The organism is Ferrovibrio xuzhouensis (assembly GCF_042648965.1).
GTDB classification, from domain to species: Bacteria; Pseudomonadota; Alphaproteobacteria; order Ferrovibrionales; family Ferrovibrionaceae; genus Ferrovibrio; species Ferrovibrio xuzhouensis.
This window is the reverse complement of record NZ_JBHRYJ010000004.1, coordinates 1-112,574: the sequence shown is the minus strand read 5'-3', so window position 1 is coordinate 112,574 and position 112,574 is coordinate 1. Positions and strand designations below refer to the sequence as shown.

107 protein-coding genes and 3 tRNA genes (1 of these 110 running past the window's edge) are annotated in these 112,574 nt (G+C 65.7%); 52 read left to right on the top strand and 58 right to left on the bottom strand.

The window, feature by feature from the left end; genetic code table 11:
• The 5 genes from ACFOOQ_RS17050 to ACFOOQ_RS17030 all read right to left on the bottom strand — a co-directional run.
• On the bottom strand, window positions 1-2,435 hold the 5' portion of the coding sequence (locus ACFOOQ_RS17050) for a valine--tRNA ligase (RefSeq protein WP_379729145.1). It extends 205 nt beyond the left edge of the window; 2,435 of the gene's 2,640 nt are visible here — the first part of the coding sequence; it begins with the start codon at window positions 2,433-2,435; its stop codon lies beyond the left edge, outside the window.
• Window positions 2,436-2,580: 145 nt separating this feature from the next.
• Complete coding sequence (locus tag ACFOOQ_RS17045) at window positions 2,581-3,210, bottom strand: DUF2497 domain-containing protein (RefSeq protein ID WP_379728807.1); 630 nt, start codon at window positions 3,208-3,210, stop codon at window positions 2,581-2,583.
• A gap of 283 nt (window positions 3,211-3,493) precedes the next feature.
• Window positions 3,494-4,870 carry a TolC family outer membrane protein gene (locus tag ACFOOQ_RS17040; RefSeq protein ID WP_379728806.1) on the bottom strand — a complete coding sequence of 459 codons (1,377 nt, stop codon included), beginning with the start codon at window positions 4,868-4,870 and terminating at the stop codon, window positions 3,494-3,496.
• Between the two features lie 104 nt (window positions 4,871-4,974).
• Window positions 4,975-5,310, bottom strand: coding sequence for a rhodanese-like domain-containing protein (locus ACFOOQ_RS17035; RefSeq protein WP_379728805.1), 336 nt, complete (start codon window positions 5,308-5,310; stop codon window positions 4,975-4,977).
• Window positions 5,311-5,326: 16 nt separating this feature from the next.
• A complete protein-coding gene (locus tag ACFOOQ_RS17030; RefSeq protein ID WP_379728804.1) occupies window positions 5,327-5,998 on the bottom strand; it encodes a protein-L-isoaspartate O-methyltransferase family protein in 672 nt (223 codons plus the stop codon).
• A 198-nt stretch (window positions 5,999-6,196) separates the two neighbouring features.
• Between ACFOOQ_RS17030 and ACFOOQ_RS17025 the strand changes: the two genes are divergently transcribed.
• From ACFOOQ_RS17025 to ACFOOQ_RS16985, 9 genes are all read left to right on the top strand, one after another.
• Window positions 6,197-6,270 (top strand) — tRNA-Cys (locus tag ACFOOQ_RS17025).
• Window positions 6,271-6,453: 183 nt separating this feature from the next.
• Window positions 6,454-6,831 carry a hypothetical protein gene (locus ACFOOQ_RS17020; RefSeq protein WP_379728803.1) on the top strand — a complete coding sequence of 126 codons (378 nt, stop codon included), beginning with the start codon at window positions 6,454-6,456 and terminating at the stop codon, window positions 6,829-6,831.
• A gap of 97 nt (window positions 6,832-6,928) precedes the next feature.
• The gene (locus tag ACFOOQ_RS17015) at window positions 6,929-7,846 is read left to right on the top strand and encodes an AAA family ATPase (RefSeq protein ID WP_379728802.1); all 918 of its coding nucleotides are present in this window, start codon (window positions 6,929-6,931) and stop codon (window positions 7,844-7,846) included.
• Between the two features lie 11 nt (window positions 7,847-7,857).
• Window positions 7,858-9,114 (top strand): vWA domain-containing protein, encoded by a 1,257-nt coding sequence (locus ACFOOQ_RS17010; RefSeq protein ID WP_379728801.1) that lies wholly within the window; start codon window positions 7,858-7,860, stop codon window positions 9,112-9,114.
• Complete coding sequence (locus ACFOOQ_RS17005; protein WP_379728800.1) at window positions 9,111-9,440, top strand: XdhC family protein; 330 nt, start codon at window positions 9,111-9,113, stop codon at window positions 9,438-9,440. Before ACFOOQ_RS17010 ends, ACFOOQ_RS17005 begins: the two co-directional genes overlap by 4 nt.
• Window positions 9,437-10,171 carry an XdhC family protein gene (locus tag ACFOOQ_RS17000; RefSeq protein WP_379728799.1) on the top strand — a complete coding sequence of 245 codons (735 nt, stop codon included), beginning with the start codon at window positions 9,437-9,439 and terminating at the stop codon, window positions 10,169-10,171. Before ACFOOQ_RS17005 ends, ACFOOQ_RS17000 begins: the two co-directional genes overlap by 4 nt.
• Before the next feature lie 3 nt (window positions 10,172-10,174).
• Window positions 10,175-11,815, top strand: a complete 1,641-nt coding sequence (locus ACFOOQ_RS16995; RefSeq protein ID WP_379728798.1) for an NTP transferase domain-containing protein — start codon at window positions 10,175-10,177, stop codon at window positions 11,813-11,815.
• Between the two features lie 180 nt (window positions 11,816-11,995).
• Window positions 11,996-13,246 carry an EAL domain-containing protein gene (locus tag ACFOOQ_RS16990; protein ID WP_379728797.1) on the top strand — a complete coding sequence of 417 codons (1,251 nt, stop codon included), beginning with the start codon at window positions 11,996-11,998 and terminating at the stop codon, window positions 13,244-13,246.
• A gap of 95 nt (window positions 13,247-13,341) precedes the next feature.
• A complete protein-coding gene (locus ACFOOQ_RS16985; protein WP_379728796.1) occupies window positions 13,342-13,722 on the top strand; it encodes a hypothetical protein in 381 nt (126 codons plus the stop codon).
• 15 nt (window positions 13,723-13,737) lie between these two features.
• On the opposite strand, the gene ACFOOQ_RS16980 is transcribed toward ACFOOQ_RS16985, so the two are convergent.
• Window positions 13,738-14,514: a hypothetical protein gene (locus tag ACFOOQ_RS16980; RefSeq protein ID WP_379728795.1), complete on the bottom strand. Its 777-nt coding sequence runs from the start codon at window positions 14,512-14,514 to the stop codon at window positions 13,738-13,740.
• A gap of 139 nt (window positions 14,515-14,653) precedes the next feature.
• Between ACFOOQ_RS16980 and ACFOOQ_RS16975 the strand changes: the two genes are divergently transcribed.
• The 4 genes from ACFOOQ_RS16975 to ACFOOQ_RS16960 all read left to right on the top strand — a co-directional run bounded on the left by ACFOOQ_RS16975 (window position 14,654) and on the right by ACFOOQ_RS16960 (window position 17,256).
• Complete coding sequence (locus ACFOOQ_RS16975; protein ID WP_379728794.1) at window positions 14,654-15,127, top strand: response regulator; 474 nt, start codon at window positions 14,654-14,656, stop codon at window positions 15,125-15,127.
• A gap of 4 nt (window positions 15,128-15,131) precedes the next feature.
• Window positions 15,132-15,983 carry a formyltetrahydrofolate deformylase gene (gene purU / locus ACFOOQ_RS16970; protein ID WP_379728793.1) on the top strand — a complete coding sequence of 284 codons (852 nt, stop codon included), beginning with the start codon at window positions 15,132-15,134 and terminating at the stop codon, window positions 15,981-15,983.
• 35 nt (window positions 15,984-16,018) lie between these two features.
• The gene (locus tag ACFOOQ_RS16965; protein ID WP_379728792.1) at window positions 16,019-16,402 is read left to right on the top strand and encodes a VOC family protein; all 384 of its coding nucleotides are present in this window, start codon (window positions 16,019-16,021) and stop codon (window positions 16,400-16,402) included.
• A 110-nt stretch (window positions 16,403-16,512) separates the two neighbouring features.
• Complete coding sequence (locus ACFOOQ_RS16960; protein ID WP_379728791.1) at window positions 16,513-17,256, top strand: DUF1194 domain-containing protein; 744 nt, start codon at window positions 16,513-16,515, stop codon at window positions 17,254-17,256.
• A 21-nt stretch (window positions 17,257-17,277) separates the two neighbouring features.
• Here ACFOOQ_RS16960 and ACFOOQ_RS16955 read toward each other — a convergent pair whose 3' ends face one another.
• The 3 genes from ACFOOQ_RS16955 to ACFOOQ_RS16945 are packed head-to-tail and all read right to left on the bottom strand — an operon-like array spanning window position 17,278 to window position 20,796.
• On the bottom strand, window positions 17,278-18,849 hold the full coding sequence (locus tag ACFOOQ_RS16955; protein ID WP_379728790.1) for a response regulator: 1,572 nt from the start codon (window positions 18,847-18,849) through the stop codon (window positions 17,278-17,280).
• Window positions 18,849-19,286, bottom strand: coding sequence for a response regulator (locus tag ACFOOQ_RS16950; RefSeq protein WP_379728789.1), 438 nt, complete (start codon window positions 19,284-19,286; stop codon window positions 18,849-18,851). The genes ACFOOQ_RS16955 and ACFOOQ_RS16950 overlap by 1 nt, the downstream gene beginning before the upstream one ends.
• A gap of 28 nt (window positions 19,287-19,314) precedes the next feature.
• A complete protein-coding gene (locus tag ACFOOQ_RS16945; RefSeq protein ID WP_379728788.1) occupies window positions 19,315-20,796 on the bottom strand; it encodes a sensor histidine kinase in 1,482 nt (493 codons plus the stop codon).
• 324 nt (window positions 20,797-21,120) lie between these two features.
• Here ACFOOQ_RS16945 and ACFOOQ_RS16940 point away from each other — a divergent pair, with 324 nt between their 5' ends.
• Window positions 21,121-21,663 carry a PAS domain-containing protein gene (locus ACFOOQ_RS16940; protein WP_379728787.1) on the top strand — a complete coding sequence of 181 codons (543 nt, stop codon included), beginning with the start codon at window positions 21,121-21,123 and terminating at the stop codon, window positions 21,661-21,663.
• Here ACFOOQ_RS16940 and ACFOOQ_RS16935 read toward each other — a convergent pair.
• The 3 genes from ACFOOQ_RS16935 to ACFOOQ_RS16925 form a co-directional block, all read right to left on the bottom strand.
• Window positions 21,649-22,749, bottom strand: a complete 1,101-nt coding sequence (locus tag ACFOOQ_RS16935; protein ID WP_379728786.1) for a lipid A deacylase LpxR family protein — start codon at window positions 22,747-22,749, stop codon at window positions 21,649-21,651. The genes ACFOOQ_RS16940 and ACFOOQ_RS16935 overlap by 15 nt on opposite strands.
• 114 nt (window positions 22,750-22,863) lie before the next feature.
• Entirely contained in the window at window positions 22,864-23,286 is a 423-nt protein-coding gene (gene arfB / locus ACFOOQ_RS16930) for an alternative ribosome rescue aminoacyl-tRNA hydrolase ArfB (RefSeq protein ID WP_379728785.1), read from the bottom strand.
• 52 nt (window positions 23,287-23,338) lie between these two features.
• The gene (locus ACFOOQ_RS16925) at window positions 23,339-23,998 is read right to left on the bottom strand and encodes a TIGR02466 family protein (RefSeq protein ID WP_379728784.1); all 660 of its coding nucleotides are present in this window, start codon (window positions 23,996-23,998) and stop codon (window positions 23,339-23,341) included.
• Between the two features lie 358 nt (window positions 23,999-24,356).
• On the opposite strand from ACFOOQ_RS16925, the gene ACFOOQ_RS16920 reads away from it, so the two are divergent.
• The 4 genes from ACFOOQ_RS16920 to ACFOOQ_RS16905 all read left to right on the top strand — a co-directional run bounded on the left by ACFOOQ_RS16920 (window position 24,357) and on the right by ACFOOQ_RS16905 (window position 28,607).
• On the top strand, window positions 24,357-25,529 hold the full coding sequence (locus ACFOOQ_RS16920; RefSeq protein ID WP_379728783.1) for an extracellular solute-binding protein: 1,173 nt from the start codon (window positions 24,357-24,359) through the stop codon (window positions 25,527-25,529).
• An 85-nt stretch (window positions 25,530-25,614) separates the two neighbouring features.
• Entirely contained in the window at window positions 25,615-26,694 is a 1,080-nt protein-coding gene (locus tag ACFOOQ_RS16915; RefSeq protein WP_379728782.1) for an ABC transporter ATP-binding protein, read from the top strand.
• Between the two features lie 6 nt (window positions 26,695-26,700).
• The gene (locus tag ACFOOQ_RS16910; RefSeq protein WP_379728781.1) at window positions 26,701-27,720 is read left to right on the top strand and encodes an ABC transporter permease; all 1,020 of its coding nucleotides are present in this window, start codon (window positions 26,701-26,703) and stop codon (window positions 27,718-27,720) included.
• Window positions 27,721-27,728: 8 nt separating this feature from the next.
• Window positions 27,729-28,607, top strand: coding sequence for an ABC transporter permease (locus ACFOOQ_RS16905; protein ID WP_379728780.1), 879 nt, complete (start codon window positions 27,729-27,731; stop codon window positions 28,605-28,607).
• A gap of 7 nt (window positions 28,608-28,614) precedes the next feature.
• On the opposite strand, the gene ACFOOQ_RS16900 is transcribed toward ACFOOQ_RS16905, so the two are convergent.
• The 4 genes from ACFOOQ_RS16900 to ACFOOQ_RS16885 form a co-directional block, all read right to left on the bottom strand.
• Window positions 28,615-29,370 (bottom strand): methyltransferase family protein, encoded by a 756-nt coding sequence (locus tag ACFOOQ_RS16900; RefSeq protein WP_379728779.1) that lies wholly within the window; start codon window positions 29,368-29,370, stop codon window positions 28,615-28,617.
• Complete coding sequence (gene cmoA / locus ACFOOQ_RS16895; protein ID WP_379728778.1) at window positions 29,367-30,119, bottom strand: carboxy-S-adenosyl-L-methionine synthase CmoA; 753 nt, start codon at window positions 30,117-30,119, stop codon at window positions 29,367-29,369. Before cmoA ends, ACFOOQ_RS16900 begins: the two co-directional genes overlap by 4 nt.
• 852 nt (window positions 30,120-30,971) lie before the next feature.
• Window positions 30,972-31,853 (bottom strand): DUF6538 domain-containing protein, encoded by an 882-nt coding sequence (locus tag ACFOOQ_RS16890; protein WP_379728777.1) that lies wholly within the window; start codon window positions 31,851-31,853, stop codon window positions 30,972-30,974.
• 76 nt (window positions 31,854-31,929) lie between these two features.
• Window positions 31,930-32,005, bottom strand: a tRNA-Glu gene (locus ACFOOQ_RS16885).
• Between the two features lie 226 nt (window positions 32,006-32,231).
• Here ACFOOQ_RS16885 and ACFOOQ_RS16880 point away from each other — a divergent pair.
• Window positions 32,232-32,717: a cupin domain-containing protein gene (locus ACFOOQ_RS16880; protein WP_379728776.1), complete on the top strand. Its 486-nt coding sequence runs from the start codon at window positions 32,232-32,234 to the stop codon at window positions 32,715-32,717.
• A 23-nt stretch (window positions 32,718-32,740) separates the two neighbouring features.
• Here the strand turns inward: ACFOOQ_RS16880 and recJ are convergent, their stop codons facing one another.
• The 5 genes from recJ to ACFOOQ_RS16855 form a co-directional block, all read right to left on the bottom strand.
• Window positions 32,741-34,543 carry a single-stranded-DNA-specific exonuclease RecJ gene (gene recJ / locus ACFOOQ_RS16875; RefSeq protein WP_379728775.1) on the bottom strand — a complete coding sequence of 601 codons (1,803 nt, stop codon included), beginning with the start codon at window positions 34,541-34,543 and terminating at the stop codon, window positions 32,741-32,743.
• Between the two features lie 5 nt (window positions 34,544-34,548).
• Window positions 34,549-35,568: a class II fructose-bisphosphatase gene (glpX, locus tag ACFOOQ_RS16870; protein ID WP_379728774.1), complete on the bottom strand. Its 1,020-nt coding sequence runs from the start codon at window positions 35,566-35,568 to the stop codon at window positions 34,549-34,551.
• Window positions 35,569-35,588: 20 nt separating this feature from the next.
• On the bottom strand, window positions 35,589-36,875 hold the full coding sequence (locus tag ACFOOQ_RS16865) for a homoserine dehydrogenase (RefSeq protein WP_379729144.1): 1,287 nt from the start codon (window positions 36,873-36,875) through the stop codon (window positions 35,589-35,591).
• Between the two features lie 58 nt (window positions 36,876-36,933).
• Entirely contained in the window at window positions 36,934-38,157 is a 1,224-nt protein-coding gene (locus tag ACFOOQ_RS16860; RefSeq protein ID WP_379728773.1) for an LL-diaminopimelate aminotransferase, read from the bottom strand.
• Between the two features lie 136 nt (window positions 38,158-38,293).
• Complete coding sequence (locus ACFOOQ_RS16855; RefSeq protein WP_379728772.1) at window positions 38,294-39,370, bottom strand: OmpA family protein; 1,077 nt, start codon at window positions 39,368-39,370, stop codon at window positions 38,294-38,296.
• 168 nt (window positions 39,371-39,538) lie between these two features.
• Here ACFOOQ_RS16855 and ACFOOQ_RS16850 point away from each other — a divergent pair, with 168 nt between their 5' ends.
• From ACFOOQ_RS16850 to ACFOOQ_RS16840, 3 genes are all read left to right on the top strand, one after another.
• Complete coding sequence (locus tag ACFOOQ_RS16850) at window positions 39,539-41,344, top strand: PHA/PHB synthase family protein (RefSeq protein ID WP_379728771.1); 1,806 nt, start codon at window positions 39,539-39,541, stop codon at window positions 41,342-41,344.
• Window positions 41,345-41,504: 160 nt separating this feature from the next.
• Window positions 41,505-42,146 (top strand): muconolactone Delta-isomerase family protein, encoded by a 642-nt coding sequence (locus tag ACFOOQ_RS16845; RefSeq protein ID WP_379728770.1) that lies wholly within the window; start codon window positions 41,505-41,507, stop codon window positions 42,144-42,146.
• Window positions 42,147-42,159: 13 nt separating this feature from the next.
• Entirely contained in the window at window positions 42,160-42,639 is a 480-nt protein-coding gene (locus ACFOOQ_RS16840) for a YchJ family protein (RefSeq protein WP_379728769.1), read from the top strand.
• Window positions 42,640-43,109: 470 nt separating this feature from the next.
• On the opposite strand, the gene ACFOOQ_RS16835 is transcribed toward ACFOOQ_RS16840, so the two are convergent.
• Window positions 43,110-43,898: an SDR family NAD(P)-dependent oxidoreductase gene (locus ACFOOQ_RS16835; RefSeq protein WP_379728768.1), complete on the bottom strand. Its 789-nt coding sequence runs from the start codon at window positions 43,896-43,898 to the stop codon at window positions 43,110-43,112.
• A 201-nt stretch (window positions 43,899-44,099) separates the two neighbouring features.
• Between ACFOOQ_RS16835 and ACFOOQ_RS16830 the strand changes: the two genes are divergently transcribed.
• Window positions 44,100-44,600 carry a PAS domain-containing protein gene (locus ACFOOQ_RS16830; protein ID WP_379728767.1) on the top strand — a complete coding sequence of 167 codons (501 nt, stop codon included), beginning with the start codon at window positions 44,100-44,102 and terminating at the stop codon, window positions 44,598-44,600.
• A gap of 5 nt (window positions 44,601-44,605) precedes the next feature.
• Here the strand turns inward: ACFOOQ_RS16830 and ACFOOQ_RS16825 are convergent, their stop codons facing one another.
• Both ACFOOQ_RS16825 and ACFOOQ_RS16820 read right to left on the bottom strand, forming a co-directional pair.
• Entirely contained in the window at window positions 44,606-45,613 is a 1,008-nt protein-coding gene (locus ACFOOQ_RS16825) for a sensor histidine kinase (RefSeq protein WP_379728766.1), read from the bottom strand.
• A complete protein-coding gene (locus tag ACFOOQ_RS16820; protein WP_379728765.1) occupies window positions 45,610-46,287 on the bottom strand; it encodes a response regulator in 678 nt (225 codons plus the stop codon). The genes ACFOOQ_RS16825 and ACFOOQ_RS16820 overlap by 4 nt, the downstream gene beginning before the upstream one ends.
• A gap of 287 nt (window positions 46,288-46,574) precedes the next feature.
• Here ACFOOQ_RS16820 and topA point away from each other — a divergent pair, with 287 nt between their 5' ends.
• From topA to rpmG, 8 genes are all read left to right on the top strand, one after another.
• Complete coding sequence (topA, locus tag ACFOOQ_RS16815) at window positions 46,575-49,355, top strand: type I DNA topoisomerase (RefSeq protein WP_379728764.1); 2,781 nt, start codon at window positions 46,575-46,577, stop codon at window positions 49,353-49,355.
• A gap of 3 nt (window positions 49,356-49,358) precedes the next feature.
• On the top strand, window positions 49,359-51,662 hold the full coding sequence (gene rnr, locus ACFOOQ_RS16810; RefSeq protein WP_379728763.1) for a ribonuclease R: 2,304 nt from the start codon (window positions 49,359-49,361) through the stop codon (window positions 51,660-51,662).
• Window positions 51,659-52,642 carry a glycerophosphodiester phosphodiesterase gene (locus ACFOOQ_RS16805; protein WP_379728762.1) on the top strand — a complete coding sequence of 328 codons (984 nt, stop codon included), beginning with the start codon at window positions 51,659-51,661 and terminating at the stop codon, window positions 52,640-52,642. Before rnr ends, ACFOOQ_RS16805 begins: the two co-directional genes overlap by 4 nt.
• Before the next feature lie 165 nt (window positions 52,643-52,807).
• A complete protein-coding gene (locus ACFOOQ_RS16800; RefSeq protein ID WP_379728761.1) occupies window positions 52,808-53,794 on the top strand; it encodes a magnesium transporter CorA family protein in 987 nt (328 codons plus the stop codon).
• A 1-nt stretch (window position 53,795) separates the two neighbouring features.
• Window positions 53,796-54,197, top strand: coding sequence for a DUF983 domain-containing protein (locus tag ACFOOQ_RS16795; RefSeq protein ID WP_379728760.1), 402 nt, complete (start codon window positions 53,796-53,798; stop codon window positions 54,195-54,197).
• 4 nt (window positions 54,198-54,201) lie between these two features.
• Window positions 54,202-54,921 (top strand): NUDIX hydrolase, encoded by a 720-nt coding sequence (locus ACFOOQ_RS16790; protein WP_379728759.1) that lies wholly within the window; start codon window positions 54,202-54,204, stop codon window positions 54,919-54,921.
• 287 nt (window positions 54,922-55,208) lie between these two features.
• Entirely contained in the window at window positions 55,209-55,574 is a 366-nt protein-coding gene (locus ACFOOQ_RS16785; RefSeq protein ID WP_379728758.1) for a hypothetical protein, read from the top strand.
• Window positions 55,575-55,657: 83 nt separating this feature from the next.
• On the top strand, window positions 55,658-55,825 hold the full coding sequence (gene rpmG / locus ACFOOQ_RS16780; RefSeq protein WP_379728757.1) for a 50S ribosomal protein L33: 168 nt from the start codon (window positions 55,658-55,660) through the stop codon (window positions 55,823-55,825).
• Window positions 55,826-55,903: 78 nt separating this feature from the next.
• Here the strand turns inward: rpmG and ACFOOQ_RS16775 are convergent, their stop codons facing one another.
• Window positions 55,904-57,286: a PleD family two-component system response regulator gene (locus ACFOOQ_RS16775; RefSeq protein WP_379728756.1), complete on the bottom strand. Its 1,383-nt coding sequence runs from the start codon at window positions 57,284-57,286 to the stop codon at window positions 55,904-55,906.
• A 12-nt stretch (window positions 57,287-57,298) separates the two neighbouring features.
• Window positions 57,299-57,673, bottom strand: a complete 375-nt coding sequence (locus ACFOOQ_RS16770) for a response regulator (protein WP_341702999.1) — start codon at window positions 57,671-57,673, stop codon at window positions 57,299-57,301.
• A 125-nt stretch (window positions 57,674-57,798) separates the two neighbouring features.
• Between ACFOOQ_RS16770 and ACFOOQ_RS16765 the strand changes: the two genes are divergently transcribed.
• Complete coding sequence (locus tag ACFOOQ_RS16765; protein WP_379728755.1) at window positions 57,799-58,479, top strand: hypothetical protein; 681 nt, start codon at window positions 57,799-57,801, stop codon at window positions 58,477-58,479.
• A gap of 3 nt (window positions 58,480-58,482) precedes the next feature.
• Window positions 58,483-59,397: an ROK family protein gene (locus tag ACFOOQ_RS16760; RefSeq protein WP_379729143.1), complete on the top strand. Its 915-nt coding sequence runs from the start codon at window positions 58,483-58,485 to the stop codon at window positions 59,395-59,397.
• 7 nt (window positions 59,398-59,404) lie between these two features.
• Here ACFOOQ_RS16760 and ACFOOQ_RS16755 read toward each other — a convergent pair whose 3' ends face one another.
• Window positions 59,405-60,241 carry an EipB family protein gene (locus ACFOOQ_RS16755; RefSeq protein WP_379728754.1) on the bottom strand — a complete coding sequence of 279 codons (837 nt, stop codon included), beginning with the start codon at window positions 60,239-60,241 and terminating at the stop codon, window positions 59,405-59,407.
• A 106-nt stretch (window positions 60,242-60,347) separates the two neighbouring features.
• Between ACFOOQ_RS16755 and ACFOOQ_RS16750 the strand changes: the two genes are divergently transcribed.
• From ACFOOQ_RS16750 to ACFOOQ_RS16715, 8 genes are all read left to right on the top strand, one after another.
• Window positions 60,348-61,313: a 2-hydroxyacid dehydrogenase gene (locus ACFOOQ_RS16750; protein WP_379728753.1), complete on the top strand. Its 966-nt coding sequence runs from the start codon at window positions 60,348-60,350 to the stop codon at window positions 61,311-61,313.
• Window positions 61,314-61,437: 124 nt separating this feature from the next.
• A complete protein-coding gene (locus ACFOOQ_RS16745; protein WP_379728752.1) occupies window positions 61,438-62,148 on the top strand; it encodes a GGDEF domain-containing protein in 711 nt (236 codons plus the stop codon).
• Between the two features lie 139 nt (window positions 62,149-62,287).
• Entirely contained in the window at window positions 62,288-62,749 is a 462-nt protein-coding gene (locus ACFOOQ_RS16740; RefSeq protein WP_379728751.1) for a RidA family protein, read from the top strand.
• Window positions 62,750-62,757: 8 nt separating this feature from the next.
• Entirely contained in the window at window positions 62,758-63,225 is a 468-nt protein-coding gene (locus ACFOOQ_RS16735) for a RidA family protein (RefSeq protein WP_379728750.1), read from the top strand.
• A gap of 9 nt (window positions 63,226-63,234) precedes the next feature.
• Window positions 63,235-63,990 (top strand): glycerophosphodiester phosphodiesterase family protein, encoded by a 756-nt coding sequence (locus ACFOOQ_RS16730; RefSeq protein WP_379728749.1) that lies wholly within the window; start codon window positions 63,235-63,237, stop codon window positions 63,988-63,990.
• Window positions 63,987-65,237, top strand: coding sequence for a GNAT family N-acetyltransferase (locus ACFOOQ_RS16725; RefSeq protein ID WP_379728748.1), 1,251 nt, complete (start codon window positions 63,987-63,989; stop codon window positions 65,235-65,237). The genes ACFOOQ_RS16730 and ACFOOQ_RS16725 overlap by 4 nt, the downstream gene beginning before the upstream one ends.
• Window positions 65,238-65,296: 59 nt before the next feature.
• Window positions 65,297-65,716: an HIT family protein gene (locus ACFOOQ_RS16720; protein WP_379728747.1), complete on the top strand. Its 420-nt coding sequence runs from the start codon at window positions 65,297-65,299 to the stop codon at window positions 65,714-65,716.
• Complete coding sequence (locus ACFOOQ_RS16715; RefSeq protein ID WP_379728746.1) at window positions 65,716-66,405, top strand: tetratricopeptide repeat protein; 690 nt, start codon at window positions 65,716-65,718, stop codon at window positions 66,403-66,405. The genes ACFOOQ_RS16720 and ACFOOQ_RS16715 overlap by 1 nt, the downstream gene beginning before the upstream one ends.
• Window positions 66,406-66,432: 27 nt before the next feature.
• Here the strand turns inward: ACFOOQ_RS16715 and clpA are convergent, their stop codons facing one another.
• The 4 genes from clpA to ACFOOQ_RS16695 all read right to left on the bottom strand — a co-directional run bounded on the left by clpA (window position 66,433) and on the right by ACFOOQ_RS16695 (window position 70,835).
• Window positions 66,433-68,772: an ATP-dependent Clp protease ATP-binding subunit ClpA gene (gene clpA, locus ACFOOQ_RS16710; protein ID WP_379728745.1), complete on the bottom strand. Its 2,340-nt coding sequence runs from the start codon at window positions 68,770-68,772 to the stop codon at window positions 66,433-66,435.
• 60 nt (window positions 68,773-68,832) lie between these two features.
• Entirely contained in the window at window positions 68,833-69,162 is a 330-nt protein-coding gene (clpS, locus tag ACFOOQ_RS16705; RefSeq protein ID WP_341702984.1) for an ATP-dependent Clp protease adapter ClpS, read from the bottom strand.
• Between the two features lie 208 nt (window positions 69,163-69,370).
• Window positions 69,371-69,904 (bottom strand): phasin family protein, encoded by a 534-nt coding sequence (locus ACFOOQ_RS16700; RefSeq protein ID WP_379728744.1) that lies wholly within the window; start codon window positions 69,902-69,904, stop codon window positions 69,371-69,373.
• Between the two features lie 193 nt (window positions 69,905-70,097).
• Entirely contained in the window at window positions 70,098-70,835 is a 738-nt protein-coding gene (locus tag ACFOOQ_RS16695) for a hypothetical protein (protein WP_379728743.1), read from the bottom strand.
• Window positions 70,836-71,011: 176 nt separating this feature from the next.
• Here ACFOOQ_RS16695 and ACFOOQ_RS16690 point away from each other — a divergent pair, with 176 nt between their 5' ends.
• The 3 genes from ACFOOQ_RS16690 to ACFOOQ_RS16680 all read left to right on the top strand — a co-directional run bounded on the left by ACFOOQ_RS16690 (window position 71,012) and on the right by ACFOOQ_RS16680 (window position 74,686).
• Window positions 71,012-72,235, top strand: coding sequence for a serine hydrolase (locus ACFOOQ_RS16690; RefSeq protein WP_379728742.1), 1,224 nt, complete (start codon window positions 71,012-71,014; stop codon window positions 72,233-72,235).
• 129 nt (window positions 72,236-72,364) lie between these two features.
• Window positions 72,365-73,420 carry an adenylate/guanylate cyclase domain-containing protein gene (locus tag ACFOOQ_RS16685; RefSeq protein ID WP_379728741.1) on the top strand — a complete coding sequence of 352 codons (1,056 nt, stop codon included), beginning with the start codon at window positions 72,365-72,367 and terminating at the stop codon, window positions 73,418-73,420.
• 21 nt (window positions 73,421-73,441) lie between these two features.
• A complete protein-coding gene (locus ACFOOQ_RS16680; protein ID WP_379728740.1) occupies window positions 73,442-74,686 on the top strand; it encodes an MFS transporter in 1,245 nt (414 codons plus the stop codon).
• 37 nt (window positions 74,687-74,723) lie between these two features.
• Here ACFOOQ_RS16680 and ACFOOQ_RS16675 read toward each other — a convergent pair whose 3' ends face one another.
• Both ACFOOQ_RS16675 and galU read right to left on the bottom strand, forming a co-directional pair.
• Window positions 74,724-76,040, bottom strand: a complete 1,317-nt coding sequence (locus ACFOOQ_RS16675) for a UDP-glucose dehydrogenase family protein (RefSeq protein ID WP_379728739.1) — start codon at window positions 76,038-76,040, stop codon at window positions 74,724-74,726.
• A 44-nt stretch (window positions 76,041-76,084) separates the two neighbouring features.
• Window positions 76,085-76,963, bottom strand: coding sequence for a UTP--glucose-1-phosphate uridylyltransferase GalU (gene galU, locus ACFOOQ_RS16670; RefSeq protein WP_379728738.1), 879 nt, complete (start codon window positions 76,961-76,963; stop codon window positions 76,085-76,087).
• 253 nt (window positions 76,964-77,216) lie between these two features.
• Here galU and ACFOOQ_RS16665 point away from each other — a divergent pair, with 253 nt between their 5' ends.
• From ACFOOQ_RS16665 to ACFOOQ_RS16655, 3 genes are read left to right on the top strand one after another with little or no spacing between them, the layout of a single operon-like run.
• Complete coding sequence (locus tag ACFOOQ_RS16665) at window positions 77,217-78,026, top strand: enoyl-CoA hydratase (RefSeq protein ID WP_379728737.1); 810 nt, start codon at window positions 77,217-77,219, stop codon at window positions 78,024-78,026.
• A 1-nt stretch (window position 78,027) separates the two neighbouring features.
• On the top strand, window positions 78,028-78,546 hold the full coding sequence (locus tag ACFOOQ_RS16660) for a CoA-binding protein (protein WP_379728736.1): 519 nt from the start codon (window positions 78,028-78,030) through the stop codon (window positions 78,544-78,546).
• A 2-nt stretch (window positions 78,547-78,548) separates the two neighbouring features.
• A complete protein-coding gene (locus ACFOOQ_RS16655; RefSeq protein WP_379728735.1) occupies window positions 78,549-79,877 on the top strand; it encodes an O-acetylhomoserine aminocarboxypropyltransferase in 1,329 nt (442 codons plus the stop codon).
• Between the two features lie 234 nt (window positions 79,878-80,111).
• Here ACFOOQ_RS16655 and ACFOOQ_RS16650 read toward each other — a convergent pair whose 3' ends face one another.
• A complete protein-coding gene (locus tag ACFOOQ_RS16650) occupies window positions 80,112-81,008 on the bottom strand; it encodes a helix-turn-helix domain-containing protein (protein WP_379728734.1) in 897 nt (298 codons plus the stop codon).
• A 120-nt stretch (window positions 81,009-81,128) separates the two neighbouring features.
• On the opposite strand from ACFOOQ_RS16650, the gene pobA reads away from it, so the two are divergent.
• The gene (pobA, locus tag ACFOOQ_RS16645; RefSeq protein WP_379728733.1) at window positions 81,129-82,298 is read left to right on the top strand and encodes a 4-hydroxybenzoate 3-monooxygenase; all 1,170 of its coding nucleotides are present in this window, start codon (window positions 81,129-81,131) and stop codon (window positions 82,296-82,298) included.
• A 284-nt stretch (window positions 82,299-82,582) separates the two neighbouring features.
• Here pobA and ACFOOQ_RS16640 read toward each other — a convergent pair whose 3' ends face one another.
• Window positions 82,583-83,800, bottom strand: coding sequence for an MFS transporter (locus ACFOOQ_RS16640; RefSeq protein ID WP_379728732.1), 1,218 nt, complete (start codon window positions 83,798-83,800; stop codon window positions 82,583-82,585).
• Between the two features lie 192 nt (window positions 83,801-83,992).
• Between ACFOOQ_RS16640 and ACFOOQ_RS16635 the strand changes: the two genes are divergently transcribed.
• The 3 genes from ACFOOQ_RS16635 (at window position 83,993) to ACFOOQ_RS16625 (ending at window position 85,618) form a co-directional block, all read left to right on the top strand.
• Window positions 83,993-84,220, top strand: a complete 228-nt coding sequence (locus tag ACFOOQ_RS16635; protein WP_379728731.1) for an AbrB/MazE/SpoVT family DNA-binding domain-containing protein — start codon at window positions 83,993-83,995, stop codon at window positions 84,218-84,220.
• Window positions 84,217-84,624: a type II toxin-antitoxin system death-on-curing family toxin gene (locus ACFOOQ_RS16630; RefSeq protein ID WP_379728730.1), complete on the top strand. Its 408-nt coding sequence runs from the start codon at window positions 84,217-84,219 to the stop codon at window positions 84,622-84,624. Before ACFOOQ_RS16635 ends, ACFOOQ_RS16630 begins: the two co-directional genes overlap by 4 nt.
• Window positions 84,625-84,898: 274 nt before the next feature.
• Window positions 84,899-85,618, top strand: coding sequence for a transposase (locus ACFOOQ_RS16625; protein ID WP_379728728.1), 720 nt, complete (start codon window positions 84,899-84,901; stop codon window positions 85,616-85,618).
• 486 nt (window positions 85,619-86,104) lie between these two features.
• Here the strand turns inward: ACFOOQ_RS16625 and ACFOOQ_RS16620 are convergent, their stop codons facing one another.
• The 7 genes from ACFOOQ_RS16620 to ACFOOQ_RS16590 all read right to left on the bottom strand — a co-directional run bounded on the left by ACFOOQ_RS16620 (window position 86,105) and on the right by ACFOOQ_RS16590 (window position 91,201).
• Entirely contained in the window at window positions 86,105-86,302 is a 198-nt protein-coding gene (locus tag ACFOOQ_RS16620; RefSeq protein WP_449265820.1) for an HVO_A0114 family putative DNA-binding protein, read from the bottom strand.
• 43 nt (window positions 86,303-86,345) lie between these two features.
• The gene (locus ACFOOQ_RS16615) at window positions 86,346-86,687 is read right to left on the bottom strand and encodes a type II toxin-antitoxin system PemK/MazF family toxin (RefSeq protein WP_379728724.1); all 342 of its coding nucleotides are present in this window, start codon (window positions 86,685-86,687) and stop codon (window positions 86,346-86,348) included.
• On the bottom strand, window positions 86,681-86,938 hold the full coding sequence (locus tag ACFOOQ_RS16610) for an AbrB/MazE/SpoVT family DNA-binding domain-containing protein (RefSeq protein WP_379728722.1): 258 nt from the start codon (window positions 86,936-86,938) through the stop codon (window positions 86,681-86,683). The genes ACFOOQ_RS16615 and ACFOOQ_RS16610 overlap by 7 nt, the downstream gene beginning before the upstream one ends.
• Before the next feature lie 324 nt (window positions 86,939-87,262).
• Entirely contained in the window at window positions 87,263-87,598 is a 336-nt protein-coding gene (gene cutA, locus ACFOOQ_RS16605) for a divalent-cation tolerance protein CutA (protein ID WP_379728720.1), read from the bottom strand.
• Window positions 87,595-88,650: a COX15/CtaA family protein gene (locus ACFOOQ_RS16600; protein WP_379728718.1), complete on the bottom strand. Its 1,056-nt coding sequence runs from the start codon at window positions 88,648-88,650 to the stop codon at window positions 87,595-87,597. The genes cutA and ACFOOQ_RS16600 overlap by 4 nt, the downstream gene beginning before the upstream one ends.
• A gap of 92 nt (window positions 88,651-88,742) precedes the next feature.
• A complete protein-coding gene (locus tag ACFOOQ_RS16595) occupies window positions 88,743-90,359 on the bottom strand; it encodes an AMP-binding protein (protein WP_379728716.1) in 1,617 nt (538 codons plus the stop codon).
• A 41-nt stretch (window positions 90,360-90,400) separates the two neighbouring features.
• Window positions 90,401-91,201, bottom strand: coding sequence for an undecaprenyl-diphosphate phosphatase (locus ACFOOQ_RS16590; protein WP_379728714.1), 801 nt, complete (start codon window positions 91,199-91,201; stop codon window positions 90,401-90,403).
• 213 nt (window positions 91,202-91,414) lie between these two features.
• On the opposite strand from ACFOOQ_RS16590, the gene ACFOOQ_RS16585 reads away from it, so the two are divergent.
• The gene (locus ACFOOQ_RS16585) at window positions 91,415-91,834 is read left to right on the top strand and encodes a hypothetical protein (protein WP_379728712.1); all 420 of its coding nucleotides are present in this window, start codon (window positions 91,415-91,417) and stop codon (window positions 91,832-91,834) included.
• A 9-nt stretch (window positions 91,835-91,843) separates the two neighbouring features.
• Here ACFOOQ_RS16585 and ACFOOQ_RS16580 read toward each other — a convergent pair whose 3' ends face one another.
• The 16 genes from ACFOOQ_RS16580 to ACFOOQ_RS16505 form a co-directional block, all read right to left on the bottom strand.
• Window positions 91,844-92,098, bottom strand: a complete 255-nt coding sequence (locus ACFOOQ_RS16580; protein WP_379728710.1) for a hypothetical protein — start codon at window positions 92,096-92,098, stop codon at window positions 91,844-91,846.
• 20 nt (window positions 92,099-92,118) lie between these two features.
• Window positions 92,119-94,356 carry a DNA topoisomerase IV subunit A gene (gene parC / locus ACFOOQ_RS16575; RefSeq protein ID WP_379728708.1) on the bottom strand — a complete coding sequence of 746 codons (2,238 nt, stop codon included), beginning with the start codon at window positions 94,354-94,356 and terminating at the stop codon, window positions 92,119-92,121.
• Complete coding sequence (recO, locus tag ACFOOQ_RS16570) at window positions 94,353-95,120, bottom strand: DNA repair protein RecO (RefSeq protein WP_379728706.1); 768 nt, start codon at window positions 95,118-95,120, stop codon at window positions 94,353-94,355. Before recO ends, parC begins: the two co-directional genes overlap by 4 nt.
• A 21-nt stretch (window positions 95,121-95,141) precedes the next feature.
• Window positions 95,142-96,272, bottom strand: a complete 1,131-nt coding sequence (gene amrS, locus ACFOOQ_RS16565; protein ID WP_379728704.1) for an AmmeMemoRadiSam system radical SAM enzyme — start codon at window positions 96,270-96,272, stop codon at window positions 95,142-95,144.
• Between the two features lie 56 nt (window positions 96,273-96,328).
• Window positions 96,329-97,567, bottom strand: a complete 1,239-nt coding sequence (locus tag ACFOOQ_RS16560) for a c-type cytochrome (protein ID WP_379728702.1) — start codon at window positions 97,565-97,567, stop codon at window positions 96,329-96,331.
• 15 nt (window positions 97,568-97,582) lie between these two features.
• Window positions 97,583-99,343, bottom strand: a complete 1,761-nt coding sequence (locus ACFOOQ_RS16555; RefSeq protein WP_379728700.1) for a GMC family oxidoreductase — start codon at window positions 99,341-99,343, stop codon at window positions 97,583-97,585.
• Window positions 99,344-99,474: 131 nt separating this feature from the next.
• Complete coding sequence (locus ACFOOQ_RS16550; protein WP_379728698.1) at window positions 99,475-100,218, bottom strand: gluconate 2-dehydrogenase subunit 3 family protein; 744 nt, start codon at window positions 100,216-100,218, stop codon at window positions 99,475-99,477.
• A 99-nt stretch (window positions 100,219-100,317) separates the two neighbouring features.
• Window positions 100,318-104,640, bottom strand: a complete 4,323-nt coding sequence (gene rpoC / locus ACFOOQ_RS16545) for a DNA-directed RNA polymerase subunit beta' (RefSeq protein WP_379728696.1) — start codon at window positions 104,638-104,640, stop codon at window positions 100,318-100,320.
• A gap of 37 nt (window positions 104,641-104,677) precedes the next feature.
• Complete coding sequence (gene rpoB, locus ACFOOQ_RS16540) at window positions 104,678-108,775, bottom strand: DNA-directed RNA polymerase subunit beta (protein WP_379728694.1); 4,098 nt, start codon at window positions 108,773-108,775, stop codon at window positions 104,678-104,680.
• Between the two features lie 222 nt (window positions 108,776-108,997).
• Window positions 108,998-109,372, bottom strand: coding sequence for a 50S ribosomal protein L7/L12 (gene rplL, locus ACFOOQ_RS16535; protein ID WP_379728692.1), 375 nt, complete (start codon window positions 109,370-109,372; stop codon window positions 108,998-109,000).
• A gap of 64 nt (window positions 109,373-109,436) precedes the next feature.
• A complete protein-coding gene (rplJ, locus tag ACFOOQ_RS16530) occupies window positions 109,437-109,946 on the bottom strand; it encodes a 50S ribosomal protein L10 (RefSeq protein WP_379728690.1) in 510 nt (169 codons plus the stop codon).
• 426 nt (window positions 109,947-110,372) lie between these two features.
• Entirely contained in the window at window positions 110,373-111,089 is a 717-nt protein-coding gene (rplA, locus tag ACFOOQ_RS16525) for a 50S ribosomal protein L1 (protein WP_379728688.1), read from the bottom strand.
• A gap of 15 nt (window positions 111,090-111,104) precedes the next feature.
• Window positions 111,105-111,539 (bottom strand): 50S ribosomal protein L11, encoded by a 435-nt coding sequence (gene rplK, locus ACFOOQ_RS16520; protein WP_379728686.1) that lies wholly within the window; start codon window positions 111,537-111,539, stop codon window positions 111,105-111,107.
• 147 nt (window positions 111,540-111,686) lie between these two features.
• Complete coding sequence (nusG, locus tag ACFOOQ_RS16515; protein ID WP_379728684.1) at window positions 111,687-112,217, bottom strand: transcription termination/antitermination protein NusG; 531 nt, start codon at window positions 112,215-112,217, stop codon at window positions 111,687-111,689.
• A gap of 2 nt (window positions 112,218-112,219) precedes the next feature.
• Window positions 112,220-112,417: a preprotein translocase subunit SecE gene (secE, locus tag ACFOOQ_RS16510; protein ID WP_379728682.1), complete on the bottom strand. Its 198-nt coding sequence runs from the start codon at window positions 112,415-112,417 to the stop codon at window positions 112,220-112,222.
• A gap of 40 nt (window positions 112,418-112,457) precedes the next feature.
• Window positions 112,458-112,534 (bottom strand) — tRNA-Trp (locus ACFOOQ_RS16505).
• Window positions 112,535-112,574 lie beyond the last annotated feature (40 nt).

Here is a 112,574-nt window from a genome sequence, read left to right as displayed (position 1 = left end):
ACCTCGGCCAGCGGAAGCACGATGGTGGCCTCGTCGATTACCACCCGCGCCGAACCCTGCGGGGCCGGCTGGTCGGCCGTCATCGTCTCGATGCGGGCCAGCCGCTTGACCGGATCGGCATGGTGCTGCAGCCGCGCCGCCGTCTCGGCACTGCCACCGTTGACGATCATGGCGATCTTGGCGCCAGCCGGCACGTTCAGGGCCGCGCGGGCCGCGCGCACGCCGTCGATCAGCCGGATCAGCCAGTCAATCTCGGCCGCCGCCGCGGCATCTTCGGCCCGAGTGCCATCCGCCGGCCAGTCGCGCAGCATCAGCAGTCCATCCGGCGCACCATAGAGCTTGTCCCACAATTCCTCGGTCACGAACGGCATGAACGGGTGCAGCAGGTGGATCAGCTGGCGCAGCACATAGGCGCAGGTCGTCTGGGTCTCAGTCTTCAATGCGACATCTTCACCGAGTAATGCCGGCTTGATCAGCTCGAGATACCAGTCGCAGAAGGTGCCCCAGGTGAAATGGTAGAGCGCCCCGGCGGCATCGTTGAACTTGTAGGCATCAAGTGCGGTCTCGACGTCGCGGGCCGCCTGGCCGAGCCGGCCGAGGATCCACTTGTTGACCGTGCCCTGCACCTTGGCCGGATCGAAGTCCGCCGGCAGCGCGCAGCCGTTCATCTCGGCAAAGCGGGCGGCATTCCACAGCTTGGTGGCGAAGTTGCGATAGCCCTCGACACGCTGTTCCGACATCTTCACGTCGCGGCCCTGGGCGGCGAAGATCGACAGCGTGAAGCGCAGCGCGTCGGCGCCGTATTTGTCGATGATGTCGAGCGGGTCCATCACGTTGCCCTTGGACTTCGACATCTTCTGGCCCTTCTCGTCGCGGACCAGGGCGTGGATGTAGACCGTGTGAAACGGCACCTGCTTGGTGAAATGCAGGCCCATCATGATCATCCGGGCAACCCAGAAAAAGATGATGTCGAAGCCGGTGACCAACACGTCGGTCGGGTAATGCGACTGCAGCAGCGGCGTCTGTTCCGGCCAGCCCAGCGTCGAGAACGGCCACAGCGCCGACGAGAACCAGGTATCCAGCACATCCTCGTCGCGGGCGAGCGCGACGGCCTTGCCGTAATGCTTCGCCGCCTCGGCCTGTGCTTCGGCCTCGTCATAGGCAACGAAGACCTTGCCGTCCGGGCCGTACCAGGCCGGGATCTGATGGCCCCACCACAGCTGGCGCGAGATGCACCAGGGCTGGATGTTGCGCATCCATTCAAAGTAGGTCTTTTCCCAGTTCTTCGGCACGAACTGGATGGCGCCCGTCTCCACCGCCTCGATGGCCGGCCTGGCCAGCACCGCGGCATTGACATACCACTGCTCGGTCAGCCAGGGCTCGATCACCACCTGCGAGCGGTCACCATGCGGCACCATGTGCTTGTTGGGCTCGATCTTCTCGACCAGCTCCAGCGCTTCCATCGCGGCAACGATCGCCTTGCGGGCGGCGAAGCGCTCCATGCCGCGATATGTCTCGGGCACGGCGTCGTTCAGATGCGCATGCTTGTCGAAGATGTTGATCATCTCGAGGTTATGGCGCTTGCCGACCTCGAAGTCGTTGAAGTCATGCGCCGGGGTGATCTTCACGGCGCCCGAGCCCTTCTCGGGGTCGGAATACTCGTCGGCAACGATCGGGATACGGCGGCCGACGATCGGCAGGATGGCAAACTTGCCGACCAGATCCTTGTAGCGCTCGTCTTCCGGATGCACGGCGATGCCGGTATCGCCCAGCATGGTTTCCGGCCGCGTGGTGGCGACCGTAATGAAGGTATCCGCCATGCCGTCCACCGGATAGCGGAAATACCACAGATGGCTCTTCACCTCATGCTGCTCGACCTCGAGATCGGAGATCGCGGTCAGCAGCTTGGGGTCCCAGTTGACCAGCCGCTGGTCCTTGTAGATCAGGCCCTCGCGGTAGAGCTCGACGAAGACCTTGCGCACGGCGGCGCTCAGGCCCTCGTCCATGGTGAATCGCTCGCGGCTCCAGTCGCAGCTCTCGCCGAGCCGGCGTTGCTGGCCGGTGATCATGCCGCCGGATTCCGCCTTCCACTGCCAGACCCGCTCGACAAAGGCCTCGCGGCCCATCTGGTGGCGGTTCTGCTGCTGCGCGGCCAGCTGGCGCTCGACCACCATCTGGGTGGCGATGCCGGCATGGTCGGTGCCCGGCTGCCACAGCGCGTCGCGGCCACGCATGCGCTGGAAGCGGATCAGCACGTCCTGCAAGGTGTGGTTCAGTGCGTGGCCCATATGCAGGCTGCCGGTCACATTCGGCGGCGGCAGGGCGATGGTGTAGGGCTTGCCGGACTTCACGCCAGGGCGGAAGCAGCCGCCCTCCTCCCAGGCCTTGTACAGGCGGGCTTCGACGTCCTGGGGCGAAAAGGTCTTGTCCAGCATGAGCGCGGTCAACTTCGGAAAATCACGGAAAGGGCGGCAAATAAAGACGATCCGGGCCATCAAGTCCAGACTCTGGCAAGTCCAGACTTGGAGCCGGGTCGGGGAGCTTTGCCGGACGGTCAGGAACGGCCCGCAGGCCGCGATTTTACAGGTGATCCTGCTCTTCTTCCGCCTGGATGGTCAGGCGGGCGACCTCGCGCTCGACGATGCGCTGCACGATGGTGGCCAGATGCGCGTCCAGCCATTCCTTCAGCATCGGCCGCAGCAGTTCCTTGACCAGCTCTTCCAAGGTGCGCTGGCTGTTGCCCATGGCCATGGCACGCGAACCGGCCACGGCGCTGGACAGCTGCCCCAGATGGGCCGCGGCGCGGCTGGCGGTCGGCTCGGAGACCAGCCCCTCGTGATCGACGATGTCGGTCAGCTCGAGGATGTCGTCACGCGGCGGCGCGGCCGGCCGGCGCTGCGGTGCAGCCCGGCGCGGCGGCGGGGGCGGCGGCGGTTCGTAGGCCTCTTCCGGCTCCGGTTCGGGCTCCGGCTCGTAGGCGGGTTCCGGCTCGGGTTCGGGCTCCGGCTCCAGTTCGGGTTCCGGCGCCGCCATCATCGGCTCGGGTTCGGGCTCCGGTTCCGGCTCGGGCTCCGGTTCCGCCATCACCGGCTCGGCTTCGGGCTCCGGCGCGGCCGCAGGCGCAGCTCCGGCGTCATCGGCAGGGGCTCCGCCCTGCTCGGCACCGTCCTCGGAAATGATCCGGCGAATGGAGGCGAGAATCTCCTCCATTGTCGGTTCATTCTGACCTGCCTTAGGGTCGCTCATCCCCTCGCCCGAAATAAAATTGCCCGTAACATGGGCGTGCCAGCACAGGCATCGCCGCCCTTCCGGGACCCGCTGGCAGCCGGCGAGGCAGTTTCCGCCCCGATACCAGCCACCAGTCGAATCATCGGACCGATGGTATGCGCCGCAAAGATAACCGAACTGTTAACCTGGGTTAAGGGATTTTTTCCCGGAAATCCCTTTCAGGTTGCCAATTTACCCGATTCGCTGCGGTTTTTTTGCCGTCTCGTTACTCGACGTTCAGGCCACCGTCGGTGCCGAACCATTTGTCGCGCACGCGGTTATAATTGTTGATCGGATCGTAGTATTCGACCGGCAGGCCGAGTTGGCGGGCGCCGAGGCGGCCGACCGACGACAGCAGCGAATAGCCGGCGACATATTCGTCGCGATGAGCCTGCACCAGCGCCACGCGGGCGTCGAGGTATTCCTGCTCCTGATCCAGCACGTCCAGCGTGGTGCGCGAGCCGACCTCGGCTTCCTGCTGCACGCCTTCCAGCGCGACCCGGGCGGCATCGACCTGGTCGCTGCGGGCCTGGATGTTCGACCGCGCCGTGGTCAGGGTTTCCCAGGCCTGCACCACCGCCTGGCGGACGGCACGGCGCTGCTCCTCGACCTGGATCCGGCGCTGGTTGTAGATCTGCTTGCGCTGGCGGGTCTGGCTGTAGACCGAGCCCGACTCATAGAGCGGCACGGTCAGCGCCAGCGCGATCTGGGCGTTGTCGGAATCGATGTGCGAGGTGGTGGATTCTTCCGAGCGGGTCGCCGAGGCATTCACCGACACCGTCGGCAGCAGCGCACCGGAAATCGCCCGCACATCGAACCGCGCCGAGGCTTCGCGGAACTTCGCGCCCAGCAGGGTCGGGTTCTCGTCATAGGCGATGGTCAGCGACTCCTCCTCGCTTTTGGGCAGCGGCGGCAGCGGCGGCGGCTCCTTCAGCGTGCCGGGCATCTCGCCGATCACGCGGGCCAGCACGGCGCGGCTCGACACCAGTGCGCCTTCCGCCGAAATGCGGTCGGCGGTGGCACGGCTGAGCCGCGATTCCGCCTGCGCCACGTCGGTGCGGGTGATCTCGCCGACCCGGAAACGCTCGCGCGTCGCATCGAGCTGGCGGCGCAGCACTTCCTCGTTGTTGCGGTTGAGGTCGAGCACCGCCTGGTTCTGCACGACATCCATATAGGCCGTGACACCATCCAGCAGCACCGACCGCTCGGTGCCGGCCAGATCCTGCCGGCCGGCAAGAACGAGGGCCTCTGCCGAACTGGTCGAGGCCTCGGTACGGCCGCCGCGATACAGCGGCTGCGAGACGGTCAGCGACAGCGAGCGCGGTGTCGTGCTGCCGTCCTGCGTCGACGTGGTGTTGAGGCTGTAGTCGGTGGTCTGCTCGCCCACCGAGCCGTTGACCGACACCGTCGGGCGCCAGCCCGACAGCGCCTGCGGCACGCCTTCATCGGTGGCGCGCAGTGCGGCGCGGGCCGCCAGCAGCGTCGGGTTGTTGTTGTAGGCGGCGGACAGCACGTCCGTGAACTCCTGGGCAGATGCCGCGGGGGCAACGATTGCCGCAACGCCGACCAGCGCCGACGCGAGAAGAGCCTGTCTGAATGTCATGACGCGCATCGTCCTTTTCTTATCCTGTGACCCCATCTTGCAGCGTCGTTCCCGTGTCAGCATACCGGCGATTCCGCCTGATTGGTCTTGAACGCTTACTCTATTCAGTATCGGGCCATGCCGGGATCGATCTGTTCCGCCCAGGCATGAATGCCGCCAGCCAGGTTGATGGCCTGCGGAAAACCGTTCGCACGCAGCCACTGCATCACCTGCCGGCTGCGGCCGCCGTGATGGCACATCACCACCAGCGGCTTGTCCTGCGGCAGTTCGGCTTTGCGCGCCGGAATCTGCTGCATCGGAATCTTCAGGCTGTCTGCCAGGGCACAGAGCGCCACTTCCCAATCCTCGCGCACATCGAGCACGGCGATGTCGCGGCCGGCCTTGCGCCAGTCATCGAGGTCGCCGACAGCGATTTCAGCAGGCAGATCGGTGATGGTCATCTCCCCCCGGAGCCGGTCAGAACACGAAGCCGGCCGGTTGTTCGAAGCCCGGCAGCATCGGCGTACCGGCGTCAAACAGGATCCGCTCGGCAAAGGTGCCGCCGGTACGATGCACGAACACCGCCTGGCCGATCGGCGCATCGGCGCCGCGGACCACGCCGACCAGGCGACCGCCATCGGCCAGCTGTTCGAGCAGGGCCGGCGAAATTTCCGGCACGGCGCCGGCGATGAGGATCACGTTGAACGGGCCCTGCTTGGCCAGCCCGGCGGCCAGCGGTCCCTCGATGAGGGCGGTATTGTCGATCCCGAGCTGCTGCAGCGTCTGGCCGGCCTGGGCCACCAGAGCCGCATCGGCATCAAGGCCGATCACCGTATTGGCCAGCTTGGCGAGAACGGCAACGTCGTAACCGGTGGCGCAGCCCACCACGAGGGCAATGTCCTGCGGGTCGACCTCGGCTTCCTGCAGCAGGCGGGCCAGGATCATCGGCTCCAGCAGATAGCGGCCGGGCGCCACGGTCACGTCTTCGTCCATATAGGCGACGCCGCGATAGGCCTTGGGCACGAACTGTTCGCGTGGCACGGCGGCCATGGCCGCAATCACATTCTCGTCAATGACCTTGTTCGGGCGTAGCTGCGTGAGCACCATATAGCGGCGCGCTTCGGCGAATTGACGGTCGGCAAGGGCCATGACGATGGAATCCGTGCTGGTGACGCGGAAAAGAATCTTGCCCTTATAATGCTGCAATGCAGTGAAAACAATGGCCCGATTTGGGCTTAGCGGCAGCGATTCCGCCCGCGCAATGGCCGCCGTCACACCCGGCCGCAATACCCTGAACCTCTTGACCCCGCCGGGGCGGAACCCGTAGTAAAGGGCGCGCTTACCGGGGGTCTGGTGGCGGAGTGGTGACGCAGCGGACTGCAAATCCGCGTACGCCGGTTCAATTCCGGCCCAGACCTCCAAATTTCCCGGAAATTTCCATAAAAACAGGCATCTTCAAGCCTGCCAGACGACCCGGAGCGTTCCGGTCTCCGTTTCCTGCGGCTGCGCCCGGCCGGGACCCCTGCAATCAGGAATACACTCTCATCCGGCCGCCGGACCGGCTATGATTCCGCTCTCTCCCCGAATCGCGGCAGGAGGCAGCGGTGAAAATCATCGGATTTACCAAGAACAACAAGGTCGACCATCTGCTGAGCAAGGACATGCTGGACCGCGAAGTCACCCGCAAGCTGCAAAAATTCCTCGAGGAAGTCGAGATGGCGATCTTCAGCGCCAATCGCGAGGTGATCCACAAAGCGGTGCCGGAGCTGACCCGGGAGTCGTTCATGGCCTTTGCCGTGCGGGTCGCCGAGGCCCGTGCCCGCTACATCAAGATCGCGCTGGAACTGTCGACGAAGACCAACCCTTCGCCGGAGGATATCGCCCGGCTCAAAGCCGCCCGCGAGGGCAACGACGAACTCGTCCATGCCTTCGAGGCCACCAAGCGGGTGATCGAGCGCGGCTATACGACTATGGTGCGGTGATCCCGGCTGCAGCGTTGCGGCAGCCGCGTGATCGGGGCATGATTTCCAAGCCGTTCGCCCTATATCTTTCCCATCCCGCCCCGACAGACAGAGTCCGATGTCCGCCCTGCCCGATTCCATCGATGCCGTCGAAAACCTGCTGAGCGGCGGCGACTATGTCGCCGACCGGTCGCTGGCCACCACGCTGTTCCTGGCCCTGAAAATGGGTCGGCCGCTGTTTCTCGAGGGCGAAGCCGGTGTCGGCAAGACCGAGATCGCTAAGGTGCTGGCGGCAACGCTGGGCCGGCGCCTGGTCCGCCTGCAGTGCTATGAAGGCCTCGACCTGTCCTCGGCGGTCTACGAGTGGAACTATCCGCGCCAGATGCTGGAGATTCGCCTGGCCGAGGCCACTGGCGAAGGCGACAAGGGTTCACTGGCGCGCGACCTGTTCAGCCCCGATTTCCTGATCGAACGGCCGCTGCTGCAGGCGCTGAAACCCGATCCGCTGGGCGCACCGGTGCTGCTGATCGACGAACTCGACCGGACCGATGAGCCCTTCGAGGCCTACCTGCTGGAAGTGCTGTCGGATTTCCAGATCACCATTCCGGAGATCGGCGCGATAAAGGCGGACGAGCCGCCCATCGTCATCATCACTTCGAACCGCACGCGCGAAATCCATGACGCGCTGAAGCGGCGCTGCCTGTATTACTGGGTCGATTATCCCGATGCCGAACGCGAACTGGCGATCCTCAATCGCAAGGTGCCCGGCGCGCCGCAGCGCCTGAACCGCGAGATCGTCGCCTTCGTGCAGTATCTGCGCGAGACCGAACTGTTCAAGCTGCCCGGCGTGGCCGAAACGATCGACTGGACGCGGGCGCTGGCCTTCCTCGACAAGGTGGCGCTCGATCCGGAAACCATCGACAACACGCTCGGGGTGCTGCTCAAGTACCAGGACGACATCGCCAAGATGAAGGGCTCCGAGGCCGCCGCGATCCTGCACAAGGTGCAGCAGGACATGGCCGCGCTCGGCGTCTGACGGCGCCGGTCATGAACAACCTGCTGCCCGACCTGCCCTCCGATGGCGAACAGCCAAGCGGCGAGCGCAGCGCCTTTGCCGCCAATATCGTGCATTTCGTGCGCCTGCTGCGCGCTGCCGGGCTGCGGCTGGGTCCCGGCAAGGCGATCGACGCGGTGCGCGCCGTCGAGGTCGCCGGCATCCGCCGCCGCGATGACCTGTACTGGACGCTGTTCTCTGTGCTGGTGAACCGGCGCGACCAGCGCGAACTGTTCGACCAGGCCTTCCACATTTTCTGGCGCGACCCGAAGATCCTCGAGCGCATGATGAGCCTGATGCTGCCGCAGGCGGACGGCAGCGCCGACCAGAAAAAGAAAGAGCTGTCGCAGCGCATCCGCCAGGCCATGCTGCCCGGCCAGGGCGCACTGCCACGGGAGAACAGCGGCGAGAAGGAAATCGAGATCGACGCGACCCTGACCTTCTCGGCGCAGGAACTGCTGCAGCAGAAGGATTTCGCCGAGATGACGGCCGAGGAGCTCGACGCCGCCAGGGCAGCACTGGCGCGCATCGCCTGGCCATTCCGGCCGCAGAAGACCCGCCGCCTGCGCCCCGATCCGCGCGGGCCCCGCATCGACCTGCGCGCCAGCCTGCAGGCCAGCCTGCGCACCGGCGGCACGCTGATCCCGCTGAAGCGCAAAAGCGCCGGCCTGCGCCCGCCGCCGCTGGTGGTGCTGTGCGACATTTCCGGCTCGATGAGCCAGTACAGCCGCATGTTCCTGCATTTCATGCATGCCCTGAGCAACGACCGCGCCCGGGTGCACAGCTTCCTGTTCGGCACGCGGCTGACCAATGTCACCCGCCTGCTGCGCCAGCGCGATGTCGACAAGGCGCTGGCCGCCGTCAGCGAGAAGGTGCCCGACTGGTCGGGCGGCACCCGCATCGGCACGACGCTAGAGGAGTTCAACCGGCTGTGGTCGCGCCGCGTGCTGGCCCAGGGCGCCGTGGTGCTGCTGGTCACCGACGGGCTCGATCGCGAGGGCGGCAGCGGGCTGGCCCGCGAGATGGAACGGCTGCACAAATCCTGCCGCCGGCTGATCTGGCTCAACCCGCTGCTGCGCTGGGACGGGTTCGAGCCGAAAGCCGCCGGAATCCGGGCGATCCTGCCCCAGGTTGACGATTTCCGCCCGGTTCACAATCTTAGCTCCATCGCCGATCTTGCCGCAGCGCTGAGCCACGCCAGCAATGCCGGCAACCGGCTGAAGCACAATCTCGGAAGGATGGCCGCATGACCACCGACATCTCGGACGACATTCTTGCCACCGCGCTGGACTGGAAACAGGCCGGCAAGGGTGTGGCGCTCGCCACCGTGGTCACCACCTGGGGCTCGGCACCGCGGCCCGTCGGCAGCCAGCTTGCCGTTGATAACGACGGCAAGTTCATCGGCTCGGTGTCCGGCGGCTGCATCGAGGGCGCCGTGGTGACCGAGGCGCTGGATGCCATCGCCGACGGCAAGCCGCGCATGCTCGATTTCGGCGTCTCCGACGCCCAGGCCTGGGAAGTCGGCCTCGCCTGCGGCGGCAAGATCCAGGTCTATGTGGAACGGCTCGACGGATGAAACAGGACATTCTCAAGCAGCTGCAGCAGGACCGCGCCGACAAACGGCCGGTGGTGCTGGCGACCTTCCTGAACAGCGGCGAGCAGCGCCTGCTGTATCTGCAGGGCAAGAAGGGCCTCAAGGATCTCGACCCGCGCATCGGCGAGGCGGCACGCGCCGCCCTGCTGGAGGACAAGCCGCGCACCATCGATACCGAACAGGGCCCCCTCTTCCTCAACGTGTTTAATCCGCCGCTGCGGCTGGTGCTGGTCGGCGCCGTGCATATCGCCCAGGCCCTGGTGCCGATGGCGCAGTTCACCGGCTATGAGGTCGTAGTGATCGACCCGCGCAGCGCGTTTGGTTCGGTCGAGCGCTTTCCCGGCGTGACGCTGTCGAACGACTGGCCCGACGAGGCGATGGAACAGCTGAAACCCGACCTGCGCACGGCGGTCGTGACCCTGACCCACGATCCGAAGATCGACGATCCGGCGCTGATCGCGGCGCTGACGTCGGATGTGTTCTATATCGGCGCGCTCGGCAGCAGGAAGACCCATGGGGCGCGGCTTGAGCGCCTGCGTGCCGCCGGCATCCCGGAGCATGAATTCGCCCGCATCCACGGGCCGGTCGGGCTGGCCATCGGCGCCAAGTCACCGGCCGAGATCGCCATTTCGATCCTCGCGCAGATGACGGCAGCCCTGCGTCAGCCGGCCCCGCGCGAGGCCGCAGCCGGAACCGTCACGGCGGCTGCCTGACCGATGTTCTTCGGTCCGGTTGCTGTCAGCGGCGCCCGGGGCGCCATCCTCGGCCACAGCCTTGCGGTCGGCAATGACCGCTTCCGCAAGGGCCGCCGGCTCAGCGACGAGGATATTGCCGCGCTGGCTGCCGCCGGCCATCGCGAGGTTTATGTCGCCCGGCTGGATGCCGGCGACATGGCCGAGGACGAGGCGGCACAGCGCATTGCCGTGGCGGCGGCAGGCCCACAGGCCCGTGCTGCCGCAGCCTTCACCGGCCGCGCCAATCTCTATGCCGAAACGGCCGGCATTGCCGTGATCGATGGCGCCCGCGTGGCGGCGCTGAACCAGCTCGACGAGGCACTGACGGTGGCAACGGTCGCGCCCTGGGAACCGGTCGAGGCCGGCCAGATGCTCGCCACCGTGAAGATCATCCCCTTCGCGGCACCGTGTACCGCCATCGAACGTGGCGAAGCCCTGCTTGCGGCAGCCGGCGAACCGCTGGTGCGCGTCGCGCCGTTCCAGCCGCGTGACGTCGGCTTGGTGCTGACCCGCGTGGCCGGCACCAAGGACAGCGTGCTGGCCAAGACCGGACAGGCGGTGGCCGGCCGCCTCGCCCAGTTCGGCAGCCGCATCGCCGCCAGCCGCACGGTGGCACACGAGACAGCCGCCGTAGCCGGTGCCATTTCCGAGCTGAAAGCCGCCGGCTGCGCACCGATCTTCGTGTTCGGCGCCTCGGCCACCGTCGACCGCGGCGATGTGGTGCCGGCTGGCCTGGTGGCTGCCGGCGGCGAGGTGCTGCATTTCGGCATGCCAGTCGACCCCGGCAACCTGCTGGTACTCGGCCGGCACGGTGCCGTGCCGGTGGTCGGCGTGCCGGGCTGCGCGCGATCGCCGAAGCTGAATGGCTTCGACTGGGTACTGCAGCGGCTCTGCGCCGGCCTCGAGGTCACGTCGCGCGACATCACCGCCATGGGGCTGGGCGGCCTGCTGAAGGAAATCCCCAGCCGCCCGATGCCGCGCGACGGCACCGCCCCCCCGGCCGCCCCCGCCGCGCCGCGCCGTCCGAACATCGCCGTGCTGGTCCTGGCCGCCGGCCTGTCGCGCCGCTTCGGCGACGGCCACAAGCTGCTGGCCGAGGTCGACGGCCGCCCGGTGATCCGCCATGTGGTGGAAACTGCGCTGCAGACGGATCATCGCCCGGTGCTGCTGGTCACCGGCCACCAGGCGGACGCCGTGACCGCCGCGGCCGGCAACGGGGACCGCCTCCAGGTTGTCCATAACCCCGCCTACGCGGAAGGACTGGCCGGCTCGCTGCGGACCGGTATGGCCGCCCTGCCGCCGGATACTGACGGCGTTCTGGTCTGCCTGGGCGACATGCCCGATGTCTCGACCATGGTCCTCGACCAGCTCGCCGCGGCCTTCAATCCGGTCGAGGGGCGCGCGATCTGCCTGCCGGTTTTCAATGGCAAGCGCGGCAACCCTGCATTGTGGGGGGCCCAGTTCTTCGACGAGCTTGCACGCCTGCAGGGCGACAGCGGCGCCCGCAGCCTGTTCATGCCGCATGCCGAATGGATCTGCGAAGTACCCGTCGACTGCGCCGGCATCCTGCTTGACTACGACACGCCAGCCATGCTGGCGGCACGCGGAAATACCACTGCCTGACGTCAAATGCTTTAAGGTTAACGTAAAATTAGGTCCCGACGGACGAGTAATTCAATCATATGGCTTTTGCCTCACCGGGGAATTTGCCATATTGACTATCTCGCGGGGGCCCAAGAACAGCTAACGATCGGCGTGTTGCCGCCCTCTCCACCAGCGTTACCGGAGAAAGCGACCGTTTCGATGAGCGAGGCAGTAAACCAGAGCCAGATTACGTTCGACGACGAGAAGATGCTGACCGATCTTGAGCGTGTGATGCGCGGCAAGATTTTCGGTGGCCGTCTCGCCGCGATCTTGCAGTTCGTCAATCCCAAGACCTTCGAGCGTAATCGGGAAAGCTACAACATCGTCGTGCATTCGATCCGCTCCCTCATGTCGAAATACGAGGGAACGTTTTACACGTTGCACGATTATTCGATCGTCCTGTTCGTCCGGCTGTCGGAACGGTTTTTTGACCAGACCTTCGAGAAGCTGGTGCTGGAAATCGATGACATCCTGACCCGCAACAATGTCGCCATCGGCCTGACCCCCGAGGAAGCCGAGAACGCCGTCCGCTGGTACCGCTTCGACAGCCAGGTCGAAGACCTGCAGGAGTGGATGGACGGCCTGCAGCAGCGCTATCGCACCTACACCGAGCGCCGCAAGCGCCTGCTGGCCAAGGCCGGCACCGCCGCCGGCCAGGGCGAAGGCATGCCGCTGACGCCGGGTGCGCTGCAGCAGATCGACGACATCCTGAAGAAGGCCGATGTCTCGACCTTCATGAAGCGCCAGCCGGTGACGCTGTGCTTCGGCAACCAGCCGCCGAAGCCGATCTTCCACGAAATCTTTGTCGGCGTGAACGAACTGCGCCAGGCCATCGCGCCGAACGTGAACCTGCGCGGTGCCCGCTCACTGTTCCACCACCTGACCCGCACGCTCGACACCCGCGTGTTCCGCTCGCTGCTCGACGGCTATGTCAGCCGCAACAGCGGCCCGTTCAGCATCAACCTGAACGTCAGCACCATCCTCAGCGACACCTTCCGCGATTTCGACAGCCGCATCGGCAATATCGTGAAGAAGGAACAGATCATCATCGAGCTGCAGCGCTATGATGTGTTCTGGGATTACGGCGAGTATCTGCTGGCCTGCGAGTTCCTGCACAATTCCGGCTATCGCCTGCTGCTCGACGGCATCACGCCCGACCTGCTGCAGCTGTTCGGCCGCAAGGAACTGAAAGCCGATTTCATCAAGCTGTTCTATTTCCGCGACCGGCACGACGAATGGACCTCGAAGGACATCGCTTCCCGGATCGCCGAGGCCGATGCCAACCGGGTGATCATGGCCCGCTGTGAAACCGAGGAAGCGCTGAAGGCCGGCATGGCCGCCGGCGTGCGGCTGTTCCAGGGCTGGCATATCGACAACCTGATCCGCGCCTCGCGCGAAGTGGTGAACTGAGCCGCGGCTCAGTCACCAGCCACCGCCTTCAAACAGCGAGCGACCGAGCCATGTGGACCCGTTCTAACCCGAAACCCAACCCTGCCGAGAAAGACGTGACCGAGCTGCGCCCGCACAGCCCGAAAAAGGTCGTCACGCCGAAGGACAACGAACGGATCGAGAAGATCCTCGCCAGCATCGCGATCGATACGTCGCAGACCTTCAATGCGATGCTCGATTCACTGATGGGCGAACGGCCGGTCTCGCATCACGAAAGCAACCAGACCCGCGATTTCATCGCCACGATGTTCGACGAGATCCGCCAGGAGAGCAATCGCGACGCCGTGGTGCTGGCCCGCAAGTTCGCCGACATGTGCATGCGTGCCGCCGACCAGCTCAACGACAACCACCAGCGCACCGTGGCGCGCTGCGTCAGCGAACTGTTCGAGCAGTTCGCCTCGAAGCTCGACCACCGCGAGCCGGCCAACTCCAACTGAGTCTGGCCCGGCGGCTCAGGCCGCCTTGGGGCGGTATTCTTCCAGCTTGGTGAGGAAATCGCCGGCCGTCTGCGTCGCGTTCTCGCCGGTCGCCTCTTTGTACAGCTTCGCGTCCTCCGCCGACAGCCGTACCAGCGGGCGGATCAGTCCGTCGAAAAACAGGTAGAATTCCCGGTTGCCGAACGGCAGGGCCTGGCCCTCGAACGGCCGCTCGATATACACCGTCGACGACAGGCCGACCGCGGTCGGGTCATGCTGCATCACCTTCATCGCCCAGTCGCGGCGGGCGTCGAAACTGCGGAAGGCGCGGATCATCCGGCCCATCACCGAGAAGTACATGCGCTTGGCGCGCGGGTCGGCATAGAAGCGCGCCCAGTCGAGCTGGCCGCCTTCGGGGCCGCGCAGCTCGTCGGCGATCTCCGCCGACTGCTCCGCCATTGCCTCGACCTCGTCACCGAACAGCGACCGCACGAAGAAAAAGAAGTTGCCGATCAGCCGGCGGTCGAGCCGGTTCTCGGCAAACAGCGGGTCGAGCGGATGCACCAGCAGGCGACCGAAGGCATTGACCCGGGCACCGCGCCGCTGGTCGTCCTCCATCACCTTGAGCACGCCGTCATAGGACGCGCGGTAGAAATGGTCGTAATCCGGCGCCGTCTTCATCACCTCGACAAGCTGCGCCAGCCGGTCATAGCTCAGCGGTCCCTTGGCCGCCTCGGCCGACGCGCCCTGCAGCAGGGCGTCCAGCACCTTGTTGGCCATCTGGCGCAGATAATCAGGGCCGCGATTAAGCATGGTGAGTTGTTTTCCGGGCGAATCCGTGCATGTTGCGGGAAAGATTATGCTGCAGGCCGGCCGGATGCGAGGCAATTCTTGTATTTCCCGCCAGCCCGCCACACACTGTTCGTTAACCCTGTTTTCATACGGCTGTACCGTGTCATCCCTGCCCTATTCCAGCACGTCCTCGCTCCGGCTGCCGGTTGACCTGCGGCTGCGCCGCATCCTGCTGGTCGATCCGGACAACCGGACACGCCAGTCGGTGCAGCGCATGCTGGCGCGCCTGCATCTCGGCGAGGTGCGCGAGGCCGTCAACAGCGCCGAAGCCTATGACGTGCTGCAGCGCGCGGAAGTTCCGGTCGATCTGATGATCACCGAACTCAACCTGCCCGTTCACGACGGCTTCGCGCTGATCCGCAGCATCCGCAACAGCCCCGACCTGCCGGACCCCAGCATCGCCATCGTCGCCCTGTCGGACAGCCGCGACGGCACCACGCTCAGCCGCCTGCAGAAGCTGGATGTGGTCAGCCTGCTGGTCAGGCCGGTCGGCAGCCGCGAACTGTTCGAGCGCATCATCCTGGCCCTGCGCAGCGTCAAACCCCGGCCGCCTGAAGTCAAAACCCTGAGTTGATCCCATGAGCATGATCCTGACGCTGTCCTGCCGCGACCGGCCCGGCATTGTGGCTGCTGTTTCCGGCTTCCTGGCCGAGCATCGCTTCAACATCCGCGATTCCGCGCAGTTCGGCGATGCCGAGACCGGCCTGTTCTTCATGCGAGTCAGCTTTGACGACCTCGACGGTGCGCGGCCGGTTGACAGCGTGCGCGAGGCCTTTGCCGCTGTGGCCGGCCCCTTCGCCATGACCTGGGAAATTCACGCCGAGGGCGCCCGGTCCCGCGTCCTTGTCATGGTATCGCGGTTCGGCCATTGCCTGAACGACCTGCTGTACCGCTATTCCATCGGCGCCCTGCCGATCGAGATTCCGGCCATCGTCTCAAACCACCGCGACTCATACCAGCGCGCGGCGGCGCTCGACATCCCCTACCATCACCTGCCGGTCACGCCGAGCAGCAAGGCGCGGCAGGAAGACCTGCTGCTGCGGATCGTGGAGGACGAGCGCATCGACCTTGTGGTGCTGGCGCGCTACATGCAGGTGCTGTCGCCGGACCTGTGCCGCGCCATGCCCGGGCGCATCATCAACATTCACCATTCCTTCCTGCCCAGCTTCAAGGGCGCCCGGCCCTACCAGCAGGCTCATGCCCGCGGCGTGAAGATCATTGGCGCCACCGCCCATTACGTGACCGCCGATCTCGACGAAGGCCCGATCATCGAGCAGGAGACGGGCCGCGTCGACCATGCGCTGTCGCCCGACCAGCTCGCCGCCGTCGGTCGCGACATCGAAAGCCTGGTGCTGGCGCGCGCCGTCAAATACCACGTCGAACACCGCATCTTCCTGAACGGCGACAAGACCGTGGTGTTCCGCGGCTGACCTGCGCCGGCCGGACCGGCTGAGGAGGACCGGCAATGATCGATCATGTCTCGGTTCCGGTGCGTGATCTGGCACTCAGCGCGGCTTTCTACGATGCCGTACTGGCGCCCCTGCTGCTGCGCCGCCTGGTCGAGCGCCCGGCCACCGTCGGTTTCGGCAAGGCCTATCCGGAATTCTGGCTGAACCTGCGGCCGGGCCTGCCTGCCGCGCCGGCGGATACCGGTGCGCATGTCTGCCTGCGCGCGCCGGATGTCGCCGCCGTCGAAGCCTTTCACACCGCCGCCCTGCACCATGGCGGCCGCAGCGACGGCGCACCCGGCCCGCGCCAGGCCGCCATGACAGAGTATTTCGGCGCCTTCATCCGCGACCCCGACGGCAACAAGATCGAAGCCGTGACCTTTCCCCGCCCGTCGGCCTGACCAGTCCGCCTGCGTAATCCCGTCGATATGGTCTGCCCCGGACGCGACAGGGGTGCTATCCTGTCGCCACGACTCCGCAGTCATCCCAAGGGAGCCTGACGGACTTGCCATTGCCCCGTGCCATAGCCTTTCGCCCCGACCGCCGCCGCCTGCTGGGCGCTGCCGGCGCGGCGGCACTGCTGGCACCGCTACGAACCGTGCGGGCCGAAACCGGCATCACCGTCGATCTGGCCCTGGTGTTGGCCGCCGACTGCTCGGGCAGCGTCCAGACCGATCACTACGTCCTGCAGCAGCGCGGCTATGCCGATGCCTTCCGCGATCCAGCCGTGATCCGGGCGATCGGCTCCGGGGTCAATGGCCGCATCGCCGCCTGCTATTTCCAGTGGTCGGGCTACGGACTGCAAACCCTGCTGCAACCCTGGACCCTGCTGCACGACAAGACCGAGATCGCCGTCTTTGCCACCGCACTGGAACGCGCCGAACGCACGCTCTATGGCGGCGGCACCGCACCGGCCGGGGCCATGCGGTTCGGACGCGACCTGCTCGACCACCTGGTGGCCGGCGACCGGCCCCTGCAGGCCCTGCGCCGGGTCATCGACATATCCGGCGACGGCCGCACCAATGTCGGCCCCGCGCCGGGCGAAGAGCGCACTGAAACCATCGCGGCCGGCATCACCATCAACGGTCTGCCGATCCTGCATATGGAACCGGATATCGACGATTACTACGAGCGGGAGATCATCGGTGGCAATGGCGCCTTCCTGGTGCCGGCCCGCGACTTCAACGCCTTTCGTGAAGCGATCCGGCGCAAGCTGATCCAGGAAATCGCCGGCATCCTGCCGATACCGGCGTAACCGATGCCGGTCGGGACGGCTTCAGTTGAGCCGTGACGGCCTGGCCGCCTCACCCGCCGGCGGTGCCGGCACCGGGCCGACGCCAAGAGCCTGCAAAGCGGCCACCAGGGCTTCGATGCTGTAGGGCTTGGGCAGGACCCGGGTCGCCGGATCGGAACCGAACCGCTCGGCAAAGATTTTCTCGTCATAGCCGGTAGCAAGGATCACCGGCAGGCCTGCCAATTCCTGGCGCAACTCGGCCGCCAGCAGGTCGCCGCGCGCATCAGGCAGCCCGACATCGATCAGCGCGGCCCGGATATCCGCAGTTTCGGCGAAACAGCGGCGTGCCTCTCCCGCCGATCCGGCTTCGATGATGGTGAAACCCAGGGCTTCGAGATTGCCGGCCACTACCGACCGCAGCATCGGGTCATCCTCGATCAGCAGAAGACTGCCGATGGCGGTATTCACTGCTTCCGGGGCCGGACGCCCCCCCGACACACTGTCCGTCACGATCAGGACCGAGGCGCTGTCGCGCCCGGTCTCATCCTCTGCCGCCATCGGATCCTCGGACTCGAACGAAATCTCGATCCGGGTGCCGCGCCCGCCGCCGGAGACCGACAGTTGGCCGCCGATCTTTTCCGTCATCGCCATCACGATCCGGTTGCCGATGCCACGCCCGCGACGCCAGTCTTCTTCGGCAATACCGACGCCATCGTCCTCGACGACAAAAGTGATGCGCTTGCCATTGCGCTCGGCCGACACCCGGATCGCGCCGCCCTCGTCGCCATAGGCATATTTCATCGCATTGAGGACCAGTTCGGTGACGATCACGCCGACCGGCACGGCAATATCGGTGCCGATCCGGGTCTCGCTGGCCAGGAACTGCAGGGTGTTCTTTTTCTGGTCGACCGACTGGCGCAGATCCTCCACGAGGCCACGCAGGTAATCGGCCAGATCGACGAAACGGACATCGTCGGAGCGATACAGCCGCTTGTGCACATTGCCGACCGCGGTGACCCGCTTGTAGGCATCGAGCAGGATTTCAGCCGAGCGCGTATCCTGCTGGGCACTGCTCTGCACCAGCAGCAGGCTGGCAATCAGCTGCAGGCTGTTGGAGACGCGGTGGTTGACCTCGTGGATCAGGATGGCGCGTTCATTGGCCAGCGCCTCGAAACGGTCGCGTGAATCCAGCAGTTCCGCTTCCGCCCGTTCGCGCAGCCGGCGCTGGCGCTGCATCTCGACCGCCGAGGCAATGGCAGCCTGCAGCAGCACCTGGAAATCGGCACTGGCTTCCTTGATCACATAATCGGAAGCACCGGCCTTGAGCGCCGAGATGGCCACCCGGCCCTCGACCTCGCCGGTCACGAACACCACCGGCGGCGGATCGGACAGATGCTGGATCAGCGCCAGGGTCTCGAGACCGTTCAGCCCATCCATGTGATGGTCGAGGGCAACCACATCGACATCATGGCCGGGCTGCAGTCTCTCGATACCGTCGGCACCGCTGCCTGCCGTGCTGACCCGATAGCCCAGCCGCCTGAAGCCGACCTCGACCAGGCGACAGAGCGCCGGGTCGTCGTCGATATACAGCAGATGTGGCTGGCGGTTCGGCATCAGGCGGCGACTTCCGGCACCCGCATGACCATGAAGAACATGCCAAGCTGCTTGATCGCCTGGGCGAAATTCTCATAGTTGACCGGCTTGGTGATATAGACGTTGCAACCGAGATCGTAGCAGCGCTGGATTTCCGTCTTGTCGTCGGTGGTCGTCAGCACAACCACCGGCGTACTGCGCAGAACCGGATGTTCCTTGACCTTGCGCAGGATGTCGATCCCGGACATGTCCGGCAGGTTCAGGTCGAGCAGGATCAGATAGGCATCGCTGTCCGGCTTCCCGGCCGAGGTCAGCAGGTAGTCGAGCCCGGCACCGCCCGAGGTGAAGCCCTCGATGCGGTTGTTCACGCCGGCGCGCCGGATATTCTTTTCGATCAGCAGGGCATGGCCATCGTCATCTTCGATCATGACAATGGTGACGGCCTGTTGCTCCCGCATATATCTCTCCTGTTCAGCGTACCGGCGTTCAACGTGCCGGCGCCCAGCGTTTCGGCAACGCAACGGTGAAGGTGGTCCCTTGATCGGGGATGCTGTCGACCTTTATCGAGCCGCCAAGGCGCCGCACCAGGGTGCGGACATGGGCAAGACCGATGCCCTCTCCCGGACGATCCTGAACCCCGGCGCGGCGGAACAGGTCGAAGATGCGGTCAAGATCACTCCGCGCAATGCCCCGACCGTTGTCAGCAACCGAGATCAGGTAATGCGTCATCGTGTCGGTCACGGTTACGTCGATCCGACCCGGAATATTATTGCGCATGTACTTTATTGCGTTGTCAAGCAGGTTGGAAAAAACCTGCTCGAGCGCCAAACGGTCGCTGGTCAACTGCGGTAACGGATTTACTGTGAGAGTGATGTCCGCCTCCTGCAGCCGGTGCGCCAGCGACGCCGTAATGTCGGTGAAAAGCTGGTTCAGGTCGACCGGCTGCGCGGTGAACTGGCGGCGGCCGGTACGCGACAGATGCAGGATGGCGTTGATCAGCCGGTCCATCTTCGAGATCGACGATTTGATGAAGGCCAGTGCCTCGTTGTAGTCACGCCTGAGGGTTGTTTCACTTGCCGTCGGCGACACGCCCTGCTTTTGCACACCGTCCGTCTGCCGACCATTCGCCAGCGCCAGCAGATCGTCGCGCAGCGCCTCAAGCTCGCTGGTGAAGCCCATGATGTTGACCAGCGGCGAACGCAGGTCGTGGCTGACGATATAGGCAAAGCGCTGGATCTCGTCATTGGCTTCCTGCAGGTCGGTGGTCCGCTCGGCAATGCGGTCTTCCAGTTCCTCGTTGGCGCGTTCCAGCAGGGCATTGGCATGCTCGGTCTCGCGGGCACTGCGCCGCAGGACGGACAGCGAAATCACCGCCAGCGTGGCAATCAGGAAAAGACCGACGGTCAGTACGGCAAACAGGGCCACGGTCGCCCGGTCGGCGTCGTCGGTGTCGTCGCGCAGCACCCCTTCCGCCTGGGCAATCATGGCGGCGATGCGCGCATTCACCTCGGCCATGATCTCGAAGCCGCTCTGGCTGTTCACGATATCCAGCGCCGCCGCCCGCTGCCCGGTCTTTGCCAGATCGACCGTATGGGCCAGTTCCACCATCTTGGCGGAGATCTGCGGTTCCAGTTCGGCCAGCAGCTTCTGCCGCCGGGGCCGGTCTTCAGTCAGTTCACGCAGGTGACCGAGGGTCGGTCCGACCTTGCGCGTGGCGGCCTCGTAATCGCGCAGATAGGGGGCGTCGCCGGTCAGCAGGTAGCCGCGCTGGCCGCTCTCTGCCTGCCGCACCTCGGCCTGCAGGGTGGCGAGATCGGCGGTATAGGACAGTGTGTCGGCTACTAGGTCGCCGGAATTTGCCGCCTCGCGGACCAGCCAGACCGAAACCAGGCACACGACAACCAGAACACCGAAACCGGTTGCCAGCAGAGCGGTTTGCAGCAGGGACTTGCGTTTTCCAGGTCGCATGCGGGATGAATAGGCTTTCCTAAGTATCGGAAAACCTTATCCAGCCAACCGGTATGAGGCAATCGGATTGACCGCCTTGAGAATCAGCAGCCGTGATAATCCTGTGATATTACTCAAGGCGCGCCGGTAGTGAACAAGAGGATACGAAGATGCCGGTCTCTGGCCGTGTGTCCGCAGATGATAGTCGATGCACACTGACGACCGGGGGCCGGAGTTACCACCAGCCGCCGCCGGCAGGCCCCGGAATAATTGCAGTGGCTGCTCTAGGCCCCTGTCGCCATTTCTGCCAGAGTCGACTCCGGCCTGATTCATCCGTGCTAGTCCGTGTCCCAGATTGAGAGCATCCTGCAGACAGTCCACGCGCCCATGCTGCGCGCGTTTGTCACGCATTGGTATGCACAGCGCGGCGCAAATCTCGTCACCCGGCGCGCGGATTTCGAGACCTTCCGGTTTGCGCCACTGCTGCCACACATCTTCCTTTACGATTACGACAGCCGGACGCGCAATCTGACCCTGCGGCTCGCCGGCGAGGAAATCCGTCGCATGCTTCCCAATTCTGTGGCCGGCACGCCGCTGGACCGGATCATGCCGGCCCGGGCACTGCCGGAGGTGCTGGCACGTTACCGCAGGGTCTGCGAGCAACCGGCCATCGGGCTGGCCGCCGGACGAGTGTTCCTCAGCCTGGGAGGCAGCGGGGTTGGCGAGCGTCTTCTGCTGCCTCTGGCCGATGCCAACGGCCGGGTGCACCAGATGCTGGGGGCGACCCTGTACCAGATCGGCGAAACGCCCGAAGCCGGCGGCACCTTTGCCAGCGAGGACGTCGAAACCATCTTCTTTCCGCTACAAAAACCGTCAGAAGCGGAATGACACGCTGAACACACCGAACTGGTCGTCGGCGCCCTGCCCGTAATATTCCGCCGTGCGCAGCACATGGGTATAGGCCAGCCGCACGTCGCGGATCACGAAGGCGATGCCGAACTGGGCATCGCCGACCAGCGGCCGCTTGTCGACGCTGCGACTGTCGGCAAAGGTGTTGCCGTCGAGGAAAATGTTGCGCGCCATAGCGCGCCCGTCGAGGCCGGCGAACAGGTACCAGCCGATGTCGTCGACCGGCTCGAAATAGCCCGACCCGGGCAGGCTCGGCTGCACCCGTGGCGCGCCGTAATCGACCGGCAGGTTTTGGCCCAGGCGCAGCATCATGCCGGTATTGGCATAGGTGAAGACATTGCCGAGCGCCGCGCCGGCATGGGGCGTGGCATCGACGCCGAAGCCGGCCGGCAGTTCGAACTGCGGCGACTGCCAGCTACGCTGATAGACGAATTGCAGGGTCGGTTCATTCTTGATCTGGGTATCCCAGCCCTGCGGCTGCGGTGAATCGACAATGTGATGCACCAGCTTCTGCGCCGGCTCGCCCAGCGAGGCGGGGCCGACCACGCCGAGGCTGACCTGCATCTGGTCGAACACGCGGCTGCCATTGGCGCCCGGCGTGTTGCCGATCACGCCGATCGAGCCATACAGCCAGCCGGCATAGGGCCGGTCGGTGGCGGGTGGATTGGGATTGCGGATATTGCTGGGCGTGAACATGCTCTGGCCGAGGCCGTATTCGACGCGGATGTCACTGGTGGCATTGAAGATCGGCAGGGCCAGCGCGGCATTGCGGATCCATTCCGGCTCGCCGCCCTTCGGCGTCAGATACGTGAGGCGGATGCCGTTCGTGTAATGCTGGTCGGTGTTGTAGAAGAGGTCGTTCTCCAGCGCGAAGCTGAAGATGCCGGTCTTCTCCTTGCCATCGTCGCCCGGCCGCAGCACCGGCGCGCGCTCGCCCGGGACATCGGCCTGCGCATCGCCGGGTGTTACCTCTTTGCCGACGGGTTCGTCGGCGGCCAACGCCGGCAGCGCCCAGCAGACGGCCAGACCGAGAGCGGCGGCAGAAACAGGCAGTCGTCTGGTCATCGGCATCCGTTGCAGCAGGTGTCGGGGTCAGGGCCTGCGGACCATTGCGGCGAAATACGGCAGGATCGCGACCAGCAGATGCCCTGATTATGGCATATGCCGGCCGGTACCGCCTCAGTCATCGCTGGACCGCACCCGGCGCAGGCTTTTCACCGTGCTGCGCTGGCCCTTGGCCTCCAGGCGGCGTTTCTTCGATCCCAGGGTCGGCCGGGTCGGCCGGCGCGCCTTGGGCGCCACCGCGGCCTGGCGGATCAGCGCCGCCAGCCGGTCGATCGCATCCTGGCGATTACGCTCCTGGCTGCGATGCTGCTGCGCCGTCAGGATCAGGACACCGTCCAGCGTCAGCCGGTTGCCGGCCAGCTTTTCCAGCCGGGCCCGCACGTCATCGGGCAGCGACGGCGACTGCCGCACGTCGAAACGCAACTGTACCGCGGTTGCGACCTTGTTGACGTTCTGCCCGCCCGGGCCCGAGGCCCGGATGAAGCTGACCTCGATCTCGCGCGGATCGAGGCTGATGCGGCCGGTGATGCGAATCATGCCGGCAGCCTAGCCGGCCGCGCCGTCCCTGTCCTCTATTGCTTCCTGCCGCCTAAACGCTGGCCGGCGGCAACAGGGGCGCGTTGCCCTGCCATTGCGGCGGGCTGACCTGCCGGGTGAAGTCGGAGAACATGATGTTGTAGGCGATGCTGATGCGGTGCTCGGGGCTCGGGTTGACCGGCACCCAGTGCACCAGCCAGGCCGGGAACAGCACGAAGCGGCCCGGCTTGAGCACCACCCGGCTCTCGTTGCTGGTATAGCGGTTCCACTGCTTCACCACCGGCATCACCATGGCTGCCTGCGGTCGCGGATCGCTGAACACGATCTCGCCGGTATCCCCCGGCAGCGAGACGTAATAGACGCCGCTGAGGAAGTTGTTCGGGTGCATATGCGCCGGATTCATGCCGGTCTGGGGATTGATGTTGGCCCAGCAGCCGGTGACCTCGAAACCGTCGTATCTGACCTGCAGGAATTCCAGTGCCGACCGTGCCGCCAGGTTGACCAGCCCGATGAATTCGGCGAATTCGGCGCGCTGCTGCAGGTTCGGGTCGGTCTGCCAGGTGGCGCCGACCTGCAGGTTGGGTGGCCGGTCGGCCTGGCCGTAGATCAGGGTCTTGAGCTTGCTGTTCAGGCTGAGTGCCTGCTCGGGGGGAAGATCCGCCACCCATAACGGTGTCGGGAACAGTTCCTGGACGCTGGATTTGACGATCATGACCCTGCCCGCTGGACAGACCCGCGCCACCCCGTCTGATGCGGGGATCACGCATGGGATATCACTGCCCGCGCTTCCCCGGCAGTCCGGACACGGAGGGCGCCGGATTAATTTTCCTTAAGGTGACAGCGGCCCTCGTCCGGGGCAGGCCGGAAACCGCCGGTAGCATATCTCTGCATCCCATAAGTAAGCCCCGGCCGGGGCGATGCCCGAAATCGTGGCAGACCCTCTGCTGTCCTGCCTGCCCCGGATGCAGGACAGACGCAGCGGCACGTCCTGTCGGCTGTTCCGGCACTGAAATCCCATGGCATGAATCCTGCTTTTATCCCGGCAGGTTGACCAACAGGGATGGCGCACAATGACCAAGGATCGCAAACGCGAGAACTCCGGCCTGCAGACCTGGCTGGCGGCCAGGGCCTTCAACCGACGCAGCCTTCTCAAGAGTGTGGCAGGCGGTGCCGCGCTGGCCGCCGCCGGCCCGTGGATCGTGCGGGATGCCTTCTCGTCTTCGGGCCAGCTCGATCTGCTGCATTGGAGTGACGAGCTGCCCAACCCGGTGATTCCGGATTTCGAGAAAAAGACCGGCATCAAGGTGAACTCGACGCCCTTCTCGCAGAACGAGGAGCAGATCAACAAGCTGCAGGCGACCGCCGGCCAAGGCTTCGACCTCTGCCAGCCGACCCGCGACCGCGCCCCGCAGTTCAAGGACATCGGCGTGCTGGCGCCGTTCGACACCAAGAAGCTGCATCTCGACAATCTGGTGCCGTCGATGCTGGAAGGCTCGACCAGCGTCTGGACCTGGGACGGCAAGCTTTATCACGTGCCGCATTGCTGGGGCAGCGAGGCGATCTCGTGGCGCACCGACCAGGCCAAGCTGGAATACAAAACGCTGAGCTACGGCACGCTGTGGGAAGAGCCGTTCAAGGGCAAGGTGCAGGGCCGGCCGCATTCGTTGCTGCTCGGCATCGGCCTGTGGATGGACCACACCGGCAAGCTGCCCAGCAACCGCATGCTCGACGCCTTCAAGGACGAGGCGACGATGAAGAAAATCTACGACCCGATCCTCGCCTTTGCCATCTCCAAGAAAGCCTGGATCAGGCAGTTCTGGGATTCGGCCGACAACACCAAGTCGGGCCTGATGGAAAACGGCGTGGTGATCGGCCAGACCTGGGACGGCCCCGCGCTGTCGCTGAAGAAACAGGGCAAGCCGGTCTCCTACATGGCGCCGCAGGAAGGCGCCATTGCCTGGCTCGACGGCTGGGCGCTGACCACCGGCGCCAAGAATATCGCCCAGGCCTATGAATGGGTGAACTACGTCCATTCGCCGGAAGTCTCGGCCAAGGTGGCCGATGGCTCAGGCTACAATCCAGTGGTCAAGGGCGCCGACAAGCTGCTGTCGGACGTCGCCCGCAAGAACTTCGAGGAGGCCTATCCGGACGACGCCGTCTCCAAGCTGTGGGCGCGGCCGCCGGAGCCATCGTGGTATGCCGAACTGCGCACCCAGTATGCCGAAAAGTTCAAGGCAGCCTGATGCGCTCGGACGCCGGCGGGCAGTCCCTGCCCGTCGGCCCCGTTTCACCCGTCATCTTGCCATCTGACGCTGCCATCCATTTCCCATGACAGCTGCCGTCACCCTTGATCGCGTCAGCGTCCGTTTCGGCGATTTCACCGCCGTCGAAGATGCCACGCTCGACATCGCGCCGGGCGAGTTCTTCTCGTTTCTCGGTCCGTCCGGCTGCGGCAAGACCACCTTGCTGCGCACCATCTCCGGCTTCGTCGATCCGACCGAGGGCCGCGTCCTGCTGGCCGGCGCCGACATGCGCGGCATCGGCCCCAACAAGCGGCCGACGGCGCTGATCTTCCAGAACCTGGCGCTGTTCCCGATGATGAGCGTCGCCGACAACATCGCCTACGGTCTGCGCGTGCGCAGCCAGTCGCGGCGCCAGCAGCGCGAGACGGTCGACCGCCTGCTCGACCTGATCGCCCTGCCCGACCAGGGCGGCAAGCGGGTCGGCGAGCTGTCCGGCGGCCAGAAGCAGCGCGTCGCCATCGCCCGCGCGCTGGCGGTCGAACCCAAGGTGCTGCTGCTCGACGAACCGCTGTCGGCGCTCGACCTCAAGCTGCGCCAGCATATGCGCAACGAGCTGCGCGCCATCCAGCGCCGGGTCGGCATCACTTTCATCTACATCACCCATGACCAGGGCGAGGCGCTGACCATGTCGGACCGCATCGCGGTGATGAACCGCGGTGTGATCCAACAGGTCGGTGACGGGCGCAGCATCTACGAGACCCCGCGCACCAGCTTCGTCGCGTCCTTCGTTGGCGAGAACAATGCCTTCATTGGCAAGGTGAGCGCCGCCGCCGATGGCATCGCCACCGTGGATACGCCGGTCGGCCCGCTGCGCGGCCGCAATGCCCGCAGCCTAGCGGTCGGCTCGGATGCCGTGCTGTTCGTGCGGCCGGAAATCCTGTCGCTGCAGCCGCCGGCCGACAGCGAGACGATGTCCGTGCGCATCGGCGAGGTCGCCTATGAAGGCAGCATGTCCCACGTGCAGTGCAGGGTAAGCGACACGGCCCGGCTGGTGCTGACTGCCGGTCGCGGCGCGGTGCTGCCCGAGACCGGCGCCGCGGCGCAGATCGGCTACGCGCCGGCCGAGGGCCTGGTGCTGCCGCGCGAAGGATTCGGTGAGGACTGAGCGGCCATGCACAGCTCGGTCGGCCATATCCTGATCTTCGTCCTGCCGGTGGCAGTGATCGCCGGCTTCACCCTGCTCGCCCTGCTCGAGAAACGCCGGCTCGGCGCCTCGGCGCCGATGTCGTTCCTGCAGCGCAACGGCATCGGCGTCTCGACCTATCTGGTCGCCGCGGTCGGCCTGTGGACGGTGTTCATGATCGTGCTGCCGCAGCTCTACATGGTCGACCTGTCGTTCCGGCCCAAGCTGCCGCCAGTGCAGACCGGCGGGCCGAAGGATCTCTACACGCTGGAGAACTACCGTTACTTCCTGTTCGGCTCGACCACTTCGACGGCGTCGTGGAACGTCACCCATATCAAGGCATTTTTCCTCACCATCGGTGCCTCGGTGGTGGTGACCATCCTCAATTTCGCGATCTGCTATCCGCTTGCCTTCTACATCGCCAAGGTGGCGCCGCTGCGCCGCCTGCGCGTCATCCTGCTGCTGCTGATCACCCCCTACTGGGTCAACGAGGTGCTGCGCGCCTTTGCCTTCCGCATCCTGTTTTCCAGCCAGGGGCTGCTCAACGTCGGCTTGCAGAAACTCGGCCTGATCGATGCGCCGATCGACTTCCTCGGCCTCGACGTCGGGCTCTATACCGGGCTCGCCTATGCCTACCTGCTGATGATGATGTTCTCGCTGTACAACGCCATCGAGAGCCTCGACCGCAACCAGATCGAGGCCGCCCGCGACCTCGGGGCGCCGTGGTGGCATATCCACCTGTTCATCGTCATGCCCCATGCCAAGCCCGGCATCGCGTCCGGCGCCACCTTGGTGTTCATGCTGACCGCCGGCGCGCTGGCCGCCCCGCTGGTGCTGGGCGGGCCGCGCAGCCTGTGGTTCACCCCGATCGTCTACGACCGCTTCTACCAGGCCTTCAACTGGCAGCAGGGCTCGGCCTATGCCTTCATCCTGCTGCTGGCCTGCATCGTCTTCGTGCTGCTGGTGCTGCGGCTGTTCCGGGTCGGCCTCGGCGAGATCGCCCGGTGAAAGCCGCCATGATGAACCGTGGCCTGATCCGGCTGTTTCTCTGGCTCTATATCGCCGCCTTTTTCGCTTATCTGCTCGGGCCACTGGCGGTGATGGGGGTGACCGCCTTCAATGCCTCGGAATACCCGCAGGTTTACCCCTTCGAGGGCTTCACCCTGAAATGGTTCGCGGCACTGGTCGGCGACGACGACATCGTCTACGGCCTGCGCAACTCGCTGTTGATCGGCGTGCTGGTGGTGGCGCTATCGGTGCCGGTCGGACTGGCCGGCGCCATCCTGATGACCCAGGTCTACCGCAGGGCGCGCGCCTTCTATTACCTGGTGGTGGTCTCACCGGTGCTGACGCCCGGCGTCATCATCGGCATCTCGACGGTGATCTTCTGGCGCGAGATGACCGGCCTGACCGGCACGCGTTTCCTCTATAACGGCATGGTGCTGACCGTGCTGTCGCAGGCGAGCTTCATCTCGGCCTACACGATGCTGATCTTCCTCGCCCGGCTGCAGCGCTTCGACCGCGCCCAGGAGGAAGCAGCCCTGGACCTCGGCGCCAGCCATCCGCAGGTATTCCGCCACATCCTGCTGCCATTTCTCAGGCCGGCGATCCTCTCGGCCTCGGTGCTGGCTTTCCTGTCATCCTTCGAGAACTACAATACCACCACCTTTGCCATCCTCGCCGACAAGACGCTCACCACCGTGCTGGCCGGCCGGGTGCGCCAGGGCACCACGCCGTCGATCAGCGCGCTGGCGGTGCTGATCGTCGCGGTCACGCTTGCCGGCGCGATCACCTACGAACTGGTGAAACGCCGCAGCGAGGCGGCGCTGGCGGCGCGGCGCAAACGCGCCGAACGCGAGGAAGACGCCACGCTGAGCCATAGCGCCGGGGCGTGACTGTCGCTCAGGCGTGCAGCCACTTGCGGCGTTTGGCCAGTGCAATGAAGCCGGTTGTCGCCAGCACCAGGGCAACGACGGGCAGAATGACCGTAAGGGCCTGATCGAAATTGATGCGTGGCTCGTTGTGGTAGGTTTCCAGCAGCTTCAGCAGCAGCAGCGCCATCGCTGCGTTGGCCACGGTGGTGTAATCCTTTACCAGGACGCGTCTGAAGTTGAAGGTCATGCCCCTGGTCGATTCTTTCAGGCCCGATAAACCCGGCAGCCAGCGCGGCACCGCACGGCAATAGTCGGCATAGGCCTGACCGAACTTGCCGCGCAGGAAGAACTCCTCTGCGGCGATGATGCTCTGGTAGATGAGAAAATAGCTGATGATACCGAGCGCAACCACCACCGGATGCCCGTGCATCAGGAAGACGCCGGCGTAAATCAGCATGTTGCCGAGGTAGAGCGGGTTCCGGCAGACGCCAAAGATGCCTCCGGTCACCAGACCATCGGCATAGACGCGCTTGTTGAGGCCACCGCGCTTTATATAGGCGAAGCCGATGACGGCGGCACGGACGACGAGGCCGACGAGCGTGATGGCAACGGCCAGCCCGTCTGTCCAATGCTCGAGGCTTACCTCGCCGAAATAGGAGCCCGCCGGCTGGAACGCGAGGAAGAGACCAAGCAGGACGACCGGAAAGGCGGCGTTACGATAGCGGAAGAAGAAATCACCGACCCTGATCCAGGCATTCTTCTGCGGTGTCGCGCTGTCGCTCATTTTGTCGCAACCAGGCCGCAGAAGTTGTACCAGCGGAAGAATACTTCCACGTGACGGAAACCGGCATTCTTCAGCAGCTTGACGTTCTCCTCCAGCCGGTAGGGGATCAGCACGTTCTCCAGCGCCTCGCGCTTCCTGGCGATTTCCATCTCGGAATAGCCGTTGCGCCGCTTGAAGTCGTAGTAGTGGTCGATGAACAGGCGATTGAAGAAGGTATTCTCGGAGGTGATTTTCTCGATCAGCAGCAGACAGCCGTTGTCGCGGATGCCATTGCAGATTTTCTGCACGATGCGCTCGCGCAAGAGCGGGCGGGCAAACTGCAGGGTCAGCAGCATGGCGACGACGGAGGCGTTTTCAATCGCCAGGTCCTCGTGGATGTCGGCACACTGCAGCTCGTAGGGGTGGCGAAGGCCCAGCAGGTTGAGCTTTTCGCGCGCCTGGTCCAGCATTTCCTGGGAATTGTCGATGCCGACAAGATTGGCCTTGGTCTCACCGATAGAGCGATCGATCAGTGCCATGGTCGTGCCGGTGGCACAACCGATATCGTAGATGTTGGAGTCGTCGACGGCGAAATCGCGCACCAGTTCCACCGTCATGCGCTGCATCTCGTCGTAATAGGGTACGGAGCGGCTGACCATGTCGTCGAAGACGGTCGCCACTTCCTTGTTGAAGGCGAAGTCGGAAATTTTCTTGTCGGCCTCGAAGACCTTGTCCTTCAATTCGCTGATTCTCGTTTTAGTCACGTTCACGGGCATGGTCTCCTGTATCTTCCGGGCGCGGGGAAATTTGCAGATAGATATAAGATATGGACATAAGATTCCTGCGCCGCACTATATCCAACCGGCGCCGCCGCTCCGTTACATTTGCGTTACAAACCACCCAGTCTCCCCGCCTGTAAAAAACCAGTGATGCAGCGAACGACCGGTCGTGCCCTGCTCCCCCGGAAATCGGCCGCGAATCACTGCAAGATGCCCTTATGACCCATGGGCCGGAGCAGGGGGATGCCATGAAAGCGTTGCGGTTCAGCGCGACGCAGCTTGCCTGTGTGCTGCGTCAGGTTGAGGCGGGTGCGGCGATTATAACTGGCGCGAGAAGGCAAGTATGGCCGTCTGCTGCCGAACGAGATGAGGAGCTTGCGCCGTATTGGCGACCCCAACGGGACTACATCCCCAATCGGGATGCGCCCTTTAAGTCATTGATATAGCGCCGTCACTTATCTGTCACTTGGCATCCCTCGTACACCTAGTCGTACACCCTCGCAAGCCCCTTTGCTCACAACAACTTGGTCACCTTCCCTACGCTAGGAAGCCTGCCGTCTTCTCGATTAGTCTCCGATCTTGATACTGCTTTTACACTTCCAACGGGGTGGGGCGGAAATGGGTGGATATGACATCGCTGACGTGATCCTAGAGCATCTGTCGCATTTCTCGGTCGGTTTAGTCCGTAGAGAGAAAGGCGCTGGCAGTGTAGTTCTTGGATCAGGCGTCCTTGTGTCCATTGAGGGCCGTCGTGGGATTGCGCCTTCTTTATTCTCTTCTGCCATGTCCACCCCCAATAGCTCCTGCCCATTGCCTGCCCGAACTATCCCGCTTCTCTGCTTTTCACATCCTCCAAGAAACTCCCCCTAAATCCACCTCTTTGTAAGTGATCCGGTCAAGGGCCTCCTTTAGCAGAGAAATGGGGAACCCGACCTTCTTGGTTACGGTCTGAGGCTTGTTGCCCTTAGCCAAGCGGTCGTCTCGGTAGTCAGCCACATTCTTGGTAGTGATCTTGTCGGCTGAGACCGGCCCGGCCAGAGCAATGAACTCGCCCACAGTCTTAGTCGCTTCACCCACTGTCTTCTTGTTGGGCTGAGTGCGTGCCCACCGATCTTTCAGTTCAGTCAAGGACACGCCGATGGACCGGACAGGCTTGTCGGCTTCGCTCCAATCCCCCCCGCCTCTAGCTTCCTGCCTGAGGAGATGCCGCACTACCTTAGCCCCTACGGCAGCGGAGACCCTTAGCCAGCTATTGCTCTCGCGCGACACCACGACGCCTGCGATGCGTAGGGCCTCATCGGTCTCCTTCTCCACGACAGCTAAGTTCCCCATCTCAAGTTCGGTCGAGATCACCGAAGCACTGGTGGAATAGATCGAGAAGCCGCCAAGTTCGTCATCAGGAGTGGCGCGGCCATCGTCCGGATAGTCCGCTATATGGCGCTTGGCTCTGTCGGCTTTGGAGGCTTCGAGGTACCAACGCTCTGCAATTGCCTTCGCCTCTTCGACGGAGACAATCTGCGCGCCAGTTGAGACCGCAGCGATCTGCTCCTCGACCCATTGATGATATTCGTTGTAGCGAGGTAAAGCTTCGGCTGCGTCTTGGGTCCCGAATGACCGAATGAAGTTCTTCCGGCCAAGCGCACGCTGTAGGTGTTCGGGCAATTCACGGCGATAAGTGAGATTACCGTTCTTATTTGTGCCTATGTACTTCACGAGGACTCGCACGTTTCGTTTACCCTTTCGTACACCTTGGTGCAGAAAGTGACAACGAAACCAACGAGATGAGGAGCTTGCGCCGTATTGGCGACCCCAACGGGAGTCGAACCCGTGTCTTCACCGTGAAAGGGTGACGTCCTAGGCCTCTAGACGATGGGGTCGGCCTGGCGGCGCCGCTGAAAAGCGGCACGGCGGAGGGCTGTGTACCGGGTTCTCCTACACAAATCAAGCGCTTCGGGTTACCCCGGGACATCGGCCAGCCGGCCAATGAAATCGGGGGGTTAGCCCGCCTCCTCGGCCCCTTGGCCGGCCCCCGACCCTTGCCGCGGCGGGGGGCGCTGCCTACCATCGCCGGATCAGCACCGCACAAGCGTCAGGAGCAGCGTCATGGGCCACGACCATCAGCATCACACCGACTGGAAACATGACGGCGTGCAGGTGATCCCGGGCGACCAGCTCGACCCGACCACCGCCGGCAAGACCGCCGGCATGAACCGCGCCACCGCGATCAATCATGCCCGCAACGGCGCCCAGAAGATCTGGGCCGGCACCGTGCATATCCACCCCGATGCCAAGACCGGCGCACATCACCATGGCGACCTGGAAAGCGTGATCTACGTGGTCAAGGGCAAGGCGCGCATGCGCTGGGGCAACAACCTGGAATTCACCGCCGAGGCCGGCCCCGGCGATTTTATCTTCGTGCCGCCCTATGTGCCGCACCAGGAGATCAACGCCAGCACCGACGAGACGCTGGAATGCGTGCTGGTGCGCTCAGGCCAGGACCCCGTGGTGGTCAATCTCGACATCGAGGTGGTGGAAAAGCCCGAATCGGTATTCTGGGTCGACCCGATCCACGCCGCGCCGAAAGGCTGAGCGGACGTCTTAGCCCGCCGCCATCAGCCAACCGGCCGCGCGGCATCCTCCAGCACGAACTGCACCCGGCGTTCGCCGCGCCAGTGATCGGCGCGCAGGTGGCCGGCGACATGCAGCGGCGCGCCGGTCTGGCGGGCGTGCAGCAGCGCGGCGCCCAGCGGCGCCTCGATCGAGCGGAAGGCGATGGCGCGGAGCCGCGGTCCGCCGCCATCGGCGGCGGTCAACAGGCAGCGCACATGCTTTTCGCCCACCACATCGGCCTGGATGACGCGCACCGCCGGCAGGGCGAAGCGCGGTTCCGGGTTGCCCGAGCCATAGGGGCCGAGCGTCTCGAGCTGGTCGCAGAGATCGGCAGTGGCGCCGCCGATGCCGAGCGCGCCGTCGATGCCGAGGCTGGCCGAGGCGCCGGCCGCCGCCACCGCGCCGGCCAGCCGCTCGTTGAGGAAGGCTTTCAGCTCGTTGAGCTTCGCGGCCTCGACGGTCAGGCCGGCCGCCATGGCGTGGCCGCCGCCATTGACCAGCAGGCCCGCCTGCCCGGCCGCCACCACGGCGGCGCCGAGATCGACACCGGGGATCGAGCGGCCGGAGCCCTTGCCGAGGCCCGTTTCATCATCCAGCGCGATGACAAAACTCGGCCGGCCGGCCGCTTCGCGGATGCGGGCAGCGACGATGCCGATCACCCCGGGATGCCAGCCGGCACGGGCCACCAGCGCCAGCGGGACGTCATCAGGCACATGCTCGAATTCCGCCATCGCCTCGGCCAGCACGGCGGCCTCGATCTCCTGCCGCTCGCGGTTGTAGCGGTCGAGTTCGGCGGCCATCACGCCGGCTTCGCGGGCATCGTCGCAGGACAGCAGCCGGGTGCCGAGATCGGCCTGGCCGACACGGCCGCCGGCATTGACCCGCGGCCCGAGCAGGAAGCCGAGATGATAGGCGCCGGCCGGCTCGCTCAGGCCCGCCACATCGGCCAGCGCGGCCAGCCCGGCATTGCGCCGGCTGCGCAGGATCTTGATGCCCTGGGTGACCAGCGCGCGGTTGATGCCGGTCAGCGGCACCACGTCGCAGACGGTACCGAGCGCGACAAGATCAAGCCAGCCGAGCAGGTCTGGTTCCGGCCGCGCATCGCTGTAGAAGCCGCGCGCGCGCAGGCGGCGGTTGGTGGCGACCACCAGCAGGAAGGCGACACCGACGGCGGCGAGCTGGCCGAAGCCGGCCGGCTCGTCCAGCCGGTTCGGGTTGATCACGGCGATGGCGCGCGGCAGGTCCGGTTCGGCCAGATGGTGATCGACCACCACCACGTCCAGCCCGGCGGCGGCGGCATCTTCCAGCGCCGCAAAGGCCAGCGTGCCGCAATCGACGGTGACCACCAGCCTGACGCCCTCGCCCGCCAGCTTGCGCAGGGCCGGCGCATTGGGGCCGTAGCCCTCCTTCAGGCGGTCGGGGATATAGACACGCAGGCGGCGGTCGAGCGCGCCAAAGAAACGGTTGAGCAGGGCCGAGGATGTGGCGCCGTCGACGTCGTAGTCGCCGAACACGGCGACCCTCTCATCGGCGATGATGGCCGAGGCCAGCCGGTCGGCGGCGGCATCCATGTCGTGGAAGCGCGACGGATCGGGCAGCAGGCGGCGTAAGCTGGGATTGAGATGGTCGTCGAGCGCGTCGATGTCGATGCCACGGCCGGCCAGCACGCGGCCCAGCACCTCGGGCAGGCCGGCGCGTTGCGCCAGCGCCAGCGCCAGCCGCTCGTCGGTATTGCGCAGGCGCCAGCGCCGGCCCTGCAGCGAGCTGGCGATACCGAGGAAGGGGGCGTCGGCGACCGCGTTCATGGCCGCTATGGCTGCGGGCGGATCACCGCCTCGATGCGGCGGATGGTGCCGGTCTGCGAGCGCATCACCACCGACTGCACGCGATGGCCGCCGGGCACGCGTTTCACGCCCTGCAGCAGGCTGCCGTCGGTCACACCCGTGGCGGCGAAGATCACGTCGCCGGTGGCAAGGTCGGTCAGGCTGTATTTGCGGTCGAGCTTCTCGATGCCGAGCTGGCGGGCGCGGCTTCGCTCGTCCTCGTTGCGGAACATCAGCCGGGCCTGCATCTGGCCGCCGATGCAGCGCAGGGCCGCCGCCGCCAGCACGCCTTCCGGCGCGCCGCCGGAACCGATGTAGATATCGATACCGGTGGCCGGATCGGTGGTCGCGATGATGCCGGCGATGTCGCCGTCGGAAATCAGCACCACGCGGGCGCCGGCATTGCGCACCTGCTGGATCAGGTCGGCATGGCGCGGCCGGTCGAGGATGCAGGCAGTCAGGTCGGAGACGGCGACGCCCTTGGCTGCGGCCAGCCTGGCGAGGTTGTCGGCCGGCGCGGCATCAAGTTCGACCACGCCGTCGGGCAGGCCGCCGCCGACGGCGATCTTGTCCATGTAGATATCCGGCGCATTGAGGAAGCAGCCGGCATTGGCAAAGGCGATCACGGTCAGCGCGTTGTTGCCGCCCTTGGCGGTCAGCGACGAGCCTTCCAGCGGGTCGAGCGCGATGTCGATGCGCGGCCCCTTGCCGGTACCGACCGTCTCGCCGACATAGAGCATCGGCGTCTCGTCGCGCTCACCCTCGCCGATCACGATGGTGCCGGCGATGTTCAGATCGTTGAGCGCCTTGCGCATGGCATCGACGGCGGCCTGATCGGCGGCGATCTCGTCGCCCAGCCCGGCCAGCCGCGCGGCCGCCAGCGCCGCCGCCTCGGTCACGCGCACCGCTTCCAGCGTCAGGTTGCGCTCGACGGCGATGGTCTGCCCTGCCGCCGCCTGGGCGGCGGCCTTCGGCTTCGCCGTGCCTGCGGGTTTTTTCGCCGGCATGGATGCGCTCTCCTTCTGGCTCAGAGCTGTTCGATGCGGATCAGCGCCGGTGGCTGCAGCACCGACCGCAGCATGGCGATACGCTTGAGCGCCCGGGCCATATCGGCCTCGCGCGCCTCGTGGCTGATCAGCACCACCGCGACAGGCTGCTTGTCGCCCTCGGCGCGGCCGCGCTGCACCAGGCTCTCGATGGAGATCTTGTGGTCGCGCAACACCGCCGAGACATCGGCCAGCACGCCGGGCTGGTCGCGCACGATCAGGCGGATGTAGAAGCGGCCGACATGGTCGGCCATCGCCGCCGCTTTCAGCGGGTGTAGCTTGACCGCCGGCACGCCGAAGGCCGGCGCATGGCGCCCGGCGGCGAGGTCGGCGAGATCGGCAACCACCGCCGAGGCAGTCGGGTTGCTGCCGGCACCGCGGCCCTCGAACAGCACCGGGCCGACATAGTCGCCGGCGGCGGCCACCGCGTTGAACACGCCGTCGACATGGGCGATCGGCGTGTCGGCCGGCACCATGCAGGGGTGCACGCGCTGTTCGATGCCCTTCGCCGTGCGCCGGGCGATCGCCAGCAGCTTGATACGGTAGCCGAATTCGCGGGCGAACGAGATGTCGAGCGCCGAGACATGACGGATGCCCTCGACATGCACGGCGCGGAAATCCACCGCCGTGTTGAAGGCCAGCGAGGTCAGCACCGCCAGCTTGTGGGCGGCATCGATGCCGTCGACATCGAAGCTCGGGTCGGCCTCGGCATAGCCGAGCGCCTGCGCCTCGGCCAGCACCTCGCCGAAATCGCGCCCCGTGGTACGCATCTCGGTGAGGATGTAGTTGCAGGTGCCGTTCAGAATCCCGGTGATGCTGTCGATGCGGTTGCCGATCAGGCCCTCGCGCAGCGCCTTGACGATCGGGATGCCGCCGGCGACCGCCGCCTCGAAGGCCAGCGGCGCGTTGTTCTTCTCGGCCAGCGCGGCAAGCTTCGCACCATGCATGGCCAGCATCGCCTTGTTGGCGGTGACCACGCCCTTGCCGGCCTTCAGCGCCGCCTCGACCAGATTGCGCGCCGTGCCGTCGGCACCGCCGATCAGTTCGACGACGACCTCGACTTCCGGATCGGCCGCCAGTTCCTCGGCCTTCGCATACCAGCGCCAGCCGCCCTTCGGCATGTCGCGTTTCTTGCGCTTGTCGCGTGCCGAGACGGCAACGACCTTCACCGGCCGGCCGATGCGGGCTGCCAGCACATCGGCATGCTCGTCGAGCAGCCGCACCACGCCGGCGCCGACCACGCCGAGACCGGCGATGCCGACCTTCATCGGCGGCAGGCTGAGACCGATCCCCTTCGCTGCGCCGGCCGGGCGGGCCGCGGCGGCCTTAGCCATTGGCGGCCGCCTTCCCGCCGGCAGCATCCGGCAGGTTCGACGGCGTGCCCAGCAGCCGTTTGATGTTCTTCACCGCCTGCCGGGTGCGGTGCTCGTTCTCGACGAAGGCCAGCCGGACGAAATTGTCGCCGTATTCGCCGAAGCCGATGCCCGGCGCGACGGCGACTTCCGCCTCGCGCAGCAGCAGCTTGGAGAATTCGACCGAGCCGAGATGGGCGTAACGCTCCGGGATCGGCGCCCAGCAGAACATCGAGGCCGCCGGCATCGGGATGGCCCAGCCGGCAGCATTCAGCCCCTTCACCAGCACGTCGCGCCGCGACTTGTAGGTCTGGCGGATCTCCTCGACGCAATCCTGCGGGCCGTTCAGCGCCGCGGTGGCCGCCACCTGGATCGGCGTGAAGGCACCGTAATCGAGATACGACTTCACCCGCGCCAGCGCGCCGACCAGGGTCGGGTTGCCGGCACCGAAACCGATGCGCCAGCCCGGCATGTTGTAGGTCTTGGACAGCGAGGTGAATTCGATGGCGACATCCTTGGCGCCCTTGACCTGCAGGATCGAGGGCGGCGGGTTGCCGTCGAAATAGATTTCCGAATAGGCGAGGTCCGAGATCACCCAGATGTTGCGCTTCTTGGCGAAGTCGATGATCGCCTCGTAGAAGGCAAGGTCGACGGTCATTGCCGTCGGGTTGGCCGGGAAGCTGACGATCAGGGCGATCGGCGCCGGCACACTGTGGCGATAGGCGCGGTCGAGGCCGGCGAAGAAGTCGAAGCCCGGGCCGATCGGCACGCTGCGCACATTGGCGCCGGCGATGACGAAGCCGAAGGCATGCATCGGATAGCTCGGGTTCGGCGCCAGCACGGTGTCGCCCGGGGCCGAGATCGCCATGGCGAGGTTGGCGAGGCCCTCCTTGGAACCCAGCGTGACGATGGCCTCCTTCTCGGGGTCGAGCTCAACGCCGAAGCGGCGGCCGTAGTAATTGGCCAGCGCCTTGCGCAGGCCGGGCACGCCGCGGCTCGATGAATAGCGGTGGGCACGCGGGTTCTGCGCCGCCTCGACCAGCTTGGCGACGATATGCGGCGGGGTCGGGTTGTCCGGGTTGCCCATGCCGAAATCGATGATGTCCTCACCGCGGGCGCGGGCCTGGGCCTTCATCCGGTTCACTTCCTCGAACACGTAGGGCGGCAGGCGCTTGATGCGGTAAAACTCGGTATCCATCGGTCTGATCCAGAGAGAGACGATTCAGGGAAAGCGATTCTAGGGAAAACAGGGGTCCAGTTGCACGAAGGCGCGGCAGCTTTTCGCCCCGCGCCCCCGCCCTTTGTAGCCGAAAACCGGCTTGGCTGAAATCCGCTCAGTTCACGAGATAGATTTCAACCCGGCGGTTATAGTCCTCGGCGCGCGGCATGGCTTCGTAATAAACCGGCGCTGAGTCGGCCCGGGCTTCGGCCCGGATGCTAGCTCGGTCGACCCCGCGGCGGCGCAGCTCGGCGGCCACGGCGTCGGCCCGCTTCTGTGACAGGGCGTAATTGAGCTGGCGGTGGCTGGTGGCTTCCATGTCGCCGGTCCGGCTGGAGGCGAAGCCGACCACCTGCAGGCTGCCCTTGCCGCCGACGCCCTTGTAATACTCGGCGACCTTGCGGATCAGGGCCTTGTCGTCGCTGCCCAGGCTGGTCTCGCCGTTGCTGAAGCGGACCACCGCCAGAAGCTGGCTGCTGCCGGGCACGGCGCTGCCGGCCGCAAAGGCCGGCTGACCGGGGGCGGCACCGGCCGGGGCCGGCTGGCTCTGGGCCAGGTTGGGCGGCAAAGTCGTCGCCGAAGACTGCGCCAGACTCTGGGCGAAGGTGTCGGCCGTGCCGCCGGCCGGGGCCTGCGGCGGAGCCGTATTCTGCGGCGCGGTCGGGGCCGGCGGCTGCAGGGTCACGGATTGCTGCGCGGCAGGCTGCTGCCCGGCAGGCTGCTGCCCGGCAGGCTGCTGCACTGGGGCGGCCTGCGCCACCTGCTGCTGGGGCTGGGCTGTGGGCAGCTGGCTTACCGGCGGCTTCGGTGCCGGCGGCGGCGTGGTGCTGTCGGCCGGGCGGGCGCGCAGTTCCTCGTCGGTATGGCGGGCATTCTGGCTGTCGGCGGCCAGGGTGTTCAGGGCCCGGTTCTTGTCCGTGTCGCTGGTCTGCTCCACCGGCCGCGGCGGCACCCGGGACAGGTTCGGGAAACGGGCATCCTTCTCGGCGGTGGCGGCCTTCTCGGCAGTATCCGGCGAGGTCGTCGGCGCGTCGTCGCCGGCGAACCACTGGGTCGGGTCGGCCCAGCCGGGTACGGACGAACAGGCGCCGAGACCCAGCATCGTCACGAGCAGAGCCGCCACGGTTGCACCGCGCATGCGATCCATGCCCCGCAGCGCCTTTCCGGCGGAAGCCCAGCCGATGCCTGCCATGTCACAATCCCCCTGAAACTCTGCCTGCCACATGGCCATCCGTCTTTCCGACTCGCGGCCTTGCGGGTCCAATCCTGATCCCGTAACCTCAGATCACGTCGTGCAAATCCGCGCAAGTGCCTGATTCGTACGGCTGAGGAAACGGGCCCCGAGAATAAGGACTGTCGGATGGCGAAGCAACCGGACAGTGACGGCAAACTCCCTGATCCGGCCGTCTGGGCGGAGAACTGGACGCGGATTGCCGAGCGCAGCCAGAAGTTGCTCAGCGAATTTGCCAGCCACCAGCAAAACGAGACGGCCCCGGCCAATCCGGACCCCCTGAACCTGACCGGCGCCTTCATGGCGATGACCGCCAACCTGATGGCCGACCCCGAGCGGCTGGTCGAGGCGCAGGTCCGTTTCTGGCAGGATTACGCCACCCTCTGGGCCAATGCGGCCGACCGCTTCCTCGGCAAGGAAAGCAAGCCGCTGATCGAGCCGGACAAGGGCGACAAGCGCTTCAAGGACCCCGCCTGGCAGGAAAGCGCCGTTTTCGACTATTTCAAGCAGTCCTACCTGCTGACCGCCCGGTGGATGAAGGACACGGTCAGGCAGGCCGACGGCATCGACCCGAAGGTCGCCCGCAAGGTGGATTTCTACACCCGGCAGTTCGTCGATGCGATGTCGCCGTCGAATTTCCTGCTGACCAACCCGGAAGTGCTGCGCGCCACCGCCGAAAGCAACGGCGAGAACCTGGTGAAGGGCCTCGAGAACCTGCTCGACGACCTCGAGCGCGGCAAGGGCAAGCTGAACATCAGGATGGTGGACGAGAAGGCCTTCGAGGTCGGCCGCAACATCGCCGCGACCCCGGGCAAGGTGGTCTACCAGAACGACCTGATGCAGCTGATCCAGTACACGCCGGTGACCGAGCAGGTGTACAGGCGGCCGCTGTACATCGTGCCGCCGTGGATCAACAAGTTCTACATCCTCGACCTCAAGCCGGAAAATTCCTTCATCCGCTGGATGCTGGAAAAGGGCTACACGGTCTTTGTCGTATCATGGAACCAGCCCGACGCGACCATGGTCGACAAGACCTTCGAGAGCTACATGCGCGAGGGCATCCTCGACGGCCTCGACGCGGTGAAGAAGGCCACCGACGAGGACGAGGTCACCGCGATCGGCTACTGCATCGGCGGCACGCTGATGGCCTCGACGCTCGCCTGGATGGCGGCGAAAGGCGACGACCGTATCAAGGCGGTCACCTTCTTCGCCGCCCAGGTCGATTTCACCGAGGCCGGCGAGCTCAGCGTCTTCACCGACGAGGATACCCTCAAATATCTCGACAGCCTGATGGCCGAAAAGGGCTATCTCGACGGCGGCGAGATGGCGACCACCTTCAACATGCTGCGCGCCAATGACCTGATCTGGTCGTTTGTCGTCAACAACTACCTGCTGGGCAAGGAGCCTTTCCCCTTCGACCTGCTGTACTGGAATTCCGACTGCACCCGCATGCCGGCCAAGATGCACGGCTTCTACCTGCGCAACATGTACCAGAAGAACCTGCTGTCGCAGCCGGGCAAGCTGGAACTGGCCGGTGAGCGGCTCGACCTCGGCAAGATCAAAATTCCCGTCTACCTGCAGGCCAGCCGCGAGGACCATATCGCGCCCTACCGCTCGGTCTACAAGGCGACGCATCTCTATGGCGGGCCGGTGCGCTTCATGCTGGCCGGCTCGGGGCATATCGCCGGCGTGATCAACCATCCGAAGGCGAAGAAGTACCAGCACTGGCTGAACGACACCAAGACCAACCCGGCCGATGTCGAGGCGTGGACCGCGGGCGCCAAGGAATACCCCGGTTCGTGGTGGGACGACTGGGACAAGTGGCTGTCGAAGAAGTCCGGCGCGAAAGTGCCGGCGCGCCAGCCCGGCGACGGCAAGCTGAAGGTGATCGAGGATGCGCCGGGCAGCTTCGTGAAAAAACGGATCGTGGATTAGGGCTCTCTCGTCATTCCCCACATAATTGTCATGGCCGGGCTTGACCCGGCCATCCATGTGGAGGGGTTCTCTTCCGCGTCCAGAATTAGAGAATAGGAAAATCGTGGATGCCCGGGCCAAGCCCGGGCATGACGGCTTCATAAAAGAGGAAGACAGACAGATGCTGTTTCTGGTGGATGTGACGTTCAATTTCTCGACGCTCGGCGACAAGGCGCAGGAACTGGTGAAAGCCGAATGGAAGGTCGAGGAGGAGCTGCTGGACAAGCGGCAGTTCGTCGGCATCTGGCGCAAGGCCAACGGCATGGGCACCATGTTCATCCTCGACGTGCCGAACCACGAGGCGCTGGGCAACCAGGTCCGCGCCATGCCGCTCTATCCCTTCTTCACCGGCGTCGCCATCACGCCGCTGATCGGGCATCCGAATTTCCCGCAGTTCGCCCGCGGCGCCAGTTTCCACGAAAAGCCCGACAGCAAGCCGAAGCCCGACAGCATCCTGCATATGGTCGACGTGCGCATCGAATATGCCCGCGCCGGCGACAAGCTGCCGGACCTGGTGCAGGCGGAATGGCGCGCCTCGGAAAACATGCTCGCCAAGGGCCAGCTGGTCGGCATCTGGCGCCGCAGCAACGCGCTGGGCACCATCGTGCTGTGGAACCTGCCTGACGGCGATGCCGTCTCGGCACAGTTGCGCGCCCTGCCGCTCTATCCCTGCTTCACCGATATCAACGTGATCCCGCTGGCGCCGCACCCGAACTTCCCGCAGTTCGCGCGCCCGGCCGAGACGCACGAAAAGCCGGCGTAATGCTCTCCACGCAATGATCCTCTGCCCCTGCCAGTCCGGCCTGTCTTTCGAGGCCTGCTGCGGGCCGATCCTGGCCGGCACGCCGGCGCCGACCGCGCTGGCGCTGATGCGCTCGCGCTATACGGCTTACGCGCGCGGCGATGTCGCGCATCTGGCGCGCACTCTGGCGCCAGAACATCGCGCCGGCTTCGATGCCGCCGATGTCAGCGCCGGCATGCGCGAGACACAATGGCTGGGGCTGGAGATCCTCGACACGGTTGATGGCGGCGCGGATGACAGCAGCGGCATCGTGGAATTCGTCGCTCGCTTCCAATCGCAAGGCCGGGCCAGCGCGCTGCACGAACGCTCACGCTTCCGCCGCGACGCGGCAGACGGCAACTGGGTCTATGTCGACGGCGAGACCGCTGTGCAGCCGGCGAAAAAGCCCGGCCGCAACGACCCCTGCCCCTGCGGCTCAGGCAGGAAGTTCAAGCACTGCTGCGGGCGGGCGTGATTCTGCTCGCACCGCCTATATGTTTGTAATTCGGCCGGCCGACCGGAGCGTGTAATAGGCCCGCATATCCCAAGGCGCTTTTGGAGATAATCGGTGACTATTGCCGATAGTCGTCGCAAACAATTTTTTTTATGGTGACCGTCTGGAGCGACTTCGTCGAGGCACACCCAATTTTCCTCTAGTGAAGCCGTCATCTGAATTTCAACGCCCTCGAATTTGCCACGCCAAGTGTACATGGGTAACGTGCCGCCAAGCCACCAGGGCCCAACGCCGCGGTTTATAACTGGACCGTAAAAGCTTTCAAACTTCTGGGGCGGTATTCTAGAAATTTACGAGCCAAGTCTCCCCCCGACTTTTCCTCTTCGATTTCATCCCATTTGGCAGAACGATATCCACCAATATATACGGCTAGGATGAAGAGCGGATAAATCCAGTATCGATGCTTCATCGGTTCGCCTATCCACTAAATATCAGCTGTTCTTCCGCTGACCCCGCAGGGTCGGCAGGCCGATGCCGGTGGAATCGAAGCCGCCGTCGACGCAGAGCACCTGCCCGGTGATGTAGCTCGCGTCGCTGCCGGCGAGGAAGCAGATCGCATTGGCCAGTTCGCTTTCGCGACCGTAGCGGTTGAGCGGGATGTGGTCGTGATAGTCGGCGCGGATTTCCGGTGTGTGCACCGCCTTGGCCATGGCGGTATCCACCGGGCCCGGCGCCACGGCATTCACCCGGATGCCGTATTCGCCAAGCTCGGCGGCCTGCTGCTTGGTCAGATGCGCGAGGCCCGCCTTGCTGGTGCCATAGGCGACGCGCAGCGTCGAGGCGCGCAGGCCGGAAATGGACGTGATGTTGACGATGGCGCCGCCGCCCTGGTCGCGCATGATCGGCGCCACCGCCTGCACCATCATGAAGGGGCCGGTCAGGTTCACCGCCATGACGCGCTGCCAGTCCTCCAGGGTCACGTCGAGGATCGGCTTGAAGATGGCGATGCCGGCATTGTTGACCAGCGCATCGATGCGGCCGAAGCGGTCCTTCACCTGGCGGACCGCCGCCTGCACGGCGGCGGGATCGGTGACATCGGTTTCGATGGCCAGCACGGCTTCCGGCCGGCCAAGTCCCTGCGCCGCGGCCCGCAGGGTGTCGCCAAGGAGATCCAGCATCGCCACCTGCCAGCCATCGGCGAGAAACTTCGTGGCCGTCGCCAGACCCAGACCGCGCGCCGCGCCGGTCACCAAAGCCACTTTGTTCGTACCGCTGCTCATACGCCGACTCTCCTCCCGAACTTTATTGTGCGGCGAGACTAGCCTGCCGGCGGACCGGCCAGCCAGTGCCGGCAGAAATCCGCCCTGCGACTCCCTGCCCGGGCTGACAATCCCCTGATTTTGCGTTAACTTGTTCAGCGAAACACCGGATATAGTGGATTTCCACCGATTCGCTTCGCCACGGGGGATGGTCGGGACGTCATGGGCCGCATGCTGGAAGGCGCACCGCAGCTGTCGCTGGATACGCTCCAGGCGCTTTACGCCTACTGGGCGGGCAAGCGTGCGGGCCGCTCGATGCCCGACCGTGCCGATATCGACCCCATCGAGATGAAGCCCTGGCTCGGCAACCTGATGCTGGTCGAGCGCAAGGACGACGGCGACTATATCTACCGGCTCTACGGCTCGACCTTCGTCAACCAGTTCAAGGTCGATATGACCGGCAAGCAGGTCAGTGGCCTGCCCGAGAAGCAGGCCGAGCTGCTGCGCACCGAATATGACGCCGTGGTGCACAGCCGGATGCCGATGTCGCGGCGCTATACCGCCACCTTCGACTATACCTCGCGCGACAAGCGCTCGGCCTGGCAGGTCGAGCGCAGCTGGGAGCGGCTGGCCCTGCCGCTGACCGCCGGCGGCGAGGATGTCCGCATGCTGCTGGTCGCCGCCTTCCCGCTGGAGCCGGCGCCGGAAGACCGCTTCAGCTAACGGGTTCAGCTAGCGGGCTGCAGCCGCACCGTCACCACGGTGCCGGCGGGCTGCCCCTCGGCAATATCCAGCTCACCGTCCAGCGCCGCCACCGTGCGCGCCACCACCGACAGGCCGAGGCCGGTCCCCGCCCCCTGCCCGGCGCCCGGCGTGAAGCGTTCCGCCAGCGCGGCGCGGATCGCCGACGGAATGCCCGGGCCGTGATCGGTCACCGTCAGCACCGGCCCCGGCCCGACCTGCACGTCGATCGGGGTGCCGGCCGGCGTATGCCGGATCGCATTGTCGATCAGGTTCTGCAGGATCATCGCCACCGCGCCGGGATGGCCGCGCGCCGGCTGCGGCGCCTCGATCTCAAGCCCGAGCAGATGATCGCTCTCGAGCGCCAGCGGCACCAGGCGGGTGATGGTCTCGCGCGCGACAGCCACCAGGTCGACCGCCTGGTCGAGCGATACGGCGGCCGCCTCCACCTGGGCCAGCGCCAGCAGCTGTTCGACGCGGCCGGCCATGGCGGCGATCTGCGCCGCCAGCCGCCCGTGCACCGGCTCGGGCACGCCATCGAGATCCAGCGTCATGGCGGCCAGCGGCGTGCGCAGGTCATGGGCGACATCGGCGGTGAAATGCCGCAGTTCCGCCAGCACCCGGTCGAGCCGGCCGAGCGCGGTGTTGACTGCGGTGACCAGCTCGGCGGCTTCCGCCGGCAGGCCTTCCTCAGGCAGCCGCTGGCCGCCGCGATGCCAGTCGATCTGCCGCGCCAGAGCCGCAATGCGGCCGAGCGGGCGTACGGCCCGGCGCGCCACCAGGATCGCGACGATGCCGGTGACCAGGATCATCGGCACCACCGGCCGGGCGACATGTTCGCCGACCTCTTCCACGATCCGGGTCCAGCCGGCATCGGTGAAGACGTCGAGGCCGAAATAGCGCCAGACGATGAACAGGGTCTCGGCCACGCCGACAAGCACCGCCGCCAGCAGCAGCCGCAGGCTCAGCTGCAGGGCGAGCGAGCGGGGCTTCATGCCGCCGGCCGTTCCCGCAGCAGGTAGCCGATGCCGCGCAGCGTGTGGATTTCCAGCGTCGGCGCGGCGGCCAGCCGCTTGCGCAGGCGGGAGACGATCACCTCGATGGCATTGGGCGTCGCCTCCTCGCCCATTTCATACAGCGCCGAAACGATCATCTCGCGGCTGACGACCTGGCCGCTGCGCCGCAGCAGCAGGGTCAGCAGGTCGAATTCCCGGCGCGTCAGCGGCAGGGTCTCGCCCAGCAGGGTCGCCTGGCTGTTCACGCTGTCGAGGGTCAGCGGACCGCAGGTCAGCACGACGCCGAGCGATCCGCCGGGGCGCCGCAGCAGGGCGCGGCAACGCGCCGCCAGTTCCGCCATCTCGAAGGGTTTCACCAGATAGTCGTCGGCGCCATCGTCCAGGCTGCCGACGCGGTCGTCGAGGCCGCCGCGGGCGGTGACGACGAGGACCGGAAACCGCCGGCCGGCCCGGCGCAGGCGCGCCAGATAGACACGGCCGTCACCGTCCGGCAGGCCAAGATCGAGGATCATCAGGTCGATGGCGCCGACCGCCAGCAGCTCGTCGGCCTCGGCCAGCGACGCGGCGGCGTCGACCGCGAAACCGACCTTGCGCAGGCCGGCGGCCATCGGCTCGCGCAGCGCGGCCTGATCCTCGACCAGCAATATCCTCATGTCGTCCTGTACCCGGTCACCGTGGTTTGCACCGGACTCCCGTCCTGTCACAGGCTGCCATACAGCCGGCAGCAGCCGGCGGCAATCCGGGCCGGCGCCAGCATGGCGGCCGAGTCTGACAGCAGCCTGTCGGCGTCCCGACAGTAAATCGTTATTTTCCAATATGTTATGGCGCCCTCCAGAAGCGACGATTTGACAAGCTCCCGGGCATCGCCCATGTTCCGGAAGCTGCGCCGGTCTCGCCGTCGCCGTGTTTTGTGAAATTTATTGTTGGAAAACAGCACCTTATGAAAGTCGTAGTCGTCGAGAGCCCGGCGAAGGCGAAGACCATCGAGAAATACCTCGGTCCCGGCCATACGGTCCTGGCCTCGTTCGGCCATGTCCGCGACCTGCCGGCCAAGGACGGTTCGGTCGAGCCGGACAAGGATTTCGAGATGCATTACGAAATGTCCGGGCGCGGATCGAAATCCATCGCCGACATCGCCGGGGCACTCAAGGGCGCCGACACCCTGATCCTCGCCACCGACCCCGACCGCGAGGGCGAGGCGATTTCCTGGCATGTGCTGGAGGCGCTGAACAAGCGCAAGCTGGTCAAGGACAAGACGGTCAGGCGGGTGGTGTTCAACGAGATCACCAAGACCGCCGTGCTCGACGCCATGGCGCATCCGCGCGACATCGACATGGATCTGGTGAATGCCCAGCAGGCGCGCCGCGCGCTGGATTACCTGGTCGGCTTCACCCTGTCGCCGGTGCTGTGGCGCAAGCTGCCGTCCGCCAAATCGGCCGGCCGCGTGCAGTCGGTGGCTTTGCGGCTGATCTGCGAGCGCGAGACCGAGATCGAGGCCTTCCGGGCCCGCGAATACTGGACCATCGCCGCCGAGTTCCTGAACAAGGCCGGCCAGAAGGTTAGCGCCCGGCTGTTCGAGCTGGGCGGCAGCAAGCTCGACAAGTTCGACATCAACACCGAAGCGGCGGCGAAGGCCGCGGTGACGAAGCTGCAGGATTTGGCTTACGCCGTCACCGACGTGTCGATCAAGCCGGCCAAGCGCCATCCGGCGCCGCCGTTCACCACCTCGACCCTGCAGCAGGAAGCCGCGCGCAAGCTCGGTTTCTCGGCGCAGATGACCATGCAGATCGCCCAGCGCCTGTATGAAGGCATCAATCTCGGCGGCGAGACCACCGGCCTGATCTCCTATATGCGTACCGATGGCGTCAGCATGGCCGACGAGGCGATCCGCAGCGCCCGCGACGTGATCGCCGAGGATTTCGGCCGCGACGCCGTGCCGGAAAGCTGGCGCGTCTACAAGACCAAGCAGAAAAGCGCCCAGGAAGCCCATGAGGCGATCCGCCCGACCGATTTCCGCCGCCGGCCGAAGTCGCTGGCCCGCCATCTCGACGACGTGCAGCTCAAGCTCTACGAGCTGATCTGGGTGCGCGCCATGGCGAGCCAGATGGAATCCGCCGAACTCGAGCGCACCACCATCGACATTGCCGACCCGGCTCGCACCGGCATGTTCCGCGCCAGCGGCACCGTCATCCTCTCGCCGGGCTTCCTCAAGCTCTACGAGGAAGGCATCGACGACAAGACCGGCGACGAGGAAGCCGACAACCGGCTGCCCAAGCTGAAGACCGGCGATCCGCTCGACCGCGACAAGATCACGCCGGAACAGCATTTCACCGAACCGCCGCCGCGCTATTCGGAAGCCAGCCTGGTGCGCAAGCTGGAAGAGCTCGGCATCGGCCGGCCGTCGACCTATGCCGCCATCCTCGAAGTGCTGCGGGCGCGCAACTACGTCACCATGGACAGCAAACGGTTCCTGCCGGAAGACGCCGGCTGGCTCGCCTATGCCTTCCTGGTCTGCTTCTTCGAACAGTATTTCGCCTATGACTTCACGGCGGGTCTGGAAGAGAAACTCGACGAGATCGCCGAGCACAAGCTGGAATGGAAGCAGGTGCTGGCCGACTTCTGGCAGGATTTCAGCCTGCATGCCGACGACCACAGCGATACTGCGCTGTCGGTGAAGGATGCCGTCACCCGCATCGACGAGAAGATGGGCCGGCGCGGCGACGTGCTGGACGCCATCAACAAGCTGCTCGACCAGCATTTCTTTCCGCCCCGCGAGGACGGCAGGGACCCGCGGCTCTGCCCGGCCTGCAACAAGGGATCGCTCGCCATCAAGGCGGGCCGCACCGGCGCCTTCATCGGCTGCTCGGATTATCCCGGCTGCAGCTACACCCGGCCGCTCTCGGCCGGCGGCAACGGCCATGGCGATATCGCCATCTCCGGCCCGCAGGAGCTCGGCGCCGATCCGGCCACCGGCCAGATGATCACCCTGCGCCAGGGCCCCTTCGGCCCCTATGTGCAGCTCGGCGAGGCCGAGGGCGAAGGCAAGGCGAAGACCAAGCCGAAGCGCGCCTCACTGCCCAAGGGCGTCACGCTGGAAGACGTCACGCTCGAAATGGCGCTCAAGCTGCTGGCGCTGCCGCGCGTGGTCGGCCTGCATCCCAGCACCGGCAAGGAGATCGTCGCCGGGCTCGGCCGCTTCGGGCCCTACCTGCTGCATGACGGCGCCTATACCAAGCTGAAAGACGCCATGGAGGCGCTGGAGGTCGGCATCAATCACGCGGTCGAGCTGATCGCCGCCGCCGATGCCCGCCGCAAGGGTCCGCGCAAGGGCGCCCAGCTCACCATCCTGCGCGAGGTCGGCAAGCATCCCGACGACGGCGAGCCGGTCAATGTGATCGACGGCCGCTACGGCCCCTACCTCAAGCATGGCGCCACCAATGCGCCGCTGCCGCGCGGCATCGAGACCGACGACGTGACCTTGGAACAGGCCGTCGAGGCGATCGCCAGCCGGGCCAAGTCCGGCAAGGGCGGCAGGAAGAAGGCCGCGCCCAAGAAGGCATCCGGGGCCAAGAAGGCCGCGGCGCCAAAGGCGGCAAAAGCCGAGGCCAAACCCAAGGCCGAAGCCAAGCCCAAGGCGAAGAAGGCCGCGCCGAAGAAGAAGGTTGCGGCCAGGAAGCCGGCTGCCGCGAAGAAGGCGGCCAAGACAGACGCAGCGGCCTAGCCGGTGGCGAAGAAGAAGGTCGCGGCCGCCCTTCCGTCCAGACAGGACATCCTGAAATACGTTGCCGAGAATCCGGGCAAGGTCGGCAAGCGCGAGATCGCGCGCGCCTTCAACATCGGTCCCGATGACCGGCTGGCGCTGAAAAAACTGCTGCGCGAACTCAAGACCGAGGGCGAGATCAGCCAGGGCCACGGCAAGCGCATGGCGCCGAAGGGCGAACTGCCGGAAGTGACGCTGGTCGACCTGATCCGGCTCGACCGCGACGGCGACCTGGTCGGCCGCCCGGTCGAATGGACCGGCGACGGCGACGCGCCGAAGATTGTCTTCGAGATGGGCGGCAAGGCGCGCCGCCGCGAGATGGCCGATGTCGGCATCGGCGACCGCGTGCTGGCTCGCCTGACCCGCGCCGGCCGCAACCGCTATACCGGCCGGGTGATGAAGCGGCTGGAGCAGGACGAACAGCCGGTGCTCGGCCTGTTCACCATCGATGCCGATGGCAACGCCCGGCTGCAACCGACCGACAAGAAGGTGCGCCACGAATACGTCATCGCGCCGGAGGATTACGGCGGCGCCGCCACCGGCCAGTTCGTGGTGGCGCAGCCCCTGCCCGGCCGCCGCTACGGCCTGCGCCCGGCCCGTGTCACCGAGGTGATCGGCAGCGCCACCGATCCGAAGGCGCTGAGCCTGATCCCGATCTTCAGCTTCGGCATCCCGACCAAATTCTCCGACGAAGCGATCCGGCAGGCCGAAAAGGCCAAGCCGGTGACGGTGCGCGGCCGCGAGGACCTGCGCAAGATCCCGCTGATCACCATCGACCCGGAAGACGCCCGCGACCATGACGACGCGGTGTTCGCCGAGCCCGACGACGATCCCGCCAACAAGGGCGGCTGGCATGCCATCGTCGCCATCGCCGATGTCGCCCATTACGTCACACCGGGCAGCGCCCTCGACCACGATGCGCGGGTGCGCGGCAACTCGACCTATTTCCCCGACCGTGTCGTCCCCATGCTGCCCGAGGCGCTGTCGGCCGATCTCTGCTCGCTGGTCGAGGGCAAGGACCGTGCCTGCATGGCCGTGCATCTGTGGTTCGATGCCAAGGGCAACAAACGGCGCCACCAGTTCGTGCGCGGCCTGATGCGCTGCGCGGCGGGCCTGAGCTACGGCCAGGTACAGCAGGCGATCGACGGCAACCCGGACGAAGCCTCGGAACCCTTCCTCGAAACCGTCCTGCGGCCGCTCTATGCCTGCCATGCGGCGCTGAACGAGGCGCGCGCCGCCCGCCAGCCGCTGGCAATCACCGCGCCCGAACGCCGCGTCGTCATGGGCAAGGACGGCCATATCGCGGCGATCCGGCCACGCGAGCATATGCTGAGCCACCAGGTGATCGAGGACTTCATGATCACCGCCAATGTCGCCGCCGCCGAGGAACTGGAAAAGCACCGCCAGCCCTGCATGTACCGCGTGCACGAGCCGCCGTCCGACGAGAAGATCGACGCCCTGCGCAAGTTCCTCGACACGCTGGATTACCGGCTGGCCAAGAGCCAGGGCCTGCGGCCGATGCATTTCAACAGCATCCTCGAGAAGGCACGCGGCAGCGAGAACGAGCGCCTGATCAACGAGGTGGTGCTGCGCAGCCAGATGCAGGCCTATTACACGCCGGACAACAAGGGGCATTTCGGCCTCAACCTGTCGCGCTATGGGCATTTCACCTCGCCGATCCGCCGCTATGCCGACGTGATGGTGCATCGCGCCCTGATCCGCGGCCTCAAGCTTGGCGATGACGGCCTGCCGCCGGACGAAGACGAGCAGTTCGAGCATATCGCGGAACATATTTCGCTGACCGAGCGGCGCTCGATGCAGGCCGAACGCGATGCCATGGACCGCTTCGTCGCCGCCTTCATGTCCGAGCATGTCGGCGCCGATTTCGCCGGGCGCATCTCGGGCGTCACCCGCTTCGGCCTGTTCATCGAACTGGCCGAGACCGGCGCCGATGGCTTCGTGCCGATCTCCAGCCTCGGCGACGACTTCTATGCCCATGACGAAGCCAGGCGCATGCTGGTCGGCCGGCGCACCAACAAGCGCTTCCGGCTCGGCGACAGCGTGATGGTGCGGCTGGCCGAGGCGACTCCGGTGACCGGCGGCCTGCGGTTCGAAATGCTGGACCGCGAGGGCCACAGCCTCGGCGGCGGCCGCTCCGGCCGCACGCCGCAGCGCTCCGGGCCGCGCCCGGCAGCAGGCGACGGTGCGCCGAAAAAGCCCGGCAACCGCGCGCCCTGGAGCAAACACCGCAGCCGGAAGAAAAAATGACCCGGCTGCCGGTCTGTGCCGTCCTTGCCGCGCTGCTGGTCAGCCCGGCCGCCCATGCTTTCGACCTTGAGGGCCATCGCGGGGCCCGCGGCTTGGCGCCGGAAAACACCCTGCCCGCCTTCGCCACCGCACTGACCCTCGGTGTCAGCACGCTGGAACTCGACGTCAATCTCAGCAGCGACGGCCACCTGGTGGTCAGCCATGATCCAGTGCTGCAGCCGCATCTGGCGCGCAAACCCGACGGCACATGGATCGCCGCCCCCGGCCCGGTGATCTGGCACACGCCGCTCGCCGATCTGCTGCACTACGATGTCGGCCGGCTCGATCCGGCGAGCCGCTACGCCCGCAATTTCCCCGACCAGAAGCCGGACGACGGCACCCGCCTGCCGACCCTCGACCAGGTCTTCGCGCTGGTGCGCAAAAGCGGCAATACCGCCGTGCGCTTCAACATCGAGACCAAGATCAATCCACTGAAGCCCGACGAAAGCGCGCCGCCGACGCAGATCACGGCGGCGCTGGTCAAGGCGATCCGCGACGGCGGCATGATGCAGCGCGCGACCATCCAGTCCTTCGACTGGCGCACCCTGACCGAGGCCGCGCGCATCGCGCCCGCCCTGCCCCGCGTGCACCTGACCATCGAAGGCACGTCGTTCGACACGATCCAGCGCGGCCGGCCCGATGCCAGCCCGTGGCTCGGCGGACTGGATGCCGACGACTTCCCCTCCACCCCGGCGCTGGTGAAGGCCGCCGGCGGCCAGGTCTGGTCGCCGTTCTGGCGCAATGTGACACCGGATTTGGTCGCCGCCGCCCATGGCCTCGGCCTCACGGTGATCCCCTGGACGGTGGATGACCCCGACGACATGGCAGCCCTGATCGCCATGCAGGTCGATGGCCTGATCACGGATTACCCCGACCGGCTGCGCAGCCTGATGCAGGCCAACCATATGGCGCTGCCGGCACCGAGCCCGGTTACCCCCTGACAGCCCGGTCACCGACCCGTCACACGCCCCCTCATATCGGGACGCGTGGCAATCTCGGGCCAAAACGCCGCATCCGGCGACGCAGGCTTCCATATCCCCGGAAACGGAGCTAAAAGGGCGCCGCATCGCTGTTTTCACGCAAAGCCGGAACCAGGGAAGGCCGTCATGATCCACGCCTACCTGCCGCAAGGCAACGAGCTGCAACGGATTCCCCTCGCACCGGGCAACACCCTGCCCGAGGGCGCGATCTGGCTCGACCTGCTGGAACCGACGCCGGAAGAGGAAAAGGCCATCGAGGGCATGCTCGAGCTCGAGATGCCGACCCGCGAGGAGATGCAGGAGATCGAGACCTCCAGCCGGCTCTATCGCGAGGGCGATGTCAGCTACATGACCGCCAACGTGCTCTACCATGCCGAAACGCCGCTGCCGCAGACCACGGCGGTGACCTTCATGCGCACGCCGCGCGCGCTGGTCACCCTGCGCTATGCCGATCCGCTGTCGTTCCGCCAGTTCGTCGCCCGCGCCCAGCGCCAGCCCGGCCTGCGCGCCAATGCCGATGCCATGCTGTGCGGCCTGCTCGATTCCGTGATCGACCGCGCCGCCGACGTCATCGAGAATGCCGGCAAGGATCTCGACGGCGTGTCGCGCGGCATCTTCGGCTATGGCCAGAAGGGCGAATATGACCCGGCTGACGAGGCCGACCTGGAAGACGCCGTCCGCAAGCTCGGCCGCATCGAAGATCTGACCTCGCGCATCCGCGACAGCCTGGTGTCGCTGACCCGCCTGATCGCCTTCCTCAACCTGACCATGGCCGAGCAGCGTGGCACCAAGGAAAGCCGCACCTGGCTGAAGACCCTGTCGCGCGACGTGCAGTCGCTGAACGAACAGGCCGCCTTCCTCGCCCACAAGGGCAACTTCCTGCTCGATGCCACGCTCGGCCTGATCAACATCCAGCAGACCAAGATCATCAAGATCTTTTCGGTGGCCGCCACCGTGTTCCTGCCGCCGACCCTGATCGCCAGCATCTACGGCATGAACTTCAAGGTTCTGCCCGAACTCGACTGGACCTGGGGCTATCCGTTTGCGCTGGTGCTGATGGTACTTTCCGCCATACTGCCCTACTGGTGGTTCAAGCGGAAAGGCTGGCTGTGACATGCCGCTGCAGTTCGGAACCCTGCTCGAGGAAGAACGCCCGCTCGGCGAGGCGATGCGGCGCGGCTGGCGTGGCCGCTGTCCGCAATGCGGCCACGGCCGCATGTTCCGCAGTTACCTGAAGGTCAACGACAACTGCCCCGCATGCGGGCTGCAGCTGTCGATGCACCGCGCCGACGACGCGCCGCCCTATTTCACCATCCTGATCGTCGGCCATATCATCGTGCCGCTGATGCTGGTGCTGGAACAGGAATTCCACCCGGCCGAATGGGTGCATATGGTGCTGTGGCTGCCGCTCACCCTGATCCTGTCGCTGACCCTGCTGCCGCGCATCAAGGGCACGCTGATCGGCCTGCAATGGGCCAAGCGCATGCACGGCTTCGGCGGCCATCCCGACGACTGAGGCGATGCCCGACGGCGACGGAGCTGCGGCCCAGACCGTACGACCGACGGCCGCGCAGCCGATCCGCGATGCGGCGACGCTGATCCTGTATCGCCGGCGCAGCGGCGGCGGCCTCGAGGTGCTGATGGGCGAACGCCATGGCGCCAGCGCCTTCATGCCCAACCGTTTCGTGTTTCCCGGCGGCCGGCTCGATCCGGCCGATTACCGCATGCGGCCGGCGCAGCCATTATCGCCGATCAGCCTCGCCCGGCTCGGCCGCAGCAGGAAGACCGGCCCGCGCAAGGCGACCGCGCTGGCGCTGGCGGCGATCCGCGAGACCTTCGAGGAAAGCGGCCTGCGGCTCGCCGCGCCGGCCCATGGGGCGATCACCCCGCCCTCGCCGGCCTGGACCGACTTCTGCGCCGGCAGCCATGCCCCCGACCCGGGCGCGCTGCTCTATATCTGCCGGGCGATCACCCCACCGGGCCGGCCGCGTCGCTTCGATGCCCGCTTCTTCGCCGCCCCGGCCGAGGCCGCCAGCGGCACGGTCCGCCCGTCCGCCGAACTCGACAAGCTCGACTGGATCGCCCCGGAGGACACCGGCGGCCTGCTGCTGCCCGGCATCACCCAGTATGTGCTGGCCCACCTGGCCGCCTGGCTGGAGCCCGGTGCACTGGACGATCCGGCCCGGCAGGTGCCGTTCCATTTCATGCGTCACGGCCGGCGCCAGCTCGCATGGGAGTGACCGGGCGCCCCGTCCGGCCACGCCCCGTCAGGCCACACCCTGTCCGGCCGCAGGATGCCGCCAGCCTGATCCTGCTGCGCCGGGGCGCGGATGGCACCGAGGTGCTGATGGGCCGGCGGGCCGGCGGCCACCGCTTCCTGCCGAATCTCTATGCCTTCCCGGGCGGGCGTCTTGATTCGCCCGACAGGTCAGAAACACCGCTCAACAATTTAAGATATAACAGAAATTACACTAAATCTCACCTTGGATGTGAACCGGCGACCGCCACGGCCCTGGCAGTGGCAGCGGTGCGCGAGACCTGGGAGGAGACCGGCATTGCGCTCGGCCGCATCGCGGCCGGCCGGCTGCAGCCGGACCTGTCCGGTCTCACCTATCTCTGCCGGGCGATCACCCCGGCCGACAGCCCGGTCCGCTTCCATGCCCGGTTTTTCGCCCGCGACGTCACCGGCCTGCCGTTTGAGCTCGGCGGCTCGGGCGAACTGCTCGACCTCGCCTTCCGGCCACTGCCGGCCGCCCGGGCCCTGCCGCTGGCCGACATCACCGAGTTCATCCTCGACCTGCTGGCCGGACTCGGGCCGGACCTGGTGCCGGACCGCCTGCCCTTCTGGCGCTACCGGTCCGGTAAGCCCCTGATCCGCTGGGCAAACCCCTGACGGCCCTAATTGGTTGACATCGCGGTGCGAATCCCTATGCTGCGCCGCCAATCCCTACCGTACGAACCCGTGGAATCAGTGTCATGGCCAAGCCGACAACCCTGAAGATCAAGCTGCTGAGCACCGCCGATACCGGCTTCTTCTATGTCACCAAGAAGAACCCGCGGACCAAGACCGAAAAGATGTCGCTCAAGAAGTATGATCCGGTCGTGCGCAAGCACGTCGAATTCAAGGAAACCAAGATCAAGTAAGGGTTCCGGCGCGCCGCACATCACCGGCGCCGCCTGACAGACCAAACCCCGCCAGGGTCACCCGGGCGGGGTTTTTCGTTATGCGCCGCTCTCGTCGCTGCGCCGGTAGACGATCCGGTTGCGACCGTCGCTCTTGGCCTCGTAGAGCGCCTTGTCGGCCCGCCTGAGCAGGGTGTCGGCAGTATCCTTGTCCGACGACGAGGTGCAGCCGATCGAGCAGGTTACCAACAGTTCGCCGACCGCCGCCTTCACCGTCACCGGCTTGTCGCCGATGGCATGCAGCAGGCGGCTCGCCACCACTTCGGCTGAGTCGATATCGGTATCGGGCATCAGCACCACGAATTCCTCGCCGCCATAGCGGCAGGCCATGTCGATGCCGCGGATGTTGCGCACGATGCGGTTGCCGATCTCGCGCAGCACCTCGTCGCCCACCGGATGGCCGTGGGTGTCGTTGATCCGCTTGAAATGGTCGAGATCCATGATCAGCACCGCCGTGCCATGCTGGCTGGCGCTCTGGCTGAGCAGGGTCGACAGATGCGATGCCATGTAGCGGCGGTTGTACAGGCTGGTCAGCGGATCGGTCACCGCCATTTCCATGCTCTGCTGGTAATGGTCGCGCAGCCGGTCCTGATAGCGCTTGCGGCGCACCTGGGCGCGCAGCCGGGCGATGAACTCGTTGCGGTCGATCGGCCGCACCACGTAGTCGGTGACGCCGATCTCGAGGCCCTTCACCAGCTGTTTCTGGTCGTCGGGCCCGACCAGCAGCAGGATCGGCACATTGCGGGTTTCCTCGGTGGTGCGAAACTGTGAACACAGCCGCAGGCCATCGGGAGTCTGCAGGCCGAGGCTGACCACCACGGAATCGTATTCCTTCTGCCGCGCGCGGCCGAGCGCCTCGGCGCCATCGGCAATGATCTCGATGCGGAACTGGCCCTCGATCATGCGCTGCAGCCGCAGCTGGTCGCGCGGATTGTCCTCGACCAGCAGGATGCTGGCATCGGAATAATCCTCGTCGAGGCCGGGCACCGGCGGCGAGATCACGCCGAGCGAGGCGGAGGTGCGCTCGCGCATGCGCAGCTCGTCGAGCATCAGCTTGACGCGCAGCAGCGACCGCACGCGGGCGAACATCGCGATGTCGTCGACCGGCTTGGTGAGGAAATCGTCGGCGCCGGCGCTGAGCCCCTGCACGCGGTCCTCCGGATCGCCGAGCGCGGTGACCATGATCACCGGGATATAGGCGGTATCCGGGTCGGCCTTCAGCCGGCGGCAGACCTCGAAGCCGTCCATGCCCGGCATCATCACGTCGAGCAGGATCAGGTCGGGCTTCTGGCCGTGGGCGGCATCGAGCGCCTCCGGCCCGCTGCCCGCGGTGATCACCTCGTAATATTCACTCGTCAGCTTGGCTTCCAGCACCTTGATGTTGGTGCGGATATCGTCGACGACCAGAATGCGCGCGGTCATCGCAGGAAGACTTTAGGCTACGGGTTCCAGGAACTGCTTCACCGTTTCGATGAACTTCCCGACCGAAATGGGCTTGGCGATATAGGCGTCACAGCCGCCCTCGCGCATTTTCTCCTCGTCGCCCTTCATGGCGAAGGCGGTCACCGCCACCACCGGGATCGAACGCAGGTTATCGTCTTCCTTGATCCACTTGATCACTTCCAGGCCCGACACCTCGGGGAGCTGGATGTCCATCAGGATCAGGTCCGGCCGGTGCTGTCGCACCATGGCCAGGGCTTCCATGCCGTCCTTGGTCTGCAGGGTCTGGTAACCGTGCGCATCAAGCAGGTCGTGGAACAACTTCATGTTGAGTTCATTATCCTCAACAATCAAAACGGTCTTGCTCATAGGCTGCCTTCCCCGGATAGTCTATCGTCCTGCCTGCGCCATCTTTTCCCAGCTTATACAGTATTTTGTAGCATCCCCGTCCAGCCCGGCCAAGCCGTTTGACAGTGACAATCCGCCCCGAGCCCATGTCCGCCGCACCAGATCCGTCCGCCCTTCCCGCACCGGTTGCCGCCCAGCTGGCAGAACTCGATCTCCGCCCGGGCCAGCCGCTGCTGATCGCCGATGCCGACGAGGTGCTGTTCTACTTCATGCGCGGGCTGGAGGGCTTCCTGACCGGGCGGGGGCTGTACTTCGACTGGCGCTCCTATGCCCTCTACGGCAACATCCGCCGCCGTGACGACGACAGCCCGGTCGCCGCCGAAGAGCTGCATCCCCTGCTGCAGGGCTTCTTTGCCGAGGCGACCGAGAGCCTGGCGCCGGTCGATGGCGCCGCGGCGGCGCTGGCGGAACTCAGCCGGCACGCCCAGATTGTGGTGCTGAGCAATCTGCCGCTGCCGGCCCGGGCCGCGCGCGCGCGCGCCCTGGCCCGCCACGGCATGGCCTATCCGCTGATCGCCAATACGGGGCCGAAGGGGCCGGCGGTGGCCAGCCTGCGGCAGCGGGTCGATGCCCCGGCGGTCTTCATCGACGACATTCCGCATAATCACGCCTCGGTCGCCCAGCTTGCGCCCACCACGCGGCGCCTGCATTTTGTCGCCGATCCCCGCCTGGCCGCCTTGCTCGGTCCGGCGCCCGACTGCCATCATCGGATGGAATCGTGGGAGGAAATCCACAATCATATTGCGGCCATGTTGCAGGATTCCTGAGTGATGCGGATCGGCGTCGACCTCGGCGGCACCAAGATCGAAGCCATCGGCCTGGCCGACGACGGCAGCATCCGCGCCCGCCGCCGCGTGCCGGCGCCGCGCGGCGATTATGCCGCCACCGTGGCAGCGATCCGCGATCTCGTCACCGCCATCGCGGCCGAGGCCGGCGCTATCGGGCCGGTCGGCGTCGGCATTCCCGGCACCATCTCGCCCGCCACCGGCCTGATCAAGAATGCCAACTCGACCTGGCTGATCGGCCATCCGCTCGACCGCGATCTCGCTGCCGCCACCGGCCGCCAGGTGCGGCTGGCCAACGACGCCAACTGCTTCGCGCTGTCGGAAGCCAGCGACGGCGCCGGCAGCAGCCATCGCGTGGTGTTCGGCGCCATCCTCGGCACCGGCTGCGGCGCCGGCATCGTCGTCGCCGGCAGCCCGCTGACCGGCCCCAATGCCATCGCCGGCGAATGGGGCCATAACCCGCTGCCCTGGCCGCAGCCGAACGAGCTGCCCGGGCCATTGTGCTATTGCGGCCGGCATGGCTGCCAGGAGACGTTCTTTTCTGGCACCGGGCTGGCGCTCGATTTCCGCAGCGCCACCGGCCGCGATCTCGACGGACCGGCCATCGCCGAAGCCGCAGCGGGCGGCGATGCGGCGGCCGAGGCCGCCATGCAGCGTTACGAACACCGGCTGGCGCGCGGCCTTGCCGCCATCCTCAACCTGCTCGATCCCGATGTCGTGATCCTCGGCGGCGGCCTGTCGAATCTCGGGCGGCTCTATGTGAACGTGCCGCGCCTGTGGGGCGCCTTCGTGTTTTCCGATGTGGTGACGACGCCGCTGGTAAAGAACCGCCATGGCGACAGTTCGGGCGTGCGCGGTGCCGCCTGGCTGTGGCCGCCGGGCACGCCGGCGACGGTCTGAATTTTCTTCAGCAGCGATCGCGCGGCTTGACCTCGAGCCGGGCCAGCGTGGCGCGGATCGCATAGTCGCCGTAATCGAACACGATGTCGTCGGCGACGCCGTTCTCGTACAGGCGGTAGGCGATCTCGTAATCCGGCGTGTCCTGCTGTTGCTCGGTCGGGAAATAGCCGAGCCGCACGCGCCAGGAGCGCAGGCCTTTCAGCGCCACCAGCACATTGCGCTTGGCGGTTTCCGGCGGCAGGGTCACGCCGATGAAGCCGCCGACATCGGCATAGCCGTCCGCCGAAGACCCGTCATAGATCGCGGCCTGCAGCCAGTGCTGGCCGCTTTCGGCAAGCCGCAGCAGGCGGATGGTGTGTTCGGTGGGAAACAGGATGCCGGCAGGCAACTGCAGCTCGGTATCATCGGGCCGGGTGAAGCGCACCACGCCACCGCGATGCGGACCCGACAGCACGGCCTCGCCGTTCAGTTCCTGGTCGACGTCGCCGTTGACCTCGTCCTTCAGCTTGAAGCGAAAGCTCTGACCGTCGCGGGCTTCCCACGAGTTCAGCACCATGTCGTTCAGCGTGGTGCCGTCCTCGGTATCGGTCTGGATCACGAAGCGCTGGTTCAGCACAAAGCCGTCGCAGGCATTGACGAATTCGAGGCTGAGACCGCCGATGATGCCGCTGCGGTAATTGCGCGGATCGAGCCGCGCCACCGAGATGGTGTAGAGCGCGCGATGCGACACCAGCTGGTTGGCGATGCTGTCGAGATCGGGCGTGCTGCCGGCGGCGGCCGGACGGGACGGAATGGTCGCGCCGCACAACAGGGCCACGAACAGCAACAGACGCAAAATCGCCAAGGGGAGACCTCGAGAAACCGGAAAATGCTTGCTACAGGATAGCCTTGGCCGGAAAAGAAGAAAACACGCCCGCCGCCCGGCAACGAAAATATGCAGGAGTTCCGCCATGGCAAAACCCGTCCTGTTCGTCACCCGCCGCATGCCCCCAGCGGTGGAAGCCCGCCTGCTGCGCGACTATGACGCCCGGCTGAACCCCGACGACCGCGTCTATACGGCCAACGAACTGGCGGCCGGGGCCGACGGGGCCGATGCCATGCTGGTCTGCTCGACGGAAAAGATCACGGCGCCGCTGGTCGCCCGGCTGCCGGACCGGCTGAAGGTGATCGCCACCTTCTCGGTCGGCTACGAGCATATCGACATCGCCGCCTGTCGGGCCCGCGGCATCGTCACGGCCAATGCGCCCGGCACCATGACCGAGGCGACCGCCGATATCGCCCTGCTGCTGATGCTGGGCGCTGCCCGCCGCGGCTGGGAGGCCCAGAGCATGGTCCGTCGCGGCGACTGGAAAGGCTGGGACACCATGATGCTGCTGGGCATCGACCTTGCCGGCAAGCGGCTGGGCATCTTCGGCATGGGGCGGATCGGCCAGGCGGTGGCACGCCGCGCCCGCGGCTTCGGCATGACCATCCACTATCACAACCGCAGCCGCCTGCAGCCGGCCGACGAGCAGGGCGCCATTTACCATGCCGATCTCGACGGCCTGCTGGCGGTCAGCGACATCCTGTCGATCAATGCGCCCGCGACCGCCGAAACCCGCCGGCTGCTCGATGCCAGGCGGATTGCCCGACTGCCCGATGGCGCCATCGTGGTGAACACCGCGCGCGGCGAGATGATCGACGATGCCGCGCTGATCGCGGCGCTGAAATCCGGCAAGCTGCGCGCCGCCGGACTCGACGTCTTCGCCGGCGAACCCAACCTCGATCCGGCCTATCTCGACCTGCCCAATGCCTATCTGCTGCCGCATCTGGGCAGCGCCACGGTCGAGACGCGCGACCGCATGGGCTTCATGGCGCTGGACAACATCGATGCCGTGCTGGCTGGCCGGCCGGCGCCGAATGCCATCGCGGGCTGAGCCGGCCCTGCCCGGCAGCGGCAAAAACTGCCGGGCTGCAATATTGTAAAAGGCTGTTTTCCGGCAATTTCTTCTGGCATATGGCTTGCTTTGTCTGGGATGTGTCCAACCTGACGGTTTCGCCATGACCTACGCGATGCCTGCCAATGACGGCCAGACTTCCGCCTGGCCCCAGCCTGTCGACGAAACGGCCGCAGCCAGCGACGGTTTCGCCAGCCTGGTGCTGCGCCTGCGCCTCGCCCTGCGGCGGGACCCGGACCCGCGCAAGCGCCAGCTGGTCGAGCAGATCCTGACCGCCGCCGCCGAAAGCGAGCAGCGCCTCGCCGAACAGGCGGACCGCATTGCCGAGCTGGAGCAGCTGTCGGGCAGCGACGATCTGACCGGCCTGCCCAACCGCCGTGCCTTCGATGCCGTGATGGCGCGCGAACTGGCGGTCGCCGGCCGCGACGGCCATGGCGGCACGCTCGCCTTTCTCGACCTCGACCGCTTCAAGATGATCAACGACCGCCACGGCCATGCCGCCGGCGATGCCGCGCTCTGTCATGTCGCGCAGCATCTGCGGACGGCGCCGCGGGCCTCGGATTTCGTCGCCCGGCTGCATGGCGACGAATTCGCCCTGGTGCTGCCCGGCGCGACGCTCGACCAGGCCGAGCCGCGGGTCTCCGCACTCGCCAGCCGCATCGAGCGTCAGCCCCTGCGATTTGGTGACGCCCTGATCCCGGTCAGCATCAGCTATGGCCTCGCCGCCTATGACGGCAAGACCGACCAGGCCGCCCTGCTGCGCCTCAGCGACCGCGCCATGTACCGGCGCAAACGGGCCCGGCAGGGCGAATAGGCCCGGCGGCAGGCTCGTCCCGGCCCTCACTCATTGCTCCCCCACTCATTGCTGAGGGGCGGCGTTCCGGGCTAGAACCGGCGGCACGACCTGTGCCGATCCCGTGCCGTATTCCCGTGCCGTATTCAAGGAGCCGACCATGAGCCATGATGCCCGCCTCGCCGCGCTGAACATCGAGCTGCCGACCCCGGCCGCGCCGGCCGCCAATTACGTGCCGTTCGTGATCGCCGGCAACATGCTCTACATCGCCGGCCAGATCCCGGTCTTCAACGGCGAGGTCCGTTTCCTCGGCAAGCTGGGTGCCGGCACCGATGTCGAGACCGGCAAGCAGGCCGCCCGGCTCTGTGGCCTGAACATCATCAGCCAGGCGCGCGCCGCGCTCGGCGGCAGCCTCGACCGTGTGAAGCGCTGCGTGAAGCTCGGCGGCTTCGTCAACTGCACCGGCGACTTCATCGACCATCCGCAGGTGGTCAACGGCGCCTCCGACCTGATGGTCGAGGTGTTCGGCGATGCCGGCAAGCACGCCCGTTTTGCCGTCGGCGCCGTGTCGCTGCCGCGCGGTGTCGCCGTCGAGGTCGACGCCATCTTCGAGATCGCCTGAGCCCGCTTATGGCCGGCACAGTCGCGACGCGGCTGGAACAGCTCGGACTGACGCTGCCGCCGCAGCATCCGCCGGCCGGCACTTATGTCGGTTATGTCACGACCGGCGGCCTCGTGCATGTCGCCGGTGTCGGCCCGACCTGGGGCCCGGACGTGCGCTATGCCGGCAAGGTGGGCAGTACGCTCAGCACCGCGGACGGCTATGCCGCCGCGCGGCTGACCGCGCTGAACCTGCTGGCCCACATGCAAACGGCCTGCGGCGGCGATCTCGACCGCATCGTCCGCTGCGTCAAGGTCTTCGCGCTGGTCAATGCCGGCCCGGATTATACCGATGCCCACCGGGTGGCCGATGGCGCAACCGACCTGATCGGTGCATTGTTCGGCACCGGCAACCTGCCGGCCCGCGCCATCACCACGGCCCCGTCCCTGCCTTTCAACATCGCCTTCGAAGCCGACGCCGTTTTCCTGATCAATTGAGCCCAGAGCATGAGCCGCACCGATCTTCCCAAATGGCTGACCAAGACCCCCGTCGCCCATCGCGGGCTGCATGACATCGCCAGGGGCGTGCCGGAGAATTCCCGCCTCGCCTTCCAGAAGGCCATCGAGGCCGGTTACGCCATCGAAACCGATGTGCGGATCACCGGCGACGGCCAGGTGGTGGTCTTCCATGATGCCGACCTCACCCGGCTCTGCGGCCGCGACGGCATCGTCGCGCGGATGACGCTGGCCGAGCTGAAGGCGCAGAAACTGCTCGGCACCGCGGAGACTGTGCCCAGCTTCCGCGACCTGCTCGACCAGGTGCAGGGCCATGTGCCTCTGGTGGTCGAGATCAAGAAGGACAAGGGCCAGGAGATCGGCCCGCTGGAAACCAGCGTCGCCCGCATGCTGCAGCATTACCCGGGTCCCTTCGTGGTGCAGTCGTTCAATCCGCGCACCGTGAAGTGGTTCCAGAAGCATGCGCCGGAAATCGTGCGCGGCCAGATCGCGACGGACCTTGCCAATATGACCAGGGGCCTTAACTGGTTCACCCGTATGCAGTTGAAGCGGGCCCTGATGAACGGTTACGGCGATCCGGATTTCCTTGCCTATGACGTGCGCGACCTGCCGTCGGAGATTACCGCGGCGGCACGGCGGCGCGGCCTGCCGCTGCTGAGCTGGACGGTGCGCACGCCGGCCGAGCGCGCCCGTGCGGCCGCCCATGCCGACAATGTGATCTTCGAGGAGCTGTCGACCGCGGCATGAATGGGCGCGGCATGAACGGGCCGGCGGGCAAGGACAAAACTGTCACCATCCGCACGCTGGCGCGCATCGCCGAGCTGCCGGCGGCCGAGTGGGACCGCTGCGCCGGGACCGGAAACCCCTTCGTCAGCCACGCCTTCCTCGACGCCCTGGAGCAGTCCGGCTGCGTCAGCCCGCGCAGCGGCTGGCAGCCGACCCACCTGGTGGCGGAGACCCGGCAGGGCGATATCCTCGGCACCATGCCGCTCTACATCAAGGGCCACAGCCAGGGCGAATACATCTTCGACCATGCCTGGGCCGAGGCCTATGCCCGCGCCGGCGGCCAGTATTACCCGAAACTGCTGTCGGCGGTGCCCTTCTCGCCGGTGACCGGGCCGCGCTTCCTGGTGGCGCCGGGCCAGGATGGCGCCACCATCGCCGATGCCCTGCTGCAGGGCGCGCGCCAGCTGGTGCAGCGCTATGGCCTGTCGTCGCTGCATGTCAATTTCCTCACCGAGGAACAGAGCGTCTGGGCGGAAGAAAGCGGGATGCTGTTGCGGCTCGGCGAACAGTTCCACTGGGAAAACAACGGCTATGCCGATTTCGAAGCCTTCCTCGCCGCACTGGCTTCGCGCAAGCGCAAGGCGATCCGCAAGGAGCGTCGCGAGGCCGTTGCTGCCGGCATCGAGATCGCATGCCTCAGCGGCGATGCGCTGACCGACGAACACTGGGACGCCTTCTTCGAATTCTACATGGACACCGGCAGCCGCAAATGGGGCCGGCCCTATCTCAACCGCGATTTCTTCCGCCGCCTGCAGGCGACCATGGCCGACCGCGTCGTGCTGGTGATGGCCCGTCGCGACGGCCAGTGGATCGCCGGTGCCTGGAACATGCTGGGCGACGACTGCCTGTACGGCCGCAACTGGGGCTGTATCGAGCATCATCCCTTCCTGCATTTCGAATGCTGCTACTACCAGGCGATCGACTATGCGATCCGGCACGGCTTGGCCCGCGTCGAGGCCGGCGCCCAGGGCGAGCACAAGCTGGCCCGCGGCTACCTGCCCGCCCCCATCCATTCGTCCCACTGGCTGGCCGATCCCGGCTTCCAGGATGCCATCGCGCGCTACCTGGACCACGAGCGCGACTACATGTCCGGGGTGATCGCAGCCCTCGACCAGCATTCGCCGTTCCGCCATACCGGGCCGGACCCCGAACACGGCGACCCCGAGGCGGGCGACCCGGAGGCTAGCGACCTAGGGGAAAGCGGATAGCCTTCGGCCCGGCTCCGGACTAGACTTGGTAAAAAACAGGGAGGCGGAGAGAACGGGCCATGACGCATGATGCTGGCTGCATCTTCTGCAAGATCGTCCAGGGCGAAGCGCCGAGTTTCAAGCTGTGCGAAGACGACCTCAGCTTCGCCATCATGGACATCAACCCGTTCAACCATGGCCATGCCCTGATTCTCAGCAAGCGCCATGCCGCCAATGTCCACGAGATCGACGACGACAGCATCGCCGCGGTGGCCCGCACCGCCCGGCGCATCGCCGGCGCGGTCGAGGATGCCGTGAAACCGGATGGCATCAACATCGTGCAGGCCAACGGTCCCGGCGCCGCCCAGTCGGTGCTGCATTACCATGTCCATGTGCTGCCGCGCCGGCTCGGCGACAATGCCAAGCTCAACTGGAGCCTGTCGCCCGGCGATCACGATGCCATCGCGCGGCTGGCCGCCGATATCCGGGCCCGCCTCTGATGCCGCGGCCGGCCATCGCGGTGATGGCGGTGGCTGCCATCCTGCTGGCCGCCGGCGCCGCCCGTGCGGCCGGCGCGACCGACGACGGGACGACCCGCTGCCGCAGCGAGGCGCATCGCGGCCTGACCGCCGCCTGCGAGACAGCGCTGGAGACCCGCCCGCATGACCCGGAACTGCACGCCCTGCTCGGCGAGGCCTATTTCGCCAGCGGCTTCTACGGCGAGGGGCTGCAGAGCCTGCATGCCGCCATCGACGCCTCCGGCGGCGACGCCGACTATCGCTACCGCTTCGCCGGCTTTGCCGCGCTGATCAACGAATTCACAAAGGCGACCGACGAACTTGAGCGCGTGGTTGCCGCCCGCCCCAGGGACGTGCGCGCCTGGGCCCTGCTGGCCGTCTGCTATCGCTTCATGAAGGATGATGCCCGCGCCCTGCATGCCGGCCGCCGGGCCGCCGAACTGGGCGATGCCGCCGAGGCCTATGCGCTGGCGGCCCGCTACGCCACCGGCGACGGCCTCGCCCGCGATGCCCGCGAGGGACAGCGCTGGCTCAGGCGGGCGGCCAACCGCGGCTATGTCGCCGCCATGCAGGATCTGGCCGACCTCTATGCGACTGGCCGGCCGGGCATTCCGCCCGATCCGGCCAGACAGCATTACTGGGAAGACGCCCTGCGCCAAGCGACCAACTAACTGAGGCCGCCCGTCAACTGAGCAGCCTCAGTTGGCGAATTCCGGGATTTTGTCGCCCTTCTCCGAACGGCCCTTTTCGCTGCCCTCGATCTCGAAGGCGAGCTTGCCGTCGGCGACCGTCACCAGCACATGGCCGCCCTTGACCAGGCGCCCGAACAGCAGTTCGTCGGCCAGCGGCTTCTTGATGTGCTCCTGGATCACGCGGCCGAGCGGCCGGGCCCCGAAGAGCTTGTCGTAGCCGCGCTCGGCGAGCCAGGCGCGCGCCTCGTCGCTCAGCGAGATCGTCACGTTGCGGTCGGCGAGCTGGCCTTCGAGCTGGGCGACGAACTTGTCGACCACGCGATAGATCACGTCCGACGGCAGCGCCGCGAAGGGGATCACCGAGTCGAGGCGGTTGCGGAATTCCGGCGTGAACAGCTTCTTGATCGCTTCCTCGTCCTCGCCTTCCTTCATGCCGCGGCCGAAACCGATCGCCTGCTTGCTCATCTCCGAGGCGCCGGCATTGGTGGTCATGATCAGCACGACGTTGCGGAAATCGACGCTCTTGCCGTTGTTGTCGGTCAGCTTGCCGTGGTCCATCACCTGCAGCAGGATGTTGAACAGGTCGCCATGGGCCTTCTCGATCTCGTCGAGCAGCAGCACGCAATGCGGATGCTGGTCGACCGCATCGGTCAGCAGGCCGCCCTGGTCGAAGCCGACATAGCCCGGCGGCGCGCCGATCAGCCGCGACACGCTGTGCCGCTCCATGTATTCCGACATGTCGAAGCGGATCAGCTCGACACCCATGATGGTGGCGAGCTGGCGGGCCACTTCGGTCTTGCCGACGCCGGTCGGACCCGAGAACAGGTAGCAGCCGATCGGCTTCTCCGGTTCGCGCAGGCCGGCACGAGCCAGCTTGATCGCACTGGCCAGCGCGTCGATGGCCTGGTCCTGGCCATAGACCACGCGCTTCAGCTCGGCATCGAGGTTGCGCAGGGACTCCTTGTCCTCGCGCGACACCGACTTGGGCGGAATGCGGGCGATCTTGGCGACGATGGCCTCGATCTCCTTGACGCCGATGGTCTTGCGGCGGCGGCTTTCCGGCTTCAGCAGTTCGGCGGCACCGACCTCGTCGATCACGTCGATCGCCTTGTCCGGCAGCTTGCGGTCGTTGATGTATTTCGACGACAGCTCGACCGCGGCCTTGATCGCATCCTCGGTATAGCGGACGCCGTGATGTTCCTCGTAATAGCCCTTGATGCCCTTGAGGATCTTCACCGCGTCGGACACCGACGGCTCGCTGACATCGATCTTCTGGAAGCGGCGCAGCAGCGCGCGGTCCTTCTCGATGTAGGACCGGAACTCCTTGTAGGTCGTCGAGCCGATGCAGCGCAGGCCGCCCGAGGCGAGTGCCGGCTTCAGCAGGTTCGACGCATCCATGGCGCCGCCCGAGGTGGCGCCGGCGCCGATCACGGTGTGCATCTCGTCGATGAACAGGATCGAGCCGGGCTGGCTCTCCAGCTCCTGCATCACCTGCTTGAGGCGCTCCTCGAAATCGCCGCGATAGCGCGTGCCGGCCAGCAGGCTGCCCATGTCGAGCGCGTAGATCACCGACTCCTTCAGGATCTCCGGCACCTCGCCGCGCACGATACGGCGCGCCAGGCCCTCGGCGATGGCGGTCTTGCCGACGCCGGGATCGCCGACATAGAGCGGGTTGTTCTTGGTGCGCCGGCACAGGATCTGGATGGTGCGCTCGATCTCGGCCTCGCGGCCGATCAGGGCATCGATCTTGCCGGCCTTGGCCTTCTCGTTGAGGTTGACGCAATAGGCGCTCAGCGCCTCCTTGTCCTTGCCGGCATTGCGGTCGCGCTCGGTCCGCTCGCTGCGTTCGGCGCGCTGTTCGACATCGCTGTCGGCACCGCGCAGCGGCCGGCGGTCGCCGCGGCCCGGCGACTTGGCGACGCCATGGCTGATGTAGCTGACCGCATCCAGCCGGGTCATGTCCTGCTCCTGCAGGAAATGCACGGCATGGCTCTCGCGCTCGGAGAAGATCGCCACCAGCACGTTGGCGCCGGTCACTTCCTCGCGGCCCGACGACTGGACATGGAACAGCGCGCGCTGCACGGCGCGCTGGAAGCTGAGGGTCGGCTTGGCGTCCTGCGCCACGCTGACCACCAGGCCGCGCAGGTCCTCGTCGATGAAGGCACCGACGCGCTCGCGCAGCTTGTCGACATCGACGTTGCACGCCCGCATCACCGCAATCGCATCCTGATCTTCGGTCAGGGCGAACAGGAGGTGTTCGAGCGTGGCGAATTCATGCTTCTTGGCACCGGCGAGCGACAGGGCCCGGTGCAGTGTCTGTTCCAGCGTGCGCGAAAACGATGCCATACGCTTTATGCCTCCCTCGATCGGGTTGCTGATACTCTGAAAGATACTCTACCGGGCAGGCTAATCGCGTTCCATGGTGCATTGCAGCGGATGCTGGTGCTGCCGTGCGAAATCGATCACCTGGGTCACCTTGGTCTCGGCCACTTCGTAGGTAAACACACCGCAGAGCCCGACGCCCTTCTGGTGGACGTGCAGCATGATCCGCGTGGCTTCTTCCCGCGGCTTGCTGAAAAACCGCTCCAGCACGTGAACGACGAACTCCATCGGCGTGTAATCGTCGTTCAGCAGGAGCACCTTGTACATAGGCGGCTTCTGGGTCTTCGGCCGGGTCTTGGTGACCACGCCGACCTCGGTCCGCCCGCGCCCGTCACGTCCATCCCGTTCGCTCATGCCCTCGATACCCGACTGCCGTCGCGTCCCGTTCCTCGGGGCGCTCGTGTTAATGATATGGCCCCCGGGTAAAAAAATACCAGCACCCTTGGGGCAAAAAAAGAGCCCGGCCAGTGGGGGCCGGGCTCTCTCTACTCTGACGCTGCTGTCTGGGGACGCTTACTTACACGGGCGGTAACCGCCGTGGCGAAAGCGCCGCCGGGCCGGTTCAGGCGGCCAGCGGCTTCACCATCTTCTCGACGGCGACCTGGAACTGCGCATTGATCGGGGCGAAGGCATCCTGGGCGGCCTTGGCTGCAACTTCGCTCACCTTGGTGGTGTGGGCGGTATAAGCCTCGAAGGCGCTCTTGGCGAAGTCGTTCTGCAGCTCGATCAGCTCCTGCAGGGTCTTGACGCCCATCATCGCCTTGGCGGCGGAAATGCTGTCCTCGATCTGGCCCTTGGTGAAAGCCATGATCTCGGCGTTGATGGTCTCGAAGCCCTTGGAGGCCAGATTGCCCGCCGTCACAACGGCTTCAACCTGGTCCTTGCCCATCTGGGTGGCTTCGTCGACGCTTTTGACGGCGGCTTCGAAACGGTCCTTGCTCATCGCGAAAGCCTTCTCGACAGCTTCGGTGCCTGCCTTCATTGCCTTCTCCATCTGGTCCTTGGAAGCGAACATGACAGCCTCGTATGTGTTGCCGTTGAGACCATCGGTCTCGATGTCCGACTTGGTCTTGGGGGTCTTGGGGGTGGTAGCCATGGAGTGATCTCGTCCTTGCTTGTCCGGTTTGTAACAGTGTCGGACCCGCTCAGCGGGGCGGCAGCCCTGAAATGCTGCACTGCAATATGGTTGTTTTACCAGCCGGCCCCGCGGTCTGTCAAAAGGTTTTTTGTGCGGCGCACAATTGTCCTGTGCGCCGCAGTAAAATCAGACGGTTAGTCAATTTAAACAACTAGTTAATTGTGCCCTGGGAGTAGCGCAGGCCGTTTTTCCCGACCTGGTAACGCTCTGGCGTGTACTGCGGCTGGACGTCCCGGCCGGCGGCGGCGAAGAAGCTGCCGTACGGCGGCAGGGCCACCTCGTAATAGTGAACCGGGGCCACACCGGTCCCATCGAAACGCAGGACGGCCCCCAGCAGGCGCTCGGCGACCGGCTTGAAGCCTGCTGCCTCGCCCGACCAGGCATAGAAATGGAACTGTCCGTTCCGGCAGGCGCTGGCCGTGATGAAAAAGCCATCGGCACGCAGGAACAGCCCGTCCGGCGCAGCTTCGTCGAAGCCGCTGGCATCGAGGGCCGCGACCACGCTGTCCAGTTCGGCCGCACCGATCCGCTGCTGCGCCGTCTGGCCGCGCCAGGGCGCCAGCGGATCGTTGAGGGTGATCGGATTGCGCGGGTCGTTCAGGACCGGCTGGCCGATCACCCGTGCTTCCACCAGGGCCCCGCCGCCGGCTTCGCCGGTGAAGTCGTAGGTGCGCCGCTGCTCCTTCTCCACGGCGTTGTAGACCAGGCGAAAACGCTCGGGCTGTCCCACGGCACAGGCCCGGGCGAGGTCGTCGCCGCCGATATAGCGCTCCCAGGTCAGGCCGCGCAGGAAGGGATCGCTGGTCGGCCCGACCGCGGCGCAGCCGGCCAGCAGGCCGGCAGCAGTCAATGCGGCCGCGAGAAACACTTTTTTAAGGCTATCGGTCATATTTTTCTGCCCATGCGTGCGCTCCTGCGGGAGCCCGGTGAATCCATGCAGATTCAACTTGTTAGTACACAATCTACTGGACAAGAGGAAGCATGGTAAATATCCTGAATCCGATTCGCGTCCTGGGGGGAACCCGGTCGCAAAATGATTACAAGCGCAACCGTGGTAGGGATGCAATGAGGCAGGTAGCCGCAAAGCTTGGACGGACTCTGTCCACCATCGTAACAATCTGTTTCATCCTTGTCCTTGCCGCCTCGCTCTCCCCCCATGCCGCCCGGGCGGCCAGCTATTCCGCCATCGTGGTCGATGCCGATACCGGCCGGGTGCTGCATGCCCAGGATCCGGATGCCGCGCGCTACCCGGCGTCGCTGACCAAGATGATGACGCTGTACATGACCTTCGACGCCCTCAAGGAGGGCCGCCTGAAGATGAGCCAGCGTCTGCCGATTTCCGCCCATGCCGCCGCCCAGCCCTATGGCATCGACCTGCGCGCCGGCCAGACCATCAGCGTCCATGACGCCATCCTCGCCGCCATCACCAAGTCCGCCAACAATGCCGCCGTGGTGCTGGCCGAGGCACTGGGCGGTACGGAAACCAAGTTCGCCGATCTGATGACGAGGCGCGCGCGCCAGCTCGGGATGACCAACACGGTGTTCAAGAACGCCTCGGGTCTGCCGAATTCCCGCCAGAAGAGCACGGCCCGCGACATGGCCCGGCTCGGCATCGCCTTGGTGAAGAACCACAAGGATTACTACAGCTACTTCTCTACGGCCGAGTTCGAGTGGAAGGATGCGACGATCCCGAACCACAACCACATCCTGACCCGCTATGACGGCGCCGACGGCATCAAGACCGGCTATATCGCCGCCTCGGGCTTCAATCTGGTCGCATCGGCCAAGCGCGGCGGCCACCGCATCGTCGCCGTGGTGTTCGGCGGCAGCAGCGTCAAGGCCCGCGACAACCGGATGGTCCAGCTGCTCGATATCGGTTTCGACAAGATCGGCGATACCCCCACGGTGATGGCCGAGAAGAAGGGCAGTGACGATGCCGGCTTCGGCCTGATCGCCAGCGCCGATGCGGCCACCGCGCATCCGCCGAAGGCTGCGGCCAGGAAGATCGTCGTTGCCGATGCCGGCACGACCGGCGCCGGTGCCGGTGCCGGAGACTGGGCCGTGCAGCTCGGCGCGTTCCGCCGCCCGGCCGCCGCCGAGAAGCTGCTCAACCGGGTCCGCGGCAAGCTGCCCGCCGCCGAGCCGCTGGTCGAGCCGATCGAGGCCGGCAAGACCACGCTGTACCGTGCCCGCATGACCGGGCTGAGCGAGACGGATGCGCAGAGCGCCTGCGCCCGGCTGAAGCGGGAAAAGGTCACCTGCTCGGTGGTCTCGCCCGACGCCGGCTGATCCCGGCCCCACCGCCCCTTCCTGCAACGCCGCGGCCCTGCCGCGGCGTTTGTGTTTCCGGCCTCCGGCTTTCCACGGATACTGCGGGTTCCTATGATGGCGGCGCCCGTCCCCGTCCATAAAGCACTCATGGCCCTTACCCAGATCCAACGCCGCCAGCTCCGCACACTGGGCCGCATCGTGGCCGTCTCGGCCACCGGCGGCGCCGTCTATGGCGGCCTGCTCACCGTGACGCTGGGAATGACACCGGTTCCCGTAGCCGAGCTTGCGCTCGGCCTGCTGCGCGGCCTGTTTACCGGCGCCCTGGTCAGTGCCCTGCTGGGCGGTTTCGAGATGTTCGTGGTCGCGACCTTCCGGGCCCAGTTCCGCCGCCTGCGCTTCCTGCAACTGATCGCCGTCAAGGGCATCTTCTATACAGTTATCATTCTTGCCAGCGACTGGCTGGGCGACCGGCTGTTCGAGATCGGCGGGACCTCGCGCTTCGGCCTCAACCGCCTGACCGTCACCACGCTACTGGTCGCGCTGGCGGTGTCGATCGCCTTCAATTTCGTGATGGAGATGGCGCAACTGCTCGGCCCCGGCGTACTGGGCGACCTGATGCGCGGCCGCTATCACCAGCCGCGGCGCGAGAACCGGCTGTTCGTCTTCTTCGACATGCGCGGCTCGACCGCCATCGCCGAACGGATCGGCGATATCGCCTTCCACCGCCTGCTCAACCGCTTTTTCATCGACCTGACCGAGGCCGTGCTGCCCTGGCATGGCATCGTGCACAAGTATGTCGGCGACGAGATGATCGTGACCTGGCCGCTCGATGGCCGCCGCGGCCGTCATGCCGCCGGCGCCTTCGCGGCCGTCGCCATGGCGCGGGCGCGCTTCGCCGGCCAGCAGGCGGCCTATCTGCGGGATTTCGGCGTGGTGCCGGATTTCCGCACCGTGCTGCATGCCGGCCCGGTGGTGACCGGCGAAATGGGCGAGGTCAAGCGCGAGATCGTCCTGCTCGGCGACACCATCAACACCACGGCGCGGATCGAACAGCTGGCCAAGACCCTGCCCGGCCATGCCGTCATCGCCTCGGCGGAAGCCATCGCGGCCGCGCCGCCGCCGGCCGGAATCACCACCGTTTCGCTGGGGGAATTCTCGCTCCCGGGCAAGAGCGCTGCTATACATCTGTACGCCGTCTCGTAACCATAAAAAGAGTCCGAGGAAATGCCTGTCCCCCTGAGGCCCAGCGCGGCCTTTGTCGCCGGCCGCGTGCTGTTCCCCTTCGCCTGCGGCTATTTCCTGTCCTACCTGTTCCGCAGTGTGAATGCCGTCATCGCGCCGAACCTGCAGGCCGACCTTGGCATCGGCGCCGGCGACCTCGGCACGCTGACCGCCGCCTATTTCGTCACCTTCGCTGCCGCCCAGCTGCCGGTCGGCATCCTGCTCGACCGCTTCGGCCCGCCACGGGTGCAGGCCGGCCTGCTGCTGATTGCCGCCATCGGCGCCGCCGCCTTTGCCAGCGCCGACAGCCTGCCGCTGCTGGCGCTGGCCCGCGCGCTGATCGGCTTCGGCGTTGCCGGCGGCCTGATGAGCGCCATGAAGGCCATCGCCATCTGGCTGCCGCGCGACCGCTGGGCCTTCGCCAACGGCGCCTTCATGGCGGCCGGCGGGCTCGGTGCGCTGGCGGCGACGGTGCCGGTGCAATGGGGCCTGCAGTTCGTCGGCTGGCCAGTGCTGTTCTGGCTGCTCGGCGGCCTGTCGGTGCTGGCCGCGCTGCAGATCTGGCTCGCCGTACCGGAGAAAATGGACACCGGCACGGGCGACGATGTCAGCCTCGCGGCCCAGCTGCGCGACTACTGGGCTTTCCTGCTCGATGCCCGCTTCCTGAAGATCGCCCCGGTCTCGGTGATCGGCATGGGCAGCGGCATGTCGATCCAGACCCTGTGGACCGGTCCTTTCCTGCGCGATGCCGGCGGCCTCGACCAGGCCCATGCGGCACAGATCCAGTTCCTGCTCGCCGTGGCGCTGACCGCCGGCTTCATGCTGACCGGCATGATCGCCGACCGGCTGCAGCGCTTCGGCGTCTCGCTGGCGCAGACGATGATCTGGAGCACGGCGCTGTATGCCGTCTGCCTCGGCGGCATCGCTGCCGGGCTGGCACCGGCCAGCCCGCTGCTGTGGAGCGCCTTCGGCCTGATCTGCCTGACCACCGTGCTGGCCTACCCGATCATCAGCGCCGATTTCCCGGTCGAGAAATCCGGCCGCGTCAATGCGCTGCTGAATGCCGTGGTGTTCGGGCTGACCTTCGTCATCCAGGCCGGCACCGGCTGGATCATCGACCTGTGGCCGAAGACCGCCGCCGGCCATTACCCGGCCGCCGCCTACCAGTGGTCGTTCGGCATCCTGGCGGTGCTGCTGGTGATCACGCTGGTCTGGTACGCCATCCCGCTGCGCGACCGGCGGGACTGACGGCGGCGGGACTGCCCCGGCTTTACTGGCCGACGCTTTACTGACCGACTGGCGCCCGGCCGACCGAATGGTAGACGAAGCCGGCCTGCTGCAGCTCGGCCGGCTTGTAGATGTTGCGCAGGTCGATCATCAGCGGCTGTTTCAGCAGGGTCTTGAGCCGCGCCAGGTCGAGGGCGCGGAACTGGTTCCATTCGGTGATGATCACCAGCGCGTCGGCGCCCTCGGCTGCTTCATAGCTGTCGTTGCACCAGACGAGGTCCTTGAGCAGCTTCTTCGCCTCGACCATGCCCTCGGGGTCATAGGTCCGCACCGTGGCGCCGGCCGCCTGCAGCGCCGGCACGATCTCGAGACTGGGGCTGTCACGCATGTCGTCGGTCTCGGGCTTGAAGGTCAGGCCCAGCACCGCGATGGTCTTGCCCTGCACGCTGCCGCCACAGGCCGCGATCACCTTCTCGGCCATCTGCCGCTTGCGCGCATCGTTGACCTCGACCACGGTCTCGACGATACGCAAAGGCGCGGCGTATTTGCGCCCGGTCGCCACCAGCGCCTGGGTATCCTTGGGGAAGCAGGAGCCGCCATAGCCCGGCCCGGCATGCAGGAACTTGCCGCCGATGCGGCCGTCCAGCCCGATGCCGCGGGCAACGTCCTGCACGTTGACGTTCACCTTCTCGCACAGGCTGGCGATCTCGTTGATGAAGGTGATCTTGGTGGCGAGGAAGGCATTGGCGGCGTATTTGATCAGCTCCGCCGTCTCGACGGCGGTGAACAGGATCGGCGTCTCGTTGATGTAGAGCGGACGATACAGGCCGCGCAGCACCTCGCGGGCGCGCTCGCTCTCGACGCCGCAGACCACGCGGTCGGGCCGCATGAAATCCTCGATCGCCGCGCCCTCGCGCAGGAATTCCGGATTGGACGCCACCTCGAACTCGGCGACGGGATTGGTCGTGCGGATGATCCGCTCGACCTCGCGGCCGGTGCCGACCGGCACGGTCGACTTGGTCACCACGACGGTGTAGCGCTTGATCGCGCCGGCGATCTCGGCCGCCGCCGCATGGACGTAGGACAGGTCCGCCTCGCCGTCGCCGCGCCGCGACGGCGTGCCGACCGCGATGAACACGGCATCGGCGCTTTCCACCGCCGCCCGGGTGTCCTGGGTGAAGGACAGCCGGCCGGCCTTGACGTTGCGCGCGACCAGGTCGTCGAGGCCGGGCTCAAAGATCGGGATTTCGCCGCGTTGCAGGGCCGCGATGCGCTCCGGATTCTTGTCGACGCAAGTGACCGTATGGCCGAATTCGGAGAAACAGGTGCCGGATACCAGGCCGACATAGCCGGTACCGATCATCGCAACGCGCATGGTTTAATCCCCCACAAACAGGCCGAACGACAGGCAGACCGGACTTACAGAGTCTTGGAAATATCCCGCAGGATGACCGACAGGTCCTTGTTCATGTCCGGCCGTGCCAGCGCGAAAGCGATATTGGCATGCAGGAAGCCGATCTTGTCGCCGCAGTCATAACGCTCGCCGTCGAAGCGCAGGCCGTGGAACGGCCCCTCGCCGATCATCTTGGCCAGCGCGTCGGTCAGCTGCATCTCGCCGCCGGCGCCACGCTGGGTATTGTCGAGATGATGGAACACGCTCGGCTGCAGGATGTAGCGGCCGATCACCGCGGTGTTGCTGGGCGCCTCGGCCGGCGCCGGCTTTTCCACGAGGCCGGTCACCTCGACCATCCGGTCGCTGTTCTTGCCCGGCTTGATCACACCGTAACGTTTGGTGTGCTCGGGCGGCACGTCCATGGCGGCGATGATATTGCCGCCGACGTTGTTGTAAGCCTCGACCATCTGCGCCAGGCAGGCTTCCTTGGCGAGGATCAGGTCGTCCGCCAGCAGCACGGCGAAGGGCTCGTCGCCGACCAGCGCCTTGGCGCAGCGCACGGCATGGCCAAGCCCGAGCGGCTCCATCTGGCGGGTATACGAGACCTGGCCGGCCGCCGGCATCCAGCTGTTGATCAGGTCGAGCAGGTCGCGCTTGTCGCGTTCGCGCAGCACGTCTTCCAGCTCGTAGGAACGGTCGAAATGATCCTCGATCGCCTGCTTGCCGCGACCGGTGACGAAGATGAATTCCTCGATGCCGGCGGCACGGGCCTCTTCCACCGCATACTGGATCAGCGGCTTGTCGACGACCGGCAGCATCTCCTTCGGCATCGCCTTGGTCGCCGGCAAAAACCGGGTGCCGAGGCCACCGACGGGGAAAACGGCTTTACGGATCGGGCGGATCATTGGCGGGCTTTCTGTTCTCGTTGAATCCAGGACTTGCGATTCGGACCGGACCCACGCGGGTTTTTACGCCGGGGCCCGGCAGGGCGCAACCGGCCGCAGCACGGGCCGACGGGGTTTTCATGCCCCGGTAATGGGGCGAAAATACGGCCCTTTTTCAACAATTACCGCGCGGGAACCCGGTTCCCTCCGGCCGCGTTCTTCCCCCTCCCGGCCGGCCGCCGTATCATGCACCCAAAGCCTTGGAGGAAGCCGCGTGTCTGCCGCACCAGAATTGCACCCGGACGCCACCCCGCCGGTCCTGCGCGACCGGCCGGAGCCCGGCATCGTCCGCCTGACGCTGAACCGGCCGAAGGCCTACAACAGCCTGTCGACCGGCCTGATGGCCGCCCTGCAGGCCGAACTGGACGCCATCCACGCCGACCGCAGCATCAAGGCCGTGATCATCGGCGCCGCCGGCCCCGGCTTCTGCGCCGGCCATGACCTGAAGGAAATCCGCGCCAATCCCGGCCGCCAGCACTACGAAGCGCTGTTCCGGCAATGCTCGCTGCTGATGCAGTCGATCGTCGCCCTGCCCCAGCCGGTGATCGCCCGGGTGCATGGCGTGGCCTCGGCCGCCGGCTGCCAGCTGGTGGCGAGCTGTGATCTTGCGGTGGCCGCCGAGACGGCGCGCTTCGCCACGCCGGGGGTCAACATCGGCCTGTTCTGCTCGACCCCCATGGTGGCGCTGTCACGCAACGTCAGCCGCAAGCATGCCATGGAGATGCTGCTGACCGGCGAGCTGCTCGAGGCACGGCGCGCCGAAAGCATCGGCCTCATCAACCGCGTGGTGCCGGAAGCGGCGCTCGACGAGGCGGCGCTCGGCTTCGCCCGGACAATTGCGGCGAAATCGCCGCTGACGGTGAAGACCGGCAAGGAAGCCTTCTACCGCCAGCTCGAAATGCCGCTGGCCCAGGCCTATGATTACGCCAGCCGGGTGATGACCGAGAACATGCTGGCCCGCGATGCCGAGGAAGGCATCGACGCCTTCATCGGGAAACGCGAACCGCACTGGGAAGGCCGCTGACGTGAGTGAAGTTCTCGCCATGACCGATCACAGCCGCATCGACCACGACAATTACAGCGACGACTATATCCGCAGCATCCTGCGCAGTTGCCATGTCATCGCCATGGTCGGTGCTAGCCCGAACTGGAACCGGCCGTCGTATTTCGCCATGAAATACCTGCAGCAGAAGGGTTACCGCGTCATCCCGGTCAACCCGAAGGAAGCCGGCAACGCAATTCTCGGCGAGGCGGTTTATGCCAGCCTGTCGGAGATTCCGGTCAAGGTCGACATGGTCGACTGCTTCCGGGCTTCGACCGCGATTCCGCCAATCGCCGACGACGCCATCCGGATCGGGGCAAAGGTGCTGTGGATGCAGCTCGGCGTGCGCCACGACGAGGCCGCGGCCAGGGCCGAGGCCGCCGGCCTGCAGGTGGTGATGAACCGCTGCCCGAAGATCGAGTTCGGGCGCTTGAGCCGCGAGATCGGCTGGATGGGTGTCAACACCCGCGTGATCAATTCCAAGAAGCAGAACAGGATCTGAGCGTGGCCCAGAACAGCAAGCCTGCCGCCGGCACCGGCCGGGCGGCGGAGAATACCGCGCCTTACGGCTTCGACACCCTGCAGGTCCATGCCGGCACCGCGCCCGACCCGACCACCGGCGCCCGCAGCACGCCGATCTTCCAGACCACCGCCTTCGTGTTCGACGATGCCGACCAGGCCGCCGCGCTGTTCAACCTGCAGAGCTTCGGCAACATCTATACCCGCCTGACCAATCCGACCACGGCGGTGTTCGAGCAGAAGATCGCCGCACTGGAAAACGGCCGCGCCGCCACCGCCGTGGCCACCGGCCATGCCGCGCAGCTCGTCGCCTTCCACATGCTGATGAACCCGGGCGACCATATCGTCGCCTCGCGCAAGCTCTACGGCGGCTCGATCACCCAGCTCGGCGTCAGCTTCAAGCGCTTCGACTGGCACACCACTTTCGTCGATCCCGGCGACATCGTCGGCTTCGCCGCCGCCATCACGCCGAGAACCAGGGCGCTCTATGTCGAGAGCCTGTCCAACCCGGGTGGCGTGATCTGCGACATCGCGGCGCTGGCCGAGGTGGCGCACCAGGCGGGCATTCCGCTGATCGTCGACAACACCATGGCCTCGCCGTATCTCTGCCGCCCGATCGAGCATGGCGCCGACATCGTGCTGCATTCAGCCACCAAGTTCCTCGGCGGCCACGGCAATTCGATGGGCGGCGTGATCGTCGATTCCGGCCTGTTCGACTGGGGCCAGAACGACAAGTTCCCGCATCTGTCGCAGCCCTCGCCGGCCTATCACGGGCTGACCTTCTGGGAGACCTTCGGCGACATGGCCTTTGCCGTCGCCTGCCGGGTGATCAGCTTGCGCGATCTCGGCCCCGCCATCTCGCCGTTCAACGCCTTCATGATCCTGACCGGCATGGAGACGCTGTCCTTGCGCATGCGCAAGCATTGCGACAACGCCCAGGCCGTGGCGGAATTCCTCTCCGCCCACCCCAAGGTCGACTGGGTCTCCTACGCCGGCCTGAAAGGCGACCGCTACCATGCGCTGGCGCAGAAATACCTGCCGAACGGCGCCGGCTCGGTCTTCACCTTCGGGCTGAAGGGCGGTTACGAGGCCGGACTGAAATTCGTCGATACCGTGCAGATCTTCTCGCATCTGGCCAATGTCGGCGATACCCGCAGCCTGGTGATCCATCCGGCCTCGACCACCCACCGCCAGCTCACGCCCGAGCAGCGCGAGGCGGCCGGCGCCGGCGACAGCACCGTGCGGCTGTCGATCGGCATCGAGGATGTCGCCGACCTGATCCGCGATCTGGACCGGGCGCTCAATGCAGCCTGACGGCTGCGGGGCGCTCAATGCAGCCTGACGGCTGCGAGGCTCTGAACGCAGCGTGAATCCCGGAGTGTTTTCGCTTTCAATGGAGGCACCGTCAGCCCTCCTGATGAGCGTCACCCCGGCCGAGCCCGGCTTTTCGCCGGGCGAGAGCCGGGGTCCCATTTCAGCGGCTCCAAACGGGATCGCGGCGCGCGCGGCGGGAACACCGCCGCTTGGCCGGGATGACGGAGAAATACCCTAGCCTGCATGGCGCCGGCGGTATGCCGTCGGCGTCTCGCCGCTGTGCCGGGTGAAGAACCGCGTGAAATAGGCCGGGTCCTCGAAACCCAGCGAATAGGCGATCTCCTTCACCGACATCATGGTGAAGGTGAGATCGCGGGTCGCCTCCAGCAGCAGGCGACGGTTGATCGCGCCGAGCGCCGAGGTGGCGAAGGCCGCCCGGCAGATGCGGTTGAGATGCGTCTCCGACACCCCGAGCCGCCCGGCATAGAAAGCCACCATGCGTTCGCTGCGGTAATGCCGGTCGAGCAGCGTACGGAAGGCCGCCGCATGGCGCGCGCCGGGGCAGGCACCACCCGAGCCGTCGAGCGCCGAAGCCGCCACCGCGCGCCCCAAGGTCAGCAGCACGATGGCGACATGCGACTGGATCAGGCCGAGCCGGCCGGGCGCGCTGCCGGCAAACTCCTCGGCAATCGCCGCCACGGAAGCGGCGATGCGCGCCGCCGCCGGCCGGTCGCTGCGGAAATCCACCACCTGCGGCTCGGCCAGCAACGGTCGCAGGTCGGCCGCGCCGCCGGGCAGCCGCTCGACCTGGCCGGCCAGCAGGGTGATGACATGGCCATCGATATCCGGCGAGAAGCGGAAGCCATGCACCAGCCCCGGCGTCACCGTGATCACCGAAGCCGGCCGGACCGTGACCGTCCGCTCGCCGAGCCGGCATTCGGCGCGACCGCGGGTGATGTTCAGAATCTGAAAGAAGCGCCGGTGCCGGTGCAGCCCGATCTCCCAGGCATGGAGCGCGCTGCGCGCCGGGATCGATTCGCAATGCAGCCAGTTGCCGTCCGCAACATCGCCGGTCTCGCCATACAGGGCATAGGTGGGCACCGCCGCCCGGATCGGGGTTTTCGCCGCCATGTTCGGATTGTCCTGTTTTTTGCGCCGTCTGTCCATCGCCGGACCGCCGCCCCGGCAGTAGTTTGGCCTCGCTACCGGCCGCCACCGCAAGGCAGGACCGGTAAGTTACGGGAGGACATCATGCGCACCCAGGTCGCCATCATCGGCGCCGGCCCGGCCGGCCTGCTGCTCGGCCAGCTGCTGACCCGCCACGGCATCGACAACGTCATCCTTGAGCGCCAGACCGGCGACTATGTGCTCGGCCGCATCCGTGCCGGCGTGGTCGAGCAAGGCACCGCCGACCTGCTCGACGAAGCCGGAGTCGGCGCCCGCATGCATGCCGAGGGCCTCGCCCATGACGGCATCGAGCTGGCCTTCGCCGGCGAGCGCCACCGCATCGACTTCCATACCCTGATCGGCAGGCGCGTCATCGTCTACGGCCAGACCGAAATCACCCGCGACCTGATGGAGGGCCGCGCCGCCGCCGGCGCCCAGACGATCTACGAGGCCGAGGATGTCAGCCTGCATGACGTCACCGGCGACCGCCCGCGCGTACGCTACCATAAGGACGGCGCCGACCACGAGATCGAATGCGACTTCATCGCCGGCTGCGACGGCTATCACGGTGTCAGCCGCAAGAGCATCCCGGACAGCGTGCTGAAGCATTACGAGCGGGTCTATCCCTTCGGCTGGCTCGGCATCCTGGTCGACCGGCCGCCGGTCTCCGACGAGCTGATCTACGCCAACCACGAGCGCGGCTTCGCGCTCTGCTCGATGCGCTCGCAGACCCGCAGCCGGCTCTACATCCAGTGTTCGCTGGACGACAAGGTCGAGGACTGGTCCGATGCGCGCTTCTACGAGGAACTGAAGCGCCGGCTGGACAGCGCGGCCGTCGCCCGGCTGCAGGAGGGCCCGTCCTTCGAGAAGAGCATCGCGCCGTTGCGCAGCTTCGTCGCTGAGCCGATGCGCCACGGCCGGCTGTTCCTCGCCGGCGATGCCGCCCATATCGTGCCGCCGACCGGGGCGAAAGGCCTCAATCTTGCCGCCAGCGATGTGCGCTACCTGTGGCAGGCGCTGACCGATTTCTACAAACGGAAATCGTCGGCCGGGATCGACGGCTATTCGGCCGCCGCGCTGGCCCGGGTGTGGAAGGCCGAGCGGTTTTCCTGGTGGATGACGTCGATGCTGCATCGCTTTCCGGGCAGCAGCGACTTCGACCAGAAAATGCAGGAAACCGAACTGGCCTACCTCGTCTCGTCGCAGGCGGCGATGACCAGCCTGGCCGAGAATTACGTCGGCCTGCCCTACTGACTATGCGTCTGACCGGGGTGTTTTTCTTTTACATGGAAACAGGCCGCCCCTTCTGACGATCGTCACCCCGGCCGAGCCCGGCTTTTCGCCGGGTGAGAGCCGGGGTCCCATTTCAGCAGCTTCAAATGGTCAGCAGCTTCAAATGGGATCCCGGCGCGCGCGGCGTGAACGACGCCGCTCGGCCGGGATGACGCCGGAATGACAGGCGGGACATGCCCGATCCGCATCCCGGACAGCCTCGGACGATAGCGGCCAGGAGAATGTTCCCGGCTATCAGAGAAACTCTACTCGGCGGCGGCCGTCTGCGGCTGTGCTTCTGCCGCCGGCAGGCGCCTGCCGTCGCGCGGCAGCATCAGGGCGAACACGCCCGCGCAGGCTGCGGCACCGGCCAGCAGGATGAACAGCACGTCGAGCGTGCCGGTCAGCCGGTAGATCACCGGGATCACCGCGACGCCGAGCGACGAGACACCGAGCGTCAGCACGAACTTGACGCCGAAGGCCCTGCCCCGCCACTGCGGCGGGGTGTATTTCGCCAGCAGCGAATTCTCCGCCGGCTGGCCGGCCACGTTCAGGCTGACCATCAGGGCGGCGACGCCGACCAGGGCCGGATGGATCACCGTCATGGCGAACAGAATCACCGGGATCTGCAGCCACTGCACGGTGGCATAGACGCCGCGCAGCGAATAGCGGTCGGCCAGTTCGCCGCCGACCAGCTGGGTCAGCGCCGAGCAGGTATAGACGATGGTGACCATGCCGCCGATACCGAACACGCTGTCATGGAAAAAGCCGGACAGCCGCTCGTCGAACACCTTGGGCAGCGCAAACGCGGTGGCCTGGTAGATCAGGCCGGTGCACAGCATGGTGGCCGACATCACCCAGAACACCCGCCAGATGTCGCTCTTGGCCGGCGCCGGCTGCGGCACCAGGTCTTCCTTGCGGTCGAGCAGCAGGCCGCTCTGCCGCGCCCACAGGAAGGCGGCGGCGATGACGAGGCAGACCGCGCCCGGCACGATGAAGGCGGCGCGCCAGCCGTAGCGGTCGGCGAGGAAGCCGGCGACCAGCGCGGCGCCCGCCGTGCCGGCCGAACCGAACACGCCGTTGATGCCGAGCGCCCGGCCACGGTTGGTGGCGTTGCGCACCAGCCACGGAATGCCGACCGGATGATAGATCGCCGCGAACAGCCCGATGCCGGCGAGGCTGAGGCACAGCGTGAGCGGGGTATCCGACAGGCCGGCCAGCACCGAACAGCCGCCGACGCCGAGGAAGAACAGCGACATGGTGCCGGACGCGCTCCAGCGGTCGCCGAGCCACCCCGCCGGCAGGGCGGCGGCGCCGAACAGCACGCTCATCGGGATCGACAGCGCGAACAGCGTGTCGTAGCCCATGCCCCATTGCTTCTCCAGCACCAGCACCACCGTGGCGAACAGCAGGGTGAACAGGTGCGAAAAGGTATGGGCGATGCTGGAAAACACCAGCGTCAGCAGACTGGCATAGCGGGCCATGGGCGCATCCTCCGAAGCCCGGATTTTACCGGCCGTCCGGGCCCGGAACAATGCGGGAATTGCAGCGGGACAATCCTCTCCCGACCGGCCCCTGCCCGGCCAGGACCGCCCCCCTGTTCATCCTTGTCAGGGCACCATCCTTGCCAGGGCGGCATGAAGTTATTACCTTTGTAATAACTTCCGGAGGACCCGATGGTTGAACTGAAAATCCGCAAATTCGGCAATTCCCTCGGCGTCGTGCTGCCGAAGGAGGTGATCGCCCGGCTGAATACCGGGGAAGGCACGCCGCTCTACCTGACCGAGACCGGCGATGGCGGCTATCGCCTGGCGCCGTACGATCCCGACTTCGCGGCGAAGATGACGAAGGCCGAAGACATCATGCGCCGCTATCGCGACACGCTGCATGTCCTGGCGAAATGAGCGGCAGCATTGTCTGGCTCGATGAGCGCGATGCCCTGATCCTCCATGACCGGCTCCTCGCCCTGCATGGCGGCGCGCCGGGCATCCGCGACCGGGGCCTGCTGACCTCGGCCATGGCGCGGCCGCGCCAGCATGCGGCCTATGGCGAACAGCCGGATATCGGCTTTCTCGCGGCGCTGCATACCGCCGCCATCCTGCAGAACCATCCCTTCATCGACGGCAACAAGCGGACGGGATTCGTGCTCGGCATCCTGTTCCTTGAACTCAACGGCCTGGTTTTCACCGGCAGCCAGCCGGATGCCGCCAACGCCGTGATCGCGCTGGCCGCCGGCACTATGGATGTAGAAGGCTATGCTGCCTTCCTGGCTGCGAATGCAAAAGCGGGCGGCAGCAGGAAACCCTAAGTTGCCGGGGCAGCCTGTTTAGGGCGCTGGGGCAGTGGGTGATGCGCAGCCAAACCTGTCGATGACAAACGACAGGAAAGACCGTTACGCCAGCGCAAAATCGTGGCCCGTCACCGATTACCTGTCCCGACTATTCTCGAACCGAACTGTAACGCTCTCAGAAATATCACGACCAGCGGCATTGAAATCGGGGACAGACCACGATTATTCTTGCCGTTATGCAGGTGGTCTGCTGAACTTGCGGATCGAGGTTGATCCCGCACCGCCTGCTCCCATGCCGCGCCATGCCCGCTTCACACTGCCCGATGTGCCGCTGCATGTGATCCAGCGCGGCAACGACCGGCAGGCGATTTTCTTCGTCGACGCGGATTGTCGCCGCTACCTCGATGTCCTGCATGGGGCGGCCGGTCGCACCGGCTGCGCGATCCATGCCTTCTGCCTGATGACCAACCATGTGCATCTGCTGCTGACCCCGGCGACCGAGGAAGGCTGTGCGGCACTGATGAAGCAGGTCGGGCAGCAGCATGCGCAATACGTCAACCGCACCTACCGCCGCAGCGGCACGCTATGGGAGGGCCGCTTCCGCTCGGCGCCGGTGCAGGCCGAGGACTATCTGCTGGCCTGCCAGCGCTACATAGAACTCAATCCGGTGCGCGCCCGCATGGCGGCGCAGCCGGGCGAATACCGCTGGTCGAGTTACGGCGTGCACGGCGATGGCCGTGGCGGCGACCTGCCTTTGCGGCCACATCCGCTCTATCTGGCGCTGGGCGCGGATGCGGCGGCGCGGCAGGCGGCCTGGCGTATGCTGGTGGATCAGGCGCTCGATCCGGTGCTGATCGAGGCGATCCGCGCCGCGACCAATGGCGGTTATGCGCTGGGCAATGCGGCCTTCGCCGCGCAGATCGCAGCCGCTCTCGGTCGCCGGGTGACACCCGGCAAGGCAGGCCGACCGCCGAAGCCGCACGATGACGAGAGGCAGGAGCAACTGCTATGATCGCGCGAAATCGTGGTCTGTCCCCGATTACTCTCGCGAGTATGCAAAGTGAGGGGACGATGAGAACGTTAGGGGTTTTAATTATATTGTTGTCAGTACTGGTTATATTGTTGTCAGTACTGGTAGGTGCGGTGCTCCGCAATGTCAGCGTATGGATGGATTTGTTGACTGTGGCTCTGCTTGTTTTCGGTATTTTTTTGGCTAGCCGGAATGTACTTAACTCGCGCGCGTACAATCTCGAAAAATGCAAGAACTGTTGGTTTTCGGCAGTTTTGAGTGTAGCGGCAATACTTGGAACCCTTGCTACGTTTCAGATTTTTACTACAGCCGCCTATGGCCAGGAGGTCGCTGATTGGGTTACGGGGGGCGGTACAATAATTTTTATTGTTAGCTTCATATTTCTAGACCGCTTTGCTATCTGTTTAGCAAATACAAAGACAGATCATACCGGGTAATTGCCTATTTTTTTATTGGCCCGAGGTAGCTCTACAAGCTGATCTCAGTCTGGATGCGATCATAGGGCACGGTGAAGCCGTCGTCCTTCTGCTTCTGCAGCAGGCCGATATCGAGCAGGGCTTTCACATCCTGGTGCACGGTCTTGTAGCTGCGCTTCACCCCGGCGGCGATGGCGGTGATGGTGCGCATCTTGTGTCGGCGCATGTATGTCAGCAGGTCCCGCCGCAGCGACAGAATCCGGGCGCGGCGGCTTGGCTTTCGAAGGTGCGGATTACAGGAGCGCGCGGGCCAGGCCGCGCACCCTGTTCACCTCCGCTGGTTCGGCCCGGCGGAGGAAGACGGCGCCGCGATGGCGCCAGTCCACGCAGCGCAACTGGTCGGCGATGGCAAAGGATGCCTTGTCGCCCCCGGTGATTTCCACCATGAACGGCCAGTTGGGCCGGGGATTGGTGGTGAGCGGGCAGCAGATCATCTTGCCGGTCTTGTTGTAGGTGAGCGGCGACAGCACCAGTGCTGGCCGGTGTCCGCTCTGTTCGGTGCCGACGCGGGGATCGAAGTCGAGCCAGACGAGATGGCCGCGGTCGGGAATATACGGCGCATCGGCCATCACCATGCCTCGTCGCCGACCGGGCCGCCAAAGGACACCAGTTCGGGGGCATCCCCGGCGTGGACGCCGTCCATCAGTGTCTCAAGATCGAAGGCCGGCGGCTCGGCGTCGTAAGGGTTCACTTTTTCGATAATGATCCGGCCGCCTTCGGTGCGGACCTCCAGCTGCTCGTCCAGCTTCAGGCCGGCGGCCTGCATGATCGCCGCCGGCAGACGCACGGCGGCGTTGTTGCCCCACTTTTTGAGGGTGATCCGCATGGCGGCCTCCGTTTCGACACTGTCGATATTGTGCAGAGCCGGCTTCTCTGTGTCAACATCGTTGATACGAAACGGACTGGACTTCCCGCTATATGTTCCCATATTGCTCCATAACCACCGCTGTCGGACAACTGAATACAGAAGTGTGCGGATTGTGGCGGGCCGCGCCGGGCGGCAACGGTCACTGGCGGTCCGCAACGGTCCCGGCCGGTCCCCGGCGGACCATAATGGTCATCAGCGGGCCGGAACGGTCCGCAGCGGTCACGAACGGTCAGAAACGGGCTGGATCGATAGCGGTGATATCATTGATATCACCCCGGCCGCTCAGGCGCCGGGTGTCGTCTCGGCCAGCAGCCAGGCGAGGTAATCGGCGTTGCCGCCGGCCGTGTCCAGCGGCAGCACGCAGGGCACGCTGTAGCTATGCGCCGCCTTCACGGCCGCGGTGGCGGCCTCGGCGAGGCTGGCCCGGGTCTTGAGGATCAGCACCGCCTCCTCGCCCCGCTCCAGTTTGCCCTGCCACCAGTAAAGCGATGTCATGCCGGGGATGATATTGGCGCAGGCGGCGAGCCGCTGGCCGACCACTGCTTCGGCGATCTTCTCGGCCTCGGCGACGCTGGCTGCCGTGCAGTAGAGCAGGACGATGCGATCGGCGTCGCTCATATGCCCGTTTGCGCGCGCAAAGCGCGGTCATGGAACAGCGCGACGGCGACACTCAGCACCAGCACGGCGCCGGCCTGGTGCATGACGCCGAGCGACACCGGCACATGGTGCAGAAGCGTGGTGATGCCGAGCGCGATCTGCAGGGCAACCACGGTCAGCAGGCCATGGCGCAGCCCGGTGGCGGCGCGGCCCTTCAGCAGCAAAGCCGTGCAGACGGCGAGGATCGCCACCAGATAGGCGCCCATGCGGTGCTGGAACTGCACGGTCATGGCGTTGTCGATGACGTTGACCAGCGCCGGCGCCATGCTGAGCAGGCCCTGCGGGATGATGGCGCCATCCATCAGCGGCCAGGTGTTGTAGCCCTGCCCGGCATCGAGCCCGGCGACGAGGCCGCCGGAGAGGATCTGCAGGAACACGAGACAGGCGAGGATTGCCGCGATGCCGCCGCCGCGCAGCGCCAGCATGCGGCCGCGGCGGACGAGCGACAGCGCGCTCCACAGGATGTAGACGAAGATCAGCAGCGCGAGGCCGAGATGCGCGGTCAGCCGCAGGTGGCTGACATCGGGGCGGTCGACCAGGCCGCTTTCCACCATGAACCAGCCGAGCGCACCCTGGCTGCCGCCGAGGATGAACATCGCCACCAGATGCGGCTTCATGCCGGCCGGCACCTGCCGCCGCAGCCAGAACCAGACCATCGGCAGGAAGAACACCACGCCGATCAGGCGGCCGAGCAGGCGGTGGATGTATTCGAGCCAGAAGATGCTCTTGAAACCATCCAGCGTCATGCCGCTGTTGATCTTCTGGTATTCGGGGAACTGCTTGTACTTGTCGAACTCGGCCGCCCACTGCGCCTCGCCGATCGGCGGGATCACGCCGGTGACCGGTTTCCACTCGACGATCGACAGGCCGGACTCGGTCAGCCGGGTCAGGCCGCCGATCACCACCATCAGCGCGATCAGGCCGGCCACCGCGAACAGCCAGATGGCGACCGGACGCGCGGGATCGGTCGCGGCAGGATGGCGGGCAACGACGGACGGGCTGGCAACGGTCACGGCTTCACGCTCCGGGCAATTCGAACGCCCTTGGTGTAGCCCGTCGCGACGCCGGCGGAAAGCCCTGCCTCTGCGCTGCTTTGTCGCGGTTTTCAGCGTTTCTTGCGGGCGCGGAAATCGTGGATACCGGGCCGGCCGCGCGGATCCTCGCCGGGGGCGAAAATCTGCGTTTTCTGCACCTTCTGGGTCCCCGTGGTCGGCAGGCTGTCCACGAACAGCAGCCAGCCCGGCGCCTTGAAATAGGCCAGCCGCTCGTTGCACCAGTCGAACAGCGCGGCGGCCAGCGCCCCGGTCGGCGCCTGGCCGGCCATCGGTACCACGCAGGCCATCACCTCCTGCTCGCGGATCTCGTCCGGCGCCGCCAGCACCGCCACCTGGGCGACGGCGTCATGGGCCTGCAGGCAGGCCTCGATCTCGGCGGCGGCGATATTCTCGCCCGAGCGGCGGATGATGTTCTTGCGCCGGTCGACGAAACAGATCATGCCGTCATCGGCCATGCGCACCACATCGCCGGTATGGAACCAGCCGCCGGCCCAGGCCTCCGCCGTCGCCGCGTCGTTCTTCAGATAGCCGCTGAAGAAACCGTACCGCGGATCGGCCGCCGAATGGCGCACCAGCAGCTCGCCCTCCTGCCCGCGCGGCAGTTCGCGGCCCTGCTCGTCGGCGACGATGGCCTCCAGGCCCGGCAGCGGCCGGCCGAAAGCGCGGGTATCGATCTGGCGTGGCTCGTGGCAGTCGCAGTAGATGCGGCCGGTCTCGGTCATGCCCCAGACCTCGGCGAGCGGAAAGCCGAAGCGCCGCTCGAAGGCGCCATGCAGTTCCGGCTCGACGCCGGCGCCGAGGCCGAAGCGCACGCGGTGCTGCTTCTCCAGTGCCGTCTCCGGCTGGTTCAGCAGCAACGGCGGCACCACGCCGAGGTAATGGATGATGGTGGCGCGGGTCTCGGCGATTTCCTGCCACCAGCGGTTCGGGCTGAAACGCTCGGTCAGGATCAGGCAGTTGCCGGTCAGGATCGCGCAGGTGCCGGTCACCGCGAAGTGGTTCATGTGAAATACGGGCAGCGGATTGTAGAAGCGGTCCTCGCCTTCGCGGATCGCTACCACGCCGCCGAGATCGCGATACCAGGCGCCGGCGGTGAGGAAATAGAGATTGCTGAGGATGCAGCCCTTGGGCCGCCCGGTGGTGCCCGAGGTATAGAGCAGACTGGCCTCGGTCTCATGGCCCGGCGTCTCATGGCGGGCCGGCGACTGCGGCGCCGGAAAGGCCGGCGGCAGTGCCGTCGCATCCAGCACCGGCAGCGGCTTGGCCGTGCGTTCGCGGGCGACCTTCTGCAGGTCGGCGACGCGGTGCGGCACCGATATGACGAGATCGGCCTCGGAATGATCGAGCTGGTAGAGCATCTCGTCGTGGCGGTAATCGGGATTGACCGGCACGATGCCGCAACCGAGCGCGTTGAGCGCGAGGAAATGCAGGAAATGCTCGGGCCGCATCTCCAGCAGCAGGCCGACCCGGTGGCCGGGCCCGTAACCGGCGGCGGCATAGGATGCCTTGAGCGCCGCGACCAGTTCGACGGCCTGCCGGTAGCTCAGCTCCAGCCCGTCGGGCGCATAATCCCGCCCGGGCCGCGACGGCACGCAGAGAAAGCTGTGGTCAGGATATTTTGCAGCCGTGGCGGCGAAGGCCGCGTAAACCGATGCCGGCAGAGACATTGCCCGGCGCCCTCCTCCCAGTTCTCGTTGCGCCCATCTTTTCAGCGCAGGACAAGAACCACAAGCATCACCAGGCCGACGGCGATGCGGTACCAGCCGAACGGCATGAAGCCATAGCGGGTGATGAAGGCGACCGCGGTGCGCACCACCAGGGCGGCGCAGATGAAGGCGACCACGAAGCCGACGGCGATCAGCCCGGCGCCATCAAGTGTGAGGTCATGGCGGTTCTTGAACAGATCATAGGCGGTCGCCGCCACCATGGTCGGCACGGCAAGGAAGAACGAGAATTCCGCCGCCGCCGCGCGCTGCACGCCGAGCAGGCGGGCGCCGATGATGGTGGCGCCCGAACGCGACACGCCGGGGATCATGGCGAGGCATTGCAGCAGGCCGATCTTCAGGCTCATGCGGAACTTGAAATCATCGACACTGGCCACCTCGCCGCGGCCGATTACCCGTTCGACGATCAGGATCACGACACCGCCGACCACCAGCGCCACCGAGACGACCCAGGGATTGAACAGCACGTTTTTGATGAAGTCATGCAGCAGGGCGCCGAGCACCAGCGCCGGAAAGACACCGAACAGCAGGTTCAGGGTGAACCTGTTGGCCCGCTCGTCGCGCCCCAGCCCGATCAGCGTGCTCCAGAACCGTGGCCAGTAGACCACGCAGACGGCCAGGATGGCGCCGAGCTGGATGACGATCTCGAACACCTTGCCCGGGGGACCACGGAAACCGAGCAGGTCGATCAGCAGGATCAGGTGGCCCGTGGAGGAAACCGGCAGGAACTCGGTCAGGCCCTCGACCACGCCGAGGAAAGCCGCGTCCAGATAATCCGTAACCATGTCCCGATCCTGCTGCTGACCATCCGGGCCGGCAGCCCGGCCGACGCCCGAACATTGCTAGTACGGCTGCTGATTCGGTGCAAGAGACCGCCCTGTGGCAACGGGCAGGCTGCGCCCCCCGTATCCCGCTTGCAGGATTGGCGGGCTTCGCCTATCACGATATCAGGGCTGCCAAGTCAGCTTCCTGTCAGAAACCACATGACGACAGCGACCATGTTCGGATTCCTTTTCGGCCGCCGGAAAAAGAAGACCAAGACGCCGGCCGGCCAGCAGACCATCCCGATGACCCACGAGATCGCCATGACCGTGATCAACGGCAAGGCGGTGACCGTGGTGAAGGCGCCCTTCCCGGCAACCCAGAGCGACGACATCGCCCGGGTCGCCCTGCGCTATTACCTGCGTGCCTTCCCGGGTGTCACCTCGGTGGTGATGGTGACGACCGACCCGATGGATACCGACCAGCGGGCGATCTTCATCGGCTCGGCCGAATTCACCGCCGCGCTCAGCCAGCGCCGGATCAACGATTTCCAGTTCAGCGAGATCAGGGTCGAGGTTCCCTTCGTCCCGTGGTTCCTCAAGGAACAACCCGCTGAAACCGCCCAATCGGCAGACGGCGATGCCAGCCCCGCATAGGTGACAGCCTTAAATCCGCCTTGCGCAGACCATCGAAAAGCCGGAGAGCAGCTGCATCATCATGACGCAGCCCAACTGCATCCGGTTTTTCGAAAGGAGAATTTCATGCGTGGCATTCTGCTCTGGCTCTTGGGGATTCCGATCCCGGTCATCATCCTGCTGTATCTGTTCGGCGTCTTCAGCTGACGCAAAATCATCACAGCAAAATAACAGGATTTGAAAATAGAGGGGCCTGTGCCGTTGCCGGCACAGGCCCTTTTCCATGGCCGCGCGACGGCAGCCGGTCAGTCGAAGCGGTTGTTCTTGTTGAAACCGCGGAAGACCACACGACCGGCCTGGGCCCGCTCGCCGTGGTATTCCTTCAGGTCGCTCTCGCTCTTGGTGCGGCCCGATGAATCCACCCAGCTCAGGCCTTGCTTCAGCGTGAAGACCCGGGCGTCCGACAGGCCGCCGTCCTTGTACTTCTGCAGGGTGATGCCGCGGCCCTTGGTCATCTCGGGGACCTGGTCGAGCGGGAACAGCAGCAGCTTGCGGTTCTCGCCCACCACGGCCACCGTATCGCCCTCGATGCTGCGGCAGACGCAGGCCTCGGCCGGCGCCGCGACGTTGAGTATCTGCTTGCCGCTGCGGGTCGCCGCCAGCATCTCGGCCTCGGGACAGATGAAGCCGCGGCCGTCGCTACTGGCCACCAGGAATTTGCGCGCGCCCTGGTATTTGAACAGGGTGACGATGTCCTGGTCGTTGCCGAGATCGACGGTCAGGCGCACCGGCTCGCCATGGCCGCGGCCGCGTGGCAGCTTGTCGCAAGCGATCGTGTAGGCGCGGCCGTTGGTGCCGAACAGCAGCAGCTTGTCTGTCGTCTCGGCATGAATCCAGTACCGGCCCTTGTCGCCTTCCTTGAAGGTGGCGCTGCCGTCGTCGACAGCATGGCCCTTGATGGCGCGGATCCAGCCCTTGGCCGAACAGATCACGGTGATCGGCTCGCGTTCGACCAGCACCTCGAAAGCCTCGTCCGAGATCACCGGCGCATCGCCGATGGTGGTCCGGCGCTTGCCAAGGGCCGTCTTCGGGCCGAACTGCTTCTTCAGCTCCTGCACCTCGCCGGCGATCGCCTGCCAGCGCAGGGCTTCGTCATCGAGCAGCGTCTTCAGCTCATCGCGTTCCTTCGACAGCGCCTTGTGCTCTGTCTTCAGCTCCATCTCCTCGAGACGGCGCAAGCTGCGCAAACGCATGTTGAGGATCGCTTCCGCCTGCACGTCGGTCAGGTTGAAGCGCTTCATCATCACCGGCTTGGGCTCGTCCTCGCGGCGGATGATCTCGATCAGCTCGTCGAGGTTGAGATAGGCGATCAGATAGCCGTCGAGCACCTCGAGGCGATGTTCGATCTTGGACAGGCGATATTTGCTGCGCCGCTCCAGCACCTCGTGGCGATGATCGAGATAGGCCTGCAGCACCTCGCGCAGGTTCATCACCTTGGGCAGGCGGCCGCCGTCCAGCACGTTCAGGTTCAGCGGGAAGCGGGTTTCCAGATCGGTGGTCCGGAACAGGCTTTCCATCAGCACGGCCGGATCGACATTCTTGCTCTTGGGGATCAGCACGAGGCGGATGTCCTCAGCCGATTCATCGCGCACGTCGTCGAGCAGCGGCGCCTTGCGGTCGGTGATCAGCTCGGCGATCTTCTCGATCAGGCGCGATTTCTGCACCTGGTAGGGAATCTCGGTGACGACGATCTGCCAGGTGCCGCGCGGCAGTTCTTCCTTCTGCCACCGGGCGCGGTGGCGGAAGCTGCCACGGCCGGTCTTGTAGGCCTCGATGCGGCTTTCCAGCGGCTCGACCAGCAGGCCGCCAGTCGGAAAATCCGGCCCCTGCACATATTCGACCAGCTTCTCGATACCGGCATTCGGGTGCTTGATCAGATGCAGCAGCGCATCGCACAACTCGGGCAGGTTATGCGGCGGGATCGAGGTCGCCATGCCCACCGCGATGCCGCTGGCGCCATTGGCCAGCAAGTTGGGCAGGCCGGCCGGCAGCACCGCCGGCTCTTCGTCCTCGCCGTCATAGTTCGGGCGGAAATCGACGGTGTCGTCGTCGAGGTTGGCCAGCAGCACATTGGCCACCTCGGTCAGGCGCGCCTCGGTATATCGCATGGCGGCGGCGTTATCGCCGTCGATATTGCCGAAGTTGCCCTGGCCGTCGACCAGCGGGTAGCGCTGGGCGAAATCCTGGGCGAGCCGGACCATGGCGTCATAGACCGACTGGTCGCCATGGGGATGGTATTTACCGATCACGTCACCGACCACGCGGGCGCATTTCTTGTAGCCGGACGCCGGGTCGAGCTTGAGCATCCGCATGGCATAGAGCACCCGGCGCTGCACCGGCTTGAGCCCGTCGCGGGCGTCGGGCAGCGACCGCGAGGTGATGGTGCTCAGCGCATAGGCCAGGTAGCGCTCCGACAGGGCGTCGGGCAGCGGCACGTTGCGAATCGATTCGGGGACATCCTTGGGGGGTAAGTGCTTGCTCATGGCCGGTTTTCTACACCAGATGTAGGGGCGGTTCTACGGATGGCCTCCAGCAGTCGTGGCCGGGCGGCCGGCACGGCGGCGTGGAGCTGGGCAAAGAGGCGGTTTTCCAGGAAATGGCCGGTCAGCGCCAGGCCGTCGAGCACGGCGCCCATCGGGTCGTTGCGGGGCAGCCCCCGGCCCGGCACCAGGAAGCCCGGCAGGGCCAGCAGGCGCCCGGCATAGGGCTCGGCCGCTTCGGCCGAGACCGCCCGCCCGGTGCGCGGCGAGACATGGGTCAGGCCGGTGGTGGCCCCCGTGGCGGCACAGGCGTCCAGATCGAGCCCGTAGCCCATCTCGGTCAGCAGGCCCATTTCCCAGCGCACGTAGAGAGCGCCCCAGTCCCCCGGGTCGGCCATCTCGGCCATATGGGTGAACAGCACCCGGGTGGCGGCGAACAGCGCCGGATGCGGCTCGCGCTCCGGCAGGGTGGCATCCACGAGACCGCAGACCGCCGACAGGGCAGCCAGCCGGGCCGGGTCGTCCAGCATCATGGCGGACGGGTGGCTCAGCGGCTCGAGCTGCCAGTTGCCGAGATGCTCGGACAGCCTGGCGCGCCAGCCGGCGCGAACGATCTGGCCAGTTTGTATGCTTCCGCCGCGGCCTGCACCGCTACCGCGCACCAGACCGGCATGGCGGCCATGCTCCTCGGTCAGCAGGGTGGCAATGCGGGCATTCTCGCCGTAATGGCGAACGCTCAAAACCACCGCTTCATCCTGCCAGTCCATGGCACTGGATTAGGCTGATTCTCAGGCCCCGGCAATCACCCGCCCTGACAACACCCGGACCGGCTGGCGCTTGGCGCCCCAGTTGCCCGGCGGGCCATCGAAGACACCGGCACAGGGCGTGCCGCAGTGCCGGCAGCGGCCGTCGTCGGTCAGCCCCCAGGCGGTGATGTCGTACCAGTCCCGCCCGATCAGCAGCGCGCCGCAGCCATGGCAGGGCGTGCCCTGGGTCGCCGCGTCGTGGATGTTGCCGGTATAGACATAGCGCAGCCCGGCGGCACGGCCGATGCGGTGCGCCTTCAGCAGGGTCGCCTTCGGCGTGGCCGGGATGTCGGTCATCTTCCAGTCCGGATGGAAGGCCGAGAAATGCAGCGGCACATCGGGACCGAGCTTTTCCGCCACCCAGGCGCAGAGTCGTTCCAGTTCGGCATCGCTGTCATTCTCGCCGGGGATGAGCAACGTCGTGATCTCGAACCAGACCTTCGTCTCGTGGCGCAGGTATTCCAGGGTCTCCAGCACATTTGCCAGATGGCTGGTGCAGAGCCGGTGATAGAAGTCTTCCGTGAAGCCCTTGAGATCGACATTGGCGGCATCCATGTGGCGGAACAGGTCGGCCCGCGCCGCCGGATTGATATAGCCCGCCGTCACTGCCACGGTTTTGATGTCGTGCGCCCGGCAGGCTTCGGCCACGTCGGTGGCATATTCGAGGAAGACGGTCGGGTCGTTGTAGGTGAAGGCCACCGCGCGACAGCCGTGGCGCCGCGCGGTTTCGGCGATGGCGGCCGGCGTGGCGAGGTCGGTCAGCCGGTCGAATTCGCGGGCCTTCGAGATATCCCAGTTCTGGCAGAATTTGCAGGTCAGGTTGCAGCCCGCCGTGCCGAAGGACAATACCGGCGTGCCGGGCAGGAAATGATTGAGCGGTTTTTTCTCGATCGGGTCGATGCAGAATCCCGACGAGCGGCCCCAGGTGGTCAGCACCAGATCGTCGCCACGGCGAGCACGCACGAAACACAGGCCGCGCTGGCCATCCTGCAGCTTGCATTCGCGCGGGCAGACATCGCATTGCAGGCGGCCATCGGCCAGCCGATGCCAGTGGCGGGCGGTCACGCCGCCGGCGATATCGGGTTCATAAGGCTCGCGGGTCTCGGCATGCATGGGCGGGGCTCCATGTCAGGCTGCCAGTATACACCAGCCCTGCCGGCGGCCCCTGCCTATTCGGCGGACGCCCGGGTGGCGTTGCGCAGCTTTTTGACGTCGCCGGCCGCCACCGCCGGGGCGGCATTGCCCCAGGCGTTGCGGATATAGGTCGCCACCGCAGCCACCTGCCCGTCGGTCAGCTTCCAGTCAAACGACGGCATCGCCTGCCCGGTCGGCTTGGCGTCGGTCGCCACCGCCTTGGCGCCATCGAGGATGATGCGCAGTGCCGTGGTCGGGTCCTTCGCCTGCACCCCGGCATTGCCCTTCAGCGGCGCAAACAACTGCGCCACCCCGGCACCACCCTCGTTGTGGCAGGCCTGGCACTGGTCGGAAAAGATACCGGCGCCGGCCTGCATCACGGCATCGGCAGGCTTGGCAACCGAACCCGCTTCCGGGCCCGGCATGTCCTTGAGATAGACGGCGATGGCCTTCAGGTCCGCATCGCTCAGCCGCGAGGTGGTGAAGTTGACCACCTCGGCCATCGGACCGACCGCCGAACCATGGCGGTTGCTGCCGGTCTTGAGATATTCGGCGATGTCGTTCTCGGTCCACTGGCCAAGGCCGTCACGCATGCTGCCGGTCAGGTTCGGCGCGAACCAGTTCTGCAGCAGGCCGCCCTGCAGGGCCGCGCTGTCCTTGTCGGCACCGAACATGTTCTTCGGCGTGTGGCAGGCGCCGCAATGGCCCAGCCCCTCGACCAGATAGGCGCCACGGTTCCAGTCGGCCGACTTGTCGGTGCGGGTCCGGAAGCCCGGCTTGTCGAGGAACAGCAGGTTCCAGCCGCGCAGCAGACTGCGATGACCCAGCGGCCAGATCAGGTCGTTCGGGTGATCGGACTGATGCACCGGATCGACGGTCTCGAGATAGGCGCGGATCGCGCGCAGGTCCTGGCTGGCGACATGGCGGAAATACGGATAGGGAAAGGCCGGATAGAGCCGGCTGCCATCGGGCGCGATGCCCTTGGTCATCGCGGTGGCGAAGTCGGCCTCCGACCAGGCACCGATGCCGGTCTGGCGGTCGGGTGTGATGTTGGCCGAATAGATCGTGCCGAAGGGCGTTTCCAGCGGGCGGCCGCCGGCAAAGGGCTTGCCGCCCTCGGCGGTATGGCAGGCGCGGCAGTCGCCGGCATCGGCGAGATAGCGGCCGCGCCGGATCTCGGCGAAATCGCGGCCATGGGCCATGCTGCTGAGCAGCAGCGCGGCAACGAGAGCCCCGGCGGCGGCGGCATAACGGGAGGAACGTGAGAACGGCATGGCGGCTCCCTCCTCTCAGGCCTGCACCAGCGGGCCGGGCGCCTTGAGGTAACGGTGGCGGATCGCATCCGCCGCCCAGTAGGTCAGCGCGCCCACCGTGCCGGTCGGGTTGTAGCCGGGATTCTGCGGGAAGACCCCGGCGCCCATGACAAAGACATTGTGCACGTCCCAGCTCTGCAGGAACGGGTTGACCACGCTGTCACGCGGCGAGGTGCCCATGATGGTGCCGCCGGTATTGTGGGTGGTCTGGTAGGGCACGATGGAATAATGCCCCTTGCGACGGTTGGACTTGATCTCGCGCGGCTGCATCGCCTTGGCGATGTCCTCCAGCCGGTCGGTGAGGTAATCCGACATCCTGTGTTCGTTGTCGGTGAAATCGAAGGTCAGCCGCATCAGCGGCCGGCCATAGACGTCGCGATAGGTCGGGTCGAGGCCGAGATAATTGCCGCGGTGACTCATCACGCCGCCGTGGCTGGAAAGCGTTGCCGTCGACAGGTAGTTCTCCGCCACGGCCTTCTTCCAGCCGCTGCCCCAGCGCGGCGTGCCCTGCGGGGTCGGATGAGTCTCGATCGGCCGGCCGCTGGTGGTCCACAGCGCGAGATAACCGCCGCCGATGAAACCCTTGCCGCCATGATCGAAATTGTCGCCGTTGAAATCGTCGACGGCGATGCCCAACGCCCCGGCGCCAATGAAGGGATTGAAGACCTTGTCGTCGTAGAAGACGTTGACCGAAGAGGTAATCTGGTAGGCGTAGTTCTTGCCCACCACGCCCTTCCCCGTCGCCGGGTCGTAGGGCTGGCCGATGCCTGACAGCAGCAGCAGGCGGGTGTTATGCAGGCCATAGGCGCAGAGGATGACGAGGTCGGCCGGCTGCTCGAATTCCTGGCCCTGCTCGTCGACGTAGAGTACGCCGGTCGCTCGCCTGCCGGTGCCGTCGAGCAGCACCTGCAGCACCTCGCTGCCGGTACGCAGGGTGAAGTTGTCCTTGCGCATCAGCACCGGCAGCACGGTGGTCTGCGGGCTGGCCTTGGAATAGTTGCCGCAGCCGAATTTCTCGCAGAAGCCACAGTATGTGCAGGGTCCGAGTTTGACGCCGAGCGGGTTGGTGTAGGCCCGTGACATATTGGCCGAGGGCGCCGGAAACGGGTGCATGCCGAGCTCTTCAGTCGCCTTGGCGAACAATGTCGGCGCGTAGGTCATGTCCATCGGCGGGTTGGGATAGTCGCGGCGCCGGGCGCCTTCGAAGGGATTGCCGCCGGGCTGGGGCTTGCCGCCGAGATTGCCGGCCTTGCCGCCGATGCCGCAGAGATATTCGAACCGGTCGTAATAGGATTCGAGCTGGTCGTAGCTGACCCCCCAGTCCTGCACCGTCATGTCGGCCGGCAGGGCGCCGTAGCGCTTCTCGTTATGGCTGCGGGCCATGAAGTCGCTGGGCAGGAAGCGCCAGGTCTGGCCGTTCCAGTGGATGCCGGCACCGCCCACACCGGTGCCCGGCAGGAAGGACCCCAACCGCCGCATCGGCAGCGCGGTCTGGTCGGTATTGTTGCGGAAGGTCAGCGTCTCGCGCGCCGGCTCCTGGAACATCTCGTGACGGAAATAATAGCGCAGCTCGTCCTGGGCGAAGGTGACCGGGAAATCGGTGGCGGTGTCGCGCCAGCCGCCGCGTTCCAGCGCCAGCACCTGCAGGCCGGCATCGGTCAGCTCCTGCCCGAGTATGGCGCCGGTCCACCCGAAACCGACCAGAACAACATCGACGGAGGGCAGCTTGCGGGCCATGGAAATACTCCCTGCTTCAAAATACACAGCCCCGCTCCGCATGGGGCATGCAGAGAGGGATAACGGTTATCGTTCTGTATCGTCGCGGCCGGACCAGCCCCCGGACCAACGCCCCGGACCGGAAAAAAACTTCAGCCCTGCGGCGTCCAGCCCGGGCGGCCCTTGATGCCGACCGGCGGTATATTCAGTTTCTCGCCATGCTTGGCGACGTATGGGCGGTAATCGTAATGCGCACCGGGAAAGCCGATGAGCTTCCAGCCGATCATGTCGCGATTGCCGCCATAGATCGGGTCGGAAAAGAAACCCTCTGTTGAATTGCTGAGAAACAGTTCGAAAAACACCGGCCCGGGAGCATCGGTCAGCTTCACGTCGCCCTTCTCCACGCCATGCAGGATCTTGTCCTGCTCGTCGGCGGTCAGGGCCGCAAAATTGCGGTTGCTGTAGGTGCTGCGGCAATGGGCATCGATCTCGCGGATCGCAGCGCGGTACATCTGCGCCGGCACCATGCGGCTCTGGTAGCCCTGGTTGGGATCGCCATCGGCCCAGGGACCCAGCATGTACCAGCGCTGGGCGCGGCCGAATTCGCCGGCGAGCTGGCGGTCGATGAAAAACGGCACGCCGGCTTCGATGGCGCCGCCGCCGAGCTCGTCCCTGGGGATCAGCCGTGCGACGGCGGCCTCGACGAAAAGTGCCTCTTCCGGCGTGAAAAACACGTAACCGGTGCCCTGCACGGACTGCGGCGCATCGGCGTCGCGCGGCTGCCAGGGAACGCCGCCGTTGTATTCGCGGGCCACGGCGGTATTCGCCGCGGTCGCCGCCCCGATCAGGGCGCTGCCTGCAATGATCTGTCGCCGGTTGAGCTTCATATCCTTCATGGCGGAATGAAGTTCACACAAGGAATGTGGCGAAAGCAGGGCCGGCACGAAAAAAGGCGGCCAGAGGCCGCCTTTCTCCATTCGCTATGACGCAGAGGGTCAGTCGGCGGCGTCGCCGACCGCGGCCTGAAGTTCGCTTTCCAGCGCGTCGGCGAAGTCGCGGTCGCGCTGTGCGGCCAGCGCCTTCATGCGGCTCATCAGCGCGCCGGTGCCGACCGGGATCAGGCGGCCGACGATGACGTTCTCCTTGAGGCCGACCAGCTTGTCCACCTTGCCGCCGACGGCAGCCTCGGTGAGCACGCGAGTGGTCTCCTGGAACGACGCCGCCGAGAAGAACGAGCGCGTCTGCAGGCTCGCCTTGGTGATGCCGAGCAGAACCGGCATGCCCTTGGCGATCTTGCGGCCTTCGGCTTCGGTCTTGGCGTTGACCTCGTCGAACTCGCTGCGATCAACCTGCTCGCCGATCAGGAAGGTGGTCTCGGCAGGATCGATGATCTCGACCTTCTGCAGCATCTGGCGACAGATCACCTCGATGTGCTTGTCGTTGATCTTCACGCCCTGCAGGCGATAGACCTCCTGGATCTCGTTGACGAGATAGTTGGCCAGAGCCTCGACGCCCATCACCTTCAGGATGTCGTGCGGCGCCGGGTTGCCATCGAGCAGATGCTCGCCCTTGCGCACGAAGTCGCCTTCCTGCACGGCAATATGCTTGCCCTTCGGGATCAGGTATTCGACCGGATCGACACCCTCTTCCGCCGGCTTCAGCACCAGACGGCGCTTGGCCTTGTAATCCTTGCCGAACTCGACGCGACCGTCGATCTCGGCAATGACCGCATGGTCCTTCGGACGGCGGGCCTCGAACAGCTCGGCGACACGCGGCAGACCGCCGGTGATGTCACGCGTCTTGGTGCCTTCCACCGGGATACGCGCCAGCACGTCGCCGGCATGTACCTGGGCGCCGTCCTCGACTGACAGGATAGCGTCGGCCGACAGGTAGTAACGGGCCTCGGCACCGCTGACCAGCATCAGCACCTCGCCCTTGCTGTCACGCAGGGTGATGCGCGGACGCAGCTCGTTGCCCTTCGGATTCTGCTTCCAGTCGGAAACGACCTTGTAGGAAATGCCGGTCGCTTCGTCGGTCGCTTCGCGCATCGACACGCCCTCGACGAGGTCGCGGTAATGCACCAGACCCTCGCGCTCGGTGATGATCGGGCGGGTGTACGGATCCCACTCGGCGATGCGCTGGCCCTTCTTGACGCTGCCACCCTCGTCGGCCACCAGACGGGCACCGTAGGGCACCTTGTGGCGGGCGCGTTCGCGGCCATTGCCGTCGACCAGCACGACCTCGCAGTTACGGCCCATGACCACGAAGCGGCCCTGGCTGTCGGTAACGAGGTTGCGGTTGACGATCTTGATGGTCGCGTCGTAGGCGGCTTCCAGGCTCGACTGTTCGGCCACCTGGGCCGTGCCGCCGATATGGAAGGTACGCATGGTCAGCTGAGTGCCCGGTTCGCCGATCGACTGGGCGGCGATCACGCCGACCGCCTCGCCGATGTTGACCGGGGTACCGCGTGCCAGGTCACGGCCGTAGCACTTGCCGCAGACGCCGACTTCGCTGTCGCAGGTCAGCACCGAACGGATCAGCACGCTTTCGACACCGGCCGTCTCGATGCGGTCGACATCGCGTTCCTCGATCAGTTCGCCGGCCTTCATCAGCACTTCGCCGGACAGCGGGTGCTTGATGTCGATCGACGCGCTACGGCCAAGGATACGCTCGCCCAGCGTGGCGATCACCTCGGCGCCCTCGACCACCTCGCGGACGGTCAGGCCGCGCTCGGTGCCGCAATCGACCTCGGTGATGATGCAGTCCTGCGCCACGTCGACGAGGCGACGGGTCAGGTAGCCCGAGTTGGCAGTCTTCAGCGCGGTATCGGCCAGACCCTTACGGGCGCCGTGGGTCGAGTTGAAGTACTCGAGCACGGTGAGGCCTTCCTTGAAGTTCGAGATGATCGGCGTCTCGATGATCTCGCCCGACGGCTTGGCCATCAGGCCGCGCATGCCGGCAAGCTGCTTCATCTGCGCCGCCGAACCACGGGCGCCCGAATGGGCCATCATCCAGATCGAGTTGATGGCCTTGCGCTGACCGGTCTCCTGATCGATGTCGGTCTGAATGACCTTCATCATCTCGTCGGCGACGCGATCGGTGCACTGCGCCCAGGCGTCGATCACCTTGTTGTACTTCTCACCCTGGGTGATCAGGCCGTCCTGATACTGCTGCTCGTACTCGCCGACCAGCTTGCGGGTATCGTCGATGTGCTTTTCCTTCGACAGCGGCACGACCATGTCGTCCTTGCCGAACGAGATACCGGCCTTGAAGGCGCGGGTGAAGCCGAGCGCCATAATGCGGTCGCAGAAAATGACGGTCTCTTTCTGGCCGCAATGGCGATACACCACGTCGATGACGTTGGTGATTTCCTTCTTGGTCAGCAGCTGGTTGATGACGCGGAATGGCACATTCTTGTGCTTCGGCAGGATCTCGCTCAGCAGCATGCGGCCGGGCGTGGTGGTGACGCGCAGGGTGACCGGATTGCCCTCGGCATCGACCGTATCGAGACGGGACTTGATGCGGTGATGCAGGGTGATCGCCTTGGCATCCAGCGCCTGCTGGATCTCGGCCATGGTCGAGAACACCGGGGTCTTCTCGACCACGGCGCCAGCCTGGATCAGACGCTCCAGCTCGGCCTTCACGGCAGTCTTCGGCAGCTCGACGTGGGTCTTGGGGTCGAACAGGATGATGTCATCCTCGGCCCAGGCCTTGAGCAGCGCGGCAGTGTCCTTGATCTTGAGCACGTTGCCCAGCGGGGCGGCGCGCTCCATCGAGGTGTAGTACAGGCCGAGCACGATATCCTGCGACGGCACGATGATCGGCTTGCCGTTCGCCGGGCTGAGGATGTTGTTGGTCGACATCATCAGCACGCGGGCTTCGAGCTGGGCTTCCAGCGACAGCGGCACGTGCACCGCCATCTGGTCACCGTCGAAGTCGGCGTTGAAGGCGGCGCAGACCAGCGGATGCAGCTGGATCGCCTTGCCCTCGATCAGGGTCGGCTCGAACGCCTGGATGCCCAGACGATGCAGGGTCGGCGCGCGGTTCAGCAGCACCGGATGCTCGCGGATCACCTCTTCGAGGATGTCCCAGACCTCCGGCCGCTCCTTCTCGACCATCTTCTTCGCCATCTTGACGGTGGCGGCGAGGCCGCGCAGCTCAAGCTTGGAATAGATGAACGGCTTGAACAGTTCGAGCGCCATCTTCTTCGGCAGGCCGCACTGGTGCAGCTTGAGTTCCGGACCGACGACGATGACCGAACGGCCCGAATAGTCGACGCGCTTGCCGAGCAGGTTCTGGCGGAAACGGCCCTGCTTGCCCTTCAGCATGTCGCTGAGCGACTTCAGCGGACGCTTGTTGGCGCCGGTAATCACGCGGCCGCGGCGGCCGTTGTCGAACAGCGCATCGACCGATTCCTGCAGCATGCGCTTTTCGTTGCGCACGATGATGTCCGGCGCGCGCAGTTCGATCAGCCGCTTCAGACGGTTGTTGCGGTTGATGACGCGGCGATACAGGTCGTTGAGGTCCGAGGTGGCGAAACGACCACCGTCCAGCGGCACCAGCGGGCGCAGCTCGGGCGGGATCACCGGCACCACGGTCAGCACCATCCATTCCGGGCGGTTGCCGGAATCGATGAACGACTCGACCAGCTTGAGTCGCTTGACCAGCTTCTTCGGCTTCAGTTCCGACGTGGTCTCGGCGAGCTCCTGGCGGATATTCTCGCGCTCCTTCTCGAGATCGATCGCGCCGAGCAGGTCACGGATCGCCTCGGCGCCGATCTTGGCAACGAAGGCGTCATCGCCGTATTCGTCCTGGGCGTGATAGAGCTGTTCCTCGGTCAGCAGGTCGAACTGCTTGAGCGGCGACAGGCCCGGCTCGACGACGACGTAGTTCTCGAAATACAGGATGCGCTCGAGATCCTTCAGCGTCATGTCGAGCATCAGGCCGATGCGGCTCGGCAGCGACTTGAGGAACCAGATATGCGCCACCGGCGAGGCCAGCTCGATATGGCCCATGCGCTCGCGCCGGACCTTGGAGAGCGTGACTTCGACGCCGCACTTCTCGCAGATCACGCCGCGATACTTCATGCGCTTGTACTTGCCGCACAGGCACTCGTAGTCCTTGATCGGGCCGAAGATGCGGGCGCAGAACAGGCCGTCCCGCTCCGGCTTGAATGTACGGTAGTTGATGGTCTCCGGCTTCTTGATCTCGCCGTAGGACCACGAGCGGATGCGCTCGGGCGACGCGATCGAGATCTGGATCTGGTCGAAGCTCTGGGCGCCCTGGGGCTGGCCGAAAACGTTGCTCAGTTCGTTCATGGTGTCGTCTCCTCGTGGAGAATGCGTTTCGCGATGATCAGTAGGAGCGCTGCGACAGCTCGACATTCAGGCCGAGCGACCGCATCTCCTTGACCAGCACGTTGAACGACTCGGGGATACCGGCCTCGAAGTTGTCGTCGCCGCGCACGATGGCCTCGTAGACCTTCGAACGGCCGGCAACGTCATCCGACTTGACCGTAAGCATCTCCTGCAGGGTATAGGCGGCGCCGTAGGCCTGGAGCGCCCAGACCTCCATTTCACCGAAGCGCTGACCGCCGAACTGCGCCTTGCCACCGAGCGGCTGCTGGGTGACCAGCGAGTACGGACCGATCGAGCGGGCGTGGATCTTGTCGTCGACCAGGTGGTGCAGCTTCAGCATGTAGATGTAGCCGACCGTGACCTTGCGGTCGAAGGACTCACCGGTGCGGCCGTCGATCAGGGTGACCTGACCCGACTTGTCCAGCCCGGCCTTTTCCAGCATCTCGACGATGTCCGGCTCATGGGCACCGTCGAACACCGGGGTGGCCATCGGCACGCCACGGCGCAGGTTGTCGCACAGCTCAAGCACCTGCTCGTCGGCAAGGTCGTTGATCTTGTCGGCGTATTCCTGCTTCGAGTAGATCGACTTCAACACCTTGCGCAGCTCTTCGGCCTTGGCCGTGTTGCGCCGCACCTTGTCGAGCATGTCGCCGATCTGACGGCCCAGGCCGGCCGAAGCCCAGCCCAGATGGGTTTCCAGGATCTGACCGACGTTCATGCGCGACGGCACGCCGAGCGGGTTCAGCACGATATCGACCGGCTGGCCATCCTCGAGATAGGGCATGTCCTCTTCGGGCATGATGCGCGAGATGACACCCTTGTTGCCGTGGCGGCCGGCCATCTTGTCACCGGGCTGCAGCTTGCGCTTCACCGCGACGAAGACCTTGACCATCTTCATCACGCCGGGCGGCAGCTCGTCGCCGCGCTGCAGCTTCTCGACCTTGTCCTCGAAGCGCTTCTGGATGCGGGTGGTGGCCGCATCATACTGCTTCTTCAGGGCCTCGATGTCGGCCATGTTCTTTTCGTTCTTGAGGTCGATCTGCCACCACTGGCCGGGGGTCAACTCCTCAAGCACCTGCTCGGTGATCTTGCCGCCATCCTTGAAGCCCTTCGGGCCCTTCTCGGCCTGCTTGCCGAGCAGCAGCTCGCGCAGACGGCCGTAGATGGAGCGCTCGATGATCGCCTTCTCGTCGTCGCGGTCCTTGGCCAGACGCTCGATCTCGGCCCGCTCGATGGCCAGGGCGCGCTCATCCTTCTCGACGCCATGGCGCGAGAAGACGCGCACTTCCACGATGGTGCCGGAGACACCCGGCGGCACGCGCAGCGAGCTGTCGCGCACATCCGAGGCCTTTTCGCCGAAGATGGCGCGCAGCAGCTTCTCTTCCGGCGTCATCGGGCTCTCGCCCTTCGGCGTGATCTTGCCGACCATGATGTCGCCCGGATGCACCTCGGCGCCGATGTAGACGATGCCGGCCTCGTCGAGATTCTTCAGGCCTTCCTCGCCGACGTTCGGGATGTCGCGGGTGATTTCCTCAGGCCCCAGCTTGGTGTCGCGGGCCATCACCTCGAATTCCTCGATGTGGATCGAGGTGAAGACGTCGTCCTTGGCGATCCGCTCGGAGATCAGGATCGAATCTTCGAAGTTGTAACCATTCCACGGCATGAAGGCGACCAGCACGTTGCGGCCGAGACCCAGCTCGCCGAGCTCGGTCGACGGGCCGTCGCCGATGATGTCGCCAGCCTTGACCACGTCGCCCACCTTCACCAGCGGACGCTGGGTTATGCAGGTGTTCTGGTTCGAGCGCTGGAACTTCAGCAGCTTGTAGATGTCGACGTTCGACTTCGTCATGTCCATCTCTTCGGTGGCGCGCACCACGATGCGCGTACCGTCGATCTGGTCAACGATGCCCGAACGCTTGGCCACGATGGTGGCGCCGGAATCGCGGGCCACCACCTCTTCCATGCCAGTGCCGACCAGCGGCGCCTCGGCGCGAATCAGCGGCACCGCCTGGCGCTGCATGTTCGAGCCCATCAGCGCGCGGTTGGCGTCGTCGTTCTCGAGGAACGGGATCAGCGCCGCGGCAACCGAAACCAGCTGCTTGGGCGAGACGTCCATGAAGTCGACGCCTTCGGGGCGCGTCATCACGAAGTCGCCGTTGCAGCGGCAGGACACCAGGTCACCGACCAGCTTGCCCTTGGGGTCGATCTCGACATTGGCCTGGGCAATGGTGTACTTGCCCTCTTCCATCGCGGTCAGGTAGACGACCTCGTCGGTGGTCTTGCCGTCGCGGATGCGGCGGTACGGGCTCTCGATGAAGCCGTACTGGTTGACGCGGGCATAGGTGGCCAGCGAGTTGATCAGGCCGATGTTCGGGCCTTCCGGCGTCTCGATCGGGCAGATGCGGCCGTAATGGGTCGGGTGCACGTCGCGCACTTCGAAGCCGGCACGCTCGCGGGTCAGACCGCCCGGGCCAAGCGCCGACAGGCGGCGCTTGTGGGTGATTTCCGACAGCGGGTTGGTCTGGTCCATGAACTGCGACAGCTGCGACGAGCCGAAGAACTCGCGCACCGCGGCCGCCGCCGGCTTGGCATTGATCAGGTCATGCGGCATCACGGTGTCGATGTCCACCGAGCTCATGCGCTCGCGGATCGCACGCTCCATGCGCAGCAGGCCGATGCGGTACTGGTTCTCCATCAGCTCGCCGACCGAGCGGACGCGGCGGTTGCCGAGATGGTCGATGTCGTCGATCTCGCCGCGGCCATCCTTCAGCTCGGTGAGGGTGCGCACGCAGGCGAGGATGTCCTCGGTGCGCAGAACGCGCACGGTGTCCTCGGCCTCCAGGTTGAGGCGCGCGTTCATCTTGACGCGGCCGACCGCCGAGAGGTCATAGCGCTCGGAGTCGAAGAACAGGCCGTGGAACAGCGCCTCGGCGGTGTCCATCGTCGGCGGCTCGCCCGGACGCATCACGCGGTAGATCTCGAACAGCGACTGCTCGCGGCTCTGGTTCTTGTCAGCCACCATGGTGTTGCGGATATACGAACCGATGGTGACGTGGTCGACGTCGAGCACCGAAATCTGCTCGATGCCGGCAGCTTCCAGCGCCTCGATCTTCTTGACGTCGAGCTCCTCGCCCGCCTCGAGGTAGATCTCGCCGGTGGTGTCGTTGATGATGTCGAGCGCGTTGTACTTGCCGACCATGTCCTGCGGCGTGATCAGCAGTTCCTTCAGGCCCTCGTCAGCCAGCTTCTTGGCCAGCCGCGGGGTGATCTTGGTGCCGGCCTCGGCCACGACCTTGCCGGTCTTGGCGTTGATCATCTCGGAATTCAGCCGCACGCCGCGCATGCGCTCGGCGTTATAGTCGGTGCGCCAGCCCTTCTTGTCGTGCTTGTAGATCGCCTTCTTGTAGAAGGCGTCGAGAATCTCTTCCTGGGTCAGGCCGAGCGCGAAGAACAGCGTGGTGACCGGCAGCTTGCGGCGGCGGTCGATGCGGACATGCACGATGTCCTTGGCGTCGAACTCGAAGTCGAGCCACGAGCCGCGATAGGGAATCACGCGGGCGGTGTAGAGATACTTGCCCGACGAATGGGTCTTGCCCTTGTCGTGGTCGAAGAACACGCCCGGGCTGCGGTGCATCTGGCTGACGATGACGCGCTCGGTGCCGTTGATGATGAAGGTGCCCTTGTCGGTCATGAGCGGCATGTCGCCCATGTAGACGTCCTGCTCCTTGATATCGAGCACGGACTTGGCCTGGGTGTCGGGATCAACTTCGAAGACAATCAGGCGCAGCGTCACCTTGAGCGGCGCGGCAAAGGTCATGCCGCGCTGCATGCACTCGTCGACGTCGTACTTCGGCGCCTCGAACTCGTACTTGACGAATTCCAGCGACGAGGTCTCGGAGAAATCCTTGATCGGGAACACCGACTTGAAGACGCTCTGCAGACCGGCATCGGGCCGGGTCGCGGCGTCATCATTCATCATCAGGAAGCTGTCATAGGAGCTTTTCTGCACCTCGATCAGGTTGGGCATCGAGGAAACGCTCGGGATACGCCCGAAGCTCTTGCGAACGCGCTTGCGGCCGGTGAACGACAAAGTCATGTCTGTCCCTAATCTTTCATCAGGCGGCCCGCGAGGGGGCCGCAAACGATCCGGATAGCGATGAGTTTCGCGGGCCCATATCCCGCCGGGCGATCGCCGCGCCCAGATCCGGTATCGTTGGTCCGCCGAAACCCTGCGGCGGCCAGGAGCGTGGTGTTACCTAGTGCGGGTACCGGGGCGGGACCACGCTGTCCCGCCCCGCCCGTAAGCAATCGGGTCGACTTACTTGACCTCGACCTTGGCGCCGGCAGCTTCCAGCTGAGCCTTGAGCTTGGCGGCCTCGTCCTTGTTGACGCCTTCCTTGACCGGTTTCGGCGCGCCTTCGACCAGGTCCTTGGCTTCCTTGAGGCCCAGGCCGGTGATGGCACGCACTTCCTTGATCACGTTGATCTTGTTCGCGCCGGCTTCCATGAGAACGACGTTGAACTCGGTCTTCTCCTCGGCGGCCGGGGCGGCAGCGCCACCGCCAGCAGCGGCAACGGCAACCGGAGCCGCAGCCGAAACGCCCCACTTCTCTTCGAGAAGCTTGGCGAGCTCGGCGGCTTCGAGGACGGTCAGGGTCGACAGCTCGTCGACGATCTTCTGCAAATCAGCCATTTCAGTTACTCCGTTCGTTTAGGTTCGATACCTGGTAGGACTGGTTTCGGTTCGGCTTTCGACCTTAACCCTTGGTGGCATAGGCATTGAGCAGGCGGGCCAACTGGCCAGCCGGCGCCTGCACGACGCCGGCGACCTTGGTCGCAGGCGCGTTGAGCAGGCCGATGATCTTGCCGCGCAGCTCATCGAGCGACGGCAGACTCGCCAATGACTTCACCCCTTCCGCATTCAGCACGGTGTCGCCCATGGCGCCGCCAATAACGACAAGCTTGTCGTTCTTCTTGGCGAATTCCACGGCGACCTTCGCTGCCGCGACCGGGTCATTCGCATAAGCGATGCCGGTCGGGCCCTTGAAGAGATTCTTCAAGGGAGCGTAGGAAGTGCCCTCGAGGGCAAGGCAGACAAGCCGGTTTTTCGCGACTTTGAAGCTGGCGCCAGCATCACGCATCTGACGGCGCAGCTCAGTCACCTGAGCAACGGTCAGACCGCTGTTCTGGGTTACCACGACAACTTCGGCCTTCTTGAAGACCTCGTTGAGGGTGGTCACCATCTCCTGTTTTTGAGCACGATCCACTGCTCGTCTCCTAACAAGAACCGGTCACTTTCCTTGCGGAGCATGATCCGGTCTGTCTGGCACTTGAGCGACCGACCTGTCGCTTCGGCCATGGCTGTCGCCAGCCAGGCCTGTTGCGGCAAACCGATCACCCGGTTCGCCTGTCCCAGGGCTCGAACCTTCCTGGCCGCGGTGCATGATGCATGATCATGGCCGCCGCCGTGAAAGCTCTCTTCCCCGTCTATGCAGGTGGCTACCCCTTAAACCCTTCGGCCGAAGCCTCCGGGCGCCTGCAGTCTCGGACAGGATGCGGATACTTCAATCTCTCGAAGCACCGCTTCGCCGGGTCGCTTTTGATGGCGGCCCGGCGAAACTCGCGCCGGCATCGCGATGCGATGTCGGCAAAACACAAACTCAGCGCATCTGCTGTGCAGATACGCGGGCGTCTTAGGCGGCGGCCTTGTCGGCCGCACCGCCGAGCGCGTCGCTCAGCTCGATGCGCACGCCCGGACCCATGGTCGAGCTGAGCGCGATCTTCTTCACATAGTGACCCTTCACGCCGGTCGGCTTGGCCTTCATGACGGCATCGATGAAGGCGCGCACGTTGGCGAGGATCTGGTCCTCGCTGAACGACGCCTTGCCGATGCCGGCATGGATCAAGCCGGCCTTCTCGACGCGGAACTCGACCTGGCCGCCCTTGGCGGCCTTGACCGCGCCGGCAACGTCCATGGTGACCGAACCGAGCTTCGGGTTCGGCATCAGGCCACGCGGGCCGAGCACCTTACCCAGCTTGCCGACGACGGCCATCATGTCCGGGGTGGCGATGCAGCGGTCGAACTCGATCTTGCCGCCGTTGATGATCTCGGCCAGATCGTCGGCGCCGACCACGTCGGCACCGGCCTTCTTGGCTTCCTCGGCCTTCGCGCCCTTGGCGAAGACGGCGACGCGCACGGTCTTGCCAGTGCCCGACGGCATGGTCACCACGCCACGGACCATCTGGTCGGCATGGCGGGGATCGACGCCGAGGTTCATCGCGATCTCGATGGTCTCGTCGAACTTGGCCTTGGCCGCGGCCTTGACCAGCTTGACCGCCTGATCGACGCCATAGCGCTGGTCGGGGTTCACGGTCTTCGCGACGGTGGTGTAACGCTTGCCCTTGCTCATGATCCTGATCTCCCCTTATTCGCCGTGAACGTCCAGGCCCATGGAACGGGCCGAACCGACGATCATGCGACAGGCGGCATCAATGTCGTGAGCGTTGAGATCCTTCATCTTCTGCTTGGCGATCTCGCGCACCTGGTCCATCGTCACCGCACCGACCTTGTCACCACGGCCGGTCTGCTTGGAACCGGACTTGATGTTGGCGGCCTTCTTCAGGAAGAAGGTCACCGGCGGGGTCTTGGTGATGAAGGTGAACGAGCGGTCCGAATACACGGTGATAACCACCGGGATCGGCATGTCCTGCTCGAGTTCCTTGGTCTGCGCGTTGAACGCCTTGCAGAATTCCATGATGTTCACGCCGCGCTGGCCCAGCGCCGGGCCAATCGGCGGCGACGGGTTGGCCTTGCCGGCCGGAACCTGCAGCTTGATGTAACCGTCAATCTTCTTCGCCATCGTTTCAGTCCTTTCCTGCTTCGGAGAGACCATGCTCTCCGGTCAGCGGAGGTGCGGTACGGCAGGTTCCGGTCCGGCGAAATGGACCGTGGCTGTCTCCCACACGGTGAGCCGGGCCGTTACGCGCCCGGGTACTCGACAGTCAGATCACTGCTTCTCGACCTGGCTGTATTCCAGCTCCACCGGGGTGGCACGACCGAAGATCGACACCGCCACCTTGAGGCGGGCGCGCTCTTCGTCGACTTCCTCCACCACGCCGGAGAACGACGTGAACGGGCCATCGGCCACACGCACCTGCTCGCCCACCTCGAAGGTGATCGAGGGCTTCGGATGCTCGACGCCCTCTTTCACCTGGTTGGCGATCCGCTGCGCCTCGGCATCCGTGATCGGCGACGGCTTGCCGCCCGAACTCAGGAAACCGGTGACCTTCGGCGTATTCTTGACGAGATGGTAGGTCTCGTCGGTCATTTCCATCTTCGCCAGCACATAGCCGGGGAAGAACTTGCGTTCGGCATTGACCTTCTGGCCGCGGCGGACTTCCACCACTTCCTCGGTCGGCACCAGCACTTCTTCGAAAAGATCGCTCATGCCCTTCTGCGCCGCGGCATCGCGGATCGCCTGGGCGACCTTCTTTTCGAAGTTCGAATACACATGGACGATGTACCAGCGCGCCGCCATCGTCAGCTCCCCATGCCGAGAACGAGCTGCACACCCAGGCGCAGGATCGAATCGACCGTGAAAAAGAACAGGGCGGCGACCAGCCCCATCAAAAACACCATCGCCGTGGTGACGAGGGTCTCCTTCCGGGACGGCCAGGTCACCTTGGCGGTTTCCTGCCGGACCTGCCGGAAAAACTCGATCGGACTGACCTTCGCCATACCTTTGTACCTACCTGTACTCGTCTACTCTGTGTCACGCTGGCAGGGGCGGAGGGAGTCGAACCCCCAACCCCCGGTTTTGGAGACCGGTGCTCTAGCCAGTTGAGCTACGCCCCTGCACGCGCAACAGGCCCTCGCTTACGCAATGACCTTCGCG

Bases quoted from the DNA above. Each gene is read 5' to 3' on its own strand.
- ACFOOQ_RS17045 (WP_379728807.1), bottom strand. From the start codon at position 3,210: ATGGAGGAGATTCTCGCCTCCATTCGCCGGATCATTTCCGAGGACGGT.
- ACFOOQ_RS17040 (WP_379728806.1), bottom strand. From the start codon at position 4,870: ATGACATTCAGACAGGCTCTTCTCGCGTCGGCGCTGGTCGGCGTTGCG.
- ACFOOQ_RS17035 (WP_379728805.1), bottom strand. From the start codon at position 5,310: ATGACCATCACCGATCTGCCTGCTGAAATCGCTGTCGGCGACCTCGAT.
- ACFOOQ_RS17030 (WP_379728804.1), bottom strand. From the start codon at position 5,998: ATGGCCCTTGCCGACCGTCAATTCGCCGAAGCGCGCCGCTATATGGTG.
- ACFOOQ_RS17015 (WP_379728802.1), top strand. From the start codon at position 6,929: ATGTCCGCCCTGCCCGATTCCATCGATGCCGTCGAAAACCTGCTGAGC.
- ACFOOQ_RS17010 (WP_379728801.1), top strand. From the start codon at position 7,858: ATGAACAACCTGCTGCCCGACCTGCCCTCCGATGGCGAACAGCCAAGC.
- ACFOOQ_RS17005 (WP_379728800.1), top strand. From the start codon at position 9,111: ATGACCACCGACATCTCGGACGACATTCTTGCCACCGCGCTGGACTGG.
- ACFOOQ_RS17000 (WP_379728799.1), top strand. From the start codon at position 9,437: ATGAAACAGGACATTCTCAAGCAGCTGCAGCAGGACCGCGCCGACAAA.
- ACFOOQ_RS16995 (WP_379728798.1), top strand. From the start codon at position 10,175: ATGTTCTTCGGTCCGGTTGCTGTCAGCGGCGCCCGGGGCGCCATCCTC.
- ACFOOQ_RS16990 (WP_379728797.1), top strand. From the start codon at position 11,996: ATGAGCGAGGCAGTAAACCAGAGCCAGATTACGTTCGACGACGAGAAG.
- ACFOOQ_RS16980 (WP_379728795.1), bottom strand. From the start codon at position 14,514: ATGCTTAATCGCGGCCCTGATTATCTGCGCCAGATGGCCAACAAGGTG.
- purU (WP_379728793.1), top strand. From the start codon at position 15,132: ATGAGCATGATCCTGACGCTGTCCTGCCGCGACCGGCCCGGCATTGTG.
- ACFOOQ_RS16965 (WP_379728792.1), top strand. From the start codon at position 16,019: ATGATCGATCATGTCTCGGTTCCGGTGCGTGATCTGGCACTCAGCGCG.
- ACFOOQ_RS16955 (WP_379728790.1), bottom strand. From the start codon at position 18,849: ATGCCGAACCGCCAGCCACATCTGCTGTATATCGACGACGACCCGGCG.
- ACFOOQ_RS16950 (WP_379728789.1), bottom strand. From the start codon at position 19,286: ATGCGGGAGCAACAGGCCGTCACCATTGTCATGATCGAAGATGACGAT.
- ACFOOQ_RS16945 (WP_379728788.1), bottom strand. From the start codon at position 20,796: ATGCGACCTGGAAAACGCAAGTCCCTGCTGCAAACCGCTCTGCTGGCA.
- ACFOOQ_RS16935 (WP_379728786.1), bottom strand. From the start codon at position 22,749: ATGACCAGACGACTGCCTGTTTCTGCCGCCGCTCTCGGTCTGGCCGTC.
- arfB (WP_379728785.1), bottom strand. From the start codon at position 23,286: ATGATTCGCATCACCGGCCGCATCAGCCTCGATCCGCGCGAGATCGAG.
- ACFOOQ_RS16925 (WP_379728784.1), bottom strand. From the start codon at position 23,998: ATGATCGTCAAATCCAGCGTCCAGGAACTGTTCCCGACACCGTTATGG.
- ACFOOQ_RS16920 (WP_379728783.1), top strand. From the start codon at position 24,357: ATGACCAAGGATCGCAAACGCGAGAACTCCGGCCTGCAGACCTGGCTG.
- ACFOOQ_RS16915 (WP_379728782.1), top strand. From the start codon at position 25,615: ATGACAGCTGCCGTCACCCTTGATCGCGTCAGCGTCCGTTTCGGCGAT.
- ACFOOQ_RS16910 (WP_379728781.1), top strand. From the start codon at position 26,701: ATGCACAGCTCGGTCGGCCATATCCTGATCTTCGTCCTGCCGGTGGCA.
- ACFOOQ_RS16905 (WP_379728780.1), top strand. From the start codon at position 27,729: ATGATGAACCGTGGCCTGATCCGGCTGTTTCTCTGGCTCTATATCGCC.
- ACFOOQ_RS16900 (WP_379728779.1), bottom strand. From the start codon at position 29,370: ATGAGCGACAGCGCGACACCGCAGAAGAATGCCTGGATCAGGGTCGGT.
- ACFOOQ_RS16880 (WP_379728776.1), top strand. From the start codon at position 32,232: ATGGGCCACGACCATCAGCATCACACCGACTGGAAACATGACGGCGTG.
- recJ (WP_379728775.1), bottom strand. From the start codon at position 34,543: ATGAACGCGGTCGCCGACGCCCCCTTCCTCGGTATCGCCAGCTCGCTG.
- glpX (WP_379728774.1), bottom strand. From the start codon at position 35,568: ATGCCGGCGAAAAAACCCGCAGGCACGGCGAAGCCGAAGGCCGCCGCC.
- ACFOOQ_RS16865 (WP_379729144.1), bottom strand. From the start codon at position 36,875: ATGAAGGTCGGCATCGCCGGTCTCGGCGTGGTCGGCGCCGGCGTGGTG.
- ACFOOQ_RS16860 (WP_379728773.1), bottom strand. From the start codon at position 38,157: ATGGATACCGAGTTTTACCGCATCAAGCGCCTGCCGCCCTACGTGTTC.
- ACFOOQ_RS16855 (WP_379728772.1), bottom strand. From the start codon at position 39,370: ATGGCAGGCATCGGCTGGGCTTCCGCCGGAAAGGCGCTGCGGGGCATG.
- ACFOOQ_RS16850 (WP_379728771.1), top strand. From the start codon at position 39,539: ATGGCGAAGCAACCGGACAGTGACGGCAAACTCCCTGATCCGGCCGTC.
- ACFOOQ_RS16845 (WP_379728770.1), top strand. From the start codon at position 41,505: ATGCTGTTTCTGGTGGATGTGACGTTCAATTTCTCGACGCTCGGCGAC.
- ACFOOQ_RS16840 (WP_379728769.1), top strand. From the start codon at position 42,160: ATGATCCTCTGCCCCTGCCAGTCCGGCCTGTCTTTCGAGGCCTGCTGC.
- ACFOOQ_RS16835 (WP_379728768.1), bottom strand. From the start codon at position 43,898: ATGAGCAGCGGTACGAACAAAGTGGCTTTGGTGACCGGCGCGGCGCGC.
- ACFOOQ_RS16830 (WP_379728767.1), top strand. From the start codon at position 44,100: ATGGGCCGCATGCTGGAAGGCGCACCGCAGCTGTCGCTGGATACGCTC.
- ACFOOQ_RS16825 (WP_379728766.1), bottom strand. From the start codon at position 45,613: ATGAAGCCCCGCTCGCTCGCCCTGCAGCTGAGCCTGCGGCTGCTGCTG.
- ACFOOQ_RS16820 (WP_379728765.1), bottom strand. From the start codon at position 46,287: ATGAGGATATTGCTGGTCGAGGATCAGGCCGCGCTGCGCGAGCCGATG.
- topA (WP_379728764.1), top strand. From the start codon at position 46,575: ATGAAAGTCGTAGTCGTCGAGAGCCCGGCGAAGGCGAAGACCATCGAG.
- ACFOOQ_RS16805 (WP_379728762.1), top strand. From the start codon at position 51,659: ATGACCCGGCTGCCGGTCTGTGCCGTCCTTGCCGCGCTGCTGGTCAGC.
- ACFOOQ_RS16800 (WP_379728761.1), top strand. From the start codon at position 52,808: ATGATCCACGCCTACCTGCCGCAAGGCAACGAGCTGCAACGGATTCCC.
- ACFOOQ_RS16795 (WP_379728760.1), top strand. From the start codon at position 53,796: ATGCCGCTGCAGTTCGGAACCCTGCTCGAGGAAGAACGCCCGCTCGGC.
- ACFOOQ_RS16790 (WP_379728759.1), top strand. From the start codon at position 54,202: ATGCCCGACGGCGACGGAGCTGCGGCCCAGACCGTACGACCGACGGCC.
- rpmG (WP_379728757.1), top strand. From the start codon at position 55,658: ATGGCCAAGCCGACAACCCTGAAGATCAAGCTGCTGAGCACCGCCGAT.
- ACFOOQ_RS16775 (WP_379728756.1), bottom strand. From the start codon at position 57,286: ATGACCGCGCGCATTCTGGTCGTCGACGATATCCGCACCAACATCAAG.
- ACFOOQ_RS16770 (WP_341702999.1), bottom strand. From the start codon at position 57,673: ATGAGCAAGACCGTTTTGATTGTTGAGGATAATGAACTCAACATGAAG.
- ACFOOQ_RS16765 (WP_379728755.1), top strand. From the start codon at position 57,799: ATGTCCGCCGCACCAGATCCGTCCGCCCTTCCCGCACCGGTTGCCGCC.
- ACFOOQ_RS16760 (WP_379729143.1), top strand. From the start codon at position 58,483: ATGCGGATCGGCGTCGACCTCGGCGGCACCAAGATCGAAGCCATCGGC.
- ACFOOQ_RS16750 (WP_379728753.1), top strand. From the start codon at position 60,348: ATGGCAAAACCCGTCCTGTTCGTCACCCGCCGCATGCCCCCAGCGGTG.
- ACFOOQ_RS16745 (WP_379728752.1), top strand. From the start codon at position 61,438: ATGACCTACGCGATGCCTGCCAATGACGGCCAGACTTCCGCCTGGCCC.
- ACFOOQ_RS16740 (WP_379728751.1), top strand. From the start codon at position 62,288: ATGAGCCATGATGCCCGCCTCGCCGCGCTGAACATCGAGCTGCCGACC.
- ACFOOQ_RS16735 (WP_379728750.1), top strand. From the start codon at position 62,758: ATGGCCGGCACAGTCGCGACGCGGCTGGAACAGCTCGGACTGACGCTG.
- ACFOOQ_RS16730 (WP_379728749.1), top strand. From the start codon at position 63,235: ATGAGCCGCACCGATCTTCCCAAATGGCTGACCAAGACCCCCGTCGCC.
- ACFOOQ_RS16725 (WP_379728748.1), top strand. From the start codon at position 63,987: ATGAATGGGCGCGGCATGAACGGGCCGGCGGGCAAGGACAAAACTGTC.
- ACFOOQ_RS16720 (WP_379728747.1), top strand. From the start codon at position 65,297: ATGACGCATGATGCTGGCTGCATCTTCTGCAAGATCGTCCAGGGCGAA.
- ACFOOQ_RS16715 (WP_379728746.1), top strand. From the start codon at position 65,716: ATGCCGCGGCCGGCCATCGCGGTGATGGCGGTGGCTGCCATCCTGCTG.
- clpA (WP_379728745.1), bottom strand. From the start codon at position 68,772: ATGGCATCGTTTTCGCGCACGCTGGAACAGACACTGCACCGGGCCCTG.
- clpS (WP_341702984.1), bottom strand. From the start codon at position 69,162: ATGAGCGAACGGGATGGACGTGACGGGCGCGGGCGGACCGAGGTCGGC.
- ACFOOQ_RS16700 (WP_379728744.1), bottom strand. From the start codon at position 69,904: ATGGCTACCACCCCCAAGACCCCCAAGACCAAGTCGGACATCGAGACC.
- ACFOOQ_RS16695 (WP_379728743.1), bottom strand. From the start codon at position 70,835: ATGACCGATAGCCTTAAAAAAGTGTTTCTCGCGGCCGCATTGACTGCT.
- ACFOOQ_RS16690 (WP_379728742.1), top strand. From the start codon at position 71,012: ATGAGGCAGGTAGCCGCAAAGCTTGGACGGACTCTGTCCACCATCGTA.
- ACFOOQ_RS16685 (WP_379728741.1), top strand. From the start codon at position 72,365: ATGGCCCTTACCCAGATCCAACGCCGCCAGCTCCGCACACTGGGCCGC.
- ACFOOQ_RS16680 (WP_379728740.1), top strand. From the start codon at position 73,442: ATGCCTGTCCCCCTGAGGCCCAGCGCGGCCTTTGTCGCCGGCCGCGTG.
- ACFOOQ_RS16675 (WP_379728739.1), bottom strand. From the start codon at position 76,040: ATGCGCGTTGCGATGATCGGTACCGGCTATGTCGGCCTGGTATCCGGC.
- galU (WP_379728738.1), bottom strand. From the start codon at position 76,963: ATGATCCGCCCGATCCGTAAAGCCGTTTTCCCCGTCGGTGGCCTCGGC.
- ACFOOQ_RS16650 (WP_379728734.1), bottom strand. From the start codon at position 81,008: ATGGCGGCGAAAACCCCGATCCGGGCGGCGGTGCCCACCTATGCCCTG.
- pobA (WP_379728733.1), top strand. From the start codon at position 81,129: ATGCGCACCCAGGTCGCCATCATCGGCGCCGGCCCGGCCGGCCTGCTG.
- ACFOOQ_RS16640 (WP_379728732.1), bottom strand. From the start codon at position 83,800: ATGGCCCGCTATGCCAGTCTGCTGACGCTGGTGTTTTCCAGCATCGCC.
- ACFOOQ_RS16635 (WP_379728731.1), top strand. From the start codon at position 83,993: ATGGTTGAACTGAAAATCCGCAAATTCGGCAATTCCCTCGGCGTCGTG.
- ACFOOQ_RS16630 (WP_379728730.1), top strand. From the start codon at position 84,217: ATGAGCGGCAGCATTGTCTGGCTCGATGAGCGCGATGCCCTGATCCTC.
- ACFOOQ_RS16625 (WP_379728728.1), top strand. From the start codon at position 84,899: ATGCCGCGCCATGCCCGCTTCACACTGCCCGATGTGCCGCTGCATGTG.
- ACFOOQ_RS16615 (WP_379728724.1), bottom strand. From the start codon at position 86,687: ATGGTGATGGCCGATGCGCCGTATATTCCCGACCGCGGCCATCTCGTC.
- ACFOOQ_RS16610 (WP_379728722.1), bottom strand. From the start codon at position 86,938: ATGCGGATCACCCTCAAAAAGTGGGGCAACAACGCCGCCGTGCGTCTG.
- cutA (WP_379728720.1), bottom strand. From the start codon at position 87,598: ATGAGCGACGCCGATCGCATCGTCCTGCTCTACTGCACGGCAGCCAGC.
- ACFOOQ_RS16595 (WP_379728716.1), bottom strand. From the start codon at position 90,359: ATGTCTCTGCCGGCATCGGTTTACGCGGCCTTCGCCGCCACGGCTGCA.
- ACFOOQ_RS16590 (WP_379728714.1), bottom strand. From the start codon at position 91,201: ATGGTTACGGATTATCTGGACGCGGCTTTCCTCGGCGTGGTCGAGGGC.
- ACFOOQ_RS16585 (WP_379728712.1), top strand. From the start codon at position 91,415: ATGTTCGGATTCCTTTTCGGCCGCCGGAAAAAGAAGACCAAGACGCCG.
- ACFOOQ_RS16580 (WP_379728710.1), bottom strand. From the start codon at position 92,098: ATGGAAAAGGGCCTGTGCCGGCAACGGCACAGGCCCCTCTATTTTCAA.
- parC (WP_379728708.1), bottom strand. From the start codon at position 94,356: ATGAGCAAGCACTTACCCCCCAAGGATGTCCCCGAATCGATTCGCAAC.
- recO (WP_379728706.1), bottom strand. From the start codon at position 95,120: ATGGACTGGCAGGATGAAGCGGTGGTTTTGAGCGTTCGCCATTACGGC.
- amrS (WP_379728704.1), bottom strand. From the start codon at position 96,272: ATGCATGCCGAGACCCGCGAGCCTTATGAACCCGATATCGCCGGCGGC.
- ACFOOQ_RS16560 (WP_379728702.1), bottom strand. From the start codon at position 97,567: ATGCCGTTCTCACGTTCCTCCCGTTATGCCGCCGCCGCCGGGGCTCTC.
- ACFOOQ_RS16555 (WP_379728700.1), bottom strand. From the start codon at position 99,343: ATGGCCCGCAAGCTGCCCTCCGTCGATGTTGTTCTGGTCGGTTTCGGG.
- ACFOOQ_RS16550 (WP_379728698.1), bottom strand. From the start codon at position 100,218: ATGAAGGATATGAAGCTCAACCGGCGACAGATCATTGCAGGCAGCGCC.
- rpoC (WP_379728696.1), bottom strand. From the start codon at position 104,640: ATGAACGAACTGAGCAACGTTTTCGGCCAGCCCCAGGGCGCCCAGAGC.
- rpoB (WP_379728694.1), bottom strand. From the start codon at position 108,775: ATGACTTTGTCGTTCACCGGCCGCAAGCGCGTTCGCAAGAGCTTCGGG.
- rplL (WP_379728692.1), bottom strand. From the start codon at position 109,372: ATGGCTGATTTGCAGAAGATCGTCGACGAGCTGTCGACCCTGACCGTC.
- rplA (WP_379728688.1), bottom strand. From the start codon at position 111,089: ATGAGCAAGGGCAAGCGTTACACCACCGTCGCGAAGACCGTGAACCCC.
- rplK (WP_379728686.1), bottom strand. From the start codon at position 111,539: ATGGCGAAGAAGATTGACGGTTACATCAAGCTGCAGGTTCCGGCCGGC.
- nusG (WP_379728684.1), bottom strand. From the start codon at position 112,217: ATGGCGGCGCGCTGGTACATCGTCCATGTGTATTCGAACTTCGAAAAG.
- secE (WP_379728682.1), bottom strand. From the start codon at position 112,417: ATGGCGAAGGTCAGTCCGATCGAGTTTTTCCGGCAGGTCCGGCAGGAA.